This is a genomic window from Pseudoroseicyclus sp. H15 (genome assembly GCF_054353345.1).
Genome location: NZ_JBTHJE010000007.1, coordinates 107,109 through 213,867, shown reverse-complemented (window position 1 = coordinate 213,867; position 106,759 = coordinate 107,109). Strand labels below are relative to the sequence as shown.

Sequence of the window (106,759 nt, the reverse complement as noted above, 5' to 3'; positions counted from 1 at the left end):
TCTGGCGAGCGCGCTGGATCAGGCAGCCGCGGAGATCGGGCTGGTCGTCTGCACGCAATCCGGCGCCGATGTCATCATCACCGATGGCAAGGAGCGCGTGGAAGTGCCGGTGAAGCGCGTGGTGCCGGTGGATGCCACGGGGGCGGGCGATCTCTTCGCCTCGGGCTTCATCTACGGCATGGCACATGGCGCCGACCTTGCCACTTCGGGCCGCATGGGCTGCGTGGCGGCGGCCGAAGTGATCAGCCATTTTGGCGCGCGACCGGAGACGGATCTGCGCAAGCTGTTCAAGGCCGAAGGGCTGCTCTGAGGGCGGGCCCGCCTTAAGCGGGGCCTCGCCGCGCCGGGCGGGGGAAGAACGGCGGCGAAAGCTAGCGCCGAGCTGTGGAGCAGCCCGGACAACCCTGTGGATAAGTCTGTGAAAGACCGCTGAGCAGTGGCGCCTGGCCTTCGCGCCGGCGCCTACTTCGCCAGCTTTGCATGCACCTCGTCGAGGTCGATCTCGCCTGTGGGTAACTTGTTGGCGGGGTTCTCGAAGTCGTAGCGGAAGAGCTGGAAGTCGCGCTTGTAGATCTCGTAGACCAGATGCATCGACAGGTCGTCGAAATACTCCTCCACGGGATGCGCCCTTGTCGGCCCGTGGCCCTCGCTCTCGTTGAAGCGGGGAATGTCGGCCAGGCTCACCGGCACCGGCGTCGTCACCCGGTCGAGCACGCCCTGCATGCCTTCGTTGAACTTCTCCGTCCAGAAGATCGCGTCATAGCGACCGCCATTGGCGACGAAGGTCGAGATATGGCCCGACATCGACGACCAGTGAATGTCCGGCGGCATCGGCTTCTTCCAGCGGATGGTGTCGCGCGCGAACAAGAGGAAGCGGCGGAAGCTCTTGATCTGGTCGAATTCGAAGCCGTCATCGGGGCTGCCAACCTCGATCCCGTATTTCTGCACGAGGAGCGGCACGAGGTTGCCCCGGTAGCGGCGACCGTTCCTCTGGATGCCGCAGATCTTGTCGAAGAAGCTGGAGAGGATGCGCGTGTAGGGGTTGCGCACGCAGGTGAAGGCGAAGCTGCGATGCGCCTCGACATTGGCGGTGATCGCCGGCTGGCTGGCTTCGATCCCCCATTTGTGCAGGCCCTGCTGCGCATCATGGATGTCGCCGTCGTAGAAGCGCCCGTGGTCGGAGTAGAACATGATCTGGCCGATGGTCGAGCAGGCGCATTTGGGCACCACGCGGTAGACCATGCTCTCGCTCTCCGTCATCCATGTTCCCGGAAAGCCCATCGCTGATCCCCTTTGACGCCCGCACGCTTCGCTCGTGCGCGCCAAATGACCAGAGAGGGGCTGTCTTTACAACGCTCAATCGCGCTATCAGCGCTGCAGAACGAGGCGCCGCTGCGCCCAGCCGACCCGGGGTTCGATGGCCAAGATCGCCTTCATATTGCTCTGCCACAAAGACCCGGCAGCCATCATCCAGAAGGCCCGCCAGCTCACGGCCGCCGGCGATGTCATGGCCATCCATTTCGATGCCTCCGCCCCCGACAGCGCCTGGGCCGAGATCACGGCGGCACTTCAGGGCGACCCCTCGATCACCTTCGCCCCACGCGTGCGCTGTGGCTGGGGCGAATGGAGCCTGGTGCAGGCCACGCTCGGCGCGACCGAGGCCGCGGAGAAGGCCTTCCCCGATGCCACGCATTTCCTGCTGCTCTCGGGCGATTGCATGGCGATCAAATCTGCCGCCTTCGCGCATGAGATGCTGGAGGCGGATAACGCAGATTACATCGAGAGCTTCGATTTTCACGCCAGCGACTGGATCAAGACCGGCATCAAGGAAGAGCGGCTGAACGTTCGCCACTGGTTCAACGAGCGCAGCCAGAAATGGCTGTTCTACAAGTCGATGCAGCTGCAGCGCGGGCTCGGCCTCACCCGACGCCCGCCGGCGGATCTGACCATCATGATCGGCTCGCAATGGTGGTGCCTGCGGCGCAGCACAGTGGAGGCTGTCCTGGCCTTCGTGCGAGAGCGGCCCGACGTGACGCGCTTCTTCCGCACCACCTGGATCCCGGATGAGACGTTCTTTCAGACGCTGGTGCGCCATCTGGTGCCCGACACCGAGATCCGCAGCCGCACACTGACCTTCCTGATGTTCACCGATTACGGAATGCCGGTGACCTTCTACAACGATCACTACGACCTGCTGCTCGGCCAGAACTACCTGTTCGCCCGCAAGATCAGCCCCGAGGCGACGGAGCTGAAGGCCCGGCTCGGCGATCTCTACGCTTCGGGCCGCACCGACTTTCGCATCTCGGACGAGGGGCGCACGCTTTTCGGTTTCCTCACCGGGCGGGGCCGCGTCGGGCGCCGCTTTGCCCCGCGCTTCTGGGAGGCGGGGATGAGCATGGGGCGCGAGCGGGTGCTCTACATCCTTATCTGCAAGAAATGGCATGTGGCCAAGCGGCTGGTCGGTGCGATCCGGGCGGCGACAGACATTCCCTGCCTCGATTTCATCTTCAACGAGGAAGACAGCCCGCTGCCCGATCTCGGCGGCATCCAGTCGAGTATCGCCAAGCGCACCCGGCACCGCCGCGCCATGATGCGGATGCTGTTCGACCATCACCAGACCGACCGGCTGCTGATCTGCCTCGACGTCTCCGGCCTCGACCATCTGCGCGATTTCGCCGCCGACCGCTGCGAGCTGCGAATTCTGGAGATCGACTGCAGCTATTCCGACGACTTCCTGACCGGCCACGCCCGGCGCATGGGGCTTGCCGGGGCCGAGACGGGGGCTGCGGGGCTGGCGAGCCTGCTGCCCACCCTGCGCTACGATCTGGCCTATGAGACAGAGGCTCTGCGCGGCGCGGGTCTGCCCAATTACCATCGCCTGCGCGAGGGCGCGGGCGTGGAGGAGAACACCCAGAGCATTGCGCAATTCCTTCAAGTGGGGCAGGAGGTGGCAGGGCAGATCGCCGCCACGCCGCATCTGTTTGACGATTGAAAGGGACGCCGCCGCGCCATGACGTTCAGCTACGATCCTCAGAACATCTTCGCCAAGATCCTGCGCGGAGAAATCCCCAACAAGACGGTGTTCGAAAGCGAGCATGCGCTGGCCTTCGAGGATATCGCGCCCCAGGCCCCCGTGCATGTGATGGTGATCCCGAAGGGGCCCTATGTCTCGCTCGATCACTTCGCCGCCGAGGCGAGTGCCGAAGAGCAGGTGGGCTTCTTTGCCGCCGTCGCCGAGGTTTGCCGCCTGCTGGGTGTTGAGGAGGGCTTTCGCGCCATCGCCAATGCCCGCGATCACGGCCATCAGGAAGTGCCGCACTTCCACCTGCACATCCTCGGCGGCCGCCCGCTTGGCCCCATGCTGACCCAACCGGAGTGAGCCAGATGACGACCAATCCCGCCTCCGCCTATCCCGCCCCCGAGACCAAGGTGACACATAGCCGCCGGTTCGCCTGCGACGGCGGCGTCGGCGCGCTCGGCCACCCTCGCGTCTGGCTGACGGTGCCGCTGGGGGCTCAGTCCATCGATTGCCCCTATTGCGACGCCCGCTGGGTGCTGGAAGGCGACGGCGGTGCGCACTGAGCTGGTGCCGGTCGCCGCTTAAGGCGGGGTAGCCCTCGCCTCGCATAATGCCGAATCCCTGCCCCTTCTGCGGCTTCCAGCTGGAGCCCCCCTCGCACGCCGGCCCGTGGGGTGGCGCTACGACGTTCCCGCTACCGCGCTTTATCCCAGCCACACCTCTCCCAGCGGAGGGCTCAGCGCTCCCTTCACCAGAGCGCCAGCTCGCCGGGACAGGCCGGCGCTCGCGCGGCGGCCTGAAGCCCTTCATTCCGCGCGTGGGAAAGAGCGGAGAGGTCGGAGAGGAGGCACCGCCCCTGCCCTCTGGCCCTTCGGCGCCCCCTGTGGCACCTCTGAGCTGAGCCAAGGGAGTCCCCATCATGAGCAATTTCGGCAAGGGCCACCATCTGATGCTGGTCGACGGCTCGGCCTTCATCTTCCGCGCCTACCACGCCCTGCCGCCGCTCACGAGGAAGTCCGATGGACTGCCGGTGGGGGCCGTCTCTGGCTTCGTCAACATGCTCTTCAAGATGGTCGAGGATAATCAGGGCGCCGACGCTCCCACGCACGTGGCAGCCATCTTCGACTATTCCGGCAAGTCCTTCCGCAACGAGATCTACGACAAGTACAAGGCGCACCGCCCGCCGCCGCCGGAAGACCTCGTGCCGCAATTCCCGCTCACCCGTACGGCGACGCGGGCCTTCAACATCCCCGCCATCGAGATTGAGGGCTTCGAGGCCGATGACATCATCGGCTGCCTCTCCTGCCGCGCGCGCGACGCCGGGGGCCGCGTCACCATCGTGTCGTCCGACAAGGACCTGATGCAGCTCGTCGGCGATGGCGTCGAGATGTTCGACCCGATGAAGAACAAGCGCATCGACCGCGAGGGCGTGCTGGAGAAGTTCGGCGTCTATCCCGACCGCGTGGTCGACGTGCAGTCGCTGGCCGGCGATAGCGTCGACAACGTGCCCGGCGCCCCCGGCATCGGCCTGAAAACCGCCGCCCTGCTCATCAACGAATACGGCGACCTCGACACGCTCCTCTCGCGCGCCGAAGAGATCAAGCAGCCCAAGCGCCGGCAGACGCTGATCGACAATGCCGAGCAGATCCGCATCTCTCGCCAGCTCGTTACCCTCGATTGCAACATGGCCTGCGATGTCACGCTCGACGAGCTGGAGGTGAAGGAACCCGACACCGAGGTGCTGCTGGGCTTTCTGGCCGAGATGGAGTTCCGCACCCTCACCAAGCGTGTGGCCGACAAGTTCGGCGTCGCGGCAGACGAGGTGCCAGAGCCACCCGCCGCGACCACCGAGGAGAGCGCCCGCGAGGAAATCCCGCCGCCGCCCTTCGACCCGTCCGAGTATGAGTGCATCCGCGACGCCGAAACCCTCGGTCGCTGGATCGCCACCATCTACGAGCGCGGCCATGTCGCCATCGACACCGAGACGACCTCGCTCTCCGAAATGCGGGCCGAGCTGGTGGGCATCTCGCTTTGCGTCTCGCCCGGGCTCGCGGGTTACATCCCGCTGACCCACAAGGAGAGCGGCTCCGACGAGGGACTCTTCGGCTCCGACAAGCTGGCCGAGGGGCAGATGGGGATGGCGGAAGCCATCGACCTCCTCAAGCCGGTGCTGGAAGACCCGTCGATCCTCAAGATCGGCCAGAACATGAAATACGATGCGAAGATCTTCGCCCGCTACGGCATCGAGGTCGCGCCGATCGACGACACCATGCTGATGAGCTACGCGCTGCATGCCGGCCTGCACAATCACGGCATGGACGAGCTGAGCGAGCGCTACCTGGCGCATTCGCCGATCCCCATCAAATCGCTGCTCGGCACTGGCAAATCGGCCCTGACCTTCGACAAGGTGCCGATCGACGAGGCGGTGAAATACGCCGCCGAAGATGCCGACGTGACGATGCGCCTTTGGCAAACCTTCAAACCGCGCCTCCACGCGGCCAAGGTCACCCGCGTCTATGAGCGCATGGAGCGGCCGCTGGTGCCGGTTCTCGCCCGGATGGAGCGGGCCGGCATCAAGGTGAACCGCGACCACCTCTCGCGCATGTCCAACGCCTTCGCACAGAAGATGGCGGGGCTGGAGGCCGAGATTCAGGAGCTGGCGGGCCGGCCCTTTAACGTCGGCTCGCCAAAGCAGCTCGGCGAGATCCTCTTCGACGAAATGTCGCTGGAGCTGCCCGACGGCAAGACTCCCAAGAAGGGCAAGACCGGCGCCTATTCCACCGGCGCCGATGTGCTGGAGGATCTCGCCACCATCCACGAGCTGCCCCGGCTGATCCTCGACTGGCGGCAGATCTCGAAGCTGAAAAGCACCTATACCGACAGCCTGCAGGAGCATATTGACGAGGGCGGGCGCATCCACACCTCCTATTCCATCGCCGGGGCCAACACTGGCCGCCTCGCCTCGACCGACCCGAACCTGCAGAACATCCCGGTGCGCACCGAGGAAGGTCGCCGCATCCGCGAGGCCTTCATCGCCGAGCCGGGCCATGTGCTGGTGTCGCTCGACTACAGCCAGATCGAGCTGCGCATCCTCGCCCATATCGCGGGGATCGACTCCCTGCGCGAGGCCTTTGCCGAGGGGCAGGACATTCACGCCGCCACGGCCAGCGAGATGTTCAACGTGCCGATGGACGAGATGACGCCCGAGATCCGCCGGCAGGCCAAGGCGATCAACTTCGGGGTGATCTACGGCATTTCAGGCTTCGGCCTCGCCCGCAACCTGCGCATCGCGCGGGCCGAAGCGCAGGGGTTCATCGACCGTTACTTCGAGCGCTTCCCCGGCATCCGCGCCTACATGGACGAAAGCGTCGCCTTCGCGAAGGAGAATGGGCGGGTGGAGACGCTCTTCGGCCGGCGCATCCACACGCCCGAGATCAACGCCTCGGGACCGCACGCCGGCTTCGCCCGCCGCGCCGCCATCAACGCCCGCATTCAGGGCACGGCGGCAGACATCATCCGCCGCGCGATGACGCGGATGGATGCCGCCATCGAGGGGATGCCGGCGAAGATGCTGCTGCAGGTGCATGACGAACTGCTGTTCGAGGTGGAAGAGGGCCACGAGGAGGCGCTCATCGCCCGCGCCCGCGAGGTGATGGAGAACGCCGCCGACCCGGCCGTGGCGCTCGATGTGCCGCTGATCGTGGATGGCGGTATCGGCATGAACTGGGCGGAGGCGCACTGACCCGAGCGCCGATTTCCATATGGAAATCGAAGGCGGAAACCATATGGTTTCCGCTCTTCCCCAGCCGCTGAGCAAGAGGATTTCCGTGGCGCACCACTGCATTGACGCGCCACGCCCGCTCCGCCTAGCATGACCCCATGTACATGATGCACCAGACAATCATCCGAGCCTGAGGCTCCGCCTCACCGGCGCGCCCCGCGCGCCACGGCTCTGTTCGCCCCCGGCCCCGCCGGCGGGCAAGTTCTGGACATTTCCATGCAAGATCATTCCGCGCCCTTCGGGGCTGACGACCTCCTGCGCTTCGAGCGTGAGGGCTACCTGCGCCTCGATGGCGCCATCCCGCCAGCTCTCATCGCCGCCTGCGCCCATATCCTCTGGCGCGCCTCGGGCGCCAACCCGGACGATCCCGCGACCTGGACGCAGCCGGTCATCCGCCTGCCCCATCTCGCCCTGCCGCCGTTCCGCGAGGCGGCCAACACCCCGCAGCTCCACGCGGCCTTCGAGCAGCTCGCCGGCCCGGGCCTCTGGCAACCACAGGGCGGTCTCGGCACCTTCGCGCTGCGCTTTCCCAGCGAGACCGACCCGGGCGATGCCGGCTGGCATGTCGACATGAGCTTCGGAACGGAGGACCCGGACTTCCTCAACTGGCGGGTCAACCACGCCTCGAAGGGGCGGGCTCTTCTGATGCTGTTCCTCTTTTCCGATGTCGGCAAGGCCGATGCCCCCACCCGCCTGCGCCTCGGCTCGCATCTGAGCATCGCCCGCCAGCTCGCCCCTCATGGGGACGAGGGCCTCAGTCTGCGAGAGCTCGCGGCGAACGGCTTTGAGGAGACGGCGGACCTGCCGGAGGCACTGGCAACCGGCCCTGCGGGGACGGTCTATCTCTGCCATCCGTTCCTCGTCCACGCCGCCCAGCCGCACCACGGCACCGTGCCGCGCTTCCTCGCGCAGCCGCCGCTTCTGCCGGCAGAGGGCGTGCTGCCCGGGACGACGGAGACCCCCGTGGGCCGCGCCATCCGCACCGCCTGAGGCACATACGAAAAGGGCGGGCCGTTCTGGCCCGCCCCCGCTCAAGTCAGCCTAAGCGCGATCAGCTGACCGCTTCGGCCTCCAGCTGCTCCGCACGGCGACCGCCGCGGGAAATCTCGATCTGGCGGGGTTTCAGCGCCTCGGGCACCTCCTTCACCAGGTCGATATGCAGCATGCCGTTCTCATGCGCGGCGCCGGTGACGCGAACGTGGTCGGCCAGCGTGAAGCGGCGCTCGAAGGCGCGGGTGGCGATACCGCGATGCAGGTAGCGGCGCTCGGTCTCGTCGCCGTCCTTGCGGGCGGTGATGACGAGGGCGTTCTCGCGGGCCTCGACGTTCAGCTCGTCGGCGGCGAACCCGGCCACGGCGATCGAGATGCGCCAGGCGTCATCGCCGGTCTTCTCGATGTTGTAGGGCGGGTAGTTGTTGGCCTGCGGCTCGCTGGCCATCACGCGGTCCATCATCTCGGCGATCTGATCGAAGCCGACGCTGGCGCGGTAGAGCGGGGAAAAGTCATACGTGCGCATAGGGGTATCCTCCAGTGAAGCGACACATGCGATGCGGCCTCTCCAAGTGGACGAGGCCAGGGTTGCGGCGAGACCCGGCAAGCGGCGTCTCGCGAAAGGGATTTAGGCAGGCGATCCGGCGGTTCAAGAGGGGCGCGCGCAGTCAGGGCCGCACGAATTTCGCCCCCGTGTCGCCCCGGCCCTCACCCACCACCACGCGGCCCGGCCCGCCAGAGGCGACAAGCCCGGCGCCATGGGCCATCTGGTCGAGCAGCTCGGGCAGCGCCTCGGCCAGCGCCGCGCCAAGCGCGATGCGCTCCGCCTCCATCTCTGCCTTGGCCGAGATGACAGAGACAATCCGCGGCCCGGCAGCGGAGAAGGTGAAGACCGGCGCGCCAGACGAGCCGAAATCGACATCGCAGTTCATCACCAGCACGCCCGAGACCTCGCCGATCAGCCCGCAGACCTCCTGCAGCGATGGCTCTTCCGCCCGGTCGAAGGCGTAGGAGACGATGCCCACCTCGGCCCCGGCCCCGGCCGGCTGCGACAGGTCGAACGGCTGGATCTGCGGTGTGCGGATCGGGCGGTCGAGCTCAAGCAGCGCCAGGTCATTGGCCGATTGCAGCGTGCGGTCGACGCTATCGTCCTGCCGGAAATCGGGATGCACCAGCGTGCGCTGCACACCGCGCTCCGCCAGCGCCCGACCGCCGCGCAACCCGGCACGAAAGGCGATGCGCTCGGGCGCGATGGGGGCGCCGGTTCGCGCGTTGAAGAGGCAATGGGCGGCGGTCAGCACCAGCGTCTCGGAGATCAGCGCCCCGGTGCAGAAGCCCTCGCCCGCGATATCAAGGCGGCCGACGGCCTCCCAGCCGCGCGCGTCGTCCATCGTCTGCAGCGACGTCAAAGCCGATTGCGCGGCGGCGGGCGTGGCGAAGAGGGCGAAGGCGGTGGCGAGGGCGCGAAACATGGGCCGGGTTTACCGTGCCGGCAGGGGCAGCAATGGGGCGCCCAAAGGGCAGGCGGCGGATTTGCGCGAGCCTGTGGCGCCGGCGCCGCGCCCCCGGGCTAGAGTGCCCGCTCCAGCGCCGGGCGGAGCTGCTCGAACCCCGCCGCTTCGCGCTGCCAGAAGGCCAGGTGACCCTCCGCCGCCAGCGTCTCGGCCACGGCCTCGCCAAGCCCGGAGGCCACGGCGGCGCGGTCTCCCATCCGGTGGAGCACGGCCTGCACTTCGTTCAACAGGGCCACATCCGCTGGTAGGCCGTATGCGGCACAGAGGCGCTGGAGCCTGGGCGCGCCGGCCGCCACTTCGGCCTGGGTCTTCGGTGCGAGATCTTGGTCGGTGGTGCCAAAAGGGCAGAGCCACCAGGCGAGATAGGCCAGATCGGTGCGCCGGGCGCCGGGGCCGGCGAGGTCGAAATCGACGGTGCCGCTCGGCAGACCGCCCTCGAAGAGCAGATTGTACGGCGCGAAGTCGTGGTGGCAGATCACCTCCGCCCGAGCCATGTCGGCCCGGGGCCAATCCTCGGCCCTGCCGAACTCCATGTCTGCGGTCGCGTCGTGGAGCTTTCGCAAGAGCCGCCCCGCCGCGTCCAGCACATCCAGGCGCTCCAGTAGGTCCGCCGGCGCCGCGCCGCCCGGCAGTAGCGAGAGGATCTCCCGGCCCTCCGCGTCGATCCCCAGAAAGCGGGGCGCCGCGGCAAACCCCTTCGCCTCCAGATGCTGCAGCAGCCCGTGCACCGAGGCCCGGCGCGAGCCCATCGAGCGCCGCACCGTCTCGCCCACACGCACCACGCGGCTGGTATTGCCGCCCGTCAGCTCCTCTTCGGTCATGCGTCCATCGTCCGTGGCTTGGGCCCGCCTGTCGCCCAGTCGAGCAACTCGACCGTGTGAACCACCGGCACCCCGGCGGCGCTGCCGATCTGCATCATGCAGCCGATGTTGCCGGCGGCGATGACATCCGGCGCGGTTGCCTTCAGCGTCTCCACCTTGCGCGCCTTCAGCTCGCCAGCGATCTCCGGTTGCATCAGATTGTAGGTGCCGGCCGAGCCGCAGCAGAGGTGGCTGTCCACCGGCTCGACCACCTGAAAGCCCGCGGCGCGCAAAAGCCCCTTCGGTGCCGCCTTGACCTTCTGCCCATGCTGCAGCGAGCAGGCCGCGTGATAAGCCACGCGCAGCCCCTCATGGCCGAGGGGCCGCGGCGCCTGCCCATCCGTGCCCGCCACGCCCTGCCGCGCCGTCTGCAGCGGGGCGACCGGGGCCACCGGCATCAGCTCGGCCAGCAGCTCGGTGATGTCGCAGGCCAGCGCCGAGACCGCCGCGGCCTCCTCCGCCAGATCCGTCTCGCGAAACATGTGGCCGTAATCCTTCACCGTCGTGCCGCAGCCCGAGGTGTTGATGACGATGGCATCGAGCGCGCCCTCTGCTCGCCACGCGCGGATGTTGCGCCGCGCGCTGGCATGAGCCGCGCTCTCTTGCCCCATGTGGTGCGTCAGCGCCCCGCAGCAGCCGGCCCCCTTGGCGACGACCACCTCGCATCCCAGCCGGCGCAGCAGCCGGATGGTCGCGTCGTTGATGTCGGTGTTCAGCGCCTTCTGCGCGCAGCCGGTCATCAGCGCGACGCGCCTCTTGCGCGCGCCGATGGCCGGAAAGACCTGCGCATCGTCGTTGCGGCTGACGGGGGGGAGGCGCTTCGGCGCCATATCGACCATCGCCCGCAGCCGCGCGTCGGGCAGGAGCCCCTTCACCGGCCGCGCCAGCTTCGCCGCCGCAAGCGCCGCGCGAAACCGCATCGGATAGGGCAGGATGCGCGCAAGCGCCCAGCGCAGCGCCCTGTCGGGCCACGGGCGGCGGTAGCGCGCTTCGATATAGGCGCGGGCATGGTCGACGAGGTGCATGTAATGCACGCCCGAGGGGCAGGTCTTCATGCAGGCGAGGCAAGACAGACACCGGTCGATATGCTTGACCGTGCTCGCATCGGGCACCCGCTCGTTCTCCAGCATGTCCTTCATCAGGTAGATGCGGCCGCGGGGAGAATCGAGCTCGTCGCCGAGCACCTGATAGGTTGGGCAGGTCGCCGTGCAGAAGCCGCAATGCACACAGGCCCGCAGGATCTCGTTGGCCCGCGCGGTGCCGGGGTCTTGCAGCTGCTCGGGCGTGAAGTTCGTCTGCATCAGGCTGTTCCCCCGAAGATCCCGCGCGGGTCGAAGGCGTGCCGCAGCCCCGCGCTCAGCTTCGCCACGCCGGGGCTCTCGGGCGGCAACGCGGGCACGTCGTCCGGCACCCCGCCCCGCCGCACCAGCGTGGCATGGCCGCCGGCGCGGGCCACGGCGGCGCGCAGGGCCTCGGCCCGCCCGTCGCCCTCGATCAGCAGCCAAAGCAGCCCGCCGCCCCAGTCGATCACCGCCTCCGGCCCGTTCAGCTCTGCCAGCAACGCCTCGGCCCGGCTCGCCCGCAGCGAGACCCGCCAGACGGCGCCCGTCCGCCGCTGGAACGGCGCCACATCGCGCACCTCTCGCCAAAGCGCGGCGCTGGCTTCGCCCTCGACGGTCTCCCACTCACCGCCGAGCCGCTGCACCAGAGCCTGCCGCCGGTAGGTCACGCTCTCCGCCAGCCCCTCCAGCCGGATCAGCGTGCGCCCTCCCGAGACAGCAGCCCCCGTCACCTCGAAAGGCGAGCCCAGCGCCGCCGCGAGCACCGGCACCCCGCCCTCGCCCGCCAGCGTCACCTGTGTCTCCGGCACCGGCAGCACCTTCAAGGACACCTCGGTGATCACCCCCAGTTGCCCGCGGCTGCCGGCCATCAGCTTGACGAGGTCATAGCCGGTGACGTTCTTCATCACCCGCCCGCCATTCTTCACGATGCGCCCCCGCCCGTCGACGAACCGCAGCCCAAGGCAGAAATCCCGCGCCGCCCCGGCCACCACGCGCCTGGGGCCAGAGACATTGCCCGCCACCACGCCGCCGATCGTCGGCTCGCCGGGGCTGGCGAGCAGCCCCCGGTGATCCATCGGCTCGAAAGCGAGCCGCTGGCCCTCCGCCGCCAGCGCCGCCTTGACCTCGGCGAGCGGCGTGCCCGCCCCCGCCACCAGCGTCAGCGCGCCCGGCTCGTACAGGCGGATGCCCGAGAGCCCCGCAACCGTCAGCCGCTCGCCCTCCACCGCCATCCCGCGCGTGAACCCGCCGCCCACGCTCAGCGGCGCAGTCCGCCCGGCCAGCAGCTCCGCCAGCTCCTCTTCACTCCCCGGCCGCAACACGCTTGTCTTTGCTCCTCAAAAATCCCGGGGGGAGTCGCCAAGGGCGACGGGGGGCTGGCCCCCCTGCCGACGCCGCTCCGAGGCGGCAAGGGGGAACACCTTCGCGGGGTTCAAAAGCCAGCGCGGGTCGAAGACGTCCTTCACCGCCATCTGCGCCTCCAGGTCGGCCTCCCCGTATTGCACCGCCATCAGGTCGCGCTTCTCCACGCCCACCCCGTGCTCGCCGGTCAGGCAGCCGCCGGCTTCGACGCAGAGCGTCAGGATCTCAACGCCGAGGCCCTCGGCCTCTTCGAGCTGCCCCGGCGCGTTGGCGTCGAAGATGATGAGCGGGTGCATGTTGCCGTCGCCGGCGTGGAAGACGTTGGCAACCTTCAGCCCCCGCGCCGCCGCCAGCTCCCCGATCCGGCGGAGGACCATGGGCAGCTCGCTGACCGGGATTGTGCCGTCGAGGCAGATGTAATCGCCCATCTGCCCCATCGCCCCGAAGGCGCTCTTGCGACCCATCCAGATGCGCGCCGCCTCGTCGGCATCCGCCGCCTCGCGCAGCTCGACGGGGTTGAAGCCCTTCGCGATCTCCCCGATGCGGGCCAGCTGTGCGTCGATCTCCGCCGGGCTGCCCTCGACCTCGACGATCAGCAGCGCCTCGCACATCGGGTAGCCGGCGCCGGAGAAGGCCTCCGTCGCCTCGATGCAGGGCCGGTCCATGAACTCGATGGCCACGGGCAGAAGCCCGGCGCGGATGATGGCGGAGACGCAGGCGCCCGCCGTCTCGCAGCTGTCGAAGCCGATCAGCACCGGCCGCGCGCCCTCGGGCTTGGGCAGGATGCGCAAGGTCGCCTCCGTCACGACCCCGAGCTGCCCTTCGGAGCCGCAGATCAGGCCCAGAAGATCGAGCCCGGGCGCATCCATGGCCCCGCTGCCGATCTCCACCACCTCACCCTCCATGGTGACCATCGTCACACCCAGAAGGTTGTTCGTCGTCACCCCGTATTTCAGGCAATGCGCGCCGCCGGAGTTCATGGCGATATTCCCGGCGATGGCGCAGGCGAGCTGGCTGGAGGGATCGGGCGCGTAGAAGAAGCCCGCCTCCTCCACCGCGCCGGTGACGGAGAGGTTGGTGCGCCCCGTCTCCACGCGGATCAGCCGGTCGGAATAATCGACCTCAAGCACGCGGGTCATGCGGGCGAGGCCGAGGATCACGCTATCCGCCGTGGGCAGCGACCCGCCCGCCAGCGAGGTGCCGGCGCCGCGGGGCACCACCGGTACGCCCTCTTCGAAGCAGATGCGCAGGGCGGCGGCGACCTCCTCCGTCGTGCGGGGCAGCAAGGCGGCAAGCGGGGGGCAGCGATAGGCGGTGAGCGCGTCGCATTCATAGGCCCGCAGCTCTGAGGGGTCGGAGATCACAGCGCCGGGCAGGGCCGCTTCGAGCCGGGCGGTGATCTGCGCCTTCCGCGAGAGGATGGCAGCGTCGGGCACGGGCATCTGCATGGGGGTGTTCCTCCTCTGCCCAAAGGCTAGGCCGCGCCCCGCACCGCCGCAAGTCGCGCGGGCTTCTCCGCTGCCGCGGGTCTCAGCGCCATTGCGCCGGGCCGGCGGTCGGGCGAAGCTCGCGCCATGCAGTTCGATCACGTCGTCTCCCTCATCATTCCCTACGATCTCGCGGCGCTGGCGCTGCTCTTCGCCGGCTATCTGCTGATCGGCTGGCGGATCGAGCATCCGGGGGGCACGCCCTCTGTCACCGTGCTGATGGTCGATTACCGGCGCGAATGGATGCGCCAATATGCACGGCGCTCGAACCGTATCTTTGACGCGCAGCTGCTCGGCACCCTGCGGCAAGGCACATCGTTCTTCGCCTCGACCTCGCTACTCGCCATCGGTGCCGTGCTGGCGCTGGTGGGCAACACCGCGCCGCTGGAAGATGTCGCGCAGGAGCTGGGGCAAGAGACCGCGCCGGCGCTGCTCTGGCAGTTGAAGCTTCTGGCCGTGGCGCTGTTCCTCGCCCAGGCCTTTCTCAAGTTCGTCTGGTCGCACCGGCTCTTCGGCTATTGCGCCATCGTCATGGGCTCCGTCCCCCATGAAGGCGGGGCCGAAGGCGGCGAGGCCCGGGCCGCTCAGGCGGCCGAGCTCAACATTCGCGCGGCGTGGAACTTCAACCGCGGCCTTCGCGCGATGTATTTCGCCCTTGCAACGGTGGCCTGGCTGATCGGGGCGGTGCCGCTGGTCATCGCCACGCTGCTGACGATGTGGGTGCTCTGGTCGCGCGAATTCGCCTCGGCCTCGCGGCGCGTGCTGCAGGACAAGCCCGTTCCCTGATCCCGCTCCCGAAGTCAGGCAGAATGCCGGTGGATCGTGCTGCCCGCGGCGCCTAAGATCGCGGCATGGCAGAGCAAGCCCCCATCGCAGATCATGACGAGGCGCTCCGCGCCGCCGGCCTGCGCGTGACGCGCCAGCGCCGCGCGATCATGCTGGTGCTCGCCAGCTCCGACGATCACCCAGACGTGCCCGAGCTGCACCGCCGCGTGCAGGCCAAAGAGCCCTCGGTCTCGCTCGCCACCGTCTACCGCACACTTGCCGCCCTGTCGGAGCGGGGCGTGGTGCAGCGGCTGAGCTTCGACGGCGAGCCGAGCCGCTTCGAGACATCGGATTCGCCGCATCACGACCATATCGTCGATCTCGACACCGGCGATGTCATCGAATTCGTCTCGGCCGAGATCGAGCGGCTGCAGCGCGAGGTCGCGCGGCGGCATGGCTATGAGATCGTCAGCCACAAGCTGGAGCTCTACTGCCGCAAGCGGTAGCCCGTTTGTCCGGCCTGCCGGCCAGCCGCGCCTCACGAAAGCGCGTGGAGGGCATCATGCTCTTGCACCGCGGCACGGCGCATGTGTCTGTGGCGCCAGCACAATCGAAAGGCCCGCCATGCTCCGCTCTCTCGCCCTCGCCGCCGCCCTCCTGCCCGCTGCGGCCACCGCACAGGACCTCACCGATCTGTCGTGGGACGAGATCGTCGAGCAGGCGAGGGGCGGAGAGGTGAACTTCTTCCTCTGGGGCGGGGCCGACAACATCAACCGCTATGTCAGCGAGTATCTGGGCGGCCAGTTGGCCGAGTACGACATCACCCTCAACCGCGTCGGCGTGGCCGACACGACCGAGGCGGTAAACCTCGTTCTCGGCGAGAAGGCGGCGGGGAATGACGACGAGGGCGCGGTCGACCTCATCTGGATCAACGGCGAGAACTTCCGCACCATGATGGAGGCCGATCTCGCCTATTGCGGCTACACCGATCTGCTGCCCAACGCAGAGTATGTCGATTGGGAGAGCCCCGCCATCGCCTACGACTTCGGGCTGGCCACGGAGGGCTGCGAGGTGCCGTGGTCGGGCGCGCAATTCGCCTTCGCCTATGACAGCGCCCGGCTGGATGAGCCGCCCCGCTCGATCGAGGCGATCCTCGATTTCGCGCGTGAGAACCCCGGCCAGTTCACCTATCCCGCCCCGCCCGATTTCAACGGCGCCGCCTTCGTGCGCCATGTCTTCTACGAGGTCGCCGGCGGGCCGGAGCGGCTGCTGGGCGATTTCGACCAGCAGGTCTTCGACGAGGTGGCCGGCGAGACGTGGGCGCTGCTCAACGAGCTCGAGCCCAGCCTCTGGCGCGAGGGGCAGACCTATCCCACCTCGATCACCCAGCTGCAGCAGCTCTTCGCCAATGGCGAGGTGGCCCTCAGCTTCGAGTACAACCCCAGCCAGTTCGGCGCCGGGGTCGAGGCCGGCCAGTTCCCCGAGACGGTGCGCAGCTACGGGCTGGAGGGCGGCACGCTCGCCAACACAAACTACACGCTGATCCCCTATAACGCGGCCAACAAGGCGGCGGCGCTGGTGCTGCAGAACATCATCCTCTCGCCCGAGGCCCAGCTCGAGAAGGCGCGCCCCGAGGTCTGGGGGGCCGCCCCGGTGCTGTTGGAAGACAGACTGCCCGAGGACTTGCAGGCGGCCTTCACCGCGCTGCCCTCGCACCCTTCGGTCGTCTCCACCGCCGAGCTGGCCGAGCATGCGCTGCCCGAGCTGAGCGCCGACTGGATCGCCGCCATCGAGGCGGGCTGGATCGCCAACGTCGGCAACCAGTAGCGCGGCGCGATGCGGAAGGCGCCGACATACCTTCTGCTCGCGCCGGTGCTGCTCGTGCTGGTGCCCCTCTTCGGCGGGGCGCTGGTCTTCGGCGCCAGCCGCAGCCTCGGCCACATGCCCGAGATCGGCATGGAGGGCTGGTCGCTCGCCGCCTGGCGCTCGGCCCTCGGGGCGCCAGAAACCTGGCGCGCGCTCGCCCTGTCGCTCTGGATCGCCGGGGTCTCGACGGCGCTCTCGGCTCTCCTCGGCACCGCGCTGGCCCTGGGCCTTGCCCGGCCATTTCGCGGCGCCGGTCTGGCGCGGCTGCTGGTGCAGGTGAACCTGACCCTGCCGCATCTGCTGGCCGGCGCCGGGGTGCTGCTGCTGCTGTCGCAATCGGGCCTGATCGCCCGCGCCGCCGCCGCCCTCGGCTGGATCGACCTGCCCGCCGATTTCCCACCTCTGGTCTGGGACAGGGCGGCCATCGGTGTCATCACCGCCTATGGGGTGAAGGAGGTGCCATTCATCGCCCTCGTTACCCTCTCCGCCCTCACCAGCCTCGGCGCCGGCCCGGTCGAGGCGGCGCGCAGCCATGGCGCCACCCGGTGGCAGGCGCTGCGCCATGTCACCCTGCCCATGCTCGCCCCGTCCATCGCTGGCGCCAGCGCCATCAGCTTCGCCTTCGCCTTCGGCGCCTACGAGCTGCCGGCCCTGCTGGGCGCCTCGCATCCGCTCGCCCTGCCCGTGCTGGCCTGGCAGAAGATGACCGCCACCTCCCTGGCCGAGCGGCCAGAGGCGATGGCCCTCGCCCTGCTGACCGCTCTCGTAGCAGCGGCGCTCGTCGGCCTCGCCGCCAAGGCCCGGCAATGATGTCCTGCCCGCTCTTCCCCGCCCCCACACCGGCCACCCTTCCCCCCGCCCCCTCCTTCATCTGGCCAAAAATACCTCGGGGGTCCGGGGGCTGGCCCCCGGCCGTCCGCCACCCCTCGCAAAGCCCGGGACCCCCGCGATGAGACCCGCCCTCATCTGGCTCGCGGCGTTCCTGCTGCTCCTGCCGCTCTTGCCGCTCCTGCCCTGGTCCTTCGCCCGCGGCTGGTTCTTCCCCGATCTCCTCCCCTCGGGCTTGAGCCTCTCCGCCTGGAATTACGCCCTTTCCCCCGCCGGCGGCGTGCTCAGCAGCCTCGCGGTCACCACCCTCATCGCCGCGCTCTCCGCCACTGCCGCGGTGGTGCTCGCCCTGCCCGCCGCCCGCGCCCTCGGCCAGCGGCGCTTCGCGGGGCGCGGCGCGGTGCTGCTGCTGATCCTGGCTCCGGTGCTCGTACCCGGGCTGGCCATCACCATGGGGCTGCAGGGGCTCTTCACCCGGGCGCATCTGACCGGCACGATCACCGGCGTGACACTCGTGCATCTCATCCCGGTGCTGCCCTATGCCGTGCTGCTGCTCACCGCGCTCTTCGCTGGGCTCGACCCCGATGACGAGGCACAGGCCCGCTCGCTCGGCGCCACGCCCGCGGCCGCCTTCACCCGCGTAACGCTGCCGGCGCTGGCGCCGGGGCTGGCCGCGGCCTGGGCGCTCGGCTTTCTCGTCTCATGGAGCCAATACGCCCCCACGCTCGTCATCGGCGCGGGCCAGGTGCAGACGCTGCCCTTGCAGCTCTTCGCCTTCCTCTCCTCGGGGCGCAGCGACATCGCCGGCGCCATCGGGCTGATCTACCTCGTGCCCGGCCTCGCCGCGCTGGCGCTGGTCTCCCGCCGCCTGGCGCCGGAGGTGCCGCAATGACGGAACCCGCGCGCCTGCAGCTCGACGGGCTGCGCCACAGCTACGCCGGCACGCCAGTGCTCCACGGCCTGTCGCTCAGCGCCGAGCCGGGGCGACTGACCGCCCTTCTCGGCCCCTCGGGCAGCGGCAAGAGCACCGCGCTGCGCATCGCCGCCGGGCTGCTGGCGCCCGAGGCCGGCACCGTGCGCATCGGCGAGCGCGACATCACGCGCCTGCCGCCAGAGCGGCGCGGCACCGTCATGGTGTTCCAGTCGCCGCATCTCTTCCCGAAGATGAGCGTGGCGGAGAACATCGGCTTCGGCCTGCGCATGGGCCGCCGCCCCGTCGCCGAGATCAGGCGGCGCGTCGAAGACATGATGGCCCGCACCGGCCTCACCGGCCTTGGTGCGCGCCGCCCGGCTGAGCTGTCGGGCGGGCAGGCCCAGCGCGCCGCCTTGGCAAGGGCGCTGGTGCTGCAGCCGCAGGTGCTGCTGCTCGACGAGCCGCTCTCCAGCCTCGACGCCTCGTTGCGCAGCGGTATGCGCGAACTAATCCGCGAGCTGCAGCGCGAGACGGGCACGACGATGCTGCTGGTCACCCACGATCAGGAGGAGGCAGCCTCGCTCGCCGACCATCTTGCGCTCATGCTGGATGGCCGCATCGCCCAGGAGGGCCCGGCGCCCCAGCTCTACGCCCGGCCCGCCAGCGAAGCCGTCGCCCGCTTCTTCGGCGGCGAGACCTTTCTGCCCGGAGAGGGGAACGGGCAGCGCTTCGCCTGCCCCCTCGGACAGCTCGTCCTCGACCAACCCGTCCACGGGCCCGCCACGCTGACCATCCGCCCCGAAGGCATCCGCCCCGGCCCCGGGGACAACCCGGTCACCGCCCGGCTGATGTCGGCGGATTTCCTCGGCACCGCCACTCGTCTGCGGCTGGAGGCAGAGGGCCAGCGTCTCACGGCGCTCTGGCCACCCGCCGAGGCGGCAGGGCTCGCCAAAGGCGATCTTGTGAGCCTCCACCTGCCACCGCAGGCGCTCTGGCCTCTGCCCCAGACACCCTGACCCGAGCGAGCCGCAGGCCGCTGCCCCGGCGCGCGGGGTGGGTGGGCGGGAGCGGGCCGGGGCAGCGGCCGTCAGACGCCGAGGTCCGGCGGCGGCAGCATCATCACGGCGTCTATGAGCCATTCACCGCCCAGCTCGACCATCTTGTAGGCCAGCGCGTGGGTCACCCCCTCGGCATCGGTGACGAAGACCTTCTGCCACAGCGCCCCGCCGATCTCGTTCTGGTCGACCATGCGGGCGCCCCGGTTCGTCCAGACCATCGGATAGCCGCTCTCGACCATGCGGCCGAAATTCTGCGGCGAGCCGAAGATCGCCTGAATGCCGGGGCTCGCAAAGGCCCAGGCAGCCTCGACATCGCGGTCGTTGAAGGCGGCGAGCTGGTCGGTGATCACGTCGCCGATCTCCTCCTCCGCCTCGGCGGCGGCGGGCAGCGGCATGGCCGCAACCCAGATCGTGGCGATGAGGGCGAGGGCAGCGAGCGCGCCTTGCAGGCCGAGGCGCAGGGCCGTCTTGCGGATCATGGGGCATCTCCCTTGGGCTAACGTTAGGGAAGACACGGGAGAAGGCACACGAGAGTTTCACGGGCGCGTCATCGCGCGGCCCGCCCCCCTCAGGCCTCCGCCTACACCGCCTCCGACGGGCCTTCGAGCGAGGCCCGCGTCAGCGCCGCGACCAGCCGCACGAAGGCCTCGCGCCCGCCTGCCAGATCGGCCAGCGCCTCTGACGCCTCCGGCAGGCCCAGCTTCTTGGCCGCCTTGGCGCCCGGTTTGCCGAGTGTGGGGTAGCACTCATCCCAGACGAGCTGCACCTCGCGGGCGAAGATCTCTGCGCCCGCCGGTCCGATGCCCTTGATTTGCTGCAGGTTCTTCAGCACGTCGCCCTCGCGCATCCCCCTGATATCGCCGCCGTAGGTCTCTTCCACGAAGCGGGCATTGTCGCGAATGTAGTCGGCGGTGGATTCGTCGTAGCGCGCGTAGCCGTTCTTGTTGAGCACGCGCACGATCTGCGCCCCGTCGGCCTTCAGGATGGCGTCGATCTTGTGCAGCCCGGCTTCGCGCAGCGCCGCCGCGCCCTGCACGGCGTTGCCCGACGCGATGCGCGCCGACAGCATGACGCTGCCGATGAGCCAGTGAAACAGCTCCTGCGGCGTGTCGCGGGCGATGTTGGCGCCTATCGCCTCGGAATAAAGCTCGCCCTGGCTGTCGATCAGGGCCTGCGCGATGGATGTCTGTGACATGCCTGGCCTCCCTTTGCTGGCCGTCCTGAACTCATGTCTGCCAACGGCGCGCGCCGCTGGCCGGTTCCGGTGGCGCCCCGGGGGGAACCCGCCTCGCCGGCCCCGCATTCGCCTGTCATGAGTTACCGCTGGAATCCTGCTGACAAGACCGCCACCGCCTTCCTTCGCCGCGTGGCAGACGACCAGATCACCGGCGCCCTCGCCTCGCTGACCAGCGATGAGATGTCCCACGAAGCGGCGGTGCATGACGTGCGCAAGCGCATGAAGAAGCTGCGGGGGCTGCTCCGCCTCGTCCGCGGCAGTTTCGACGGCTACAAGGCCGAGAACGCAGCCTTCCGCGATGCCGCTCGCCTTCTCTCTCCCCTTCGCGACAGCGCCGCAGTGCTGGAAAGCTACGAGCGCATCGTCGCGGTGGATTCGCTCGACGGGCGCCGCACGCTCGGCCTGCGCCGGCATCTAGAGGAGGCGCGAGACGCCGCCCGGACCGATCCCGAAGCCGCCGGTCGCCTCGATGAATGCCGCCTCAGGCTCGAGGCCGCGCGCACCCGCGTGCCGGACTGGTCGCTTTCCAGGAAGGGCTGGGGTGCGCTCGCACCGGGCCTGCGGGCGAGCTTCGACGGCGGCCGGAACTCCATGGCCGCGGCGCGAGAGGACCGGACGCCGGAGGACTTGCACGAGTGGCGCAAGCTGGCGAAGCACCATTGGTACCATGCCCGCCTGCTCTCACCGGTCTGGCCGCAGATGATGGCGCCGCATGTCGCTGCTGCCTCGCATCTGTCGGACCTGCTCGGCGAGCGGAACGATCTGGATGTTCTGGCCCCGCAGATCGAGCTCGCCGGCCTTACAGGCGAACAGTCCGCCCACCTCCGCGAGGTTCTCAGCCAGGAGGCCAAGCGGCTGGAGGTCGAGGCGTTCGCCCTCGGCGCCCGGCTTTATGCCGAGGCGCCGAAGGCCCTCGCGAAACGCTGGGGCAAGTGGTGGAGGCTGGCTCAGTCCGCCTGAACGAGGTCGCCCTTCAGGGCTTTCACGATGAGCGCCTTGGTCTCTTCAACGCCATAGAGCGCGATGAACCCGCCGAAGCGCGGCCCCTCGCTGGCGCCGAGCAGCACTTCGTAGAGCGCCTTGAACCAGGCCCGCAGCGGCTCGAAGCCATGCTCTTTGCCCACGGCGAAAACCATGCTTTGCAGCGCTTCGGGGTCGGCCTCGCCCTGCCACTCTTCGAGCTGGCGGAGCAGGTCTTCCATCGCGAGCCGCTCCTTGTCGTCCGGCATGCGGTAGCTCTTCGCGGGCTTCACGAAATCCTGGTAGTAGCGCACGGCGAAGCCGGCGGCGGCGTCGAGATCGGGGTTCCCCTCTGGGCTGGCCTCGGGCGCATAGCGGCGGATGAAGCCCCAAAGCGTTTCCTTGTTCTCCGCCCCCGCGACCGAGGCGAGGTTGAGCAGCATCGCGAAGGGCACGACCATGGTCGAGGCCGGCACGTTGTGCCCGTGGATATGGAAGGCCGGGTTGGCCAGCCGCTGGGTCTCGTCCTGCCCGGCATAGCCGCGCAGCTGCTGGTGGTACTCGTCCACCGCCTTGGGGATGACATCGAAGTGCAGCCGCTTCGCGGTGCGCGGCTTGAGGAACATGTAATAGCTCAGGCTCTCCGAGCTGGCATAGGTCAGCCATTCGTCGATGGTCAGACCGTTGCCCTTCGACTTGCTGATCTTCTGGCCGTTCTCATCGAGGAAGAGCTCGTAGGTGTAGTGATTGGGCGCGCGCCCCCCCAGCACTTCGCAGATGCCGTCATAGATCGGCGTGTTGGTGCTGTGGTCCTTGCCATACATCTCGAAGTCGACACCCAGCGCCGCCCAGCGGGCGCCGAAATCGGGCTTCCACTGCAGCTTCACGTTGCCGCCGGTGACGGGGAGCGTCCATTCTTTCCCGTCCTCGTCGTCGAAGGTGATGGTGCCGTCGGCGGCGTTCACCTCCTTCATCGGCACGTAGAGGACGCGGCCGGTCTCGGGGTGGAGCGGCAGGAAGCAGGAATAGGTCTGCTGGCGCTCCTCGCGCAGGCTGGCGAGCATGATCTTCATCACGTCGTCATAGCGCTCGGCCGTGCGGCGCAGCGTCTCGTCGAACTGGCCGGAGCGGTAGAACTCCGTCGACGAGATGAACTCGTACTGGAACCCGAAGGTATCGAGAAAGCGCCGCAGCATGGCGTTGTTATGCGCGCCGAAGCTGTCGAACTCGCCGAACGGGTCGGGGACGGAGGTGAGCGGGCGCTGAAGGTTCTCCTTCAGGAGGTCCTGCTGCGGTACGTTATCCGGTACCTTGCGCATCCCGTCGAGGTCGTCGGAGAAGACGACGAGCCGGGTGGGGATGTCGGAGATCACCTCGAAGGCGCGGCGGATCATCGTGGTGCGCAGGACTTCGCCGAAGGTGCCGATATGCGGCAGGCCCGAGGGTCCGTAACCCGTCTCGAACAGCACATGGCCCTTCTCGGGCGGAGCCTTCTCATAGCGTTTGAGCAGGGCGCGGGCCTCCTGGAAGGGCCAGGCCTTGCTGTCCATCGCCACGTCTCGCAGATCCGCCATCTCACACTCCATCGCTGCGCCCAGGCAGGTCGCCGGCGCGGCGCATCCCTATTGCGGGGCGGCAGGGGCGTCAATAAATGTGCCCCTAACCAAGGAGACGCTCATGACCGACGACAGCCCGCTCACGCCCGCCGATGCGCTGGTGGCGATGATGATCGCCGTCTCGGCGTCTGACGAGAACATCCGCACCTCGGAACTGCTGCAGATCCAGACGATCCTCGATCACCTGCCCGTCTTCGCCGATTACGATGGCAGCGCCGTGCCGCGCGTCAGCGAGATGGTGTTCGATCTGCTCGAGCAGGAGGACGGTCTCGACGCGCTCTTCGGCCTGATCCGCGACGCCCTGCCCGAACGGCTCTACGAGACGGCCTATGCCCTGGCCTGCGACGTGGCCGCCGCCGACGGCAAGATCGGCCAGGCGGAGGCCCGGATGCTGGAAGAGACCCGCCACGAGCTGAGCATCGACCGGCTGCATGCGGCGGCCATCGAACGGGGCGCGAAGGCGCGGTATCAGAGCCTCTGAGGGCTAAGGGCGGTTCGGGCACTCCTGACTTCGCCGCTATTTCCCAAGCGCGGAATCAAGGCCGTCAGGCCGCCGCGCGAGCGCCGGCCCGTTCACACGCGCCGGCGTGAGAGATGGCCTCTCACCCCTACCGTCTTCCGAGAGCCTCGCAATCCGAGATAGAGCAAGCTCCGCCCCAGCCGCCCACCGCCCTCAAGGCCGCGCCGCCACCTTCCGTGCCGCCTCTTCCACGTCGTGCACTAGCGAGCCGGCCATCGAGCGCATCACCGCGAGCTCCAGAACATCCGCCCTCAGCCGCGTCACCGAGGCCGTCATGTGCCCCACCAGCGTGCGCGCAGTCCGGCCAACAGGCAGGGCTTCCTGCGAGAGGTCCACCGGCACCAGCCGCGCCAGAACCGCCTCCACTGTAGCTCCCTGAAGCACCAGCACCGCTTGCGCTCCCGTCTGCGACGTCAGGGCCGCGTCTTCTGCCAGCCCTTCCGGCACCGCCGCGCCGATCAGCAGCGCCCGGCCCGGGCCCACCCAGAGCAGCCGCACGCCCTTGGCCGACAGCGCCTCGCCCGGTGCCGGAAAGGCCAGGCCAAGCGCCTCGCTCAGGGCGGCGGACACGGCCTCGGCCTTGCCCTTGAAGGGCGCAATCTCGGTCACGTCACCCCATTTGCCCTCTGCCAGAGTCAGCCCTGGCAGGCCGGGCAGCTCGGCGAAGGCAGGCGCTTGAAAGAGCCTAGGCACGCATCCGCCCTCCGCTCTGGTCGAAGAAGACAGGGTCGCACACCAGGCAGAGCGCCTCGGTGCCGCGCAGATGGTCGACGAAGCGCACCACCTCGCCCAGCCGCTCCGGCCCGTTCCTGAGGAAGGCCAGCGCGATATCGCGGCCGAGCGTCGGCGAGTGGCAGGCCGAGGTGACATATCCCTCGGCATTCACCCGCTCGGCCGCCGCCCCCCGCGCGAAAAGGAAACCGCCGGCATGCAGCGCGGCACCGTCCACCGGCTTCAGCCCGATCATCCGCTCGCGGTTCGGATCCAACAGACCTGGGCGAGACGCGGCGGCGCGGCCGATGAAATCCTTCTTGATGCTCATCATGCCCTGCAGGCCGACGTCATAGGCCGTCGCCCGTCCGTCGATCTCGGCATGGGTCAGGAAGCCCTTCTCGATCCGCAGAACGTTCAGCGCCTCCATCCCGTAGGCCCCGCCGCCGAGGCTCTCTGCCTGCGCCACCATCAGCCGCCAAAGTGCAGCGCCGCGGGCCACTGGTACGGCGATCTCGAAGCCGAGCTCGCCCGAGAAGGAGATGCGGAAGAGCCGCCCCTCGACGCCCATCACCGTCACGGGCGCCACGCCCATGAAGGGGATCTCCAGCAGCTCGCGCTCCTCCACCAGCGTGCGCAGCAGTGCGCGCGCCTGCGGGCCGGCCACGGCGAATTGCGCCCAGGCCTCGGTGACGGAGGTGTAGCTCGCGTCGAGATCGGGACGCAGCACCTGCGAGACGAAATCGAAATGCCGCATCACCTGGCCGGCGGCGGCGGTGGTGGTCGTGATGAGGTAATGGCTCTCGCCCAGCCGCGCGCAGGTGCCGTCGTCCATGACCATGCCGTCTTCGCGCAGCATCAGCCCGTAGCGCACGCGGCCCGGCTTCAGCGTCGACATCGCGCCGGTATAGACGAAATCGAGGAAGGCGGCGGCATCCGGGCCCTGCACATCGATCTTGCCGAGGGTGGAGACGTCGCTGACGCCCACCTTGTAGCGCACCATGCGCACCTCGCGCTCGCAGGCCTGCTGCCAGCCGGTCTCGCCGCCATGCGGGAAATAGCTGGCCCGGTACCAGAGCCCCGCCTCGACCATCGGTGCCCCCCGCGCCCGCACCGCGGCATCGGAGGACGTGCGGCGCACCGGCGCGAAGCCCTCGCCCCGCGCCCCAGCACCCATGGCCGAGATCGGCACTGGCACGAAGGGCGGGCGGTAGGTCGTCGTGCCCGCCGGGCCGTCGGGATGGCCGATGGCGGCGGCGAGGACGGAGAGGGCGTTGACGTTGGACATCTTGCCCTGATCGGTCGCCATACCTTGCGTCGAGTAGCGCTTCATGTGCTCGGGCGCCGAGAAGCCCTCCTGCGCCGATTGCTTGACGTCCTTCACCGTGACGTCGTTCTGGAAATCGAGCCAGGCGCGGCCCGGCCCCTCGAACACCCAGGACGAAGGCCCGGGCCAGGCCTCTTCTTCGGCCTCGGGCAGGTCCGGCGCAGGGGCGCTGAAGCCGAGATCGCCCGCCGCCTCGGCCCCGGCGCGCCAGCCCTCTGCCAGGCAGGCGGCGGTGTTGAAGCTGCCCTGCACCGCGCCGGCATAGCTCATGCCGGGGATCGCGCCCTCCGGCGGCAAATAGGCGGCGAGGCCGGCCTCCCAGCGGGGCTTGGCGCCCTGATGGCAGGCGAGGTTGACCTGCGGGTTCCAGCCGCCGGACATCGCCAGCGCATCGGCGCGAATGTTCTGCTCGACGAGGCCGTGAGAGACCTTCACCATGTTCAGCCCAAGCTGCCCGTAGGTGGCGAGGATGCGTCCGCCGGAGAAGACGGGGTAATCGGGCGCGTCGCGCGCCTCGGGGTCCGGGTCGATCAGCCCGGTCACCGTGACCCCGGCGTCGAGCAGCTGCTCGGCTGTGGCGCGCGCTCCGGCGCCGGTGCCGAAGATGGCGACCTCCTTGCCCGGCGTCACCGCCCAGCGGTTGAGATAGGCGCGCATGGCGCCCGCCATCATCACGCCGGGCCTGTCGTTGCCGGGGAAGGTCATCGCCCGCTCCAGAGCCCCGGCGGCCAGCACGGCGCGCTTGGTCGCGATGCGCCAGAAGGCGTAGCGGGGCCGATGCTCCGCCGGCGCCAGATGGGCGCCCACCCGCTCCAGCGCGCCATAGGTGCCGCCGTCATAGGCGCCGGTCACGGCGGTGCGCGTCATGATGCGCACGTTCGGCATCGTCTCCAGTTCGGCAGCGATCTCCGCCGCCCAGTCCGCCCCCGGCTGCCCGCCGACATGCTCGCGCTCGGCCAGAAGGCGGCCGCCCAGCGCCGCCTCTTCCTCCGCCAGGATCACCTTTGCCCCGGCCCGCCCGGCGGCCAACGCCGCCATCAGCCCGGCGGGGCCACCGCCGATGACCAGCAGGTCGCAGAAGGCGAAGGCCTTCTCGTCGTCGATCTCGGCGGGTTGGCGATGCAGGGCGCCAAGCCCAGCGGCGCGGCGGATGAAGGGTTCGTAGACCGCCTCCCAGGCCTTCCGGGGCCACATGAACGTCTTGTAGTAGAAGCCCGCCCCGAAGAAGGGCGCCGCCAGATCGTTCACCGAGAGCACGTCGAGGCTGAGAGCGGGCCAGCGGTTCTGGCTGTGCACCTGCAGCCCGTCCCACACCTCCTGCACCGTGGCGCGCACGTTCGGCTCCCGCCCCGCGCCTCTGCCCACGGTGACCAGCGCGTTCGGCTCTTCCGACCCCGCCGTCAGCAGGCCGCGCGGGCGGTGATACTTGAACGACCGGCCGACCAGCTTGATATCCGCCGCCAGCAGCGCCGAGGCCACCGTGTCGCCCGGATGGGCTTTCAGGATGCGCCCGTCGAAGCGGAAGGTCAGCTCCGTCTCGCGGTCGATCATGCCGCCGGTGGCAAGCCTCATGGTGCCTCCCCGGCGTTCAGCATCTCATGGGTTCGCGTATCCCGCACCGCCCGCACCATCGTGCCGCAGGGGCCGTGATGCCACAGCTCGGCCAGCGGGCCGGCGGGGTTTTCGCGCAGGAAGATATAGGCGTGCCATTCCTCGCCCCAGGCGGGATTGCTCGGGCGCTCCAGCGCGGCACCCATCCAGGTGAACTCGCGCCGGTCCCTCTCTCCGCAGCAGGGGCAGGTGATGCGCATCAGCAGCTCTCGATCGTGTGGTCGTAGAAGAGCACGCGGTTGCTGGTGAGATACCGCAGGCGGAACTTGGCGCCGAGCGCCATGAAGGCTTCGGCCTCTGCCGAGCCGTCGCAGAAATCGGCGGTGAACTCTTCGGTGATGACCCGCTGGAGCTGTGCCTTATTGAGATTGGAGCGGGCAAGATCGCCGCTCGAGAAGGGAAAGCGCATCTCGACCAGCACGACCGGCCCCTGCGCCTCGACCCGCTCGACGCGCATGTCGTGGTATTCGCCACTCGCCCTGTCGGCCCAGAGCTCGTCGGCGATCAGCGAGGCAATGTCGCAGGCCGCCGCATTGGGGCAGGCCTCGGGTGCTGCGCTCTCTGCCGTCTCTGCCGGGGGCACCGTCTCGCAGGCGCCAAGCAGGGCGAGGGCCGTCAAAGCCGCGGGAACGGGGCGGAGCAAGGCCCTGCGGCCCCGTTTCGATCTGCGGCTCTGAGCTGTCTGCATCCGGCCTGTCCTTCGCCTGTTGCTGTCTTTCGTCATTCTGTCCGGCCGGGGGAGGCTAGTGCAAATTGTGCTGCGCACCGGTGCCCTCCTCATCCATCACGCCCACGCCATCGCGGAAGCGGTTCAGCCGGAAGCGCTTGGCCGTCTCATGCGGCGTGCCCGTGGCGATCAGATGCGCTGTGGCCCAGCCAGAGGCGGGCACGGCCTTGAAGCCCCCGTAATTCCAGCCGCAATTGAGGAAGAGCCCGCCGATATCCGTGCGGTCGATGATGGGCGAGCCGTCAGGGCTCATGTCCATTACACCGCCCCAGTGGCGCAGCACCTTGGCACGGCCGATCATGGGCATCAGCGTCATCGCCGCATCCATTACCTGCTCGACGCCCGGCAGGTTCCCCCGCTGCGCGTAGGACGGGTAGAAATCGAGGTCGCCGCCAAAGACCAGCCCGCCCTTGTCGGACTGGCAGATGTAGAAATGGCCCATGCCGTAGGAGATCACGTGGTTGACGGCGGGCTTCAGCCCCTCGGTCACGTAGGCCTGTAGCACATGGCTTTCGATCGGCAGGCGCATGCCCGCCAGCGCCGCCACCTGGCCGGAGCGGCCGGCAGCGATCATCGCCACCTTGCGGGCCCGGATCGGGCCGCGCGTGGTTTGCACGCCCATCACCTGACCAGCCTCGGTATCGATGCCGGTCACTTCGCAATTCTGGATGAGGTCGACACCCCGGCTGTCCGCCCCGCGCGCATAGCCCCAGGCAACGGCATCGTGCCGCGCCGTGCCTCCGCGCCGGTGCAGCAGTCCGCCGTGGATGGGAAAGCGCGTCTGCTCATAGTCGAGATAGGGCACCATGCGGCGCAGCTCGGCGGGGCTGAGCAGCTCGGCGTCGTCGCCCTGGTTGCGCATGGCATTGCCGCGGCGGGCCATGGCATCGCGCTGGCCATCGGAATGGAACAGATTGATCAGCCCGCGCTGGCTGTGCATCACGTTGTAATTGAGCTCTTGCTCCAGCCCCTCCCAGAGCTTCAGGGAATGGCTGTAGAACTCGCTGTTGCCCGGCAGGTAGTAGTTGGCCCGCACCATCGTGGTGTTGCGGCCGATGTTGCCTGAGCCGAGATAGCCCTTCTCGAGCACCGCGATATTGGTGAGGCCGTGGTTCTTGGCGAGGTAATAGGCCGTCGCCAGCCCGTGCCCGCCGCCCCCGATGATGAGCACGTCATAGGCCGGCTTCGGATCTGGCTCGCGCCAGACGGGCGCCCAGCCCTTGCCGAGGCCCAGAGCCTGCTTTGCGATCTGAAAGGCGGAATAACGCACTCGAACACCCCTGCTCGCCTGTGATGGAAGCATGGGGCGCGCCAAATGGCCAGTGCCAGCGTGTCGCTGGTGGCGCTCTTCTCTCAGCAGATTCAGCCCAAAAGCGGCCGGGGTCGATTTGACCCAAGGGAAGGTCGAGCTAAAGCGCTTCCAGCTGCGTCAATCCGGGGCGGCAAAGCCGCGGGCCAGGGCGCGCTATCCCCCTATCATGCCTCAATTTTGGGCATCATCGGGCCGGCCTAGCGCAGGCAAACCCGCTGCAACGCAGAACCGCCGATTTTCCGTCGCCGCTCCCCGGTTCAAGACCCGAAAATCTCACGTCTTGGCGACCCGTTTTCACGGCGGCGTGAGCGGGTATTACGAGCGGGTTTGGGCCTCCCCACCTGTCTTTCACGACACGAGACGATGGCGACAGCATCCCGGGTAGCTCCGCCTCCACGTTCTCAGGTGCCGCGAAAACCAATTCCGGCAAAGATACCGGCTAAACAGGAGACTACCCATGTCCAAACTCTTCACGCTCGCCCCCATTGCGGCCGCCCTCATGCTCGGCACCGCCGCTTCCGCTGCCGAAATGCAGACGACCGGAACGGTTGGCCACTATTCGCCGACTTCCGAAACGGTCTGGATCTCTGGCGAGGGCGTCTATCACTTCCGCCTTAACGAAGATTTCCCCGATCTTTCGAATGGCGACGAAATCCAGCTCACCTACTACGTGCGTGACGGCGTTCGCTACGTGACCGATTTCGAAGACCTCAGCTAATCGCTGAAACCCTCGGCCCCATCCGTTCCTCCCTGGCGTATGGTGCCTGCGCAGCCGGCCTTTCCTCCCGAAGGCCGGCTGTCGCTATTTAAGGGCAAGCGCACTCACGCACTGACGCGCATTTAACATAAACGTGAGCCGCCCTTTCCTCTGCACGACTCCGGTACAGTTTGATTGGCAAGCGGCGACGAGAGGTTCTTCTCAACGCCGCACGTTAGCCGCCGGCTTCGACCGGCATTGTAAATGTAGTGGAGTTAACCATGAATACGCTTTTCAAAGCTGCCCCCGCCGCCTTTGCCGCCCTTTTCATCTCCGGCGCTGCCAATGCGCAGGATATGGAAATGACCGGCAGCCTCGACAGCTGGGATCCGGGCTCGCAGATCATCATGCTCGAAGGTGATGCCACGAACTACTACTTCCGTCTCGACGATGCCTTCCCCGAAGGTCTCGATATCGGTGACGAGGTGGAGTTCTCCTACACGATGATGGACGACCGTGCGTACATCACCGAGTTCTACAACGTGACCGACCAGGAAGAAGCCGTGCTGAACCCGTCGGGCACCAGCGACTAATCGCAACGCTCAATCTGGTCACTGACCAGAGCATTGCAGGGACGGGGCCGCATGACGCGGCCCCGTTTCCTTTTGTCTAAAGCCCCTTGGCCCGGTAGCTCGCCGCCACCCGCCCGATTGAGACGATATAGGCCGCGGTGCGAAGGTCGTGCACATCCTCGCGGGCATGCCAGACCTCGCGCATCGACTGATAGGCCGAGCGCATCGTGTCATCGAGGCCCGAGCGCACCAGCTCAAGCTCGCCCGCCCCCTTCAGATACTGGCTCTTGAAGCCCGGGGAGAGCGTCCAGCCCAGGTCTCTGTCAGCCGAAAGCCGTTCCAGCTCATTGACGATCAGCAGATGGCGCGCCTCCTCCGCCCGCCGTTGCATGCGGCCGAAGCGGATGTGGCTGAGGTTCTTGACCCATTCGAAATACGAGACGGTCACACCGCCAGCGTTGGCATACATGTCGGGGATGATGATCGCCCCCTTGCGGCGGAGGATCTCGTCGGCCCCCGCCGTGATCGGCCCATTGGCGGCCTCGACGATCAGGGGCGCCTGGATGCGCTCGGCATTCTCCATGTGGATCACGCCTTCGAGCGCCGCGGGAATGAGAATGTCGCACTCATGCTCCAGCAGGACAGACCCATCCGGGATGACGGTGGCGTCGGGGAATTCGGCAATGCCGCCGTGCTTTTCGATCCACGCCTTTACGCTCTCCACGTCGAGCCCGTCCTCGCTGTGGAGGGCGCCGTCGCGTTCGATGATGCCGGTGATCTTGGCGCCATCCTCCTCCTGCAGGAACTTCGCGGCGTGATACCCCACATTGCCGAGACCCTGCACGATGACACGCTTGCCCTCCAGCCCGCCGGAGAGGCCGGCAGCCGCCACATCCTCGGGATGGCGGAAGAACTCGCGCAGGGCATATTCCACGCCCCGTCCTGTCGCCTCGACCCGCCCATGGATGCCGCCGGCATTCAGCGGCTTGCCGGTGACGCAGGCGGTGGCGTTGATATCCGTCGTGTTCATCCGGCGGTATTGATCGGCGATCCACGCCATTTCGCGCTCGCCGGTGCCCATGTCGGGCGCGGGCACGTTTTGCGCGGGGTTGATCAGGTCGCGCTTGGCCAGCTCATAGGCGAAGCGGCGGGTGATCAGCTCCAGCTCATGCTCTTCCCAGGCGCGCGGATCGATGCAGAGGCCGCCCTTCGAGCCGCCAAACGGGGTTTCGACCAGGGCGCATTTGTAGGTCATCAGCGCCGCGAGCGCCTCGACCTCGTCCTGATGGACGCTGAGGGAATAGCGGATACCGCCCTTCACAGGCTCCATATGCTCGGAATGCACAGCGCGGTAGCCGGTGAACGTGTGGATCGAGCCGCGCAGGCGCACGCCGAAGCGCACGGTGTAGGTGGCGTTGCAGACGCGGATCTTCTGTTCGAGCCCGGGGCTGAGGTCCATCAGGGCCACGGCGCGGTTGAACATGATGTCGACGGATTCGCGGAAACTCGGCTCGATATGCCGGGCGGCCTCGTTGGGCATGGCGATACTCCTTCCATTATTGGGCAACGCGGGCGAAGCCGCCGGCGGGCCTAGCTTTCTGCCCACAGTCTTAATGCTCCTTTGCGACGGGACGCAAAAATTTGCACGAATCGCGCGACAGGCTCGTCGGTGGCGCCCCGAAGACGCGCCACGTCTGCGTTTCCGCCTTCGGTCCAGTCATCGACAGAGCCCCGCCATTGTCTCGCCGCAATCGGCGCGAGCACGGATCGATCGGTATTTAATAAGGTTTGCCACAATTTTGCCTAAGCTCGTTCGCACCCAGCCAGGGCGCGGCTCCAAAGGCCGCTCCTGCCCCGCTGGGGCGCCGGGTGGGGGCCTGGTGAGGAAATGCAGTCGAACGGCATCAGGGCCGCCCGCGCCGACGATCAAGGAAGTACCAAGCCGCCGCGCCTCACAGCGCGCCTGAGCGCTTTTGCCGGTCGGTTTGCCCGAGCCGAAGACGGCTCTATGATCATCTTCTCGCTCTTCATCTTTCTGCTGATGCTCATCGTCGGCGGCATCGCGGTGGATGTCATGCGGGCCGAGACGCATCGCCAGCGCCTGCAAACTCTCACCGACCGGGCCGTCCTTGCGGCCACCGACCTGAACCAGTCGCTCGACCCAGAATCCGTGGTGCGCGACTACTTCACCCGCGAGGGGCTTGTCGGCGATCTGGAGAGCGTCACCGTCAGTTCCGCCTTCAACCAGCGCGAGGTTTCCATCGTCGCCCGCACCCAAGTGCCGACGACGCTGACCCAGCTCGTCGGTGTCGACGAATTCACCGTGCCCGCCGTCGCCACCGCCACCGAGCGCGTGACCGATCTGGAGATCCTGCTTGTGCTGGATGTCTCGGGCTCGATGGCTTCCGACAACAAGCTGGAGGATCTGAAGGACGCGGCGCAGGAATTCGTCAACACGGTTTTCGACGGCGACACCCAGGGCAAGGTCTCGATGGGCATGGTGCCCTTCAACGGCCAGGTGAACCTCGGCCCCGCTCTCTTCGCGCAGTACAACACCCATGATTACGGCGGGGTGGAGAACAACTACTGCATCGACCTGCCCGATGCCGCCTATGACAGCCTCGATCTGGCCACCGATCTGCCGATGCCGGCCACGGGCTTTTACGACAGCTATTCCTCCACCAGTAAAAGCAGCTCCTACGAGAGCACCTGGAACAACCGGCCGCGCAGCGACTACGGCTATTACGTCAATTCCTGGTGCCCGCCGATGGCGCAGAACATGGTCCTCATCCCCTCCGACGACCGGCAGGAGCTGCTCGACGCCATCGAAGGGCTGCACGCCATTGGCGCCACCTCCATCAACGCCGGCATGCGCTGGGGCATGGAGCTGATGGACCCGGGCTCTGCCGCCATGGTGACAGAGCTCAACGGCGGCCCGCTCAACGGCCAGAGCCGTCCCTTGCCCTATGAGCTGGACAACGCCGGCAAGATCATCGTCTTGATGACAGACGGCGAGCACTTCCCCGAAGAGCGGCTGAACGACGGCTACCGCGCCGGCCCCTCGCCAATCTACCTCGCCGATGACGGTTATTACTCGATCCACCACCCGGGCATCGACGGCGGCTTCAACTATTGGGTGCCGCACATGGGCTATTGGATGCGTGAACCCTGGCAGGGCAGAGAGCCGCGGCGCAGCGACAGAACCTACTCTCCCTCAGGCCAGCCCTATCAGGCGGACGCCATGCTGCGCTCGGGCGCCGCCCTGCCCGCCAGCGTCGGCAACGCCCGGCGCCAGACCTGGCAGGCCGTCTGGCAGGATCTGCGGGTGCAATATGTCGCCTGGCAGTTATACGGCCGCGCCTATGGCGACAGCAACTCGGAGCGCTCCGCCGTCTTCACCAGCCAGATGGACAGCCTGCGCACGCAGACCCAGACGGGCGAGATGGACACGCAGCTGCAGGGCCTGTGCACCGACGCCAAGGACCAGGGCGTGGCGATCTACGGCATCTCCTTCATGGCGACCGAACATGGCGCAGGCGAGATCTGGAAATGCGCCTCCTCCCCCTCGCATTTCTACCCGGCCACGGGCGAGGGCGCCTCGGAGGGCGACGACATCATGACCGTATTCCAGAACATCGCCGGCTCGATCAACACGCTGAGGCTCACGCAATGAGAGGCTGGCTGCGCAAATTCGCCCGGGGCGAGGGCGGCTCGGCGACCATCGAGTTCGTCATCATGGCGCCGTTCTTCATCGCGTTCTTCGTCTCGGCCTTCGAGGTCGGCGCGCTGATGACGCGCAATGTCATGCTCGACCGTGCCCTCGACATCGCCGTGCGCGACGTGCGGCTTGGCCTGATCGCCGGCGAGGATGACGAGGATTACTATGACAACCTGAAGGATCGCATCTGCGACAACGCCCGGGTCATCCCCAATTGCGCCGCCGAGATCATGCTCGAGATGCGCCGCGTCGCGCCCTCCGACATGCAGCTCCTGCGCCCCGATGCCGATTGCGTCGACCGGGCCGAGCCGGGCAAGGCCGCCCGCGAGTTTCAAGGCGGCGGCGAGCACGACCTGATGATCCTGCGGGCCTGCTCGCTCTTCGATCCCTTCTTCCCGACGGGCGGCATCGGCTCGCCCATCCCCCGGCTGGCGAACGGGGCCTACGCCCTCATCTCCGTCGCCTCGTTCGTGCTGGAGCCAAGCTGATGCTGCGCCCTCTCCGCCGGTTCCTTCGCCACTTCGCCCGCGGCGAGCAGGGCTCCGTCGTCATCGAGGGCGTCATCATGCTGCCCGTCATCGCCTGGGCCTTCGTCGCCTGCTACAGCTTCTTCGACGCCTTCCACGCCCGCGCGAACAACATCCGCGCGGCCTTTACCATCTCCGACACGCTGACGCGCGAGACCAATTACATCACGCCCGCCTATATGGATGGCCTGCTGGCGCTGCAGCGCTTCCTGATGATCGGCAGCGACAACGCGCGCCTTCGCGTCACCGTCTTCCACTACAACGCTACCGACGATGTGCTGGAGCTCGACTGGAGCGAGGCGCGCGGCGGTATGTCTCCGCTCTCCGAGCCTGCCCTGCGCCGGCTGGAGGCGCGCATCCCCGCCATGGCCGGCGGCGACACCGCGATCCTCGTCGAGACCGAGGCGGATTACGAGGTGCCCTTCAAGGTGGGCCTGGCCGATGACGTCTTCACCGAATTCGTCGTCGCCCGCCCGCGCTTCTCCGGCCAGCTCTGCTGGAACCCGGTGGAGAACGGCACCAACGCCACGGCGGTGTGCTAGGCTCAGCGTTGCTCCAGCCGCGCCGCGATTGCCTCCGCCATCGCCCGCGCCGCCCGGCCGTCGGTCACGCCGCCCACGCCCAGCCGGCGGCCCATTCGCCACCAGAGCCCGGGCGCCCAGGCGAAGCCCGCACGCTGGTGCAGGCGCAAAGCGAAGCCGCTGGAGGGCTTGAAGGCGAAGGTGCCGCGCTCGACGCGGGCGATCTCCTCCCACCGGGCCAGCACACGGCCCTCGCTATCCTCCAGCCCGGCCTCTCCCAGCAGAAGCGCCAACTGCGTCGCCCGTCGCAGGCTTTCAGCCAGCGTCAGCACCAGTGCCCCGATGGCCAGCAGCGCCAGCGCGGCGCCCGCCCCGGCGGAGCCGCCGGCCGCCAGCAGCAAGGCGATGCCGCCCAGGGCATAGAGCACGCCCAGCGCCAGCAGGCGCCGCGGCGGCGCGGCCCGCAGCTCTGGCGCGTAGACAGAGCTCTCCGTCATGCATCAAGCCATGCAGCTGCCGCATGGCTCGCCGCCCGGGCTCTTCCGCCGGGCCGCAACGCGCTTATGTCTGGCGCCGAAAGGAATTCGCTCATGTCCATACGCCCCGTCCTCTCCGCCCATCAGGCCGTGCCTACCCTCGAAGGGGCCGGCGTGAAGCTGCATCGTGCCTTCGGCTTCGAGGACCCCAGCTTCGCAGACCCCTTCCTGCTGTTCGACGATTTCCGCAACGAGCGGCCCGAGGATTTCCTGAAAGGCTTCCCCTGGCACCCGCATCGCGGCATCGAGACCATCACCTATGTGCTGGATGGCACGGTGGCGCATGGCGACAGCCTGGGCAATAGCGGCACCCTCGGCGCCGGCGATGTGCAATGGATGACGGCGGGCTCCGGCATCCTCCATCAGGAGATGCCGCAGGGCAATGCTGCCGGCCAGATGCACGGCTTCCAGCTCTGGTCGAACCTGCCCGGCAACCTCAAGATGACGGCGCCCCGTTACCAGGACGTGAAATCCGCCGATATCCCCGTGGTGGTCGATGACGACGGCACCGCCGTGCGCGTCGTCACCGGCGAGTTCTGGGGCAAGCGCGGCCCGGTCGATGGCATCGCCTCGAACCCGCAATATCTCGACGTCTCGGTGCCCGCCGGCCTGCGCAAGCGCTTCAAGATAGACACCTATCGCCGCGCCTTCGCCTATGTCTTTGCCGGCTCCGGTCGCTTCACCGATGCCGCCGCCCCCGCCGGCGTGCTGCTGGAGAAAGAAGTGATGGGCCAGGAGGTGAATGTGCGCGATCTCTCCGGCAACCGCACGCTCGTGCGCTTCGGCACCGGCGACGAGATCGAGGTGCAGGCCGGCGATGAGGGCGTGCGCTTCCTGCTGGTCTCGGGCGCCCCGATCGAAGAGCCGGTGGCCTGGCACGGGCCCATCGTGATGAACACGCAAGAGGAAATCCTGCAGGCCATGCGCGATCTGCGCAACGGCACCTTCATCGCCCCCGCCCACTGACCGGCCCCGGGGGGAGGGGCGCGCCCCTCCCCTCCCTCCCTCTTTCTTTCCCCTCTTTGCTCCAGGAAATCCTCGGGGGGTGAATTGGCCAACGGCCAAGAGGGGGGCAGACAGCCCCCCTGCCCGCCCTCAGCCCGCACCACCCCCACCGCGATAGACAGCCCCCCGCCGCCGGGCTACCTCTTCGCCATGCACCGCGCCCTCCCCTTGCTCCTGCTCCTCGCCGCCTGCGCCGATGCGCCGGAGCTGCCCGGCCCGGCGCCGGCCCCGGGCTCGCTGCAAACCCCGCCGCTCGTGCCGCTCGCCCCGCTCCTCGCCGCCGCCGATGCGCCGGCCCCGGCCGATCCGGCCCCGGCCCAGTCGTCCCGTGCCGCCGCCCTCGCCGCCCGGGCCGATGCCCTGCGCGGCCCGGTTCTCAGCCCTGCGGAAAACGCCCGACTGCAACCCTTGCGTTGAACCCCCGCGCGTCTCGCGGTACGTCCCTCCGGCATGTCTGCCTGGAGGATCTCATGACCGCAGCGCTCCGTCTCGCCATCGCCGGGCTCGGCACCGTCGGCACGGGGCTGATCCGTATTCTGCAGACCCATCCGCAGATGATCGCCGCCCGCGCCGGACGCCCCATCGAGATCGTCGCCGTCTCTGCCCGGAGCAAGGGCAAGGACCGCGGCATCGACCTCTCCGCCTACGCTTGGGAAGACGACCCCGTCGCCCTGGCCCGGCGGGACGACATCGACCTTTTCGTCGAGGTCATGGGCGGCCACGAAGGCCCGGCAAAGGATGCGACCGAAGCCGCCATCGCCGCCGGCCACCATGTCGTCACCGCCAACAAGGCCCTGCTCGCCCATCACGGGCAAGCCCTCGCCCTCGCCGCAGAAGAGACGGATGTGGCGCTGCGCTTCGAGGCCGCCGTGGCGGGCGGTATCCCGGTGATCAAGACGCTGACAGAGGGCCTCGCGGGCAACCAGATCGAGCGCGTCCTCGGCGTGATGAACGGCACCTGCAATTACATCCTCACCCGTATGGAAGATGGCGGCCTGACCTATCAGGAGGCCTTCGACGAAGCCGACGGCCTGGGCTTTCTCGAAGCCGATCCGCAGCTCGATGTCGGCGGCATCGACGCCGGGCACAAGCTGTCGCTGCTCGCCGCCATCGCCTATGGCACCCAGGTGAATTTCGGCGGTGTCGAGCTCGAAGGGATCGGTTCGGTCACTATCGAGGATATCCGCCAGGCCGCCGACATGGGCTACAAGATCAAGCTGCTCGGCGTTGCGCAGATGACCGGCCGGGGGCTCGAGCAGCGCATGTCACCCTGCCTGGTGCCGGACAGCTCGCCCCTCGGCCAGCTCGAAGGCGGCACTAATATGGTGGTGATCGAGGGCGATGCCGTGGGCCAGATCGTGCTACGCGGAGCCGGTGCCGGAGCGGGGCCGACGGCCTCTGCCGTGCTGGGCGACATCATCGACGTGGCCCGCGGCTTCCGCCTGCCGACCTTCGGCCAGCCCGCCTCCTCCCTGCGTCAGGTGCGCGCTGCCCGTGCCGCGGTGCCGGCGCCCTATTACCTGCGCATGGATCTGGCCGACAAGCCGGGCGCGCTGGCCAAGATCGCCCATTGCCTCGGCGAGGCCGGCATCTCGATCGACCGGATGCGCCAATATGGCCATGTCGACCAGTCGGCGCCCGTGCTGATCGTCACCCACAAGACGACCCGTTCGAACCTCGAAGAGGCCATCGCCGCCTTCTCCGCCACCGGCGTGCTGGTCGGCGCGCCCGTAGCGATCCGCATCGAGAACCTCTGAGGCGCCGCGCCTCAGGCCTCCTCGGCGTCGATCTTGCGGTAATAGGGCCCGGTATCGGGGCAGGCGTCGAGCATCCGCTGGAATGCCGGCCGCTCGGTCAGCCGGCGCCGGTAGGCCTGCAGCGTGTCGCTGAGCGGCCATCGCACGCTGTAATGCGCCTGATTCAGCGTATAGCCGACGGAAATGTCGGCGGCGGTAAACGCCTCCCCTGCCATATAGGGCGCCTCGGTGAGCCGCCGCTCGACAATGGCGAGGCGGCTGTCCCACTGATAGAGCGTGTGCTTTGCCGTCGGGTTGTCTCGCTGATCCTCCGGCAGGCGTAGCGCGTTGCCGTAGAAATACATGGCCTGCCCGATCCCCGCCTCGCCGAGCCAGAGGAACTGCTTGTAGGCGGGAAAGGAAGGATCGTCGGGGGACGGCATCAGCGGCGTCGGGCCATAGCGTGCCATCAGATATTCGACGATGGCGAGAGATTCGATCATCACCACATCGCCGTCGCGCATCGCAGGAATGAAGCCGGCCGGGTTCGCCGCCATGAATTCGGTATCCTCGCTGACATCGGAGAGCAGGTTCACGCGATGGAGCCTGTAGGGCAGCCCCATTTCCTCAAACAGCCATACGACACGGGTGCCGCGCCCTTCGCCGTAGACGGTTATCATAGGTTGACCTCCACGTATTCTCGGGCAGACCCTCTCACAGGCCTGTCTGTCTGTCCATTCGTGGCGCCAGCGGCGCATCGGCCGGCAGCCGGAGACCAATGCAGACAGGGTTAACGCTACCAGCCTTCCCCCGGTTACACGAAGCCGCTAGGCCCTTTGGCAACCAATCCGAAGGACAGCCCATGCCCGACAATGCCCAGTTCCACGACCGCATGCTCTCGCTCGGCCTCGCCCGTGTGTCCGAGGCCGCGGCCATCGCCTGCGCCGACCTGATCGGCCGCGGCGACGAGAAGGCCGCCGACCAGGCCGCCGTCAACGCCATGCGCAACCAGCTCAACATGCTGGACATCAAGGGCACAGTCGTCATCGGCGAAGGCGAGCGCGACGAGGCACCTATGCTGTTCATCGGCGAAGAGGTCGGCGCCGGCCAGGGCCCTGAGGTCGACATCGCGCTCGACCCGCTGGAAGGCACCACGCTGACGGCGAACGACATGCCCAACGCGCTGACGGTCATCGCAATGGGCCCGCGCGGCTCGATGCTGCATGCCCCCGATGTCTACATGGACAAGCTCGCCATCGGCCCCGGCTTCCGCCGCGGCGTGGTGACGCTCGACATGAGCCACTCCGAGAGGGTCAGCGCGCTGGCCACCGCCAAGGGCTGCTCGACGAAGGACATCACCGTCTGCGTGCTCGACCGGCCCCGCCACGAGCAGATGATCGAAGAGATTCGCTCCACCGGCGCCGCGATCCGCCTGATCACCGATGGCGACGTCGCCGGCATCATGCATACGGCCGAGGCGCAGAAGACCGGCGTGGACATGTACATGGGCTCCGGCGGCGCGCCCGAGGGCGTGCTGGCCGCAGCAGCACTGAAATGCATGGGCGGGCAGCTCTTCGCCAAGCTGCTCTTCCGCAACGACGACGAGAAGGGCCGCGCCAAGAAGGCCGGCATCACCAATTTCGACCGGGTGTACACCCGCGACGATCTGGTCACCCAGGATGTCATCTTTGCCGCCACCGGCGTGACCGACGGCTCGCTCCTCTCCGGCATCAAGCGCGAGCCGGGCTATGTGACGGCCGAGACGGTGCTGATGCGCAGCAAGACTGGCTCAGTCCGCCACATGTCGTACCGGAACCCAACCTCGGCGATCTGACCGGGAGGGGACCAGACATGAAAACGCCGCCCTCAGCGGGGCGGCGTTTTCATGTTCAGCGATAGGCGTTGGCTCAGATGCCCGTGCTGCCCACGACAGACTTGGCGGTCTTCAGCATGATCGACAGGTCACCGAGGAAGCTCATCCGCGTCACATAGGCCCGGTCGAGCACCACACGCTCGGAATAGGTCGTGTCGTTGCGGCCAGAGACCTGCCAGAGGCCGGTGATGCCGGGACGAACGCTCTCGTAATGGCCGCGGGCGACGCCGTAGAGGTCGAGCTCGGCCTCTGTCACCGGACGCGGGCCGACGAAGCTCATTTCGCCGCGGATGACGTTCCAAAGCTGCGGCAGCTCATCGAGGCTGGTCTTGCGAAGAAAGCCGCCGATCTTGGTGATGCGCGGGTCGTTCCGAAGCTTGAAATCGGCAGCCCATTCGGCGGCGGCCTCGGGATGGGCTTCGAGATGCTCCTTCAGCGCCTGCTGGGCATTCGGCACCATCGTGCGAACCTTCCAGCAGCGGAACGGCTGGCCGTTCCGGCCGATGCGCGTGTGGCCGAAGAAGCCGGGGCCGCCGTCGCGGCGGGTCAGCAGGCAGAGCACCAGGATGACCGGCCCGACGATTGGCAGGATCAGCAGGGCAAGGGCGATATCGGACAAGCGCTTGGCGTAGCGGGCGTAAATGCGCCCTGCCTTTGCGGGCGTCCGAGCCGGGCTCAAATGGGTCGAGCTGAGCGATTCAGCCGCAGTATGATCGGTCAAGACAAACCCCCAAGGTTTTCTGCCATCCTGAAATGTGGCGACGGCATGGTCTTCAAATGGACAGAGCGCTCAGCAGCAAGCGATTCAGCGCTAACACTCTCGTAAGTCAAATACACGACACTGCTTAGACTATTTTTTACCCTGTCGTCCATACAGAGAGGTCCCTGCTTAGCAATTGAGCAACCAACCCACCGACCGCCGAAGCCCTCAACAGTTTCGCATCTCTTAACGTGCCGCGACGCAGCAATGCGAGGCCTTTTCTGCGCCTTCACGGGTTGGTGTCGCGCTTCGGCGACGGTTCGCCGACCCGAGTCCTCGGCGGATGCGTTGCGACTTGGTCTCTGCGCTTCCGTTATCCCCTGCTCAGGCCGAGCTAGAGGCCCGGCTTCGAGAAAACAGCTTCTTAACAAATAATTAAAATTCTTCAGGCCCTAAAGATACCCTGTTGCTCCGTGCAGCGGACCAAGCGCGTTCCAAACCTGCACCGTCTGAACTTTGCGGAGCCAGCGGTATATGGGGCCTTCAAACGGGCCATACAGACCACCAATTCCGCCGCTGCGAGAGACTTCGCTGCACCGCAGCCAATACTGCTAAAGGTCAACAGCCCTGATCGCGCCAAATTTCGCGGCAGAGAGCCCTGCGCCCTATTATCCAGCCCCGCGTCAAGCGGAGATCAAAAGTTAATAAAGCGTCATTCTCGTAGCCCTGCCGGGTTTTTCTACAGCAAAGCAATAATTTGAGAAATTGGGGCGCTGGTGCCCGCGGCCGGACTCGAACCGGCACGGCCTAAGCCAAGGGATTTTAAGTCCCCGATGTCTACCAATTCCACCACGCGGGCGCCGGGCCTCTCGTAGTCGCGCCGCGCCGCCGAGGCAAGGAAAGTCAGATGTCGGTGCCCGGCGGGTCGATCAGCAGGCTGCGTTCGGAAAGCCAGGGGTTCAGTTCCAGCGCCTGCCGCAGCACCACCTGCGCCTGGCCCTGGCGACCGAGGCCCATGAGCGACAGCGCCTTGCCCGACAGCGCGCCGATATGCGTGGGGTTCAGCTCGAGCGCCTTGTCGAGATCCGCCAGCGCCGCCTCGAAATCAGTGCGCAGGTAGCTGGCGAAGGCTCGCTGGTTGTAGCCCTCGGCAAAATCGGGGCAGTAGGCGATCAGCCGGTCGAAGTGATCGAACGCGCTGACAAAATCGTAGCGGGCCCGGGCACGCATGCCGAGGTTCAGCAGCGTCTGCGACTGCGCGTCGGGGGCGTCCGTCCAGAGCTCCCACAGATCGTTCGAAAGCTCCTGCGCGTCCGAGGCGCTGGCAGAGGACGCAAGGTCCTCCATCAGCGCCGAAATCTCGTCGGCATGGTCAGGCGCCTCGGGGCAGTCCTGCCCCATGGCTGGCCCGGCGAAGCCGGCGAGGATGAACAGAAGCGGCACTCTCATGAGCCGAGGCTGCGGCAGCGCCAGCGATTCCGTCAAGTCACCAAGCCGCGAGAGAGCGGCGCTCCGCCTGTCGCTTGACCGCATCCGCCCCCTCACCGAAGGTCGGGCGGTGTTTCCCATCCGCGATCATAACCCTTCCGAACGGACGCCCTATGTGACCTGGGCCCTGATCGCGGCCAATGTGGCGCTGTTTCTATGGGAGCAGGGCTTCGTGCAGACGGACCAGGCGCTCTACGAACTCTACTACAATTACGCGATGATCCCGGCCCGCATCACCAACGGCGAGGCCTGGCATACGCTGCTGACCGCGACCTTCCTGCACGACGGCTTCTGGCACCTCGCCGGCAATATGCTGTTCCTGTGGATATTCGGCGACAATATGGAAGACCAGCTCGGCCATGGCGGCTTCCTGGGCTTCTATCTGGCCGCCGGCGCCCTCGCCAACCTCGCCCAGCTCGCCGCCGAGCCCTACAGCCCTGTCCCCACGATCGGGGCTTCGGGCGCCATCGCCGGGGTGATGGGCGGCTATCTGCTGCTCTTCCCGAAGGCGCGGGTCGATGTGCTGGTCTTCGTGACCATCCTGCCGCTGCCAGCCTGGCTGATGCTGGGGCTGTGGTTCGCCATTCAGCTCGCCCAAGGCGCCGCGGCGGATGCCAGCGCCGGCGGGGTTGCCTATTGGGCGCATGCCGGAGGGTTCGTCATCGGGGCCGTCTTCGCGCTGCCCGCTTTCCTGTGGCGGGGCGGCCCCAAATTCTGGAGCCGCACGCATGGCGAGCCGCCGCATCCCGAGGCGCGCTACAAGCTGGATCGCACTTCGGTGCCGAAGGTGGGGCGGCGGCGTTAGCCGGCTCAGGCGTTGCGAATGATCTTGGCGAAGCGCTCGAAGGTGCCGGCATTGGCCGCGATCAGCGCGCCGGTCTCGAGGATCTCGGTGCCCTCTTGCAGCGGCTCGACGAAGCCACCCGCCTCTGTCACCAGCAGCAGACCGGCGGCGATGTCCCACGCCTTCAGCTCGCGCTCCCAATAGCCGTCGTAGCGGCCGGCGGCGACATAGGCGAGGTCGAGCGCGGCAGAGCCGAAGCGCCGCACGCCCGCCGTTTCGGGCAGCAGACGGGCCAGATCCTGCAATGTCGCCGGCAGGGTGCGCTTGGCGGCAAAGGGCAGGCCGGTGGCGTAGATGCACTCGATCAGCCGCGAGCGGCCCGAGACGCGCAGGCGCGACTCGTTCATCCAGGCGCCCTCGCCTCGCTCGGCCCAGAACATCTCGTCCTTCGCAGGGTCATAGACGACGCCCGAGACGATGCGGCCCTTGTGCTCCAGCGCGATGGAGACGGCCCAGTGCGGCAGGCCGTGCAGGTAGTTCGTCGTGCCGTCGAGCGGGTCGACGATCCAGCGGCGCGTCGGATCTTCGCCCGCTTCCTCGCCGCCCTCTTCGCCGACGAAACCATAGGTGGGCCGCGCCTCGCGCAGCATCTTGCGGATCGATTCTTCCGCCGCCCGGTCGGCGCGGCTGACGAAATCGCCCGGCCCCTTGGCCGAGACCTGCAGTTGTTCGACTTCGCGGAAGTCCTTCACAAGCTGCCGGCCCGCCTGACGGGCGGCACGCTGCATAACGTTCATGTTGGCACTTGCCGCCATGGCAGGGCTCCGTCTCGCTGGGGTGTGGTCAAGGCCCGCCCTATAGGGGCAGTGCGCCGCTTGGGCAAGACGGGGCTGCACGCCGCGCGCGCCCCTTGAAATCAAGGCAAAAGCCGGGCGACTTTTAGGTTTTCTGTTGCCCGATAGCGGCTTCGCGGCAACAGTTAAACTTGCCATACCGAGCAGATCGTCTTCAGTGTTCTTTGTTCTTGCGAGGCGGCGGAGGCGCGGCAAAGACATTAAAGCATCCCGGGGGTCTGGCACGTCGTCGTGCCCTGCCTCCGTCGACGGGCGAATGGACCATGCTGCGCAGATTGTACGAGAACATCCGGCACGAGACGCGCTTTGTGATTCACATTGCCGCGCGGGACGTTCTCAAACGCATCGCCTCGATGACCCTCATTCTGGCGGTCTGCGTCTTCGGCGGCGTCAGCTGGCTTGAGGTCAGCATCATCGCGCTGGTCGTCTTCCTTGGCGAAGTCATCGCGGTCATCCTGCATCGCAAGCGGCCCGAGCGCGAACAGGACATGTCGTTCGGCTTCGTCATGGCGATGTGGTGGACGAACGTCATCACCACCGTGGCCTTCCTCTGGCCCTCGATGCTGCTGGCCAGCCAGCCTTCGGTAGCGCTGCTGCTGGGCGGCTACATGTGGATGTTCGGCGTGTTTGTGCACATCTCGAACACCTACGTCGCGCTGCCGCTCTACAACTGGTCGATGATGATCCCCTCCTTCGCGACGGGAATCACGGTGCTCGCCATCGCGTTCGACACCGATTACGCCGATTCCTCGCTCGCCGAGTGGTGGGTCGCCGCGGCGCTGATGGTCGTCTATGCAGCCAACACCTTCGAAACCATGACGATGCAGAAGGACACGCAGCGCGCCCTCGCCGCGGCGCGGGCCGAAGCGAACGCCCGATTGCGGGCGCTGGAGCACATGACGCGCCATGACGGGCTCACCGGCCTGCTCACCCGCCGCGCCTTTGACGAGGCGCTGGCCCGCCGTCTGAGCCCCGCGCGCGGAAAGCCGCAGGGCGCGGTCTTCCTGATCGACCTCGACGGCTTCAAGCCCATCAACGACAGCTTCAGCCACGAGGCCGGCGACCGCGTGCTCATCGCCGTCTCCGCCCGGATGCGCGAGCTTGCGGGGCCCGAAGGGCTGACCGCCCGCTTCGGCGGCGACGAATTCGCCCTGGCCATGCCCGCCGTCACCACGGCCGAAGAGGCCGAGCGCTTCGCCGTCAGCCTCGCGCGCCGGCTTGAGGCGCCCATCGAGTTTCGCGGCAAGTTCCTGCGGGTCACCGCATCGATCGGCATCGCCATCGCGGGCGAGCAGCTGTCGACCGTGTCGGCCATCTGCGCCGCCGCCGACCAGGCCATGTACCGCGCCAAATCGGATACCGAGGCGCGCGCCGTGCTCTACGATGCCTCCCACTTCCGCCCCCGCCCCTCGCTGCAGGAGCGTCAGCACATCATCGAGGCGCTGCAATCGGGCCACCTGCGGCCCTGGTATCAGCCCAAGGTGCGGCTCGACACGGGCGAGATCATCGGCTTCGAGGCGCTGGCCCGCTGGGAAGATGGCGAACGCGGCGTGCTGCTGCCCGGGCGCTTCCTGCCGCTGATCAACGAATTCGGCCTGCAGGGAGATTTCCTGCATTGTATCGCCAGCCACGTGCTGGCCGATGTCGCGTCGCTGCTGAAGGAAGGGCTGGACCCTGGGCGGGTGTCTCTCAACGTGCCGGAGGTGGCGCTCGCTACCCTCTCCGGCCGGCAGGAGCTGCAGCGCCTGCTCGACGACGCGCCAGAGGCGGCGCGCCACATCACCTTCGAGATCACCGAGGACGTGTTCATCGCCCGCGCCGGCAGCATGATCCAGAAGTCGGTGGCGGAGTTCCGCCGCGCTGGCGTGCGCATCAGCCTCGACGATTTCGGCACCGGCTTTGCCAGCTTCCAGCATCTGCGGCAGCTGGAATTCGACGAGCTGAAAATCGACATGAGCTTCGTGCAGGGGCTCGGGGTGGACCCGTCCGTCGAGGTTCTCCTCGCCGGCTTCCTGCAGATTGCCGGCGGCCTCGGCGTTTCCGTCATCGCCGAAGGGGTGGAGACGGACGACCAGCGCGCCCAGCTCCTCCGCCTCGGCTGCGTCTTCGGCCAGGGCTGGCGCTTCGGCCGCGCTGCCCCGCTGGAAGAGGCACGCATCCGCCTCTTTGCCGAGATGAGCCGGCCCTACGGCTCGACCGCCTGAGCGGCCCCTCCCGAAAGGGGGGAAAACCTCACCCGTCTCTCCCTTGATCGCGCCGGCCTCAGCCGGCACCCTCTGGCCAAACCGGCAAGGCCCGGTCTAGATCAGATCAATGCGTTTCAGGGGCGACTTATGGGCATCCTCGATTTCCTCTCCGGCCAGTTTATCGACGTCATTCACTGGACGGACGACACCCGCGACACGATGGTCTGGCGCTTCGAGCGCTATGGGCATGAGATCAAATACGGCGCCAAGCTGACGGTGCGCGAGGGGCAGGCCGCCGTCTTCGTGCACGAGGGGCAGCTCGCCGACGTCTTCAAGCCCGGTCTCTACCAGCTTGAGACCAACAACATGCCGATCATGACCACGCTCCAGCACTGGGACCATGGCTTCCAGTCGCCGTTCAAGAGCGAGATCTATTTCGTCAACACGACCCGCTTCAACGACCAGAAGTGGGGCACCAAGAACCCGATCATCGCCCGCGACCCCGAATACGGGCCGATCCGCCTGCGCGCCTTCGGCAATTACTCGATGCGCGTCACTGACCCTGGCATGTTCCTGCAGGAGATCGTGGGGACAGATGGCGAGTTCACCTCCGACGAGGTCTCCTTCCAGATCCGCAACATCGTGGTGCAGGAGGTCAGCCGCGTGCTGGCCGCCTCGGGCATCCCGGTGCTCGACATGGCGGCCAATACCGCCGATCTCGGCAAGCTGGTGACCGAGGCGATCAAGCCCACCGTCGCCGCCTACGGGCTGTCGATCCCCGAGTTCTATATCGAGAACATCTCTCTGCCGTCAGAGGTCGAAGCGATGCTCGACAAGCGCACCTCGATGGGCATCGTCGGCGACATGGGCCGCTACATGCAGTTCTCTGCCGCCGAAGCCATGCAGAACCCCGAAAGCGCTGCCGGCTCGGCCATGGGCATGGGCATGGGTGCCGGCATGGGGTTGAACATGGGCGGCCGCATGGGCCCCTGGGGCGCCGCGCCCTCGCAACCGCAGGCACACCAGCCTGCCGCCGCGCCGCCACCCCCGCCCCCGCCGGTCGAGCATGTCTGGCACATCGCCGAGAACGGGCAGACACAGGGGCCCTTCTCGCTGGCCTCGATGGGCCAGAAGGTCACCGCCGGGGCGCTGAAGCGCGACACACTGGTGTGGACGCCCGGGCAGGACGGCTGGATGAAGGCCGGCGACGTGACCGAGCTGGCCCAGCTCTTCACCGTGCAGCCCCCGCCGCCTCCGCCTCCGCCGCCCACGGCGGTGTGAGATGGCGGCGCTGACCGGCCATTGCGATTGCGGGGCGGTGACGATCACCGTCCCCTCCGCCCCTGAAGAGATCAACGCCTGCCCCTGCGACTATTGCCGCCGGGCCGGCGCTCACTGGGGGTACTACAAGGCCGGCAGCGCCACGATCACCGGCAAGACCGCCACCTACCGGCGCGCCGCCAAGGTCGCCGATTTTCACCGCTGCCCGACCTGCGGCATCGTCACCCACTGGGATGGCAACGATGTGACCCCGCATATGGGCGTCAACATGGCCAATTTCGAGCAGGCGGCGCTGGCCGGTATCCCCGTGGTCGAAGACCCCTGAGCGGCGTGGCCCCGCCTCTCACCCACACCGCGAGCCTTCCCGAAGAGCATGTTTGATGAGTGATTACGGATCTGTCCCCAAGGTGCCGCATGCACCCCCCGCCCCACCGGGCGCGGAGCAGTCGCAGGACGAGGAATACCGCTTTCCCTGCGACCAATGCGGCGCCGACATGCGCTACGAGCCCGGCACCGGCCGGCTGATCTGCGATCACTGCGGCAACGTCGCCGAGCTGGAAAGCGGGCAGGAAAAGGCCGCCGAGCTGATCCGCGAGCTCGATTACGAAGAGGCCCTGCGCTCCGCCCTGCCCGCGGCGGAGATGGAGGATGTCCGCTCCTCGCACTGCCCCAATTGCGGCGCCGTCATCGAGTTCGGCGAAGCCGAGCACGCCACCGAATGCCCTTTCTGCGCGACGCCCGTCGTCGTCGACACAGGCACCACGCGGCAGATCAAGCCCAAGGGGCTGCTCCCCTTCGTGCTGAGCGAGGGCGAGGCGCGCTCGGCGATGACGACATGGCTCGGCAAGCTCTGGTTCGCGCCCAACGGGTTGCAGGAGTACGCCCGCAAGGGCCGCAAGATGAACGGCATCTACGTGCCCTACTGGACCTATGACGCCGACACCAAATCCTCCTACACCGGCATGCGGGGCGTTCATTACTACGTCACCCGCACCGTCATGCGCGACGGCAAACCCACCCAGGTGCGCGAGCGCCGCACGCGGTGGACGCCCCGGTCTGGCCGTGTGGCGCGCTGGTTCGACGACATCCTCGTGCTCGCCTCGCACACCCTGCCCAAGCAATATACCGACGGGCTGGAGCCCTGGGATCTGACGACGCTGGAGCCCTACCGCCCCGACTTCCTCGCTGGCTTCCAGGCCGAGGGCTACCAGGTGCAGCTCGAGGAGGGCTTTCAGGAGGCCCGCCAGATCATGGACCGCCAGATCCTGCGCGACGTGCGCTTCGATATCGGCGGCGACGAGCAGCGGGTGACCAGCGTCAACACGCATGTGGACGACATCACCTTCAAGCATATCCTGCTGCCAGTCTGGATGGCGGCCTACAAGTACAAGGGCAAAAGCTACCGCTTCGTCGTCAACGGCCAATCCGGCAAGGTGCAGGGCGAGCGGCCATGGAGCTGGATCAAGATCACCCTCGCCGTCATCGCCGGGCTCATCGTGGCCGCGGGCCTCGGCTATGCCTATTCCGTTTACGGCAGTTAGGAGACCCTAGATGCGCGCAGCCCCCCTCGCCCTCAGCCTCGCCATCCTCGCGGCGCCCGCGTTCGCGGACCCGGAGGTTTCAGGCTACGTGCTCGCGCCCTACCCCGGCGCCCCCTCTGGCGCGGCGTACCTGACGATCACCAACCCGGATGCCGCCGAGATTACGCTGGACAGCGTGGAAACGCCCGCCGCCGGCATGGCCATGCTGCACGAGACGGTCGAGACCGATGGCGTGATGTCGATGGCGCCGCCAGACGGCCCGCTGACCATCGCGCCGGGCGAGACCCTCGCGATGGAACCTGGCGGGCTGCATGTCATGCTGGGCGGGCTGGGCGCGGAGCTGGCGGAGGGAGACGAGATCCCCCTCACCCTGCACTTCGCCGGCGGCGAGGAAGTGACCGCCACGCTCACCCTCGGGCAGCCCTCAGACTAGCCGCAGATGCGCTCGGCGCTGTCGGCGAAGGCGCGGTAACGCTGCCAGAACGCCTCCATCGCCGGCGTGTCGGAGGTGCGGGCTTCTTGCGCGAGCTGGGGGTCTTCGAAGAAGGTCGCCGCCCGGCGCTGATCGCTGTTCGAGAGGGACTGGTTGGCGACCTGCTGCACGCAGGAACAGACCGCCGGATTGGCAGCCGACCGGCCACCCGCCATGCAGGCCTGGCTCACCGCACCGCTCACACGCGGGCCACATCCCGCCAAGGCGGCCAGGGCCGCCAAAATCATCACTGACCGCATCATTCTTTTCTCCTGCCTCGGCGCGCATCATGCGCGAAGCGGCGCTTTCGTGCAATCGGCGCCCACCGGGATTTGACCGCCCGGCCCTCCCCCGGCAGGCTCGTAATCGTCCTGTCACCTTGGCATGATAGCGCCGCAGGGCAGCAGAAAAGGTGACAGATGAACAGGCTGAGCGGCAATGGCGGCAACGACTGGCTGAAGGCGGAACTGGCCGACAGCCTGGATGAAGAAATCGAGCTGGAGCTCGAGGATTCCGTCCTCAGCGAAGAGATCGCCGCCATCTACGACCGCGCCCATCCCGACGCCCTGCCCCGGTCTGAATACCTGCGCGGCCTGCTCCGCCTGCAGGCCGAGCTGATCAAGCTGCAGGATTGGGTCGTGCACAGCGGCGAGAAGGTCGTCGTACTCTTCGAAGGGCGCGACAGCGCCGGCAAGGGCGGCGTCATCAAGCGCATCACCCAGCGGCTCAACCCGCGCGTCGTGCGCGTCGTGGCCCTGCCTGCGCCCAACGACCGCGAGAAGTCGCAATGGTACTTCCAGCGCTACACGCCGCATCTGCCGGCCGGCGGCGAAATCGTGCTGTTCGACCGCAGCTGGTACAACCGCGCCGGGGTGGAGCGCGTCATGGGCTTTGCCGATGACAGGCAGGTGGAGGAATTCTTCCGCGACGTGCCCGATTTCGAGCGGATGCTGGTGCGTTCGGGCATCCGGCTGGTGAAGTACTGGTTCTCCATCACCGACGAAGAGCAGCAGATGCGCTTTCTGATGCGCATCCACGACCCGCTGAAGCAATGGAAGCTCTCACCGATGGACCTGCAGTCCCGCGTGAAGTGGGAGCAATACACCAAGGCCAAAGAAGAGATGTTCGCCCGCACGAACATCCCCGAGGCGCCCTGGTACATCGTGGAAGGCAACGACAAGAAGCGCGCAAGGCTGAACTGCATCGACCATCTACTCGGCCTGATGCCCTACGGCGAGGTGCCGCATGACGACGTCTCCCTGCCCGACCGGGTGTACAACAAGGATTACGAGCGCGCCGTGCTGCCACGCGAGTTGTACGTGCCGTCGAAATACTAGAGGGCGTGATCCCAAGGAGCGCCTTTGGCGCATTCCTTTGGGTGAGGAAGGGGGGCTGTCTGCCCCCCAAAACCGCCGTTGGCGGCTTTCCCCCCCGAGGATTTTCTGGAGCAAAGATGGGGGAAGACGACGGGGCCTGGGCTAGGCGCTAGGAGGATGAAACGCTTTTCGGCGGAGCCATTCGGCGAGTTCGATCGCGTCGATGCGGCTTTGGGCGACCTCGATGATGAGGGGGCCGATCTCACTCACTTGCCAGTCGATCTGGATGCCGTTGAGATCAAGGCAGATATCCATCGCCTGGTGGGCGGTGCGCTTGTTCGCGTCGTTGAAGCAATGCCCTGTAGCGATGGCCACGGCCGTTGCGGCTGCCAGATCGAAGGCATCTCCGATCAGCCCGTAGGCGAGGCGGTTATCGACTCTGGCCAAAGCGCCATCCAGGGACTTGTCGCGGGCAAGACCGGGCAGTTCGCCCGGGTTCAGAACCGCATCATGGATGGCAATGACGAGCTCCGGGGTCAGCGTGACCCAGGTCATTTGTCGCGTAGATAGTCGAGCACCGGCTGATTGGTGGAACGGCGGCGGGCCATGCTTTCAACGACCTCATCCATGCGCGCCGCGCGGTGCCCCTCCGGCTCCGTCGTCGCCTCGACTGGCACGAAATACCCCACCAGCTTGGAATTGCGAAGCACGGCCACGGGCTTGCCGTGCGCCCGGTCGAGCACCTTCTGCGGATCGCGCATCTCGGTCATCGTGGCGATCTGGTTGGTGAGAAGGCTGGTCATGGCGGCACTCCGGTTACAACTGCAATATGCACTCTGGTGTGCATTCGTTTCAATAGCCTTGGTGCCACGCGGTTATCCCGCCAGGCGCCGCTTCGCCCGCCGCGCCCAGACAAGCGCAGGCGCGAGGCCGGGGAGCCGGTCGTACCAGCCCTGGCCCTGGATATCGGTGCGCGAGGGGCGCTGCCGGGCGATGGGCGGGTTGAGGCAGACGACCGGCATCTGCGGCGCAGACCGCCGCCACCAGTTGTAGGCACCGTCGACATGCATCGGGCCGCCGCCGGGGTCTCCGGCCGAGCGGCGGGTGATCGCCTCCAGATAGGCCGCCGCCCGGCCCGCCGCCTCGCGCGTCAGCCCGATGAAATGGCTGGTGCGCACGGCGGCCTCGGGCGGGCAGGCGATGGCGCCCTTTGGAAGGTCACCAGCATCGCCCCAGCCGTGGACATAGCCGTAGACCATCTCCCAGCGGGCGCTCTGCAGCGCCTCCAGCCCCGGCCCAAGCGCCCGGGTGAAATCGCAATCGTCCTCCAGGATCAGCGCGCGCTCGTCCGGCCCCTCGGCGATCTGGCGCAACAGGCCGAGATGGCTGAGGAAGCAGCCGCGCGCGCCGATGGAGTCCCAGCCGCCCGCCTCATCCGGCCGGGCCGCCGGCACGAAGGCGATCTTCGGATGCGGCAGGGCCAGGCCGATGCGGGCGAATTCCGCCTCCATCTCGCGGCGGCGGTCGGCCCGGGCGGGGAGGTTGATGATGTAGATGCGAGGGAAGGCCGCGAGCAGCGCCTCGCCCGCCCTGTGATCAACCGCCGCCATCGCTGCCTCCCGCTGCCCAAGCCCGATTGACGAAACCCCGCGCCGGCCTCATATCGGCCCGCATGACAGAGCTTTCGCGCATCCGCAATTTTTCCATCGTCGCCCATATCGACCACGGGAAATCCACCCTGGCCGACAGGCTGATTCAGCTTACCGGTACGGTGGCCGAACGCGACATGAAAGCCCAGATGCTGGACGCGATGGATATCGAGCGTGAGCGCGGCATCACCATCAAGGCCAACTCGGTGCGCATCGAGTACCCGGCCAAGGACGGCCACACCTATATCCTCAACCTCATCGACACCCCCGGCCACGTGGACTTCGCCTACGAGGTGAGCCGCTCGATGCAGGCCGTCGAGGGCTCGCTGCTGGTGGTCGACGCCACGCAGGGCGTCGAGGCGCAGACGCTCGCCAACGTCTACCAGGCGATCGACGCCGATCACGAGATCGTCCCGGTGCTCAACAAGATTGACCTGCCCGCCGCCGAGCCGGAGCGGGTGAAGGAGCAGATCGAGGATGTCATCGGCATCGACGCCTCGGACGCCGTCGAAATCTCCGCCAAGACCGGCCTCGGCATTCCCGATGTGCTGGAGGCCATCGTGCACCGCCTGCCCGCCCCCAAGGGTGACCGCGACGCAGCCCTGAAGGCCATGCTGGTGGATAGCTGGTACGACAGCTACCTCGGCGTCGTCGTGCTCATCCGCGTGATGGATGGGGTGATCCGCAAGGGCGACACGATCCGCATGATGAAGACCGCCGCCACCTACAAGCTCGACACGCTCGCCGTGCTCAAGCCGCAGATGGTGAAGATCGACGAGCTCGGCCCCGGCGAGATCGGCGTGTTCACCGCCTCGATCAAGCAGGTGCGCGATACGCGGGTGGGCGACACGATCACCCATGAGAAGCGGCAGACCGAGAAGGCCCTGCCCGGCTTCAAGCCCTCGATCCCTGTGGTGTTCTGCGGGCTGTTCCCCGTCGATGCCAACGATTTCGACGACCTGCGCGACGCGATGGAGAAGCTGGCGCTGAACGACGCCTCCTTCACCTTCGAGATGGAAACCTCCGCCGCGCTCGGCTTCGGCTTTCGCTGCGGTTTCCTGGGGCTGCTGCACCTGGAAGTCATCCGCGACCGGCTGGAGCGAGAGTACGATCTCGACCTCATCACCACCGCGCCCTCGGTCGTCTACGACATCCACATGCGCGACGGTACGGTCGAGCAGCTGCACAACCCGGCCGACATGCCCGACCTGACGCTGGTGGAGCATATCGAAGAGCCGCGCATCAAGGCGACGATCCTGGTGCCGGATGAGTACCTCGGCGACGTGCTGAAGCTCTGCCAGGAGCGGCGCGGCATCCAGCTCGACCTCACCTACGCGGGGCCGCGGGCGATGGCCGTGTATGATCTGCCGCTCAATGAGGTGGTGTTCGACTTCTACGACCGGCTGAAATCGGTGACGAAGGGCTATGCCAGCTTCGATTACCAGATCATCGGCTATCGCGAGGATAACCTCGTGAAGATGTCGGTGCTGGTGAACGACGAGCCGGTGGATGCGCTGTCGATGATGGTGCACCGCGACCGGGCGGAAATGCGCGGCCGCGCGATGGTGGAGAAGCTGAAGGAGCTGATCCCCCGCCACATGTTCAAGATCCCGATCCAGGCGGCCATCGGAGGCAAGGTCATTGCGCGGGAGACGCTGAGTGCTTTGCGGAAGGACGTGACGGCCAAATGCTACGGCGGCGACGCCTCGCGGAAGCGCAAGCTTCTGGACAAGCAGAAGGCCGGCAAGAAGAAGATGCGCCAGTTCGGGAAGGTCGAGATCCCTCAGGAGGCGTTTATTTCGGCGCTGAAGATGGATAGCTAAGCTCGCAGGTCGGAGATAACCGTTCGGAAGTCCTGCTTCAATTCATCCACATCCTGAGCTGTCGTAATATAACTTCTGTTGTGTGCAGCACGATCACCAAGGGTCTTTATTTTGGAGAGTGCAGGCTTTGATCCGCGGCTGAGCTGAATTAGTTTGCACTCCTTTGCAAGCGATATCAATTTATCGAGCGAAAATATTTCTCCATTGCTATTCCTAACGGCGTCATGCTCATCTAATCGCTCGAACGCATCAATAATGGAAATCTCCATCAATCTCCGCATGAGAACCGCGCAGGCATCAAAGAACTCTTGCTGACGCGAGCCGTTGATTTGGCGCACTACCGACTTAATGTACCGCCGGTCACTTTCAAATTGTGCTGAATCCAAGACTGTGTCTACAACCCGATCGGTCGGAAAGTCAGACACCCCACCATACCTGTCGGCAAAAACCTGAGACATTTCACTTTTCAGCAGAACTTCTTCTGAATTGCTTATTGACACGCCCGGGGCTCGTCGCAGGTAGCCTCTCAGCCGTGAACGGTTGATGTTAAGCCGGACCCCGTTTCTCTCGACGGCGCTTACGACTTCCGAAAATTTAGGCTTCTGGTCGCTAGTTCTTTCTAGATACCATGCGGCCGCAAGAACTATGTCTTTTTCGGACTTTTCGCTGGCTCCCACGACCGACCAGAAGTCAGGCATCAGCTTGTTCTCTTGACAGCCTCAATCCGAATTCTGTTCTGGCCCGATCTGTCATGGTGTAGAAGACAGGACTCGTCCCTTCAGTAATGAACTCGCCACTGATACCCGATAGGGCCTTGGAAACGGTCGGTAGAGAAGACTTCACACGCAGCGCACCCAGAACTCTGGTGACATCTCCAGAGGTGATCTTCTCGTCTACAATAAAGGCTACGAGCCTTGCCTTCTCAGTCCAAAGCCCCGCCTTGTTCAGGATCTGGGACTGGATACGTGAGAAGTCGTCACGCTGCTTGATAGTGTTTGCGATCGCCTCTGCGTCAACTGACGACTGAGATACTCCGGACGATGAAGATTTCGCCACCCCCTTGGGCTTGGGCTTCCTCGGAGGTGACCTTCTAGTGTCATTCGTTACCTGCTGCGCCTCATCGACCGCGCCAACCTCAAAGTACTTCTCGAACAGTTGGGTGAGCGTCAGCACCTCCTCCAACGTCCCTTTGGCACTCATCTTGTTTGAACCAAAAACAAGCTCAAGCTCTACCACCGCCGCCTCCATCTGCCGCTAGGTAAATTAGCGCACAAAATGGGAACATATACAACCGCGTACTTCGCTATGCGAAATCGTACAATCCGCCAAAGGCGTTGTACATCTCACCTTCCAATTTTTGATATTTATTTCAATGCACTGCGGGTCTTTTCTTGAAGGCTGTACGGCGCCTTTCGCGGAAGATACGAATGAGGACGGGTAGGTATTAGGTTGTATGCCGTTCGTTCGGTTAAAGGATTGATCGAATCAGCCCGCGTAGGGTGCGTGCTCGTCACGCACCTTTCCTCGCCCTCCCGCCGCGCATCGGTGCGTGCAGAGCACGCACCCTACGCCCCATACGTCTCCCTATCCCGGCGATACGACGACCATGCCCAATCCTCCGGCGCCGCCACGAACCCATGCTTCACCGGGTTCATCCAGCAATATTGCACATGCGCCGCGAGGTCGGCCTCACCGCGGATATGGTGCTCCCAGAACCGCCGTTGCCACACGGCGCGCTCGCCGCGGGCGATGTGGCTCGCCCGGCGATGGCTGGGATCGATCCCCATCGAGAACCGGGATTTGATGAGACGCCACCGCACCGAGTAATCCGCGTCCCCCTCCGGCATCCGCCAGACGCAATGCAGGTGATCCGGCAACACCACCCACGCGATGATCCCGAACGGCCGCTCCGCCTTCGTCACCCTGACCGCCGCGCGCAGCCGAGCCACCTCGTCCACCAGCAGCCAGCTGCCGCGCTCCGCTAGCACCACTGTGAAGAACACGGCGGCTCCAGCGATGCGCGGGCGGAGGTAGACGGACATGGCGCAGCCTGGCCGCATCAGCGTGAACGCCGCCTTACCCTACCCAACCCTCAGTCAAGAAATCTTGCGCGAACCAAGCGCCCCCCCGGCGCGTTGCTCTCCCAAACCCCTCAAGACGGGAGAGACCCATGTCCGACCACACCCCCCAAGAGCTGCACGACAAGTTCTGGAAGCACCTCACCTCTGACCGCACCGTCATGCTCGGCCTGCCCGGCAAGGCCGCCGGTCGCCCCATGACCGCCGTCAACGACAAGGACCATACGCCCGGCCCCCTGTGGTTCTTCACCTCCACCGACACCGACCTCGGCGAGCTGACCGGCCCGACGCGGGCCGAGATGGTCTATGTCTCGAAGGATCACGAGATTTTCGCCACGGCTCACGGCACGCTCACGCCCGAGGCAGACCGCGGCATGGTCGACAAGCTCTGGAACCCCTTCATCGCCGCCTGGTTCGACGGCAAGGATGACCCGAAGCTGAAGCTCCTCCGCCTCGACGGCGAAGAGGCCGAGATCTGGCTCGACGCCAACTCGCTGGTCGCGGGCGTGAAGATGCTGCTCGGCAGCGATCCGAAGAAGGAATACGGCGACAACAACGCCACGGTGCCCATGGAATAGGGCACCCGCCCCGGGGCCGCACGCGCGGCCCCGGCGGCAATCTAGCCGTCCAGAAAGGCGCGCACCGCCGCCTCTGTCTCGCGCGGCTTCTCGGCATGCAGCCAGTGCCCGGCTCCCGGGATCTTCGCAAACTTCGCCGCAGGGAAGAGCGCCTTGATCCGTTCGCGATGCTCGGGCTTCACGTAGTCGCTTTCGCCGCCGGAGAGGAATAGAGCCGGCCCCTCGAACTGGCCCTCCACCTCGGGAAAGCCGACGATCCGCGGCATTTCGCGCTCCAGCACGTCGAGGTTCAGCCGCCAGCGCTTCTCCTTCATGTCGAGGCTCTGCAGCAAGAAGGCGGCATTGGCCGCATCCAGCTCCAGCGCCTCCTGAGCCTCGGCGCGGCTTTGCAGAGCGGCAAGGTCGAGCTTGCGCGCCGCCTCGATCACGTGGATCTGGCTGTGCCCGTAACTGACCGGCGCGATGTCGGCCACGACCAGCCGGCGCACCAGCTCGGGCCGGCTAAGGGCCAGCACCATCGCCGCCTTGCCGCCCATCGAATGGCCGAGCACATCGGCCTGTCCACCGTGAGCCTCGATGAGCTCGCCGAGGTCAGCGGCCATGTCGGCATATCCGTGGCTGTCCGCCCAGGGGCTCTGCCCGTGGTTTCGCATGTCGGGCAGGATCACCTGCCCCCGGTCGCTCAACCGCTTGCCGATGACGTTCCAGTTGCGCCCCGAGCCATAGAGCCCGTGCGCGATGATCAGGGGCACTCCGCCGGTGCCATGGCTCGATATGCTCAACATGGGGCCCAATCTCGCAGCCCGCGAGCGCAAGGCCAAGAGGCGCCGCGCCGCCGCATTGTCGCCCCCCGCCGCCCCGGCTAAGACACGGGCCATGGACCCGGCCGACATCTTCGAGAGAACCGAAAACCTGCGCGTGCTGCTCAACGAGCGGCTGAGGGCGCGCGGCGAAACGCTGGGCGACGCCCTGACCTCGGCCCGGCGCCAGCTGCCGCGGCGCGTCCGCCGCGAGGCCGCCTATCTGGCCGAGGCAGAAACGCTGGGCCAGCACCCAAGGCTCGCCCGCCAGGTTGACCCCGCCCGCTTCGACCGGGCCGAGACCGAGCTGCGCCGCTATCTGCGCTATATCAACCGCGGCGCTTGGCTGCGCGGCAAGGCGCTGACCATCGGCGGCATCCTTGCCTTCAACATTCTGCTCTTCGGCGGGCTGGCTGTATGGTGGCTGCGGGCCAACGGTCGCATCTAGCCCTTGCCGCTTGACGGCCCGGGCGATTCTGCCTATCTGGCAGAACCGATTTCACAGGGCCCCGCAGGCGGGGCCTCGTTCTTTTGAGCCGGGGCGCGACGAGCCCCGAAAGACCTGAGGATGATACCATGTCGCGCCGCTGCGAACTGACCGGCAAAGGCCCGATGACGGGCAACAACGTGTCCCACGCCAACAACAAGACGCGCCGTCGTTTCCTGCCTAACCTGCAGGACGTCACGCTGATCTCTGATACGCTGGGCCGCTCCTTCAAATTCCGCGTGTCCTCCGCTGCCCTGCGCACGGTCGACCACCGTGGCGGGCTCGATGCCTTCCTCGCCCGCGCCAAGGATGACGAGCTCTCCACCGGCGCGCTGAAGGTTAAGAAAGACATCGCCAAGGCGAAGTCGGAAGCGACCGCCGCCTGAACCCGGCGACACGGATCAAGATAGAACGGGCCCCTTCGCGGGGCCCGTTTTCGTTTACGCCGCCCTTTAGCCGTAGCTCTGAATGCGGGCCACCTTGTTGCCCTTGGCAGAGGTGAAGGTAAGGACATGGGCGAAGCGGCGGCGGGTGCCGTCCGGGAGCTCGGTCTCGCCATTGGCCATGCCGACCCGCCCGTGCGACATCGCATGATCGACACGGATCGCCACCACCTCCTGCTCCGCCAGCGCCGCGCGCATGGCCTCCAGCCCCTCCAGCGGCGGCGCCCCTCCGGGGCGCGCCCAGGTCACGGCCTCGTCCAGCATGCCCTCTTTCAGGGGCCCGCCTTCCAGCGCGATGGCCACCTCCTGCGCGAAGAGATTCTTCGGCGAATTGCCGCAATCGCCCGATCCCGTGATTTTCACCTTGCGCCACCCTCCTGCTCGACAGCCGCGAGGCTAGACCGCCCCGGCCTTTCCGTCACCCCGCCCGGGCGGTATGACCCGGCAAACGAGGAGGGCCGGCATGGACGAGAAGCGCATCAATCGCGGCGCGGGCGTGGAGCTTTACAGCATCGCCGAGGGGCCGGAAGACGGGCGCGCGCTCGTCTTCGCCAATTCGCTCGGCACCGATCTGACCATCTGGGACAAGGTGCTGCCGCTGCTGCCGCCGGGCCTGCGCATCATCCGCTGGGACAAGCGCGGCCACGGCCGCTCCTCCGCCCCGCCCCCGCCCTACGCCATGGGGCAGCTCGTCTCGGATGCCGAGGCGGTCTGCGAGGCCTGGGGCGCGCGGGATGCCGTCTTCGTCGGCCTCTCCATCGGCGGGCTGATCGCGCAGGGGCTGGCGGTGAAGCGGCCCGATATCGTCGGCGCGCTCGTTCTTTCCAACACCGCGGCCCGCATCGGCAATGCCCAGCTCTGGGAGGATCGCATCGCCTCGATCCGCGCCTCGGGGCTGGAGGCGGCCGCCGATGGCGTAATGCAACGCTGGTTCTCGCCCGCCTTCCTCGCCGGGCCGGAGCTGGCCCATTGGCGCGCCCGCTTCACAGAGACCTCGCTCGAGGGCTATCTCGGCTGCTGCGCCGCCATCTCGGGCGCCGATTTCTGGGCGACGACAGCGGGGCTGACCCAGCCCACGCTCGGCATCGCGGGGACCGAGGACAAGTCCACCCCGCCCGATCTCGTGCGCGAGACGGTCGAGCTGATCCACGGCGCGCGGTTGGAGCTTATCCGCGGCGCCGGGCACCTGCCCTGCATCGAGGCGCCCGAGGCCTATGCCGCGATGCTCACCGATTTCCTCAAGGAGCCTCCCCATGTCCACGACCACCCCCACGCCCACTGATCGCCCCGACCGCCTCGCCCAGGGCCGCCAGACCCGCAGCGAGGTGCTGGGCGCCGAGCATGTCGCCCGCTCCGATGCGAAGAAGACGGAGGACGACGCCCGCTTCATCGACCTCATCACCGAGGCCGCCTGGGGCCATGTCTGGTCGTCCGACGCGATCTCCCGCCGCGAGCGCTCGATGCTGACGATCGCCCTGCTCGCCGGTCTCGGAAATGAAGAGGAGCTGCGCCTGCATCTGCGCGCCGCCGTCAACACCGGTGCCTCGCGCAGCGACATCATCGAAGCGCTGCACCACGTCGCCATCTATGCCGGTGTGCCGCGCGCCAATTCCGCCATCCGCATCGCCAAGGAGATCTGGGCAGAGGAAGACAGCATCGCCTGAGCCGACCGTCTGCGACACTTCGGGTCGCATCCGGCCAAGCATCGGCGGCCCCGCGCTTCGACAAGGCGGCAAACGAAGGAGCATAGCCCGATGGCCAACGATCTCGCCCCGCAGGCGCCCGCCGCCGAAACCCGCCCGATCCGCGCCGCCGTCGCCCATGCCCATGGCCAGCCGCTGAAGATCGAAGAGATTGAGCTGCGCGCGCCGCTGGAGGACGAGGTGCAGGTGCAGATGGGCGCCGTGGCGATCTGCGCCTCCGACATCACCTTCCTTGACGGCAAATGGGGCGGCGCCCTTCCGGCCGTCTACGGCCATGAAGCGGCCGGCGAGGTCACCGCCGTGGGCGCCTCCGTCCGCGGCCTCGCGCCAGGCGACCGTGTGGCGGTCACGCTGATCCGCGCCTGCGGCGGCTGCCCCACCTGCGCCTCGGGCGCCCCTGTCTATTGCGAGAACCGCGGCGCGCCCCGCCCGCCAGCGCTCACGAAGGACGGCGCCTCGATCACCCAGGCGATGAACTCCGGCGCCTTCGCCGAGGCCGTGACAGTGCACCACAGCCAGGTCGCCAAGCTCCCCGCCACGATCCCCTACGAGGCTGCGGCCCTGCTCGCCTGCGGCGTCATCACCGGCATCGGCGCGGTGGTGAACGCAGCCAAGCTCCGGCCCGGCGAGGATGCCGTCGTCATCGGCTGCGGCGGCGTCGGCCTCAACGCCATCCAGGGCGCCCGCCTCGCCGGCGCCCGCCGCATCGTCGCCGTCGATATGATGCCCGAAAAGCTGGAGGCAGCGAAGGAATTCGGCGCGACCGACGTCGTCTCCGCCGATCAGGACGCGCCCTGGGAGGCCGCCCGCGCCATCCTCGGCCGCGGCGCCGATGCCGTCTTCGTCGCCACCGGCGCCCTGCCGGTCTTCAGCCAGGCCCCCCGCTACCTCGCCCCGCTCGGCCGCGTGCTGATCGTCGGCATGCCGCATACCGGCGCCGTAGCGAGCTACGAGCCCACGGCCATGGCCTATGACGGCCAATCCATCCGCGGCACGGCGATGGGCGACACGGTGATCTCGCGCGACATCCCCTGGCTCGCCGATCTCTACCTGCAGGGCCGGCTGGAACTCGACGCGCTGATCTCCCGCCGCTGGTCCCTCGACGAGATCAACGAGGCCATCGCGAACTCCCGCTCCGGCTCAGCCCGGCGCAACGTCATCACTTTCTAAACCCGCCCCTCCCTCGCTTTTCTCAAAATATCCCGGGGGGGCCGCAGGCGGGGGGCAGCGCCCCCCTCCGCCCTCGCCACTCACCCTGCCCTCGCCGCACCGCACAAGCTGCCCGGGCGCGCCGGGGTGGGCGGGCGGGAGGCAAGCCCGGGCAGCGCGCCGCCACCTTGAACCCCCCGCCCCCGCCGCCTAGGCTCCGCCGGGCAATCAAGGGGGCCAGATGGACATCGCGGAAATCGGCAAGCGCGGGCTCGTTCTGCTCGGCTGCGGCAAGATGGGATCGGCCATGCTGGCTGGTTGGCTGAAGGGCGGTCTTTCCCCCTCCGCCGTGCATGTGATCGACCCCAAACCCTCCGACTGGGTCCAGTCCCACGGCCTGCATCTCAACGAGGATCTGCCAAACGCACCCGGCGTCGCCCTCGTCGCGGTGAAGCCGCAGATGATGGGCGCGGCGCTCCCCCAGGTCGCCGCGCTCGGCGGCGGCGAGACGCTTATCCTCTCCATCGCCGCCGGCACGCCGATCTCGGCCTTCGAGCAGGTCTTCGGCCCCGGCAGCCCCATCATCCGCGCCATGCCCAACACGCCCGCCGCCATCGGCAAGGGCATCACCGCCATGATCGGCAATGACGCCGCCACCCCCGCCCATCTCGACATGGCCGAGACGCTGCTCTCTGCCATCGGCCAGGTGGTGCGTCTGGACACTGAAGCGCAGCTCGATGCCGTCACCGCCCTCTCCGGCGGCGGGCCGGCCTATGTGTTTCACCTAATCGAAAGCATGGCCGCGGCGGGCGAGGCCGCCGGCCTGCCCCCCGAGCTCTCCATGCAGCTCGCCAAGGCCACCGTCTCCGGCGCCGGGCAGCTCGCCGAGCTCTCCGGCGAGAGCCCCGAGCAGCTGCGCATCAACGTCACCTCGCCGAATGGCACGACCCAGGCGGCGCTCGCCGTGTTGATGGCCGAGCTGCCCGATCTGATGTCGCGCAGCATCGCCGCCGCCAAGGCCCGCAGCGAGGAGCTGTCCCGTGGCTGACCCCGCCCCCGAGATCACCTTCGAGGACTTCCTCAAGGTCGAAATCCGCGCCGGCACCATCACCCGGGCCGAGCCCTTCCCTGAAGCGCGCAAGCCCGCCATCAAGCTCTGGGTCGATTTCGGGCCAGAGATCGGCGAGAAGAAGAGCTCTGCCCAGATCACCGGGCATTATACGCCGGAAGGCCTGATCGGCCGGCAGGTGATCGCCGTCGTCAACTTTCCGCCCCGCCAGATCGGGCCCGTCCGCTCAGAGGTTCTGGTCCTGGGCCTGCATGATGCCGAGGGCCATGTGGTGCTCGTCGGCCCCGATCAGCCCATTCCCGCAGGAGCGCGCCTGTCTTGAAGAAACTGCTGTTCACCCGCCCCGTGCCCGAGGCCAATGCCGCCTTCGCCCGCGACCGTTTCGATACCACCATCCGCAAGAGCGCCATCGCACTGACGCAGGACGAGGCCGTCGCCGCCTTGGCCGAATACGACGCCATCATCCCGACGCTCGGCGACAACTTCTCCGCCGCCACCTTCGATGCGGCGGGCGAAATCCGCTGCGGCGTGCTCAGCAATTTCGGCGTGGGCTACAACCATATCGACGTAGTGGCCGCGCGGGAAAAGGGCCTCGTTGTCTCCAACACGCCGGGCGTGGTGACGGATGCCACCGCCGATATCGGCCTGTCGCTCATCCTCGCCGCCTGCCGGCGTACCAGTGAAGGCGAGCGCATCGTGCGGGCCGGCAAATGGAAGGGCTTCGGCCCGATGGACATGCTCGGCACCCATGTCACCGGCAAGACGCTCGGCATCGTCGGCATGGGCCGCATCGGGCAGGCCGTGGCGCATCGCGGCCATTACGGCTTCTCGATGCCGGTGCTTTATTTTAACCGCTCGAAGAAGGACGTCTCGATCCCCTCTCGCCAGGTGGACAGCCTGCACGAGCTGATGGGCGCCGCCGATATCGTCGTCGTCACCGTGCCCGTCACCGCCAAGACTAAGAACATCATCGACGCGGCGGCGCTCGCGGCGATGAAGCCATCAGGCATCTTCGTGAACATCGCCCGCGGCAATGTGGTGGACGAGCCGGCGCTGATCGAGGCCCTCCAGAACGGCACCATCCGCGGCGCCGGGCTCGACGTTTACGCCAACGAGCCCGACGTTCCCGAGGAGCTCCGCCAGCTCGACAACGTGGTGCTCTACCCGCATCTCGGCACCGCCGCTCTGGAGGTGCGTGAGATGATGGGGCAGATGGCGCTCGATAACGTTGTGGCCTGGTCCGTCGGTCAGCCTTTGCCGCAGGGGGTGGAGAGCTAGCGCTCCTCCGACAGAGGCTCCGGGTCCACCGGGTCTGCCACCGGCTCGGCGGTCAGTTCAGGCATCCCCGCCTCGGTGAAGTGGTGTGCGATGGAATCGGCGTAGTAGGTCAGCAGCGGTGCGGCCCCCTCCGCCGGCGCCCAAAGGCCCTCTCGCTCCACCAGCAGGCGGCGCTCTGCGAGGATCTCCAGCGCATCCGCCACAAGCTCCGGCGCCTCGCGGCGCGGCAGCGCTTGGCCAAGGCCGGACAGGCTGTCGAGGTCTTCCGCAACTGCCTCGGTCAGCTGCTCGCGGCTCAGCCCCGGCTGCCGCAGCAGCACCCGCGCCACCAGCGGCACCGGCAGCGGCGGCACGACAGCGGCGATGCGCGTCATCAGCTCCTCCGCCAGCCCCTCGATATCGCCGCCGCCCGCCTGATAGGCTTTCAGCGAGACCGGCGTGCCGAAGCCGACAGAGGCGGTGCCGAAACTCTTGAACTGGCGCGTCAGCCGCAGCCAGACATGCCGACCGAAGCTCTTGGCGACATGGCCGAGCGGCGGGCGGAAGGCGCGATGCGTGGGGTCGGCGGCAATGAGGATACGATCCTCCAGCACCCGGTCGTAATTCAGGCCCACCGGCACGAAAATGACATCGCGCTCCAGCGCCCCCTCGGCAATGTAGCTGAGCAGCCCCAGCTTGGGCGCCGCCAGCTTGCCCGTCAGGCTTAGGCCCCCTTCAGGGAAGATCGCCTGGCTCACCCCGCCCTCGACAGACATCTGCACATAGCGCGCCAGCACCCGGCGATAGAGGGCCGAGCGGTGTTTGCGGCGAATGAAATAGGCCCCCATGGCCCGCACGAGGGCTGACATCGGCCAGACCCTCGCCCATTCCCCCACCGCATAGGAGAGCGTCGAGGTGCCGCTGACGAGCCATGTCACCAGCACGTAATCCATATTGCTGCGATGGTTCATGACGAACACGACGGCGGCGCCGGGATCGATCTTCTCGAACTGCTCCCGGTCGAGCGCGCCGATCCGCACGCGGTAGAGCGAATTCGACAGCCAGCGCGAAATCCGAATGCCGAACGAGAAATAGACGGTGGCCGAGAAGCGTGGGACGATCTCGCGCGCATAGCGGCGGGCCGTCTCGAAGGCGACATTTTCGGGCACACGATTGCGGCGCGCATGGTCATGAATGGCGCGGTTCACCTCGGTGTCGTAGATCAGCCGCTGGATCATGTCGTGCCGCCGGGCCAGCTTGAATGGCTCGATCGGCCGCGCGAGCCGCTGGTTCATCCGCGCGACGAGCCGCTCTGCCCGGCGCCGCACGAACCAGCGGACCGACGGAAACAGAAAGTGCGACGCGAAGGTGACCGCCGCGAAAACGACGATCAGCGCGAGCAACCAGATCGGGACGGCAACCGTCTGAAACATTGAAAGACGCTCTCACCAAACGGCGGGCGCGTAAAGCGCTGACGGTGGTGCGGGCGGCTCTTGCTCGCGCGGCAATATGTCAATTGCGATTGAGGTCTTTCCCACTCTCTTGTTTTTGAACAATAGCTGAAGATAAGAACGGCAAAATGGGCGAGCCCTTAATCTCTCGTTAACGCTTGTTGCCGCAACGGCTTTTTTCGGTCCGGCGTGAAAGCCACGACTGCCAACGAAAAGTACAACTATTGAAAATGTGCGACATTTTGTCCCTGCCCTCCGGACCTGCTCGCGCCTGAAAGGGAGGGAAAACACACCGGATTGGGCGTTTGCCTGAATTGATCCTATTGCCAATACAAAAACTGCCGCCTAGATCAGAAATACCCTACTAGGAGACCACTCATGGCTATGGATCTTAATACACTCTCTCGATCGGAGCTTCAGAAGCTCTCAAAGGACGTCGACAAGGCGCTTGCGACTCTAGACGAGCGCGAGCGCAAAGCTGCGCTGAAAGCGGCGGAGCAAGCTGCGGCGGAACACGGCTATTCGCTGTCGGAGCTGACAACGAGCTCTGCGGGAAAGCCCAAGAAGACCGGCTCGAAGTCGCCGGCCAAATACCGCAACCCTGCGGACGCCTCGCAAACCTGGACAGGCAAGGGCCGTCGCCCCGCCTGGATCCGCGAAGCGCAGGAAAACGGCGTCGACCTCTCCACTTTCGAGATCTGATCGTTGTAAAAGGGCGCCGGCCCGTGGCGGGCTCTAGGGGACAATATGAGCACGCATATCGGGGCGGCGCCCGGAGACATCGCATCAACCGTTCTTATGCCGGGTGACCCTTACCGGGCCCGCTGGGCGACCGAGACATTTCTCGACGGCCCGAAACTGGTGAACGAAGTGCGCGGCATGCTGGGCTATACCGGCACATGGCGCGGCAACCCCGTCACCATTCAGGGCTCTGGCATGGGAATGCCGTCGCTCTCGATCTACGCCAATGAACTGATCCGCGAATACGGCGCGAAAACGCTGATCCGCATCGGCTCCTGCGGCGCAATGCAGCCCCATGTGAACATTCGCGACGTGGTGATCGCCCAAACCGCGAGTTCGGTTGGCACGCCCTCGTCAACCATATTCCGTGGCGTCAATTTCGCCCCCTCTGCCGATTACGCTCTTCTTTCCGGCGCGGTCACAGCGGCGAAGGCAAAGGGCCTGACCCCGCATGTCGGCGGGATCTATTCCTCCGACACATTCTACGACGAGCGCGACGATCAATCCGAGCAGCTCATGCGCCACGGCACGCTCGCTGTCGAAATGGAAGCCGCCGAGCTTTATATCCTCGCCGCCCGCCATGGCGCCCGCGCGCTCGCGGTTCTCACCGTCTCCGACCATCTGCAAACGCACGAGGCCTTGCCTGCGAAGGATCGCGAGCAGAGCTTCGGCGATATGGTCGAGATCGCTCTGGCCGCCGCTTTCCCCGAATAGCACCGCGCCGCGCGCCTTGATCGAGATCAAGGCCGCGGCTGCCGGCCGGCATAGACTTGCCCCGTAGCCATACGGAGGAGTCGCCATGTCCATCCTGTCCCGCCTGATCCCTGACAATGTCCAGTCGCGAGAGATCGCCAGCCTGCCGGAGGGTGACCTCAACGCATGGGGCGTCAGCCGCGCCGAGCTGTCGGGCCTCGCCCGGATGCCGCATGAGCAGATCGTGCGGATGGAGCGGATGGCCGAGCTCTTCGGCGCCGAGCTGGGCCCCGCCGCCGAGGCCGACGTGGCCCGCACTTGCGCCCATTGCGGCGCCAACCGACAGTGCCGCACCGCGCTGAAGGAAGGCGCCCCGAAAGAGCGCATGGGCTTCTGCCCCAATGTCGAGACCTTCCGCAGCCTCAGCGCCGAGTAACGAAAAGGGGCCCCGAGGGGCCCCTCCTCCTACGCCTCTGGCGCAGGTGCCGGCTCTGGCGCCGGCGGCGCCTTCCGCCCGAACAAGCCTCCGCGCTTGCCGCCCGACTCGGGCCCGTACCAATCCTCGTTCCGCGTCGCCAGCATCGTGCCGGCGAGGGCCGCGAAGGCGAGTGTCGAGCCGGCGATCAGCGCGTAATCGGCCGAGCGCAGGATGAGGTAGAGCAGCGCGTAGAGCACGATCAGCATGGCCGTCAGCACCGTTGTGCGCCGCCCGAGCTTCAGCCCGGTGTAGCCGAAGACGGTGATCAGCCCGATCGTCGCGACTGAGGAGAGCAGATAGGCCGGCCCGTAGCCGATCTGCTCGGCATAGGCGACCATCAGCAGCACAAAGATCGACTGCGCCAGCCCGATCAGTATGTACTGCACCGGATGCGTCGGCCGCCCGGTGCGCCCCTCGACCAGCAGCACGGTCAGGAAGGTCAGCGCGATGAAGAGGATGCCGTAGCGCGCGGCGCGATAGGCCTTCTGGTAGAAGTCGTTCGGCTCGAAGAACCGCACGCCCATGCCGTCACTCAGCGCGGCGTCGAGATAATCCTCGCGAGACACCTGCGGCAGGGTGCGAGCCAGATGGGGGATCGTCCACTCTGCGCTGAAACCCTCCTCCGTCACCTCACGAGTATCGGGCAGGAACGCGCCCTGAAAGCTCGGATGAGGCCAGTCAGAGGTCATCGACACATGGCTGATCCGCCCGACAGGCGCGACGAAGAGCGCGCCTGCCCCGTTGAAATCCGTCTCCAGCCTCAGCTCGCCCAGGCCCCGCGGGTCGCCGGTGCTGGCCACGATACCACCGCTGGACGCGGGCTCCAGCGCCAGCGGCTCGCCGCCCACCGTAAGCTGCGTGTCGCCCCGCAGCGCCCGGTTCGAGGAGAGGCCGACGCGCAGCTCGGCCTCATCCCACAGCAGCGTCTCACCTTCGCCCAGCTGCGCCTCTATCCCCTCCAGATCGAACCGAGCGGTCATCACGGCCGCGGCGCTGTAGACGGGCACGCTGAAGATGCCACGCTCCCGCTCCTCGTTGACGGTATCGAGCGTCATGTCGAAATCGGCGGGGAAGATGTAAACGGCGCCGCTCCGCCGCCGCTCACGTATCTCGCGCTGGCCCGGCTGCGCCTGAATGGCCCCGGGCGTTTCACGCGGCACCTCGACCTCAACCAGCCGGGTCACCTCTCCCTCAACGGGGATGACCAGCTGCGGGCCGGCGATGCGCTGCTCGCCGCCCCATTCGGCGCCGACCTCGCGGATCGCATCGCGCGAGTAATTGGCGCGGTCATTGATGACAGCGCCAACGAAAAACAGCGGAATGAACATGAACAGGGCCAGCAGCCCAACGATGAAAAAACGCCATCCGGCGGATCTGAGCATCTCTCTCTCCTGTCGTTGCTGCCTCTCTCTGCCCGAGAGGCCCCGCAAACGCAGCGCGGCATCCGTGCAGTCTTTGCACAGATGCCGCGAAAGACGACAGTCAGGTTATCCGGCCGGTTACTTCACCTGATTGCCGAACACCTTCGCACCTGTCCAAAGGCCCAGCACCAGCAGCGCCAGCGCCAGCCCGAAGCCGAAGGCAGAGACGAGCGTGAAGACATCGCCAAGGAAGACGGCGCGCAGAGCCTCCACCACATGCTTGAACGGATTGAAGTCAGAGGCGATCTGCAGCCAGCGCGGCGCGAGGCTCATGGGCAGCAGGATGCCCGAAAGCAGCAGCACCGGCAGGGCGAACATGTTGATGAGCGGCGCGAAGCTGTCCTCTGACTTCAGCGCCAGGCCGGCGGCATAGGAGAAGGCCGAGAATGCCCCGCCCAGCATGGCGGTGAGCACCAGCGCGAGCACGATGACATAGGGCGGCACGCGCAGCCCAAAGAGCGTGGCAACGCCCATGAGCACCGCGCCCTGCACGGTGAGCGAGACCACGTCGCGCAGCACACGCCCCAGGATCAGCGAGCCGCGAGATGCCGGCGTCACCAGCATCCGGTCGATTACGCCGGCCCGCCATTCGGCGATCACGGCGAAGCCCACGAAGCTGCCGCCGAAGATGCCGAGCTGCACCAGCAGGCCGGGCACAAAGACCTTCCAGCTATCGCCAGGCGGAAAACCGGGCACAGAGGCAACCTTCTCCAGCAGGGGCCCGAAGAGGGAAAGGTAGAGGATCGGTTGCAGCAGCCCGATCAGCACCCAGGCCGGGTTGCGCAGGGCCAGCAGCATCGCGCGGCGAAAGATCGTCCAGGTATCGCGCCAGAACATGGGGTCACTCCCTCAGCGAGCGGCCGGTCAGGGCCAGGAAAACATCGTCGAGCGTCGGGCGGGAAAGCTCAGCGCCAATGGGTTCGGCTCCCGCGTCAGAGAGCTGCTTGATCAGATGCGGCAGGGCGCCCGCCCCGTCGGGCAGGTTGAAGCGCAGCACATTGCCCTCGCGCACGACATTGGCGGCGCCGTCCATCGCGGCCACACGGGCCTCGCCCGTCTCAACCGCCTCGGTGCTGCCGAAGGTCAGTGTCAGGCTGTCGCCCTTCAGCTCGGCCTTCAGCTTGGCAGAGGTGCCCTCGCCCACGATCTCGCCCTTGTCGATGATGAGCAGCCGGTCCGACAGGCTGTCGGCCTCGTCCATGTAATGCGTGGTGATGAAAACGGTGGTGCCGAACTCGTCGCGCAGCCGCCGCACATGCTCCCACAGATTGGCGCGAGCCTGCGGGTCGAGACCGGTGGTCGGCTCGTCGAGGAAGACGAGCTTCGGCTCGTGGATCAGCCCCATCACGATATCCAGCCGGCGCCGCTGCCCGCCCGAGAGCGCTTCGCTCTTGCGCTCCTCAAGCCCGCCCAGATCGAGCGCCTCCATCAGCTCCCGCCCGCGGCGGCGCGCCTCCTTGGTGGAGAGGCCATAGAGCCGGCCCTGGCTTTCGATCTCAAGCATAACTTTGGCGTCGGGCAGGGTCGAGCCCGCCTGGCTGACATAGCCGATGCCGCGCCGCACGCCTGCCGGGTCCTTGCGCAGATCGCAGCCCGCCACCGTGGCGGTGCCACCGGTGGGGCGCAGCAGGGTGGCAAGCATTTTCAGCGTCGTCGTCTTGCCGGCGCCGTTGGGGCCCAGAAAGCCGACGATCTCGCCCTGGGCCACATCGATATCAACGCCTTTCACGGCCTCGACCTCTTTGCCCTTGCGGCCCTTGTAGACCTGCCGCAGCCCGCGCGCGTGGATCGCAAGATCCCGGTCCTCGCTTCCGTCCGCCGCCATGTTGACCTCACCCAAATGTCTCGACTATGGTATTTCTTAGTGATGGAGTTTCTCGATTGTCAAGAGAGTTACCGCCCGACCTTGCCCGCCTTTCCGCCGCGCTACGCATTCAGCAGAATGCCTCCGACCGGCTCGACGAGGCCGCCTGCGCCGTTTTCGGCATCAACCGCACCGATGGCCGCTGCCTAGACATCCTCGATCGCCGCGGCCGGATGAGCGCAGGCGAGCTCGGCGCCGAGGCCGGCCTCTCCTCCGGCGCCGTCACCGCCATGGTCGACCGGCTGGCCAAGGCCGGCTACATCCGCCGCGTGCCCGACCCGGGCGACCGCCGCCGGGTGCTGGTCGAGACCACCGAGCGCACGACCGAGATCAGCGAGCTGGTCTACGGCGGGTTCCAGGAGGTGGGGCACGAGATGATGGGCGGCCTGAGTGAGGAGCAGATGCGCTTCGTCACCCGATTCATGCTCATCAGCGCCGAGATGAACCTCGCCCTGGCCGAACGGCTTAACGCCACCCTGGCGCAGATGCCGAAAAGCGCCGATCCCATGGAGATCGCCCAAAGCTTCTCCCAGCGCATGCAGGGCGAAGCCCAAGCCGTTGCCGCCCGCATTCCCGAGGCGGTCGATGCCGCCGAAGCCACCCTCACCCAAAACCCACCCCAGCGCTAAACCCCGCGCGCACCGGCCCCAAGCGCCCCCTCTTCCCCATCTTCGACTGTCAAATATCCTCGGGGGGGCCGCCAAAGGCGGCGGGGGCAGACAGCCCCCTCCACGCTGCCTCCCCGCGCCCCCCTCACCGCAGATCCCCATAAGCACCCCGGCCGGCCCTCCCGGGCGAGCCCTCGCCGCTGGGGGTCCGGGGGGCATCCCCCGGCCCGGCCCAGGCAACGCAAAAGGCCGGCCCCGAAGGACCGGCCCCAAGAAGCCGTGACTGGCGCTGGCTCAGACCACGCGGTCGAGCATCATGCCCTTGATTTCCTGAATGGCCTTGGCCGGGTTCAGGCCCTTGGGGCAGGTCTTGGCGCAGTTCATGATCGTGTGGCAGCGATAGAGCTTGAAGGGGTCTTCCAGCTGGTCGAGCCGCTCGCCGGTGGCTTCGTCGCGGCTGTCGATGATCCAGCGGTAGGCGTGCAGCAGCGCGGCCGGGCCGAGGTAGCGGTCGCCGTTCCACCAGTAGCTGGGGCAGGCGGTGGAGCAGGAGGCGCACATGATGCACTCGTAAAGCCCATCGAGCTTCTTTCGGTCCTCGATGCTCTGCTTCCACTCCTTCGCCGGGCGGTTCGACTTGGTCTCCAGCCACGGCATGATGCTGGCATGCTGCGCGTAGAAATGGGTGAGGTCGGGGATGAGATCCTTGATCACCGGCATATGCGGCAGCGGGTAGATCTTGATCGTGCCGCGGATGCGGTCGAGCCCGTAGGTGCAGGCCAGCGTGTTGATCCCGTCGATGTTCATCGCGCAGGAGCCGCAGATGCCCTCGCGGCACGAGCGGCGGAAGGTCAGCGTCGGGTCGATCTCGGTCTTGATCTTGATGAGCGCGTCCAGAACCATCGGGCCGCAGCTGTCCTGGTCGATGAAATAGGTATCCAGCCGGGGATTCTTGTCGTCATCCGGCGACCAGCGGTAGATCTGCACCTTGCGAAGGTTCTTGGCGCCCTCCGGCTTCGGCCAGGTCTTGCCCGCCACCATGCGGGAGTTCTTGGGGAGCGTGAGTTGAACCATGGCTGCCTCTTTTCTACAGGCGCGGCGGGCGGATCGGGGCGGAGCCCGTCTTCTGCCAGACGCATTCGTGATAGACCTCCAGCGGGTCGCGGCCGGCGAGGTAGTCGCCGGTGATGCCGATGGAGATCCCGGTATAGGGGCCGGAATTGGAATTGGTGCCCAGTGTCACAGAGCCGGTGGGGCCGGCTGCCGCCCGCGCACGCTCTTCGCATTGCTGCGCAACCTCTTCGGGGCTGGGCGGCGGCACCGGGCCGCAGGCTGCCAGAGCGGGCAGGATGAGGGCAAGGGCGATGGCGGCGCGCGACATGGCAGGGCTCCCGGTCAGCACGGAGGCGCCAGCCGCCCCCTTTGCTGCGAGCATATCCTGCCGGTTGGTCGCGGGCCGCATCACGATCAGTAGACCCGCGCCTTCGGGGCGATCTTCTTCATCTCGATGCCGCCTTCGCCCTCGTCGGTCAGCGGCTCCAGATGCACGGGGCGATAGTCGAGCGTGACCTCGTTGCCCGCGACATGGGCGAGCGAGTGCTTGCGCCACTCTTCGTCGTTCCGGTCGGGCCAGTCTTCATGGGCATGGGCACCGCGGCTTTCCTTGCGGGCCTCGGCAGCCACGATGGTGGCCAGCGCGTTGGGCATGAGGTTGGTCAGCTCCAGCGTTTCCATCAGGTCGCTGTTCCACACCATCGAGCGGTCGGTCACATGCAGGTCGCCCAGCTTGGCGGCGACGCCCTTCATCTTCTCGACACCCTCGGCCAGCGTCTTGTCGGTGCGGAAGACGGCGGCGTCGGCCTGCATGGTCTTCTGCATCTCCAGCCGCAGCTCGGCGGTGGGTGTGCCGCCCTTGGCGTGGCGGAGCCCGTCGAAGCGCTCCAGCGCCTTCTCGATAGCGGCGGCGGGGGCGACCGGCACGGCAGTGCTGGGGTCGACCACCTTGGCGGCGCGGATGGCGGCGGCGCGGCCGAAGACCACGAGGTCGATCAGCGAGTTCGAGCCGAGGCGGTTGGCGCCGTGAACGCTCGCGCAGCCGGCCTCGCCCACGGCCATCAGGCCGGGGGCCACGGCATCGGGGTTCTCGGCGGTGGGGTTCAGCACCTCGCCCCAGTAGTTCGTCGGGATGCCGCCCATGTTGTAGTGCACCGTCGGCAGCACCGGGATCGGCTCTTTCGTGACGTCGACGCCGGCGAAGATCTTGGCGCTCTCCGAGATGCCGGGCAGGCGCTCGGCCAGCGTCGCCGGGTCGAGGTGGTTGAGGTTGAGGTGGATATGGTCGCCCTCGGCGCCCACGCCGCGGCCCTCGCGGATCTCCATCGTCATGCAGCGGCTGACGACGTCGCGCGAGGCCAGATCCTTGTAGGTCGGCGCGTAGCGCTCCATGAAGCGCTCGCCTTCGGAGTTCGTCAGGTAGCCGCCCTCGCCGCGCGCGCCCTCGGTGATGAGGCAGCCGGCGCCGTAGATGCCGGTGGGGTGGAACTGCACGAACTCCATGTCCTGCAGCGGCAGGCCGGCGCGGGCGATCATGCCGCCGCCATCGCCCGTGCAGGTATGCGCGGAGGTGGCGGAGAAATAGGCGCGCCCGTAGCCGCCGGTGGCCAGCACGACCATCTTGGCGTTGAAGACATGCATGGTGCCGTCATCGAGCTTCCATGCCAGCACGCCGCGGCACTGGCCGTCGTCGCTCATCAGCAGGTCGATGGCGAAATACTCGATGTAGAACTCGGCCTGCTCTTTCAGGCTCTGCCCGTAAAGCGTGTGCAGGATGGCATGGCCCGTGCGGTCGGCCGCGGCGCAGGTGCGCTGCACCGGCGGGCCCTCGCCGTATTCGGTGGTGTGGCCACCGAAGGGGCGCTGGTAGATCTTGCCCTCTTCGGTGCGGGAGAAGGGCACGCCGTAATGCTCCAGCTCGTAGACGGCCTTCGGGGCCTCGCGGGCGAGGTATTCCATGGCGTCGGTATCGCCGAGCCAGTCGGAGCCCTTCACCGTGTCGTACATGTGCCATTGCCAGCTGTCGGGGCCCATGTTGCCGAGCGAGGCGGCGATGCCGCCCTGCGCTGCCACGGTGTGCGAGCGGGTCGGGAAGACCTTGGTCACGCAGGCGGTGCGCAGCCCCTGCTCGGCCATGCCCAGCGTGGCGCGCAGCCCGGCGCCGCCGGCGCCCACGACGACGACGTCATAATCATGGGTCTCGTATTCATATGCCGACATGGCGTGTCCTCGATCTGCGGCGGGGCCGGCCGAGGCGGCCCCCGAATGTCATTTGGTTGGCAGCGATGCCCCTCAGAGCGCCAGCCGTGCCAGCGCGAAGAGCCCGTAAGCCGAGATGCCGAGGCAAAGCAGGTTCACCCCGATCAGCACGGCCTTGCGCGTCAGCCCGCCCAGGTAATCCTCGATCGCCGAGCGGGCGCCGATGGCGAAATGGTACATGCCGACCACGATGGTCAGTGCTGCCACGACGGCAGGCCAGGGCCGGGCCATGTAAAGGCGCATCTCTTCAAAGGGCGCACCGTACATGCGCCCGAAGGTGAAGACGAAGAGCGGGATGAGTACCAGAAGCGCCACCGAAGAGACGATGACCAGCCAGTGGTGATGCGCGCCCGAATGGGCAGAGCCAAGGCCGGCGGCGCGCTTGCGATCTGTGATGTAGTGCATGGCGGCCTCCTTCAGCAGATGATGACGGTCAGGATGGTCAGCACCAGCGCGGCGCCCACGATGACCTTGCCGGCGAGCTCGGCCTTGCCCACCTCGAGCATCCGGCCCGTATCCCATATCAGGTGCCGCACGCCGGCGAGCGTATGGTACCACAGGGCATAGACCGAGAGCGTCATCACGATATCGCCGAACCAGCTTGTGATCACGCCATGCGCCAGTTCGAAGGCGTCACCGCCGACAGCCAGGCCAGCGAGATACCAGACGACGAGAAGGGAGGCGACGATCAGCGACAGGCCGGTGATCCGGTTGGCGATGGAGGTCATCGACGTCCATTGCGGCCGGTAATACAGGCCAAACATGAATGGGCTGAGCGGACGGTTGCCCCGGTTGACGTCGGCCATACGGCTCCTCCTATCGCTCCGGCATACCGTGGTGTTCATACTGATCTCGGCGCGTTTGTCACGCACGTGCAGCAAAAACGGTTGGAAAATCCGCTCTTGTGATCACATGGATCGGGCGCGTGATCACAGGGTAAGGACTGTTAGCGGTCGCAATTAAGAATGTCGTGCAGGCGATCGCCCTCCGCCGGAATAAAGGGCGTCAGCTCTCGGTCCATCGCGGCAACGGCGTCGCGCAGGTCAGCGGTCGGCCCGGCGTTTTCAGGCCCGGCACAAGGCAGAGCGATGCGCCAAGGCGTTGGCGGATTACTGTCGTTGATATCGAAGTCGATGGGAGCGATGGCCTATCAGCGCAGGCGGCCCTGCTCTCTGGCCGAACGGCGGCGCGGCCCCCGGAGTGTGAGGCTCGCCGCCCGCTGCGCCCTCGCGCGACGCTCACCTCAGAACTGGCCGAGCTTCATCCCGGGCTCGTAGGTGCCGTCGACTTCCTTGGTCACCGCCTGGGCGCAGCGCATGATGCCGTTCGCCGCATCGAAGGCGTAAGAGGGATCACCGTAGAGCTGCCAGCCCTTCGACAAAGCCTCTGTCACCTTGTGGCAGAAGGCCGAGGTGTCGTCCTCGGTGAGCAGGCGATAGGCGATCATTCAGGCACCTCCGAACGGGGACGGGCCGAGCCATCCGTGAATGTAGACGACGACGATATAGAGCAGCAGCGACAGCACCACGTAGATCACGTCGTTCAGCCAGCGGCCGCGCGGCGCGGGTGTCCAATCCGGCACCTGCCGGTTGATCAGGATCATATTGACCAGCGCCCACACGAAGAGCCCGCCGAAGAGGATGATCGAGGCCAGATCGCCACGCACCAGCAGGTGGGCGATGGCCCATGCCTTCACCGCGTTCAGCATCGGGTGGCGCAGCTTGGTGCGCAGAACGCCCCGCGAGAATTGCAGGTTGATCAGGATGACGGCCAGCAACATCAGAAGCGCGTTGAGGTGACGCAGCCAGTCGGGCGGGTAATAGACCGGCACATAGGCCGCCCAGCGGTAGCCCAGCACCATCAGCACCAGCCCGATCAGCGAGACGATGGCAATCACGCCCTTGCCGCTTTGCTCGCCCAGCCGCGAACGCAGCCCCGGCGCCAGACGCCGCATCAGATGCGCGCCGCTCCACAGCAGCACGCCAAGTATCAGCCAGCCCATCCCGTCACTCTCCCCTGATCGCTCGCGCCTTCGCCAGAAGAGCGCGCGCCGTCTCGACATGCAAGGCTTCCACGATGCGCCCGTCCAGTACTGCGACGCCTTGCCCCGCCGCCACCGCCGCTTCATGCGCCGCGATTTCGGCGCGGGCGCGGGCCAGCTCGGCCTCTGTCGGGCCGAAGATCTCGTTGGCGGCGGCGATCTGGGCGGGGTGGATCAGCGTCTTGCCGTCGAAGCCCCAGGCCCGGCCCTGGGCGCATTCGGCGCGCAGGCCGTCCTCGTCGCGGAAGGCATTGTACACCCCGTCGAGCGCCACCTTGCCGGCCGCGCGCGCCGCCAGCAGCGTGGCCTGCGCGGCATAGGCGAGGCCGGCGCGGGTGGTGCTGCCAAGTTCCTTGGCGAGGTCGTTGCTGCCGAAGATCACACCAATCAGCGCCGGATGGGCGGCTATGGCCGCGGCATTCAGCACGCCGGCAGGCGATTCGATCATAGCCCAGAGCGGCAGGCCTGGGAGGCGCTCTGCGGTGGCGGACAGTTCCTCGGGCGTCGCCACCTTGGGCAGCACCACGCCGTCGGGCGCCATCCGCGCCAGGGCCTCGGCATCACCGGCGCCCCACTCGGAGGAGAGCGCATTGATCCGCACCATAAGTTCGCGCCGCCCGTAGCCGGCGGCCTCCAGCGCCTCGGCCAGGTTCTCCCGCGCGGCCGGCTTTTCTTCAGGCGAAACCGCATCTTCCAGGTCGAAGATCACCACGTCGCAGGGCAGCTCGCGTGCCTTCTCCATTGCCCGCGGCTTGCTGGCGGGGATGTAGAGGGCAGAGCGGCGGGGGCGGGTCATGTGCGGTCTCCGGCTGGCCCGCCCTTCCTGCCGCATGGGGGCGGATCGGGCAATGTTGCGCGGCCCGGATCCGCCGCGAACCTGCGGTTAACTCAGTTGTGCGAAAGTCGGATGCAGCCTTGAGCGAAGCCGGGCCGCACCGGCAGGGCCCCGCGGCACGATCCGCGGGGGGCGAAGCGGCCCTTCTCACCCGTCAGCCGGCGCCCGCCGCGGTGCCCCGGACCCGAGGAGATTGTCATGCGTCCTGCCATATTCGCCGCCCTCACCCTTGCCACCCTGCCGCTCGCCGGGCCGGCCCTCGCCGCCAATTGCGCACCTCATGAAGATGTCGTCGGCCGCCTCGCCGAGCGCTACGGCGAGAGCCGCCAGAGCATCGCGCTCGGCGCCAACAACGCCGTCGTCGAGGTCTTCGCTTCGCTGGAGACCGGCACATGGACACTGACGATGACACGTCCCGGCGGGCTGACCTGCCTCATCGCCGCCGGCGTCGCCTATGAAGTGCTCGCCGAGCCGCTGCCTGTGGGCGATGAGCCGGCATGAGGCGCTGTCGGTAACGCTAGCAGCCCACCGCTCCCTTGCGTGGCCAGTCCGGCGGCGCTAGGCAACGCCAGACGCCTAACAGCAAGGGACACCCCCATGGCCAGACCCAAGATCGCCCTCATCGGCGCCGGACAGATCGGCGGCACGCTCGCGCATCTTGTCGCGCTGAAAGAGCTCGGCGACGTCATTCTGTTCGACATTGCCGAAGGCACTCCGCAGGGCAAGGCGCTCGACATCGCCGAAAGCGGCCCCGCCGAGGGCTTCGATGCAGAGCTCAAGGGCACCAACGATTACGCCGACATTGCCGGCGCCGATGTGTGCATCGTCACCGCCGGCGTGCCGCGCAAGCCCGGCATGAGCCGTGACGATCTGCTCGGCATCAACCTGAAGGTCATGAAGGCCGTGGGTGAAGGCATCAAGGCCAACGCGCCCGACGCCTTCGTCATCTGCATCACCAACCCGCTCGACGCGATGGTCTGGGCCTTGCGCGAATTCTCCGGCCTGCCGCACGAGAAGGTCTGCGGCATGGCAGGCGTGCTCGATTCGGCCCGCTTCCGCCACTTCCTCAGCCTCGAGTTCGGCGTGTCGATGAAAGACGTCACCGCCTTCGTGCTCGGCGGCCACGGCGACACGATGGTTCCCTCGGTGCGCTATTCCACCGTTGGCGGCATCCCCCTGCCCGATCTGGTCGAAATGGGCTGGACGACGCAGGACAAGCTCGACGCGATCGTGCAGCGCACCCGTGACGGCGGCGCCGAGATCGTCGGCCTCCTGAAGACCGGCAGCGCCTTCTACGCCCCCGCCACCTCCGCCATCGAGATGGCCGAGGCCTATCTGAAAGACCAGAAGCGCGTGCTGCCCTGTGCGGCCTATGTTGACGGCCAGCTCGGCCTCAAGGGCATGTACGTGGGCGTGCCGACCGTGATCGGCGCCGGCGGCATCGAGAAGGTCATCGACATCAAGCTCTCCAAAGAAGAGCAGGTAATGTTCGACAAATCCGTCGATGCCGTGAAGGGCCTCGTGGACGCCTGCAAGGGCATCGATTCCACCCTGGCCTGACGCCAGGCGAAGACCTGAGACAAAACGCCCGGGGCCAGCCCCCGGGCGTTTTGCATTTTGGCGGGCGGTTGACACTCCTCTGCGCCGGGCCTCTCCTCCGTCCAAAGAGGAGTGACGCCATGCCCGATTTCGACAAAGAGCTGGAAGAGCGGCTGCACCGTTATTGCGCCATCGACAGCCAGTCGGATTACGAAAGCACCAGCGAGCCCTCCTCCGAAATCCAGCTCGACATCCAGCGGCTGCTGGTCAGCGAGCTGGAGGAGATGGGCGCGAGCGACGTTCAGCTCACGGAGTATGGCACCGTCCTCGCCACCATCCCGGGCACAGGGCCGACGGTGGGTTTCCTCGCTCACGTCGATACCACGCAGCAATATAACGCGACGGGCGTGAAGCCCCGCACCATTCGCCGCTACAATGGCGGCGACATCACCTACCCCGACAATTCCGATCTGGTGCTCTCGCCGAGCGCCTTCCCCTATCTGGCCGAGAAGGTGGGCGACGATATCGTCACTGCTTCTGGCGACACGCTCCTCGGCGCCGATGACAAGGCGGGCGTCGCCATCATCATGGCCGCCGCGCGCCACCTGCTCGCCAACCCCGACCTGCCCCGCCCCACGCTTCGGCTCGCCTTCACGCCAGATGAAGAGATCGGCCGCGGTGCGCATGAGAAGCTGCCCGCCGATCTGGGCGCCGAGTTCGCCTATACGTTCGACGGCGGCGCGCTTGGAGAGATCGAGTACGAGACCTTCTCGGCCGACGGCGCCACGGTGCGCATCCGCGGCGTGTCGATCCATCCCGGCCTGTCGAAGGGCAAAATGGTGAACGCCACCACGCTGGCCGCCCGCCTGCTGAGCGCCCTGCCGCAGGCCACGATGACGCCGGAGACGACGGATGAGCGTGAGGGCTTCATCCACTGCACCGACATGGCCGGTGATTCCAGCCAGATGGTGCTGCGCTTCATCCTGCGCGACTTCGAGCTCGACGGGCTGGAAGAAAAGGGGCGCATTCTCACCAGCTTCTGCGAGGCCCTGCAGCAGGCCGAACCCCGGGCCGTGATCGCCTGCGAGATCACGCCGCAGTATCGCAACATGCGCTATTGGCTGGAGAAGGACATGACCCCGGTCGACCTCGCCCGCGACGCCGCGAAGGACCTGGGGCTGGAGCCGAGCTTCTCGCCCATTCGCGGCGGCACCGATGGGTCGCGGATGACCGAGATGGGTGTGCCCTGCCCTAACCTCTTCACCGGCATGCAAAACATCCATGGCCCGCTCGAATATGTCTCGGTGCAGGACATGGCCCGCGCGACCGAGCTGATGCTCGCCATCGCCGCCCGCGCTGCGCGCAGCTAAGCCCGCCCGGCCCGGCCGCGACGCCCGAGTCGCAGGCCGCCCGGGCCGCCGAAAACCGGTTTCCAGGCAGCATTCGGAATCTTGTGATCACACGATTGGAACGTGTGATCACATATGTCGGGTTTTGCGCAAACAGCCACACTTTACGGTTCTTTATGCGCGCATGGTGTGATTTGTGGGCGCCAAACGCCCGCGGGCACATCCCGCCGGGCGACGGCCATATGCTCGCTGGAGGGACCGCCCGATGAACATCCATGAATACCAGGCCAAGGCTTTGCTGCGCTCTTACGGCGCCCCCGTCTCTGAAGGCCGCGCCGTGATGCGGGCGGAAGAGGCGAAGACGGCAGCCAGCGAGCTCGACGGCCCGCTCTGGGTGGTGAAGGCGCAGATCCACGCGGGCGGCCGCGGCAAGGGCAGCTTCAAGGAAGCCGATGCCGGCGAGAAGGGCGGCGTTCGACTTGCCAAGTCGGTGGAAGAAGCCGCCGAGGAGGCCAAGCGCATGCTGGGCCGCACGCTGGTGACCAAGCAGACCGGCCCGGCCGGCAAGCAGGTCAACCGCATCTACATCGAAGATGGCTCGGGCATTGAGAAAGAGCTCTACCTCGCCCTGCTCGTCGATCGCGCCACCAGCCGCATCTCTTACGTCGCCTCCACCGAGGGCGGCATGGATATCGAGGAAGTAGCGGAATCGACGCCCGAGAAGATCCTCTCTTTCTCCGTCGATCCGGCCTCGGGCTATCAGCCCTTCCACGGCCGCCGCATCGCCTATGCGCTCGGCCTCGAAGGGCCGCAGGTCAAACAATGCGTTCAGCTCATGGGCCAGCTCTACCGTCTCTTCCGCGAGAAGGACATGGAGATGCTGGAGATCAACCCGCTGATCGTGACCGACAAGGGCGAGCTGAAGTGTCTCGATGCCAAGATGGGCTTCGACGGCAACGCGCTCTACCGCCACGCCGACATCCTCGCCCTGCGCGACGAGACGGAAGAAGATCCGAAAGAGCTGGCGGCCTCGAAGTTCGACCTCAACTACATCGCCCTCGACGGTGAGATCGGCTGCATGGTCAACGGCGCCGGCCTTGCCATGGCGACGATGGACATCATCAAGCTCTACGGCGCTGAGCCGGCCAACTTCCTGGATGTCGGCGGCGGCGCCACGAAGGAGAAGGTGACGGAAGCCTTCAAGATCATCACGTCCGACCCGAATGTGAAGGGCATCCTCGTCAACATCTTCGGCGGCATCATGCGCTGTGACGTCATCGCCGAGGGCGTGATCGCCGCGGTGAAGGAAGTCGGCCTCGAAGTGCCGCTCGTCGTTCGCCTCGAGGGCACCAATGTCGAGAAGGGCAAGGAGATCATCGCGACCTCCGGGCTCAACGTCATCGCCGCCGACGACCTGAAGGACGGGGCGGAGAAGATCGTGAAGGCCGTGAAGGGCTGAGCCGGAGGGCATGAAGGTGAGCCGGGCCAGGATGACAGCACAGCAAGCAGGCACGCGCCGCGCCATGGCGCGGGCGGCGGCTTTGCTCGCTCTGCTATCCGCCGCGCCCGCCATTGCCTCGGGCGAGGATGACCGCGCCCTGCTCGACCCTGCCGGCGCCATCGAGACGGTGCATCTGTTCAACACGATCTGCGTTGAGACCCAGCCCGATTTCGTGGTGGCCGAGGCGCTGCTGGCCGATGGGCCCTTCGCCTATCACCCGGCGGACGGCATCTGGTACCATCAGGGCCTCGACCTCACCGTGAAGCTGGTGGATGTGCGCGGCCGCCCCGGCTGCTCGCTGGTCATGGGCACCCGTGAGAACCCCCGCTCGGCGCTCGCCCTTCTCGCTGCCACGGCAGCGGGCGGCGAGGTTTACGCCGAGCTGATCGATGAAGAAACGAATGGGCGCAGCTATCTGCGGGCGCTGGTGATAGGACAATGAGCGACATCGCCCCCAAAACCGCCCGCCCCGGCAAGGGCCGCCAGGCCATCGTGCATATCGGCATGCCGAAAACCGGCACGACCTCGATCCAGAACTGGCTGACCAACAACACCGAGGCGCTGGCCCAGTCGGGCCTGCACTATGGCCGCGTGCCGCTGAAGGGCCTGCCCTACCATCACAGCCAGATCGAATACGCGATCTGCTCGGCGGCCGAGATCGACCGGCTGTTCCCCGACGGGCATGTCCGCTCGGTCTACAAGATCGGCGACCTGGCCGCGCAGGCCGATTTCGCCAAGCGCTTCAGCCAGGGGCTGGACCACTGGCTCGACAAGACGGGCGCAACGAAGGTCGTCATCTCCAGCGAGCACATCGGCGCCTCGACGCACAACACCAAGCAGGCCGAAGGGCTCGACCGCTGGCTGCGCCGCCATTTCGACGAGGTCTCTTACGTCGTCTATTTCCGCCGGCAGGAGGATTGGATCCTCAGCCTCTATTCGCAGACGCTCCGCTTCGGCAATTGCCAGACGATGGACGAGTTCATCACCGAGCGGAAAGCGAAGAACTACAACGACATCGTCAACATCTGGGAGAAGGCGGTCGGCAAAGAGCGCCTGACCGTGCGCCTGATGGAGCGCGACGTGATGAAGAACGGCGACCTCTACGAGGATTTCGCCGAGATCATCGGCACCGACCCGTCGAAGTTCACCCTGCCCGAACGGCTCAACGAGGCCTTCTCGGTCGAGGCGGCAGAGCTGCTGCGTCAGTTCAACGTCAAGATCGCCGAGGCCAAGCTGAAGGGCCGGCTCGACGGCTTCATCTGGAATGTCGTCAACCTGCTCGGCAAGGAAAGCGCCAAGGGCCACAAGCTGCGCCTGTCGCCCGACCAGGTCGAGCTGATCCGCAAGACGAACGCCGCCAGCAACGAGCGGCTGCGCGCCTCGCGCTTTCCCGAGCGGGCGACGCTGTTCGAGCAGCCGCCTCTGGCCGTGACGGCCGATGCCTACAACACGCCCGACGCCATCGAGATGGCCCGGCTCGGCGCCGAGATCGCCGATGCCGTGCGCGCCGGCAAGATCGGCGCCCGCTCGCTGCGCAATGCGCCGCCCGAGGCGCGCCGCACGATGATGCAGCGCGTGTTCGGCAAGGCGCAGAGGAACGTCAAAACGAAATTGGGGCTGACATGACCTGTCACGCCCCCTCCACCACCGCCGTCTCGCGAGAGGCAACCGCATTCACCAAGGACGAGGCACATGGCCGTACTGATTGACGAAAACACCAAGGTGATCTGCCAGGGCTTCACCGGCAGCCAGGGCACGTTCCATTCCGAACAGGCCATCGCCTATGGAACCGAGATGGTCGGCGGCGTGACGCCCGGCAAAGGCGGGCAGGAGCATCTGGGCCTGCCGGTCTTCAACTCGGTGCACGAGGCCGTCGCCAAGACCGGCGCCAATGCCTCGGTCATCTACGTGCCGCCGCCGTTCGCGGCCGACTCGATCCTCGAAGCGATCGACGCAAAGATCGAACTGGTCGTCTGCATCACCGAGGGCATCCCGGTGCTCGACATGATGAGCGTCAAGCGCGCGCTGGAAGGCACGGCGACCCGCCTGATCGGGCCGAACTGCCCGGGCGTGATCACGCCCGACGCCTGCAAGATCGGCATCATGCCCGGCCATATTCACAAGCGCGGCTCCGTCGGCGTGGTCTCGCGCTCCGGCACGCTGACCTACGAGGCCGTCAAGCAGACCTCCGACTCCGGCCTCGGCCAGTCGACTGCCGTCGGCATCGGCGGCGACCCCATCAAGGGCACCGAGCATATCGACGTGCTCGACATGTTCCTGAACGATGACGAGACGCACAGCATCATCATGATCGGCGAGATCGGCGGCAGCGCCGAGGAAGAGGCTGCCGAGTTCCTCGCCGAGCAGAAGAAGAAGGGCCGCTGGAAGCCGGTCGCCGGCTTCATCGCCGGGCGCACCGCCCCTCCGGGCCGCCGCATGGGCCATGCCGGGGCCATCGTCTCGGGTGGCAAGGGCGATGCCGAGAGCAAGATCGAAGCGATGAAATCGGCCGGCATCGTCGTCGCCGACAGCCCGGCGCAGCTCGGCGAAGCCGTGCTCAAAGCGATCGAGCTGGGCTGATGCTGGGGCGCGCGCTTCTCATCGCCGGGCTCACCGCCATGGCCGCCCCCGTCGCAGCCCAGGTGCTGGAGCCGGTCGTCGACCTGTGCAGCGATCCGCTGACGAACGGACCGGAGAAGCTCGCGCGCCTGCCCGCCCTCGGCTGGGCCGAGGCCGCGCCAGAGGCGGAGCGTCTGCACGATCTGGCGCTCGTGCATATCCTCGGCCTCACCAGCGGCATTCCGGATCTGGAGGAGCGCTTCGCCCAGACGGACGTGCTGGCGCAGAACTTCGCCAACATGATCGGCGCCGGCCAGATCACGCTGTGGCAGAACGGCGAAGCACTGCTCGCCTTCTCCGTCGCCGCAACGCCGCAGGGCACCGAGCAGGTCTCGTGCTACTACGCCGGGCCACCGAGTGACGAGACCTTCCAGATCGCAAGCCGCTATGGCGAGCCCGAGGAGCTTCCCGAGCTGGAGCTTCGCGCACTGCGATTTGACGAAACCGCCATGACCTTCGACCCTGATCGTACCTATCTGATGTATTCCACCTGGACGCGCCTGATGAGCGACCCGCCGCGCGGGCCGTTGACCGATGGCTACCGCCTCGAACGCGTCGAACAGCCCCCTCAAAACTAGCCTTGGCAGGGCCGCGGCCCGCCCCTTCCTCCGACTGGAGACCCACCGATGACCGACCAGAGCCCCAACGACGTCTTCCACGCCTCGTCCTTCCTGGACGGCGCTAATGCCGATTACGTCGAACAGCTTCACGCCCGCTACGCCGAGAACCCCAACGCGGTCGACGAAAGCTGGCGGGCCTTTTTCAAGAGCCTCGGCGATACCGGGCCCGAAGCCCGCGCCGCTGCGGCGGGGCCGAGCTGGCTGCGCGCCGACTGGCCGCCCAGTGCCGGCGGTGAGCTGACGGCGGCGCTCGACGGGCAATGGCCGGTCGAGGCCGAGGCGGCGGGCAAGAAGATCAAGGACAAGGCCACCGAGAAGGGCGTGACGCTCGACGAGGCGCAGGTGCGCGCCGCGGTGCTCGACAGCCTCCGCGCCCTGATGCTCATCCGCGCCTACCGGATCCGCGGCCATCTGGTTGCCGATCTCGACCCGCTGGGCATGCGCGGCGACACCACGCATCACGAGCTCGACCCCAAGAGCTACGGCTTCACCGATGCCGACATGGACCGGCCGATCTTCATCGACAACGTCCTCGGCCTCGAAGTGGCGACGATGAACGAGATCCTCGCCCTCGTCCGTCGCACCTATTGCGGCACCTTCGCCCTGCAATACATGCACATCTCGAACCCCGAGGAGGCCGGCTGGCTGAAGGAGCGGATCGAGGGCCTGGGCAAGGAGATCACCTTTACCCAGCAGGGCCGCAAGGCGATCCTCAACAAGCTGGTCGAGGCCGAGGGCTTCGAGAAGTTTCTGCATGTGAAATACACCGGCACCAAGCGCTTCGGCCTTGATGGCGGCGAGAGCCTGATCCCCGCGATGGAGCAGATCATCAAGCGGGGCGGCAGCCTTGGCGTGAAAGAGGTCGTGTTCGGCATGCCGCACCGCGGCCGCCTGAGCGTGCTCGCCAACGTCATGCAAAAGCCCTACCGCGCCATCTTCAACGAGTTCCAGGGCGGCAGCTTCAAGCCCGAAGACGTCGACGGCTCGGGCGACGTGAAATACCACCTCGGCGCCAGCTCCGACCGTGAGTTCGACGGCAACAAGGTGCACCTGTCGCTCACCGCCAACCCGAGCCACCTAGAGGCGGTGAATCCCGTCGTGCTCGGCAAGGTCCGCGCCAAGCAGGACCAGCTGAAGGACGAGGATCGCAGCCAGGTCCTCTCCGTGCTGCTGCATGGCGACGCGGCCTTCGCCGGCCAGGGCGTTGTGGCGGAATGCTTCGGCCTCTCGGGCCTGAAGGGGCACCGCACGGGCGGCACGATCCATATCGTCGTGAACAACCAGATCGGCTTCACCACGGCGCCGCATTTCAGCCGGTCGTCCCCCTACCCGACCGACATCGCGCTGATGGTCGAGGCGCCGATCTTCCACGTCAACGGCGACGACCCCGAGGCCGTGGTCCACGCCGCCAAGGTGGCGACCGAGTTCCGGCAGAAGTTCCACAAGGATGTCGTGATCGACATCTTCTGCTACCGGCGCTTCGGCCATAACGAGGGCGATGAGCCGATGTTCACCAACCCGGTGATGTATCAGCGCATCAAGACCCACAAGACGACGCTCACGCTCTACACCGACCGCCTCGTGAAGGATGGCCTCATCCCCGAGGGCGAGATCGAGGACATGAAGGCGAGCTTCCAGTCGAAGCTGTCCGACGAGTTCGAGGCCGGCAAGACCTACAAGCCCAACAAGGCCGACTGGCTGGACGGGCGGTGGAGCCATCTCGACCGCGAGAACGAAGAGCAATACCAGCGCGGCACCACCGCCATCGCCGAAGAGACGATGGCCGATATCGGCCGCTCGCTGACCCGCGCGCCCGACGACTGGCACCTGCACCGTACGGTCAGCCGCCTGCTCGAGGCCAAGAGCAAGATGTTCGAAACCGGCGAGGGCTTCGACTGGGCGACTGCAGAGGCTTTGGCCTTCGGCTCGCTGGTGCTCGAGGGCTACCCGGTGCGCCTGTCGGGGCAGGATTCCATCCGCGGCACGTTCAGCCAGCGGCACTCGGCCTTCATCGACCAGAAGGGCGAAGATCGCTACTTCCCGCTCAACAACATCCGCGAGGGCCAGGCCCGCTACGAGGCCATCGACTCGATGCTCTCGGAATACGCAGTGCTGGGCTTCGAATACGGCTACTCGCTGGCCGAGCCCAACGCGCTGACGCTCTGGGAGGCGCAGTTCGGCGATTTCGCCAATGGCGCGCAGATCATGTTCGACCAGTTCATCTCGTCGGGCGAATCCAAGTGGCTGCGCATGTCGGGCCTCGTCTGCCTGCTGCCGCATGGCTACGAGGGGCAAGGGCCGGAGCACTCCTCTGCCCGTCTTGAACGCTTCCTCACCATGTGCGGCGGCGACAACTGGATCGTGGCGAACTGCACCACGCCGGCGAACTACTTCCACATCCTGCGCCGGCAGCTGCACCGCACTTTCCGCAAGCCCTTGATCCTGATGACGCCGAAGTCGCTGCTGCGCCACAAGATGGCGATCAGCGATGCGCCCGACTTCACCACTGGCTCGTCCTTCCACCGCGTCCTCTGGGACGATGCCGAGAAGGGCCATTCGGACACAAAGCTGCAGCCCGACGAGAAGATCCGCCGCGTCGTGATGTGCTCCGGCAAGGTCTATTACGACCTGCTCGAAGCGCGCGACGAAGCCGGGCTCGACGATGTCTATCTGCTGCGCTTCGAGCAGTTCTATCCCTTCCCCGCCATCTCGGCGGTGAAAGAGCTGGAGCGTTTCAAGGGCGCCGAGATGATCTGGTGCCAGGAAGAGCCCAAGAACCAGGGCGCCTGGAACTTCATCGAGCCCAATATCGAATGGGTGCTGACCCGCATCGGCGCCGAACAGAGCCGGCCGCGTTACGTGGGACGTGCCGCCGCCGCCTCGCCGGCGACCGGCCTCGCCAGCCAGCACAAAGCACAACAACAGGCGCTCGTGAACGACGCGCTCGGATTGGAAGGTTAAGACCATGAGCACTGAAGTCCGCGTACCCACCCTGGGCGAGAGCGTTTCCGAAGCCACCGTCGCCACCTGGTTCAAGAAGCCGGGCGATACCGTCGCCGCCGACGAGATGCTCTGCGAACTGGAAACCGACAAGGTGACGGTCGAGGTCCCCTCCCCCGCCGCCGGCACGCTGGGCGAGATCGTCGCTGCCGAAGGCGAGACCGTGGGCGTTGATGCGCTCCTCGCCAAGATCGAGGAAGGCGACGCCAAGCCCGCCGCCAAGAAAGACGACGAGCCCAAGGCTTCCGAGGCCGCCGAGAAGCAGCCGAAAGAGGAAGAGCGCAGCGGCGAGAGCGACGCGCCGAAGGCCGACCGCACCGACACTGAAGATGCCCCCTCGGCCAAGAAGCTGATGGAGGAGAAGGGTCTTTCGAAAGACGACGTCTCCGGCTCCGGCAAGGACGGGCGCATCATGAAGGAAGACGTGCTGAACGCCCTCAACAAGCCCGCCGCCGCCGACGCGCCCAAGCCGGCGCCGCGCGCCCCGGTTTCGGCCGACGATGCGAGCCGCGAAGAGCGGGTGAAGATGACGCGCCTGCGCCAGACCATCGCCCGCCGCCTGAAAGAGGCGCAGAACACCGCCGCGATGCTGACCACCTATAACGAGGTGGACATGGGCGCGATCATGGACCTGCGCAGCGAGTACAAGGACCTCTTCCAGAAGAAGCACGGCGTGAAGCTTGGCTTCATGTCCTTCTTCGTGAAGGCTTGCTGCCACGCGCTGAAAGAGGTGCCCGACGTCAATGCCGAGATCGACGGCACCGACGTCGTCTACAAGAACTACGTGCACATGGGCGTCGCCGTCGGCACACCGAACGGCCTCGTCGTGCCGATCGTGCGTGATGCCGACCAGAAGGGCTTCGCCGAGATCGAGAAAGAGATCGGCGAGCTGGGCGTGAAGGCGCGCGACGGCAAGCTCTCGATGGCCGACATGCAGGGCGGCTCGTTCACCATCTCGAACGGCGGCGTCTACGGCTCGCTGATGTCCTCGCCGATCCTCAACCCGCCGCAATCGGGCATCCTCGGCATGCACAAGATCCAGGAGCGGCCGATGGTCGTGAACGGCCAGATCGTCGCCCGCCCGATGATGTATCTCGCGCTCAGCTACGATCACCGCATCGTCGACGGCAAGGGCGCCGTGACCTTCCTCGTGCGCGTCAAAGAAGCGCTGGAAGACCCGCGCCGCCTGCTGATGGATCTGTGAGCACGCTGCGTGCAAGCACGCATCCTGCGTAGGGTGCGTGCTTGCACGCACCTCTCCTTCGCGCCGGAATGCCAAGCCCATGACCCCCGACCTCGTCAACCTCGCCCTCGCCTGCTTTATCGTGGCGCTGAACTGGCTGGCCCTTGTCTGGGTCGGCTGGCGCGATGTGGGGCGGGTCGGCGCCACCGGCAGCCGCGACGATGAAAAGGCGCCGAAGCCCGGGGCCATGACCAACAGGCTCAATCGGGCGCTGACCAACAGCTTTCAGGCGCTCACGCTCTTCACGGCGGCCACCGTGCTTGTCGTGCTCTCCGACAGCGGCATGGGGCTGACGGCGATCCTCGGCTGGATTTTCCTCGCCGCGCGGCTCGCCTACATCCCTATCTACGCCCTCGATCTCAACCCGTGGCGGAGCGTCGTCTGGGCCATCGGCCTCTTCGCGACGCTCGCCCTCGTTCTAGTGGCGCTCCTGTGAGCGCCCCCTCACCCAACCGGAGGAACTCATATGTCCGCCTATGACGTCATCATCATCGGGGCCGGCCCGGGCGGCTATGTCATGGCCATCCGCTGCGCGCAGCTCGGCCTCAAGACTGCCGTGGTCGAAGGCCGCGAGACGCTGGGCGGCACCTGCCTGAACGTCGGCTGCATCCCCTCGAAGGCGCTTCTGCACGCCAGCCACATGCTGCATGAGGCCGAGGCGAACTTCGCCGAGATGGGGCTGGAGAACGAGACCAAAGTCGATTTCACCAAGATGATGGCCTACAAGGACAAGACCATCAGCCAGAACACCGGCGGCGTGGAATTCCTCTTCAAGAAGAACAAGATCGACTGGCTGAAAGGCTATGGCTCGATCCCCGAGGCCGGCAAGGTCAAGGTGGGCGACGAGGTTCACGAGGCCAAGCACATCGTCATCGCCACCGGCAGCGAGCCGGCGCCGCTGAAAGGCGTCGAGGTCGATGAAGAGACCATCGTCACCTCGACCGGCGCGCTGGAGCTGAAAGAGATCCCCAAGCGGCTCGCTGTCATCGGCGCCGGCGTGATCGGGCTGGAGCTGGGCAGCGTCTACGCCCGTCTTGGCAGCGAGGTGACGGTGATCGAATTCCTCGACCACATCACCCCCGGCCTCGATTCCGAGATCGCCCGCAACTTCCAGAAGCTGCTCACCAAGCAGGGGCTGACCTTCCACCTCGGCGCCGCCGTGCAGAGCGCCGAAACCGGCAAGGACGGCGTGACGCTGACCTACAAGAGCCGCAAGGACGACAGCGAGGCGACCATCGAGGCCGATGTCGTGCTGCTCTCGACCGGGCGCCGGCCCTATTACGACGGGCTGGGACTCGACGATCTGGGCGTGAAGCTCACCGAGCGCGGCCAGGTCGCGACGGACGAGCATTTCAAGACCAGCGTCGACGGCATCTACGCCATCGGCGACGTGCGCGAGGGCCCGATGCTGGCCCACAAGGCCGAGGATGAGGGCATGGCGCTGGCCGAAATCCTCGCCGGGCAGGCCGGGCATGTGAATTACGGCGTGATCCCGAGCGTGGTCTACACGCATCCGGAGGTTGCCGCCGTGGGCAAGACCGAAGAGCAGCTTAAGGACGAGGGCCGCGCCTACAAGGTGGGCAAGTTCCCCTTCATGGGCAACGCGCGCGCCAAGGCGGTGTTCGCCGCCGAGGGCTTCGTGAAGCTGCTAGCCGACAAGGAGACGGATCGCATCCTCGGCTGCCATCTGATCGGGCCGGGCGCAGGCGATCTGATCCACGAGATCTGCGTTGCGATGGAATTCGGCGCGGCGGCGGAAGACGTGGCCCGCACCTGCCACGCGCACCCGACCTTCTCGGAAGCCGTGCGCGAAGCGGCGCTGGCCTGCGGCGACGGCGCGATCCACGCCTGAGGGCAAGCTCGTCTGCCCCTTGCGGGTCAGCCTCGCGGGAGCCGAGCCTCGATGAGAGCCACGGCTTCCGCCACACCATCCTCGGATTGCAGCCGCGCCGCCAATTTGGCGGCGCGCTCGCGTTTGGCGGGGTCGTCCGCCTCGGCGATCGCAGCGGCCAGGCTCTCCACCGTCAGGCGCCGGCGAGGCACGGGCCTGGCGCCGACACCCAGCGCCTGTGTGCGCGCGGCCCAGAAGGGCTGATCGCCGAAGAAGGGCACGATGGCCTGCGGCACCCCGGCATGAAAGGCCGTGGCCGTGGTGCCCGCTCCGCCGTGATGCACGGCAGCGGCGACACGTGGGAAGAGCCACCCATAGGGCATGGGCGGCAAGGCGAGCATATCCTCCGCCTCCTCCACCTGCAGCGCCGCCCAGCCGGGCGCGATGACGCCGCGCTTGCCGGCCTTGCGCAGCGCCGCCACGATGAGTCGGCCCAGCGCCGCCGGGGCGCGGCTGGGCATCGAGCCGAAACCGACAAAGACAGGCGGCGGGCCCGCCTCCAGGAACTCGGCCACCTCAGCCGGCGGCGCGTAGCCCGGCTCGTCCTTCAGCCGCCAATAGCCTGTCTGCCGCGCCGTCTCCGGCCAATCCGCCGGGCGCGGCAACACCGCCGGGCTGATGGGGTGGATCACGTCGATCGGCCCCGCCCCCGGCGGCCGCAGCACCGAGGCGCCGCCGCGCTGCCGGGGCAGGCCGAGCTGAGCGCGGAAGCGGTTCACCGCCCGCCCGAAGGTGGCATAGGAGAGGCCGACCAGCGCGTAGCTCATCCGGTTCAGCACCGGCCAGGGCGCCACGTTGAGGCTGGCGCCGAAATCGCCGGTGGGCACGATCAGCGGCTGCAGGGTGACGAGAAAGGCCGGAATGCCCCGCGCCTCGGCGATATGAGCACCCGCCATGCCCTTGGGGTGGTAGATGATGGCCTCAGGCTGCACCGCCTCGGCCGCCGTCAGCGCATCCTGCATCATGGCGGCGTTCATCGCCCCGGCCCCGCGCGAGAGCGCGGCCGCAGCGCGCAGCCGGACGAGAAGCCCACCCGTGCCCTCGAACATCGCCATGCCGGCGGGGGAGTCGATCTGATCGAGCGAGGCGTCGTCGATGGGATGGAAGGTCAGGCCGAAGCACTTGACCCAGTCGGCGAAGCGCCCGGCGGTCGCCAATGCCACGTCATGCCCGGCTTGGCTGAGCCCCAGACCGAGCGCCACATAGGGCTCGACATCGCCGCGCGAGCCATAGGTGATGATCAGAATGCGGCTCATCCATCCCTCCGGGCGGGACTGAGCCACAAGGGGCGGGTCAGATCAAGCGGACAGGGAAGCGCGCCGCAGCGGCCTTGGCGGGCCCGCGGTGCATATCGTTCAGCGAGCGCTGGAAGGCTGGCTGGGGAGGCAGGACTCGAACCTGCAACCTACGGTACCAAAAACCGGCGCGCTACCATTGCGCCACTCCCCAGCAGCGAGGCGCTATGTACGCAAACCGACTTTGGGGTGCAAGGCCCGAAATTGCCCCTTGGCCCGTCATTCGTGCTGGGCGTCGTGGCTGAGCAGATCTTCCGATTCCTCACGCCCGCGCTCTTCCTCGACGATGCGGTCGAGCTCGTCTTCCTGGTCGGCGGCGACCCCGGCGATTCTGCCGGCCCCGGTGCTGGGGGCCGGTTTCGGCTCCGCCGGCCTCTGCGGCGGGCGGGCGTCGAAGGTGGCGCCATCCAGCGCACCACCCAGATCGAGCGTGTAGGTGTCGTTGGGCATCTCGATGCCGGCGGCGGTGAAGGCGAGCATGACCTGCCGCATCGCCTCGCCCCGCGCCTTTACGATCGAGGTCTGCTGCTGGTTGATCCAGCCCGCCGTGGTCACCTCGATGCCCGAGGGCATCACCTCGCCCAGCCAGCTCTGCGTCGCCGGTGTCTCCAGCACGAAGGGCAGCTGCTGCACCGTGCGGGCGGCAAGGTCGCTCACCGCGGCCAGATCGGCCCCGGGATCGACGTTCAGCGTGAAGACGAAGCGCCGCTCGGTGTTCTGCGTGTAGTTGACGATACGGCTTTTGAAGACCGTCGCGTTGGGAATGCGGATGTGGTTGCCGTCGAAGCTGAGCAGGATGGTCGCGCGGCTCGTCAGGCGGATGACCTTGCCCTCGTCGCCGTTGATTTCGATCACGTCGTTCGGGCGGAAGGGCTGGCGGATGCTCAGCATGACCGAGGCGATGTAATTCTCGACCGTGTCGCGCACGGCGAAACCGACGGCGAGGCCGACGATGCCGGCGGCGCCGAGGATGGTGCCCAGCAGGGCGGAGGCATCGGCCACGTCGAGCGCCAGCACCGTGGCGATGACGATGAAGAGCACCATCACCGCCTGGCGGTAGAGATCGGCGATGAAGGCATTGGGGGCCAGCCGCTCCCAGGGCTGCTTCAGGCGTGAAAGGCCGGCGCCGATGCCGAGGATCACTGCAAAGACGAGGATGGCGATCAGCAGGAGCGGCAGCGCCGTATAGACCTGCCACATGCGGGCCTGAAAGCGCTCCAGCGCCGGGCTGAGCTTGCGGCCGAGATCGGCGGTCTCGGCGGCATCGTTGCGCACGGCCACCACGCCCTCCACCCGCGCGGCAAGGGCACTGAGCGCCTCGGCCTCGGTCAGCGAATCCGTGGTGCCGGCGAAGGTGACGATGCCGCTGGAGACGGAGACGGTGACATCCTCGTAGCCGCCAAGGTCGGCCAGGATCTGGCGGATGCGCGTGGCGATGGCGGCATCGCTGGTGCCATCACTCTCGGCCGCGATGGGGCCGGTGGGGGCAAGCTCCTGCGCGGCGCCAAGGGCGGGCAGGAGGAGGGCAAAGCAGAGGAGCAGACGGGCGAGCATGGGGCCTCCAGCAGGGCGATGGCCGGAGCGTAGTGGGCGGGGGGCGGGAGGGGAAGGCCACGGGCTATCGGGCCGCCGGACCGAAGGCACAAGGAGAGCGCCGGGCCGGGGGGGCGCCCCACCGCTCCGCTGTAGCGGTTTATGCCCGCCACGTCCCTCCCCGCTCGCGGCTCAGCACCCAGCCCAGCCAGAGCGCCAGCCCGCGGGCCGGGCGGGGGCAAAGCCCGAAGGGGCGGAGCGATGGATCGGCGCGCGAGGCGCCGGCCGGTCACACCTGGATGCTGAAGACGCCCAGCGCGTCGCCGATGGAATCTTCTTCGTAGCGCAGGTGCGAGCGCAGGAATTTCTCCAGCCGCGCGTTGGTCTTCACCGCCTGCTCGAACTTCTCTTCCGAAGGATTCGCGTTCAGCGCGTTGAGCTCGTCGATCAGCTGCACGAGCAGGTGATGCACTGCCTGATGCTCCTCCTCCAGCCGGCGCACGACCTCGCGGAAGCCCTTCGCCTTCTGCGACAGGGCCGGGAACATATGCGCATCCTCGATGGAATGGTGCATGTGCACGATCTGGCAGTGCTGGCCGCAGAGCGAGCCGAAGCGGCGCAGGTTGTTGACCCAGCCGACCTTGTTGAGCGCGGCCTCGGCCCCGCCCTTCGGCAGCTTTCCATCGCGGGCCGCTTGCACCACCTGGCGCAGCACTTCCATGTTCCGCCGCTGATGATCGTGGATCATCTTCAGGTGCTGGCCCGGCTGCTTCTGCGCCGGGGTGACGTTCTCCAGCTTCGGCGCCTTCGGGCGCGTCGCGTCATCCGGCAGGGTGATCTCGTGAGCCATTCATAGCCTCCTTTGCGGGCGCTCCCGCAGGAGCTGCGCGCCGGGCGCAGGGCGCCCGCAACAAAACGGATGCAGAGGCCCGGGCGATCTGCCATTTCTGGGCAGGAGCCTGCCAGAAGGAGCGAGCCATGGACGATCTGCGAGCCAACGACCCGCAAGGCGTGATCGAGGCCGACAAGGCCCATGTGTGGCATCACCTCATCCAGCACAAGGCCTTCGAGACGGTCGATCCGCGCATCATCGTCGAAGGCAAGGGCCTTCGGGTCTGGGATATCAACGGCCGCGAGTATCTCGACGCCGTCTCCGGCGGGGTGTGGACGGTGAACGTCGGCTACGGGCGCGAGCGCATCGCCGATGCCGTGCGCGAGCAGCTGGTGAAGATGTGCTATTTCGCCGGTGCCTCCGGCAGCATTCCCGGCGCCCAATTCGCCGAGCGGCTGATCAGCAAAATGCCGGGGCTCTCCCGCGTCTATTACGCGAACTCCGGCAGCGAGGCGAACGAGAAGGCCTTCAAGATGGTGCGGGCGATCAGCGCCAAGCACCATCGCGGCAAGAAGGGCAAGATCCTCTACCGCGACCGCGATTACCACGGCACCACCATCGGCGCCCTCTCCGCCGGCGGCCAGCAGGAGCGCAACGCCCGCTTCGGGCCCTTCGCGCCCGGCTTCATCGAGGTACCGCATTGCCTGGAATACCAGGCCCAGCCGGAGCTGGCGGGGCCGGACTACGGGGTGAAGGCAGCCGAAGCGATCGAGCAGGTGATCCTCCGCGAAGGGCCGGACGAGATCGGCGCGCTCTGCCTCGAGCCGGTGACGGCCGGCGGCGGCTGCATCGTGCCGCCCACCGGCTACTGGGAGAAGGTGCAGGAGATCTGCCGCAAGTACGACATCCTCCTTCATATCGATGAGGTGGTGTGCGGGCTCGGCCGCACCGGCACGTGGTTCGGCTACCAGCAGTTCGGCATCGAGCCCGACATGGTGACCATGGCGAAAGGCGTCGCCTCGGGCTACGCCGCTATCTCCTGCTGCGTGACGACGGAAGCGGTGTTCGACGCCTTCAAGGATGCCGAAGACCCGCTCGGCCACTTCCGCGACATCTCCACCTTCGGCGGCTGCGCCTCTGGCCCCGTCGCGGCTCTGGAGAACATCAAGATCATCGAGGAAGAGGGCCTTTGCGAGAATTCCGCCGCGATGGGGGAATATCTGCTGGAGGGCTTCCGCGGGCTGGAGGCCAAGCACGAGGCCATCGGCGAGGTGCGCGGCCTCGGCCTCTTCGCCGGCATCGAGCTGGTGGAAAGCCGCGAGACCCGCAAGCCCTTGGCCGAGAAGCTGGTGATGAAGGCGCTGGCCGAGGCGCTGGCGGAAGACGTGATGATCGGTGCCGCCAACCGCTCCGTCCCCGGCTACAATAACGTGCTGCTGTTCGCCCCGGCGCTGATCGCGACGCGCGACGATATCGACCGGATCGTCGCGGCGGTGGATGCCGGGCTGACGCGCGCGCTGGCCTGAGGGACGGCGCGGGCTGAGAATTCGGAGGGGGGCTGTCTGCCCCCCGCCTTCGGCCCCCCCCCGAGGATTTTGTCTGAGCAAAGACAGGGCGGCGGATTTGTCCGGTGGCCGGCGGGGGCACGCGTGATAGATTGCGGGGCATGAGTGACGACAAGCCCGCCAAACGGTTCATCAATTACGACGCCCTCTACACGCCGCCGCCGGGCTGGCGGGCGGCCGAGCCGGTCAAGACCGGGCCGGTGAGCCGGGGCAGCGCCTCGCTCGATGCCTTTTTCAGCCCGCCCCCGGGCGCGAAGGACGAAACCGGCAACGACTGATCCGGCAACGCTGGACGCCGGCAGCGGGCTCGGCCACCAAGGGCCATGCCCTTCGAGCTCTCCCTTCTCTCGGTGATCTGGATCGCCTTCGTCGCCTTCGGGGCGGCCTTCGTGCGCGGCTATTCGGGCTTCGGCTTCGCGGCGCTGCTCGTCTCGGGCGCCGGGCTGGTGAGCGACCCGTTTCTCTTCGCCACCGTCGCCGTCCTCTCCGACATGGCGATGACGCTCGGCCAGATCGCTGGCATCTGGCACAGCATCGCCTGGCGGCGCATCGCGGCGATGCTGGCGGGCGCGCTGCCGGGCGTGCCGCTTGGCGTCTGGGCCCTGTCGGGCCTTGGCGTCGATGCGGGGCGGGCGGCGATCTCGCTGATCATCCTGGCGATGTGCGGCCTGCTCCTCGCCGGGGTGCAGCTGCGCCGGCCCGCCGGCGACGCGGCCCATGCCGGTGCGGGCTTCGCCTCTGGCATGGCCAACGGAGCGGCGCTCGGCGGGCTACCGGTGGCGGCCTTCTTCGCGGCGCAGCCCATCGCGGCGGCGCAGTTCCGCGCCACGCTCATCGCCTATTTCACCCTGCTCGACCTCTGGTCACTGCCCTTCTACATGCGCGCCGGGCGGCTGACGCTGGAGCATCTGGCCGCCACCGCCCTGTTCCTGCCCTTCATGGCTCTCGGCCTCTGGGTGGGGTCGCGCCGCTTTCATGGCACCTCCCCCGCCTCCTTCCGCCGCTTCGCGATCTGGCTGTTGATGGGGCTCGCCGGCTTGGGCCTGCTGCGCGCCCTGCTCTGAGATCCCGCCGCCTGCTTGCCTCTGCCGGCGGGCGCGCCATAGTCTTCCGGCAAAGCGGAGGAGTTCATGCAGGCCAAATATACCGACCTCTCGGGCGCGTCCGTCTTCATCACCGGCGGCGGCAGCGGCATCGGCGCGCACCTGGTCGAGGGCTTCCTCCGGCAGGGCGCCCGCGTCGCCTTCTGCGACATCCAGGAGAGCGCCGCCTTCGCCGACCGCATGGGCGAGGAGACCGGCTCGCATCCGCTGTTCCTCGAGGCCGACGTGACCGACCGGGAGGCGCTGACCGCCGCCCTGTCGCGCGCGAAGGAGGCGCATGGCCCCCTCGATGTGTTGGTGAACAACGCTGCCAACGACCAGCGCGCCAAGCCGGACGAGATCGACGAGGCCTTCTGGGACTGGTCGCTCGCCATCAACCTCAAGGCGCAGTTCTTCGCGGCGCAGGAGGCCGCCCGGCAGATGCGCGAGAATGGCGGCGGGCGCATCGTGAACTATTCATCGATCGCCCATGCCATGGGCGCGCCCGACATCGCCCCCTACACCGCCGCCAAGGCCGGGGTGGCGGGGATGACCCGCTCGCTCGCCCGCGCCTGGGGGGCCGAGGGCATTCGCGTCAACGCCATCGCCCCGGGCCTGGTGGTGACCGACCGGCAGAAGGAGCTCTGGCTGACGCAAGAGGGCATCGAGCGGCACGTCGACCGCCAGGCCCTGAAGCGCGCCATCCAGCCCGCAGACCTCGTCGGCCCGACGCTGTTCCTCGCCTCGGAGGCGAGCGCCATGATCTCCGCCCAGGTGCTGGTGGTCGACGGCGGCTTCGTGATCCACGCATGAGCTGGATCGCCGCCGATTGGGGCACGTCGCGCCTGCGCCTGTGGCACCTCTCCGCCGCCGACGAGGTGCTGGAGGCGCGCGCCTCGGATGACGGGATGGGCCGCCTCGTGCCCGACGGCTTCGAGCCGGCACTCCGCCGCCTGGCCGAGGGCTGGGAGGCCACAACCGTGGTAGCCTGCGGCATGGTCGGCGCCCGGCAGGGCTGGGTTGAGGCGCCCTATCGCCCCCTGCCCTGCGCCCCGCTCGGCCCGGGCCTCATTGCCGCGCCGGCAGAGGGGCTGACGGTGCGCATCGTGCCGGGCCTCAGCCAGGCCAAGCCCGCCGACGTGATGCGCGGCGAGGAGACGGCGATGGCCGGCTGGCTCGCCGCCAATCCCGGCTGGGGCGGCGTCATGTGCCTGCCCGGCAGCCATGCCAAATGGGCCGAGGCCAGCGCCGGCGAGATCGTCAGCTTCCGCACCTTCATGACGGGCGAGATGTTCGCCGCTCTCGCCGGGCACACGGTGCTGCGCCACTCCCTTGGCGAAGACGGCTTCGACGAGGGCGCCTTCGACGAGGCCCTCTCCGACAGCCTGTCCCGCCCCGAGCAGATGGCGGCGCGGCTCTTCTCGATTCGCGCCGAGGGCCTGCTCACCGGCCTCTCCCCCGCCACCGCGCGCGCCCGCCTGTCTGGCCTGCTCATCGGGGCGGAGCTGGCCGCCGCCAAGCCCTGGTGGCTGGGCCGCGAGGTCGCGGTGATCGGCGAGGGCGCCCTTACCCGCCTCTATGCCCGCGCCCTGGAAGCCCAGGCCGTACCTGCCGCCCAGGCCAATGGCGAGGCCATGGTCCTCGCCGGCCTCATCGCCGCCAAGCGCCAAATGGAGGGCCGCACATGAGCCCGATCGCTCCCTCGACAACCCGCGCCTCTACTTCCCTCGCTTTTCTCGAAAAATCCTCGGGGGGGCTGCCACAGGCAGCGGGGGGCAGACGGCCCCCCTCCACATCCGCCACCCGCGCTGAGGCCCAAGCATGAGAGAGATCATCGCCATCCTGCGCGGCCTCACGCCCACAGAAGCCGAACCCATCGGCGCAGCGCTCATCGAAGCCGGCATCACCCGCATCGAGGTGCCGCTGAATTCACCCGATCCGCTGGCCTCCATTGCCACCCTTGCCCGCGCCTTCGGGCGCGAGGCCGAAATCGGCGCCGGCACGGTGCTGACGACGGAGGATGTGTCCCAGGTCGCCGACGCCGGCGGCAGGCTGATCGTCTCGCCGAATTGCGACCCGGCGGTGATCGCCGCCAGCCGGGCGCTTGGCCTCTCCTCCTGGCCCGGCATCTTCACGCCGACCGAGGCCTTCGCGGCGCTCAATGCCGGGGCGACGGGGCTGAAGCTCTTTCCCGCCGAGCTGGCGGGGCCGGCGGGGCTGAAGGCCATGCGGGCCGTGTTGCCCGCCGACCTGCCCGTCTATGCCGTGGGCGGCGCCAGTCCGGAGACCTTCGCTGCCTGGCGCAAGGCGGGGGCCAGTGGCTTCGGCATCGGCACAGCGCTTTACACCCCCGGCCTCGCGGCAGGCGAGGTCTCCACCCGCGCGCGGGCGATTGCCGCCGCCTATGACGAGGTGTTCGCATGATCTTCAATTCCACCAATTGCCTGCTTGGCGAGGGGCCGCTCTGGCATCCCGGCCGGGGCGAGCTCTTCTGGTTCGACATCCTCGCCCGACGGCTGCATTCCGCCACACGCTCGTGGGATTTCGACGATTTCGTCTCCGCCGCCGGCTGGGTGGATGACGAGACACTGCTGATCGCAACCTCGCGCGCCCTCATCCGCTTCTCGCTGGAGACGGGTGAGAGCGAGGAGGTCTGCCCGCTGGAGGCGGACAATTCCGGCACCCGCAGCAACGACGGGCGGGCCGATCCGCAGGGCGGCTTCTGGATCGGCACGATGGGGCTCGGCGCCGAAGAGGGGGCGGGGGCGATCTACCGCTTTTACCGGGGCGAACTGCGACAGATCTATCCCGGCATTACCATTCCCAACGCCACCTGCTTCGCCCCCGACGGGCGGACGGCCTATTTCGGCGACACGCACAGCCGGCTGGTCTGGCGCGTGGCGCTGGATGAGGACGGCTGGCCGGAGGGCGAGCGGGAGATCTTCATCGACTACCGCGACAGCCCGCATGTCGCCGACGGCGCCGTTGTGGCCGCTGACGGCACCTTCTGGACGGCGCAGTGGGGCTCGGCCCGCGTGGCCGTGCATGACACGGAGGGGCGAGAGATCGCCGAACACCCCCTGCCCGCCAGCCAGACGACCTGCCCGGCCTTCGGCGGGCCGGATCTGTCGACGCTCTATGTGACGTCCGCCTCGGCTGGCCTGAGCCAGGATGAGCTGGCGGCAGGGCCGGACCACGGGCGGACCTTCGCGCTGGAGGTCGGCGTAAAGGGCCAGGCGGAGCACCGGGTGGTGCTCTAAGGCAGTGAGCGCTCGGGCAGAGGCTGGAGGAAACCGCCCGGGGCGCTGACCCTCTCCTTGCCCTTAACCTCACCGCTCCACACTACGCGCGCAATCAGAGCCGTCAGGCCGCCGCGCGAGCGCCGGCCTGTCCCAACGGGCTGGCGTGCGAGGGGAGCGCTTACTGTAAAGGTCTCGTCAGCCTCAGACGCGCAGAACGCTTCAAGCCCCTACCCCGCGTCCGCCACCTCAACCCCCTCCGCCGCGCGGAACCAGCGCACGATGGCGGCGCGCTCCTCCGGCTCGATATACGACAGGTTGGCGGGCGGCATCGCGTGGGTGATCCCCGCCTGCAGGTAGATCTCGCGGGCATGCATCGCGACATCGGCCCGGCTTTCCAGCATCACGCCCTTCGGCGGCCATTGCAGGGTGCCGAACGCCGGCTCGGCCGCGTGGCACATCGAGCAGCGCCCGGCGACGATCTGGTGCACCTCGTCGAAGCCCGCGGCGGCGGCGTAGCGCTCGGCCCAGGCCGGGATGGCGGCCTCCTCCTCGCTCCATTCGTAGGCGCGGGGCGACGAGAGCCAGATGATCAGCACGAACAGCAGCGCCGTGACACCCCATGTCCAATGGGGGTGACCCTTCCGCGCATGCATCGAGTTGAAGAAATGCCGGATCGTCACGCCCATCAGGAAGACCAGCGCCGCGATCAGCCAGTTCCACTCGCTGGCGAAGGCCATCGGGTAGTGGTTCGACAGCATCAGGAAGATGACCGGCAGTGTCAGGTAGTTGTTGTGCGTGCTGCGCTGCTTGGCGATCTTGCCGTATTTCGGGTCGGGCTTGCGGCCCTCGATGAGGTCCTTCGTCACCACCTTCTGATTGGGGATGATGGTGAAGAACACGTTGCCGCTCATGATCGTCGCCGTGAAGGCGCCGAGGTGCAGGAGCGCTGCCCGCCCCGAGAAAACGTTGGTGTAGAACAGCGCCATGCCCACCAGCACCGCGAAGAGCAGCACCATCACCGCCGTCTGGTTGGCATTCACCAGCCGCTTGCAGATCTGGTCGTAGACCAGCCATCCGAAGGCCAGCGACGCCATCGAGATCAGCGCGCCGACCCAGACGGGGATATCCAGCACCTCGGGGTCGATCAGGTAGAGCCGCCCGCCGAGGTAATAGACGAGAAAGAGCATCGCGAAGCCGGAGAGCCAGGTCGAATAGCTCTCCCATTTGAACCAGACGAGGTCGCCCGGCATCTGCGCCGGCGCCACCAGGTACTTCTGGATGTGGTAGAACCCCCCGCCATGCACCTGCCATTCCTCTCCATCGGCGCCGGTTTCCAGCTTGCGGTCGCGGTGCAGGCCAAGGTCGAGGGCGATGAAGTAGAAGGACGAGCCGATCCAGGCGATGGCGGTGATGACATGCACCCATCGCACAGCGAATTTCAGCCATTCCAGGATCAGAACCCAATCGTACATGCAAAGCCCCCGTTTTGGCCTAGGGGGCCCTCCGGGGCGGCTGGCGTCAAGGGAGGATCGGCGCCGCTGTGCCTCCTATGCCGCCCGCGGCCCCCGGCTGCCCGCCCGGCGGGCGACCGGGCCGCTGGGGGCTCAGCACGCGCGCTGCAGGAAGATGACGCTGTCGAGCAGCGGCGCCGTCTCGCCATTCGGGCCCTTGCCCGGCCGTTCCACCAGCTCGGCGAGGCGCGTCTCCCAACCGGGCAGCGGCGCGCCCAGATCGGCGAGCTCGCTTTCAACCGTGGGAAAGTCATGGTGCCGGTGCCCGGGCGGCGCCCAGGGCGGCGGCGCGGCATGGGAGACAACCAGCAGATGCCCGCCCGGTGCCACGGCGGCCGCCGCAGCACGCAGGATGCCGGCCCGCGGCAGCTCCACCGGGCTTTGCAGGTAGAGCGCCGTGACCAGATCGAACGGCCCCTCCGGCAGACCCTCCGCCAGATCGCGCACTTCGAAGGTGGCTTTCTGGGACAGCCCGGCCTCCTCGGCCCGCAACCGGGCCCGGGAGACCGCAGTCTGCGAGATATCCACGCCGAGCGCCTGCCAGCCCCGGGCGGCGAGCCAGAGCACGTCGTCACCATGCGACGCGCCGAGGTCGAGCGCGCGGCCCGGCGCCAGATCGGCGGCGAAGCGCAAAAGGGCGCCGCTCGGGCGGCCCGACGTGGTGGTGCGTTGGGTCTGGTAGAACTCCTCCCAATGGGCGCGGGGGTCGGCGGCGGGCAGATCGGTCATGGCGGGCTCCTGAATCAAGTAACATACGAAGTATCTTGATAGGAGTGCCGCGTCAATCCATGTAACTTACAAAGTCACCAGAGCTGCCCCGAAAGGCCCCGATGCGACACGACACCCGCCTCTCCCGCCTTCTCCACGTGTTGCTGCACATGGCGGAGACCGACGAACCCCTCACTTCGCAGCACATCGCGGCGATGCTCGGCTCGAATGCCGTCGTCGTGCGCCGCATCATGGCGGGGCTGCGCGATGAGGGGTATGTCGCCGCCGAGCGCGGCCATGGCGGCGGCTGGCGGCTGGTACGCCCGGCGGAAGAGATCACGCTGGCGGATATCTACCGCAGCCTTGGTGCGCCCGATCTCTTCGCCTTCGGCCTCTCCAACCCCGCGCCCGATTGCCTGGTCGAGCGCAGCGTCAACGCCACGATGGACGCCACGCTCGCCAGCGCCCGCGAGGCGCTGCTGGCCCGCTTCGCCGAGATCCGCCTCAGCGACATTCAGAGCGACGTCTCGGCGCGGCGGGGCCGTATCGGCGCCGGTCAGGAGCCGCGGTAGGTGGAATAGCCGAAGGGCGAGAGCAGAAGCGGGACGTGGTAGTGATCCGCCTCTGCCATGCCGAAGCGGATGGGGATCTCGTCGAGGAACAAAGGCTCGGGCAGCTCCTGCCCCGTGCCGCGCAGATAGGCGCCCGCGGCGAAGACCAGCTCGTACTCGCCGGGGGCGAAGGCGGCCTCGGGCAGGATGGGCTGATCCGTCCGGCCATCGGCATTGGTGACCGTCTCGGCCACCTTGGCGCGCCCGCCATCCAGCCGCCAGAGCGTGATCGCCACACCCTCGGCCGGGCGGCCGAGCGCCGTATCCAGCACATGCGTCGTCAGAAATCCGGCCATCGAGCCCTCCGTGTCTGGGCCCTACCATCGCGGAGGGGCGGGGGGCTCTGCAAGGCGGGCCGGAGGATTTTGTTGCTTCGCTGACTGGGGCGCGGGCCCTCAGTGCTCGCCCTCACATGCCTGATGGTCGGCCAGGGCGTGCAGTACCCGGCAGGGTTGCCCATCGGAGCGGCCGTCGCAGGCGTTCACGACACGCACCAGCTCCATCTCCAACCGCTGCAGCCGCTCGATCCGATCGCGGATGTCGGTGATCCGATCCTTCGCGATGCGGTGCGCGTCGCCATGGGCTGTCTGCGGCGTCTCCTGCAGCTCGATCAGCTCAGCGATGGCATCGAGGTCGAAGCCGAGCTGCCGGGCATGGGCGATGAATGACAGCCGGTCGAGCTCGGCATCGCCGTAGCGGCGCTGCCCCCCGCCCGTGCGGCCGGGATCGGGGAGGAGACCGCGGCCCTCGTAGTAGCGGATCGTCGTCACCTTCACGCCCGTGCGCTTCGACAGCGCGCCGATGGTATAGCCCTGCATCGCGAATACCCCTTGAAGCTACAGTAGCTGTAGATCGTATGTCGGGTGCGGACGAAACGAATCAAGAGCTCCGCCATGACCGACCGCCCCCTCCGCCGCACCGAAACGCCGGGCTACTCCGCTTCCGCGATCCGCAAACCGGTCGCGAGACTGGGCCGGGCCGAGCACTCGCGGCTCAGGCGCTTTGGCTCTGCCTGCAACGCCCTGCCCCTGGCAGAGGTGGCTCTTCAAGGGGAGGCAAGCTGATGGGTGCGGAACACGACCGCAACCACGCGCATGGCCACGACCACGCAGGCCATTCGCACGGCCCGACCCTCTCGGCCAGCGACTCGCCCGAAGCGCGCCGATCCAAGGAACGCGCCATCCTCATCGCCGCCGCGCTGACCAGCAGCTTCATGGGGGCCGAGGTCATCGGCGGGCTCATCTCTGGCTCGCTGGCGCTGCTGGCCGACGCGGGCCACATGCTGACCGACTTCGCCTCGCTCCTGCTGGCATGGTTGGCCTTCCGGCTGGCCCGGCGCCCGGCAGACTGGAAGCGCACCTACGGCTTCGACCGCTTCTCGGTGCTCGCCGCCTTCGTGAACGGGCTGACGCTGTTCGCCATCACGGTCTGGATCCTCTTCGAGGCCGTGCAGCGCCTGCGCGATCCGCACGAGGTACTCGGCGGGCTGATGCTGTGGGTCGCCGTGGGCGGGCTGGCGGTGAACGTCGTGGCCTTCTGGGTGCTCAGCCGGGCCGAGGGCGACAACCTCAATGTTCGCGCCGCCGCGCTGCATGTTATGGGCGACCTGCTGGGCTCGGTCGCGGCGATTGCGGCCTCGCTCATCATCATCTGGACGGGCTGGACGCCCATCGACCCGATCCTGTCGTTGCTGGTGGGCCTGCTCATCCTGCGCTCGGCCTGGTCGGTGGTGCGCGAGAGCGGGCATATCCTGCTCGAAGGCGCGCCTGCAGGCTTCGACCCCCGCGCTGTCGCGGCCGATCTGGAAGCCACCCTGCCCGGCGTGGCCCGCGCCCACCACGTTCACGCCTGGTCGATCACGCAGGAGCGCCCCATGGCCACGCTGGAGATCGACCTCGCGCCCGGCGCTCAGGCGGAAGAGGTGCGCCGCGCCGTGAAGAGCCGCGTGCGTGAGACGACCGGGATGGAGCATGTTGCTGTTGAGGTATCGGCAGGCGGGTGAGGCGCGCCCCGGAGGCTAAGCGCCGTCCTCTGCGTTCAGCACGGCCTCGATGGCAGAGAGCGTCACCTGCGAGACGTGGTGCTCAATCCCTTCCGCATCGAGTTCGGCGATGTCTTCCGGCACGCCGATCTTGAGGAGGAAGGCGACCACGGTGCGGTGGCGGTCGCGCACCCGGTCGGCGAGCCGCGCGCCCTTCTCTGTCAGGAACACGCCGCGGTAGGGGCGTGAGGTCGCCAGCCCCTCGCGCTTGAGCCGGGCGATCGACTTGGTCGCCGTGGGCTGCGAGACGTCCATGCGCGCCGCGATATCGGCCACGCGGGCCTCGCCCAGCTCAGCGCTGAGGTCGCCGATCAGCTCGACGTAATCCTCCAGCAGCGCCGCCGCCTGAGCCTCGCGGGCGCGGGCAAAGCTGTTGGCCGGCGTCTCCTTGTCGAGAAACGTATCGGGCATGCGCGCGGTCCTTCTCGCCGGATCTCACGTAAAGCGATGGCCAAGATCTACGCGCAAACCGGCCATGGAACAAGTTGCGGCAATGATCGTTTGCCAACTGTGTACATTATAGCCACGGCTATACTCCGCACCATCACCGCGAGACCCACGCCATGCAGAGCCTGACCGAGCGCACCCAATCGCGAATCTCCGCTGTCCTGAGCGGCGACGCTCGCGGCTGGCGCAGCCGTCTGCTGTTTGCCGGACCCGCGATCATCGCCTCGATCGCCTATATGGACCCGGGCAATTACGCGACGAACATCCAAGCCGGCGCGGGCTATGGCTACCGGCTGCTCTGGGTCGTGGTGCTGGCGA

At 67.3% G+C, this 106,759-nt stretch carries 117 protein-coding genes and 2 tRNA genes (2 of these 119 only partly in view); 67 read left to right on the top strand and 52 right to left on the bottom strand.

Translation table 11 applies throughout. From position 1 onward, the window contains the following. On the top strand, nucleotides 1-310 hold the final stretch of the coding sequence (locus tag ACXN5S_RS17575; protein ID WP_458606776.1) for an adenosine kinase. The gene continues 674 nt to the left of window position 1, outside the view; the window shows 310 of its 984 coding nt (coding positions 675-984); its start codon lies off the left edge, out of view; its stop codon occupies nucleotides 308-310. 152 nt (nucleotides 311-462) lie between these two features. Here ACXN5S_RS17575 and ACXN5S_RS17570 read toward each other — a convergent pair whose 3' ends face one another. Continuing rightward, nucleotides 463-1,281, bottom strand: coding sequence for a sulfotransferase family protein (locus ACXN5S_RS17570; protein WP_458606775.1), 819 nt, complete (start codon nucleotides 1,279-1,281; stop codon nucleotides 463-465). 136 nt (nucleotides 1,282-1,417) lie between these two features. Here ACXN5S_RS17570 and ACXN5S_RS17565 point away from each other — a divergent pair, with 136 nt between their 5' ends. The 5 genes from ACXN5S_RS17565 (at nucleotide 1,418) to ACXN5S_RS17545 (ending at nucleotide 7,790) form a co-directional block, all read left to right on the top strand. Continuing rightward, nucleotides 1,418-2,992, top strand: a complete 1,575-nt coding sequence (locus ACXN5S_RS17565) for a DUF5928 domain-containing protein (protein WP_458606774.1) — start codon at nucleotides 1,418-1,420, stop codon at nucleotides 2,990-2,992. Between the two features lie 18 nt (nucleotides 2,993-3,010). After that, the gene (locus ACXN5S_RS17560; protein WP_458606773.1) at nucleotides 3,011-3,379 is read left to right on the top strand and encodes an HIT domain-containing protein; all 369 of its coding nucleotides are present in this window, start codon (nucleotides 3,011-3,013) and stop codon (nucleotides 3,377-3,379) included. Nucleotides 3,380-3,384: 5 nt separating this feature from the next. Continuing rightward, complete coding sequence (locus ACXN5S_RS17555; protein ID WP_458606772.1) at nucleotides 3,385-3,582, top strand: zinc-finger domain-containing protein; 198 nt, start codon at nucleotides 3,385-3,387, stop codon at nucleotides 3,580-3,582. A 356-nt stretch (nucleotides 3,583-3,938) separates the two neighbouring features. Then, nucleotides 3,939-6,761, top strand: a complete 2,823-nt coding sequence (gene polA / locus ACXN5S_RS17550; RefSeq protein ID WP_458606771.1) for a DNA polymerase I — start codon at nucleotides 3,939-3,941, stop codon at nucleotides 6,759-6,761. A gap of 255 nt (nucleotides 6,762-7,016) precedes the next feature. Then, nucleotides 7,017-7,790, top strand: coding sequence for a phytanoyl-CoA dioxygenase family protein (locus ACXN5S_RS17545; RefSeq protein ID WP_458606770.1), 774 nt, complete (start codon nucleotides 7,017-7,019; stop codon nucleotides 7,788-7,790). A gap of 61 nt (nucleotides 7,791-7,851) precedes the next feature. Here ACXN5S_RS17545 and ACXN5S_RS17540 read toward each other — a convergent pair whose 3' ends face one another. The 6 genes from ACXN5S_RS17540 to ACXN5S_RS17515 all read right to left on the bottom strand — a co-directional run bounded on the left by ACXN5S_RS17540 (nucleotide 7,852) and on the right by ACXN5S_RS17515 (nucleotide 14,035). Further along, nucleotides 7,852-8,316, bottom strand: a complete 465-nt coding sequence (locus tag ACXN5S_RS17540) for an Hsp20 family protein (protein ID WP_458606769.1) — start codon at nucleotides 8,314-8,316, stop codon at nucleotides 7,852-7,854. Between the two features lie 142 nt (nucleotides 8,317-8,458). Next, a complete protein-coding gene (locus ACXN5S_RS17535) occupies nucleotides 8,459-9,262 on the bottom strand; it encodes a trypsin-like serine peptidase (protein ID WP_458606768.1) in 804 nt (267 codons plus the stop codon). 98 nt (nucleotides 9,263-9,360) lie between these two features. Further along, nucleotides 9,361-10,125: a phosphotransferase gene (locus ACXN5S_RS17530; RefSeq protein ID WP_458606767.1), complete on the bottom strand. Its 765-nt coding sequence runs from the start codon at nucleotides 10,123-10,125 to the stop codon at nucleotides 9,361-9,363. Continuing rightward, nucleotides 10,122-11,465: a glycolate oxidase subunit GlcF gene (gene glcF / locus ACXN5S_RS17525; RefSeq protein ID WP_458606766.1), complete on the bottom strand. Its 1,344-nt coding sequence runs from the start codon at nucleotides 11,463-11,465 to the stop codon at nucleotides 10,122-10,124. The genes ACXN5S_RS17530 and glcF overlap by 4 nt, the downstream gene beginning before the upstream one ends. Next, nucleotides 11,465-12,544, bottom strand: a complete 1,080-nt coding sequence (locus tag ACXN5S_RS17520) for an FAD-binding protein (RefSeq protein ID WP_458606765.1) — start codon at nucleotides 12,542-12,544, stop codon at nucleotides 11,465-11,467. The genes glcF and ACXN5S_RS17520 overlap by 1 nt, the downstream gene beginning before the upstream one ends. 18 nt (nucleotides 12,545-12,562) lie before the next feature. Continuing rightward, nucleotides 12,563-14,035, bottom strand: coding sequence for an FAD-linked oxidase C-terminal domain-containing protein (locus ACXN5S_RS17515; RefSeq protein ID WP_458606764.1), 1,473 nt, complete (start codon nucleotides 14,033-14,035; stop codon nucleotides 12,563-12,565). A 126-nt stretch (nucleotides 14,036-14,161) separates the two neighbouring features. On the opposite strand from ACXN5S_RS17515, the gene ACXN5S_RS17510 reads away from it, so the two are divergent. From ACXN5S_RS17510 to ACXN5S_RS17485, 6 genes are all read left to right on the top strand, one after another. Then, nucleotides 14,162-14,860 carry a DUF599 domain-containing protein gene (locus ACXN5S_RS17510; RefSeq protein ID WP_458606763.1) on the top strand — a complete coding sequence of 233 codons (699 nt, stop codon included), beginning with the start codon at nucleotides 14,162-14,164 and terminating at the stop codon, nucleotides 14,858-14,860. A gap of 65 nt (nucleotides 14,861-14,925) precedes the next feature. Then, nucleotides 14,926-15,345 carry a Fur family transcriptional regulator gene (locus ACXN5S_RS17505; RefSeq protein ID WP_458606762.1) on the top strand — a complete coding sequence of 140 codons (420 nt, stop codon included), beginning with the start codon at nucleotides 14,926-14,928 and terminating at the stop codon, nucleotides 15,343-15,345. Between the two features lie 118 nt (nucleotides 15,346-15,463). After that, nucleotides 15,464-16,666, top strand: a complete 1,203-nt coding sequence (locus ACXN5S_RS17500; RefSeq protein ID WP_458606761.1) for an ABC transporter substrate-binding protein — start codon at nucleotides 15,464-15,466, stop codon at nucleotides 16,664-16,666. Nucleotides 16,667-16,675: 9 nt separating this feature from the next. Beyond that, nucleotides 16,676-17,515 (top strand): ABC transporter permease subunit, encoded by an 840-nt coding sequence (locus ACXN5S_RS17495; RefSeq protein ID WP_458606760.1) that lies wholly within the window; start codon nucleotides 16,676-16,678, stop codon nucleotides 17,513-17,515. Nucleotides 17,516-17,654: 139 nt separating this feature from the next. Next, on the top strand, nucleotides 17,655-18,425 hold the full coding sequence (locus ACXN5S_RS17490) for an ABC transporter permease (protein ID WP_458606759.1): 771 nt from the start codon (nucleotides 17,655-17,657) through the stop codon (nucleotides 18,423-18,425). Beyond that, nucleotides 18,422-19,462, top strand: a complete 1,041-nt coding sequence (locus ACXN5S_RS17485) for an ABC transporter ATP-binding protein (protein WP_458606758.1) — start codon at nucleotides 18,422-18,424, stop codon at nucleotides 19,460-19,462. Before ACXN5S_RS17490 ends, ACXN5S_RS17485 begins: the two co-directional genes overlap by 4 nt. Before the next feature lie 71 nt (nucleotides 19,463-19,533). On the opposite strand, the gene ACXN5S_RS17480 is transcribed toward ACXN5S_RS17485, so the two are convergent. Both ACXN5S_RS17480 and ACXN5S_RS17475 read right to left on the bottom strand, forming a co-directional pair. Further along, complete coding sequence (locus ACXN5S_RS17480; RefSeq protein WP_458606757.1) at nucleotides 19,534-19,983, bottom strand: DUF4864 domain-containing protein; 450 nt, start codon at nucleotides 19,981-19,983, stop codon at nucleotides 19,534-19,536. Between the two features lie 101 nt (nucleotides 19,984-20,084). Continuing rightward, the gene (locus ACXN5S_RS17475) at nucleotides 20,085-20,699 is read right to left on the bottom strand and encodes an HhH-GDP family DNA glycosylase (protein WP_458606756.1); all 615 of its coding nucleotides are present in this window, start codon (nucleotides 20,697-20,699) and stop codon (nucleotides 20,085-20,087) included. 117 nt (nucleotides 20,700-20,816) lie between these two features. Here ACXN5S_RS17475 and ACXN5S_RS17470 point away from each other — a divergent pair, with 117 nt between their 5' ends. Further along, a complete protein-coding gene (locus ACXN5S_RS17470) occupies nucleotides 20,817-21,701 on the top strand; it encodes a CHAD domain-containing protein (protein ID WP_458606755.1) in 885 nt (294 codons plus the stop codon). Here the strand turns inward: ACXN5S_RS17470 and ACXN5S_RS17465 are convergent. Continuing rightward, entirely contained in the window at nucleotides 21,689-23,275 is a 1,587-nt protein-coding gene (locus tag ACXN5S_RS17465) for a lysine--tRNA ligase (RefSeq protein WP_458606754.1), read from the bottom strand. The genes ACXN5S_RS17470 and ACXN5S_RS17465 overlap by 13 nt on opposite strands. A gap of 103 nt (nucleotides 23,276-23,378) precedes the next feature. Here ACXN5S_RS17465 and ACXN5S_RS17460 point away from each other — a divergent pair, with 103 nt between their 5' ends. Beyond that, nucleotides 23,379-23,798, top strand: coding sequence for a tellurite resistance TerB family protein (locus ACXN5S_RS17460; protein WP_458606753.1), 420 nt, complete (start codon nucleotides 23,379-23,381; stop codon nucleotides 23,796-23,798). 192 nt (nucleotides 23,799-23,990) lie between these two features. On the opposite strand, the gene ACXN5S_RS17455 is transcribed toward ACXN5S_RS17460, so the two are convergent. The 5 genes from ACXN5S_RS17455 to ACXN5S_RS17435 all read right to left on the bottom strand — a co-directional run bounded on the left by ACXN5S_RS17455 (nucleotide 23,991) and on the right by ACXN5S_RS17435 (nucleotide 29,483). Further along, complete coding sequence (locus ACXN5S_RS17455; protein WP_458606752.1) at nucleotides 23,991-24,530, bottom strand: sarcosine oxidase subunit gamma; 540 nt, start codon at nucleotides 24,528-24,530, stop codon at nucleotides 23,991-23,993. After that, complete coding sequence (locus ACXN5S_RS17450; RefSeq protein WP_458606751.1) at nucleotides 24,523-27,447, bottom strand: sarcosine oxidase subunit alpha family protein; 2,925 nt, start codon at nucleotides 27,445-27,447, stop codon at nucleotides 24,523-24,525. The genes ACXN5S_RS17455 and ACXN5S_RS17450 overlap by 8 nt, the downstream gene beginning before the upstream one ends. Continuing rightward, nucleotides 27,444-27,686: a sarcosine oxidase subunit delta gene (locus tag ACXN5S_RS17445; RefSeq protein ID WP_458606750.1), complete on the bottom strand. Its 243-nt coding sequence runs from the start codon at nucleotides 27,684-27,686 to the stop codon at nucleotides 27,444-27,446. The genes ACXN5S_RS17450 and ACXN5S_RS17445 overlap by 4 nt, the downstream gene beginning before the upstream one ends. Next, the gene (locus ACXN5S_RS17440; protein WP_458606749.1) at nucleotides 27,686-28,105 is read right to left on the bottom strand and encodes a hypothetical protein; all 420 of its coding nucleotides are present in this window, start codon (nucleotides 28,103-28,105) and stop codon (nucleotides 27,686-27,688) included. The genes ACXN5S_RS17445 and ACXN5S_RS17440 overlap by 1 nt, the downstream gene beginning before the upstream one ends. A gap of 124 nt (nucleotides 28,106-28,229) precedes the next feature. Then, nucleotides 28,230-29,483, bottom strand: a complete 1,254-nt coding sequence (locus tag ACXN5S_RS17435; protein WP_458606748.1) for a sarcosine oxidase subunit beta family protein — start codon at nucleotides 29,481-29,483, stop codon at nucleotides 28,230-28,232. 499 nt (nucleotides 29,484-29,982) lie between these two features. On the opposite strand from ACXN5S_RS17435, the gene ACXN5S_RS17430 reads away from it, so the two are divergent. Next, nucleotides 29,983-30,243 carry a hypothetical protein gene (locus tag ACXN5S_RS17430; RefSeq protein ID WP_458606747.1) on the top strand — a complete coding sequence of 87 codons (261 nt, stop codon included), beginning with the start codon at nucleotides 29,983-29,985 and terminating at the stop codon, nucleotides 30,241-30,243. A gap of 260 nt (nucleotides 30,244-30,503) precedes the next feature. Next, nucleotides 30,504-30,815, top strand: coding sequence for a hypothetical protein (locus tag ACXN5S_RS17425; protein WP_458606746.1), 312 nt, complete (start codon nucleotides 30,504-30,506; stop codon nucleotides 30,813-30,815). A gap of 76 nt (nucleotides 30,816-30,891) precedes the next feature. Here ACXN5S_RS17425 and ACXN5S_RS17420 read toward each other — a convergent pair whose 3' ends face one another. After that, a complete protein-coding gene (locus tag ACXN5S_RS17420) occupies nucleotides 30,892-32,334 on the bottom strand; it encodes a Glu/Leu/Phe/Val family dehydrogenase (protein ID WP_458606745.1) in 1,443 nt (480 codons plus the stop codon). Between the two features lie 468 nt (nucleotides 32,335-32,802). On the opposite strand from ACXN5S_RS17420, the gene ACXN5S_RS17415 reads away from it, so the two are divergent. Genes ACXN5S_RS17415 through ACXN5S_RS17405 form a run of 3 tightly spaced genes read left to right on the top strand, consistent with a single transcriptional unit; the run spans nucleotide 32,803 to nucleotide 35,581 of the window. Then, a complete protein-coding gene (locus ACXN5S_RS17415) occupies nucleotides 32,803-34,467 on the top strand; it encodes a pilus assembly protein TadG-related protein (RefSeq protein ID WP_458606744.1) in 1,665 nt (554 codons plus the stop codon). Then, nucleotides 34,464-35,000 (top strand): TadE/TadG family type IV pilus assembly protein, encoded by a 537-nt coding sequence (locus ACXN5S_RS17410; protein ID WP_458606743.1) that lies wholly within the window; start codon nucleotides 34,464-34,466, stop codon nucleotides 34,998-35,000. Before ACXN5S_RS17415 ends, ACXN5S_RS17410 begins: the two co-directional genes overlap by 4 nt. Continuing rightward, nucleotides 35,000-35,581 (top strand): TadE/TadG family type IV pilus assembly protein, encoded by a 582-nt coding sequence (locus tag ACXN5S_RS17405; protein ID WP_458606742.1) that lies wholly within the window; start codon nucleotides 35,000-35,002, stop codon nucleotides 35,579-35,581. Before ACXN5S_RS17410 ends, ACXN5S_RS17405 begins: the two co-directional genes overlap by 1 nt. 2 nt (nucleotides 35,582-35,583) lie before the next feature. Here the strand turns inward: ACXN5S_RS17405 and ACXN5S_RS17400 are convergent, their stop codons facing one another. Continuing rightward, on the bottom strand, nucleotides 35,584-36,057 hold the full coding sequence (locus tag ACXN5S_RS17400; protein ID WP_458606741.1) for a hypothetical protein: 474 nt from the start codon (nucleotides 36,055-36,057) through the stop codon (nucleotides 35,584-35,586). A gap of 93 nt (nucleotides 36,058-36,150) precedes the next feature. Here ACXN5S_RS17400 and ACXN5S_RS17395 point away from each other — a divergent pair, with 93 nt between their 5' ends. The 3 genes from ACXN5S_RS17395 to ACXN5S_RS17385 all read left to right on the top strand — a co-directional run bounded on the left by ACXN5S_RS17395 (nucleotide 36,151) and on the right by ACXN5S_RS17385 (nucleotide 38,858). Then, complete coding sequence (locus ACXN5S_RS17395; protein WP_458606740.1) at nucleotides 36,151-37,062, top strand: pirin family protein; 912 nt, start codon at nucleotides 36,151-36,153, stop codon at nucleotides 37,060-37,062. A gap of 189 nt (nucleotides 37,063-37,251) precedes the next feature. After that, nucleotides 37,252-37,518 carry a hypothetical protein gene (locus ACXN5S_RS17390; RefSeq protein WP_458606739.1) on the top strand — a complete coding sequence of 89 codons (267 nt, stop codon included), beginning with the start codon at nucleotides 37,252-37,254 and terminating at the stop codon, nucleotides 37,516-37,518. A gap of 53 nt (nucleotides 37,519-37,571) precedes the next feature. Beyond that, nucleotides 37,572-38,858, top strand: a complete 1,287-nt coding sequence (locus ACXN5S_RS17385) for a homoserine dehydrogenase (protein WP_458606738.1) — start codon at nucleotides 37,572-37,574, stop codon at nucleotides 38,856-38,858. Between the two features lie 11 nt (nucleotides 38,859-38,869). Here the strand turns inward: ACXN5S_RS17385 and ACXN5S_RS17380 are convergent, their stop codons facing one another. Continuing rightward, complete coding sequence (locus ACXN5S_RS17380) at nucleotides 38,870-39,517, bottom strand: glutathione S-transferase family protein (RefSeq protein WP_458606737.1); 648 nt, start codon at nucleotides 39,515-39,517, stop codon at nucleotides 38,870-38,872. Nucleotides 39,518-39,699: 182 nt separating this feature from the next. Between ACXN5S_RS17380 and glpX the strand changes: the two genes are divergently transcribed. After that, complete coding sequence (gene glpX / locus ACXN5S_RS17375; protein ID WP_458606736.1) at nucleotides 39,700-40,671, top strand: class II fructose-bisphosphatase; 972 nt, start codon at nucleotides 39,700-39,702, stop codon at nucleotides 40,669-40,671. A gap of 73 nt (nucleotides 40,672-40,744) precedes the next feature. Here glpX and ACXN5S_RS17370 read toward each other — a convergent pair whose 3' ends face one another. From ACXN5S_RS17370 to ACXN5S_RS17360, 3 genes are all read right to left on the bottom strand, one after another. Continuing rightward, nucleotides 40,745-41,329, bottom strand: a complete 585-nt coding sequence (locus ACXN5S_RS17370) for a sugar transferase (RefSeq protein WP_458606735.1) — start codon at nucleotides 41,327-41,329, stop codon at nucleotides 40,745-40,747. A gap of 855 nt (nucleotides 41,330-42,184) precedes the next feature. Continuing rightward, nucleotides 42,185-42,269 (bottom strand) — tRNA-Leu (locus ACXN5S_RS17365). 44 nt (nucleotides 42,270-42,313) lie between these two features. After that, on the bottom strand, nucleotides 42,314-42,859 hold the full coding sequence (locus ACXN5S_RS17360; RefSeq protein WP_458606734.1) for a tetratricopeptide repeat protein: 546 nt from the start codon (nucleotides 42,857-42,859) through the stop codon (nucleotides 42,314-42,316). Nucleotides 42,860-42,968: 109 nt separating this feature from the next. On the opposite strand from ACXN5S_RS17360, the gene ACXN5S_RS17355 reads away from it, so the two are divergent. Beyond that, on the top strand, nucleotides 42,969-43,703 hold the full coding sequence (locus tag ACXN5S_RS17355; RefSeq protein WP_458606836.1) for a rhomboid family intramembrane serine protease: 735 nt from the start codon (nucleotides 42,969-42,971) through the stop codon (nucleotides 43,701-43,703). Between the two features lie 5 nt (nucleotides 43,704-43,708). Here ACXN5S_RS17355 and ACXN5S_RS17350 read toward each other — a convergent pair whose 3' ends face one another. Further along, nucleotides 43,709-44,497 (bottom strand): inositol monophosphatase family protein, encoded by a 789-nt coding sequence (locus ACXN5S_RS17350; protein ID WP_458606733.1) that lies wholly within the window; start codon nucleotides 44,495-44,497, stop codon nucleotides 43,709-43,711. Between the two features lie 392 nt (nucleotides 44,498-44,889). Here ACXN5S_RS17350 and ACXN5S_RS17345 point away from each other — a divergent pair, with 392 nt between their 5' ends. The 5 genes from ACXN5S_RS17345 (at nucleotide 44,890) to ACXN5S_RS17325 (ending at nucleotide 49,977) form a co-directional block, all read left to right on the top strand. Then, entirely contained in the window at nucleotides 44,890-46,740 is a 1,851-nt protein-coding gene (locus tag ACXN5S_RS17345; RefSeq protein ID WP_458606732.1) for a putative bifunctional diguanylate cyclase/phosphodiesterase, read from the top strand. Between the two features lie 129 nt (nucleotides 46,741-46,869). Beyond that, nucleotides 46,870-48,003 (top strand): SPFH domain-containing protein, encoded by a 1,134-nt coding sequence (locus ACXN5S_RS17340; protein WP_458606731.1) that lies wholly within the window; start codon nucleotides 46,870-46,872, stop codon nucleotides 48,001-48,003. A 1-nt stretch (nucleotide 48,004) separates the two neighbouring features. Beyond that, nucleotides 48,005-48,328 (top strand): GFA family protein, encoded by a 324-nt coding sequence (locus tag ACXN5S_RS17335; RefSeq protein ID WP_458606730.1) that lies wholly within the window; start codon nucleotides 48,005-48,007, stop codon nucleotides 48,326-48,328. A gap of 55 nt (nucleotides 48,329-48,383) precedes the next feature. Beyond that, entirely contained in the window at nucleotides 48,384-49,544 is a 1,161-nt protein-coding gene (locus ACXN5S_RS17330; RefSeq protein WP_458606729.1) for a TFIIB-type zinc finger domain-containing protein, read from the top strand. Nucleotides 49,545-49,554: 10 nt separating this feature from the next. Then, nucleotides 49,555-49,977 carry a copper chaperone PCu(A)C gene (locus ACXN5S_RS17325; RefSeq protein WP_458606728.1) on the top strand — a complete coding sequence of 141 codons (423 nt, stop codon included), beginning with the start codon at nucleotides 49,555-49,557 and terminating at the stop codon, nucleotides 49,975-49,977. Here the strand turns inward: ACXN5S_RS17325 and ACXN5S_RS17320 are convergent. Further along, nucleotides 49,974-50,147 (bottom strand): hypothetical protein, encoded by a 174-nt coding sequence (locus tag ACXN5S_RS17320; protein WP_458606727.1) that lies wholly within the window; start codon nucleotides 50,145-50,147, stop codon nucleotides 49,974-49,976. The genes ACXN5S_RS17325 and ACXN5S_RS17320 overlap by 4 nt on opposite strands. A gap of 43 nt (nucleotides 50,148-50,190) precedes the next feature. Here ACXN5S_RS17320 and ACXN5S_RS17315 point away from each other — a divergent pair, with 43 nt between their 5' ends. Together ACXN5S_RS17315 and ppk2 are read left to right on the top strand one after the other, a co-directional pair. Continuing rightward, nucleotides 50,191-50,352 carry a hypothetical protein gene (locus ACXN5S_RS17315; RefSeq protein WP_458606726.1) on the top strand — a complete coding sequence of 54 codons (162 nt, stop codon included), beginning with the start codon at nucleotides 50,191-50,193 and terminating at the stop codon, nucleotides 50,350-50,352. A gap of 83 nt (nucleotides 50,353-50,435) precedes the next feature. After that, entirely contained in the window at nucleotides 50,436-51,353 is a 918-nt protein-coding gene (ppk2, locus tag ACXN5S_RS17310; RefSeq protein WP_458606725.1) for a polyphosphate kinase 2, read from the top strand. A 141-nt stretch (nucleotides 51,354-51,494) separates the two neighbouring features. On the opposite strand, the gene ACXN5S_RS17305 is transcribed toward ppk2, so the two are convergent. The 3 genes from ACXN5S_RS17305 to ACXN5S_RS17295 form a co-directional block, all read right to left on the bottom strand. Then, on the bottom strand, nucleotides 51,495-51,887 hold the full coding sequence (locus tag ACXN5S_RS17305) for a type II toxin-antitoxin system death-on-curing family toxin (RefSeq protein WP_458606724.1): 393 nt from the start codon (nucleotides 51,885-51,887) through the stop codon (nucleotides 51,495-51,497). Continuing rightward, nucleotides 51,884-52,135, bottom strand: coding sequence for a hypothetical protein (locus ACXN5S_RS17300; protein ID WP_458606723.1), 252 nt, complete (start codon nucleotides 52,133-52,135; stop codon nucleotides 51,884-51,886). Before ACXN5S_RS17300 ends, ACXN5S_RS17305 begins: the two co-directional genes overlap by 4 nt. A 72-nt stretch (nucleotides 52,136-52,207) precedes the next feature. Beyond that, complete coding sequence (locus tag ACXN5S_RS17295) at nucleotides 52,208-52,942, bottom strand: glycosyltransferase family 25 protein (protein WP_458606722.1); 735 nt, start codon at nucleotides 52,940-52,942, stop codon at nucleotides 52,208-52,210. Between the two features lie 62 nt (nucleotides 52,943-53,004). On the opposite strand from ACXN5S_RS17295, the gene lepA reads away from it, so the two are divergent. Next, nucleotides 53,005-54,804 carry a translation elongation factor 4 gene (gene lepA, locus ACXN5S_RS17290; protein ID WP_458606721.1) on the top strand — a complete coding sequence of 600 codons (1,800 nt, stop codon included), beginning with the start codon at nucleotides 53,005-53,007 and terminating at the stop codon, nucleotides 54,802-54,804. Here lepA and ACXN5S_RS17285 read toward each other — a convergent pair. The 3 genes from ACXN5S_RS17285 to ACXN5S_RS17275 all read right to left on the bottom strand — a co-directional run bounded on the left by ACXN5S_RS17285 (nucleotide 54,801) and on the right by ACXN5S_RS17275 (nucleotide 56,846). Next, nucleotides 54,801-55,502, bottom strand: coding sequence for a hypothetical protein (locus ACXN5S_RS17285; RefSeq protein ID WP_458606720.1), 702 nt, complete (start codon nucleotides 55,500-55,502; stop codon nucleotides 54,801-54,803). The genes lepA and ACXN5S_RS17285 overlap by 4 nt on opposite strands. Then, the gene (locus tag ACXN5S_RS17280; protein WP_458606719.1) at nucleotides 55,495-56,040 is read right to left on the bottom strand and encodes a hypothetical protein; all 546 of its coding nucleotides are present in this window, start codon (nucleotides 56,038-56,040) and stop codon (nucleotides 55,495-55,497) included. The genes ACXN5S_RS17285 and ACXN5S_RS17280 overlap by 8 nt, the downstream gene beginning before the upstream one ends. Before the next feature lie 329 nt (nucleotides 56,041-56,369). Then, complete coding sequence (locus ACXN5S_RS17275; protein WP_458606718.1) at nucleotides 56,370-56,846, bottom strand: REP-associated tyrosine transposase; 477 nt, start codon at nucleotides 56,844-56,846, stop codon at nucleotides 56,370-56,372. Nucleotides 56,847-56,974: 128 nt separating this feature from the next. On the opposite strand from ACXN5S_RS17275, the gene ACXN5S_RS17270 reads away from it, so the two are divergent. Beyond that, on the top strand, nucleotides 56,975-57,460 hold the full coding sequence (locus ACXN5S_RS17270; RefSeq protein ID WP_458606717.1) for a pyridoxamine 5'-phosphate oxidase family protein: 486 nt from the start codon (nucleotides 56,975-56,977) through the stop codon (nucleotides 57,458-57,460). A gap of 41 nt (nucleotides 57,461-57,501) precedes the next feature. Here the strand turns inward: ACXN5S_RS17270 and ACXN5S_RS17265 are convergent, their stop codons facing one another. Next, on the bottom strand, nucleotides 57,502-58,245 hold the full coding sequence (locus ACXN5S_RS17265) for an alpha/beta fold hydrolase (RefSeq protein ID WP_458606716.1): 744 nt from the start codon (nucleotides 58,243-58,245) through the stop codon (nucleotides 57,502-57,504). Between ACXN5S_RS17265 and ACXN5S_RS17260 the strand changes: the two genes are divergently transcribed. Both ACXN5S_RS17260 and rpmB read left to right on the top strand, forming a co-directional pair. Next, nucleotides 58,220-58,708: a hypothetical protein gene (locus tag ACXN5S_RS17260; RefSeq protein WP_458606839.1), complete on the top strand. Its 489-nt coding sequence runs from the start codon at nucleotides 58,220-58,222 to the stop codon at nucleotides 58,706-58,708. The two genes, ACXN5S_RS17265 and ACXN5S_RS17260, sit on opposite strands and share 26 nt — an antisense overlap. Nucleotides 58,709-58,836: 128 nt before the next feature. After that, nucleotides 58,837-59,133, top strand: a complete 297-nt coding sequence (gene rpmB / locus ACXN5S_RS17255) for a 50S ribosomal protein L28 (RefSeq protein WP_458606715.1) — start codon at nucleotides 58,837-58,839, stop codon at nucleotides 59,131-59,133. Between the two features lie 66 nt (nucleotides 59,134-59,199). Here rpmB and ACXN5S_RS17250 read toward each other — a convergent pair whose 3' ends face one another. Then, nucleotides 59,200-59,553: a hypothetical protein gene (locus tag ACXN5S_RS17250; RefSeq protein ID WP_458606714.1), complete on the bottom strand. Its 354-nt coding sequence runs from the start codon at nucleotides 59,551-59,553 to the stop codon at nucleotides 59,200-59,202. Between the two features lie 100 nt (nucleotides 59,554-59,653). Between ACXN5S_RS17250 and pcaD the strand changes: the two genes are divergently transcribed. The 6 genes from pcaD (at nucleotide 59,654) to ACXN5S_RS17220 (ending at nucleotide 64,389) form a co-directional block, all read left to right on the top strand. Then, nucleotides 59,654-60,472 (top strand): 3-oxoadipate enol-lactonase, encoded by an 819-nt coding sequence (gene pcaD, locus ACXN5S_RS17245; protein WP_458606713.1) that lies wholly within the window; start codon nucleotides 59,654-59,656, stop codon nucleotides 60,470-60,472. After that, nucleotides 60,444-60,854 (top strand): 4-carboxymuconolactone decarboxylase, encoded by a 411-nt coding sequence (pcaC, locus tag ACXN5S_RS17240; protein WP_458606712.1) that lies wholly within the window; start codon nucleotides 60,444-60,446, stop codon nucleotides 60,852-60,854. The genes pcaD and pcaC overlap by 29 nt, the downstream gene beginning before the upstream one ends. A 90-nt stretch (nucleotides 60,855-60,944) precedes the next feature. Then, complete coding sequence (locus tag ACXN5S_RS17235) at nucleotides 60,945-62,063, top strand: Zn-dependent alcohol dehydrogenase (protein ID WP_458606711.1); 1,119 nt, start codon at nucleotides 60,945-60,947, stop codon at nucleotides 62,061-62,063. A 220-nt stretch (nucleotides 62,064-62,283) separates the two neighbouring features. After that, nucleotides 62,284-63,090: a pyrroline-5-carboxylate reductase gene (gene proC, locus ACXN5S_RS17230; protein ID WP_458606710.1), complete on the top strand. Its 807-nt coding sequence runs from the start codon at nucleotides 62,284-62,286 to the stop codon at nucleotides 63,088-63,090. Further along, the gene (locus ACXN5S_RS17225; protein WP_458606709.1) at nucleotides 63,083-63,433 is read left to right on the top strand and encodes a tRNA-binding protein; all 351 of its coding nucleotides are present in this window, start codon (nucleotides 63,083-63,085) and stop codon (nucleotides 63,431-63,433) included. The genes proC and ACXN5S_RS17225 overlap by 8 nt, the downstream gene beginning before the upstream one ends. Then, complete coding sequence (locus ACXN5S_RS17220; protein WP_458606708.1) at nucleotides 63,430-64,389, top strand: 2-hydroxyacid dehydrogenase; 960 nt, start codon at nucleotides 63,430-63,432, stop codon at nucleotides 64,387-64,389. Before ACXN5S_RS17225 ends, ACXN5S_RS17220 begins: the two co-directional genes overlap by 4 nt. On the opposite strand, the gene ACXN5S_RS17215 is transcribed toward ACXN5S_RS17220, so the two are convergent. Continuing rightward, nucleotides 64,386-65,801, bottom strand: a complete 1,416-nt coding sequence (locus ACXN5S_RS17215; protein WP_458606707.1) for a 1-acyl-sn-glycerol-3-phosphate acyltransferase — start codon at nucleotides 65,799-65,801, stop codon at nucleotides 64,386-64,388. The genes ACXN5S_RS17220 and ACXN5S_RS17215 overlap by 4 nt on opposite strands. A gap of 396 nt (nucleotides 65,802-66,197) precedes the next feature. Between ACXN5S_RS17215 and ACXN5S_RS17210 the strand changes: the two genes are divergently transcribed. The 3 genes from ACXN5S_RS17210 (at nucleotide 66,198) to ACXN5S_RS17200 (ending at nucleotide 67,689) form a co-directional block, all read left to right on the top strand. After that, nucleotides 66,198-66,521: an H-NS histone family protein gene (locus ACXN5S_RS17210; RefSeq protein WP_458606706.1), complete on the top strand. Its 324-nt coding sequence runs from the start codon at nucleotides 66,198-66,200 to the stop codon at nucleotides 66,519-66,521. Nucleotides 66,522-66,566: 45 nt separating this feature from the next. After that, complete coding sequence (gene deoD, locus ACXN5S_RS17205; protein WP_458606705.1) at nucleotides 66,567-67,274, top strand: purine-nucleoside phosphorylase; 708 nt, start codon at nucleotides 66,567-66,569, stop codon at nucleotides 67,272-67,274. Nucleotides 67,275-67,359: 85 nt separating this feature from the next. After that, the gene (locus ACXN5S_RS17200) at nucleotides 67,360-67,689 is read left to right on the top strand and encodes a hypothetical protein (RefSeq protein ID WP_458606704.1); all 330 of its coding nucleotides are present in this window, start codon (nucleotides 67,360-67,362) and stop codon (nucleotides 67,687-67,689) included. A gap of 29 nt (nucleotides 67,690-67,718) precedes the next feature. Here ACXN5S_RS17200 and creD read toward each other — a convergent pair whose 3' ends face one another. The 3 genes from creD to ACXN5S_RS17185 all read right to left on the bottom strand — a co-directional run bounded on the left by creD (nucleotide 67,719) and on the right by ACXN5S_RS17185 (nucleotide 70,977). Continuing rightward, a complete protein-coding gene (gene creD, locus ACXN5S_RS17195) occupies nucleotides 67,719-69,113 on the bottom strand; it encodes a cell envelope integrity protein CreD (protein ID WP_458606703.1) in 1,395 nt (464 codons plus the stop codon). 117 nt (nucleotides 69,114-69,230) lie between these two features. Beyond that, nucleotides 69,231-69,989: an ABC transporter permease gene (locus ACXN5S_RS17190; RefSeq protein WP_458606702.1), complete on the bottom strand. Its 759-nt coding sequence runs from the start codon at nucleotides 69,987-69,989 to the stop codon at nucleotides 69,231-69,233. 4 nt (nucleotides 69,990-69,993) lie between these two features. After that, nucleotides 69,994-70,977, bottom strand: a complete 984-nt coding sequence (locus ACXN5S_RS17185) for an ATP-binding cassette domain-containing protein (protein ID WP_458606701.1) — start codon at nucleotides 70,975-70,977, stop codon at nucleotides 69,994-69,996. A 56-nt stretch (nucleotides 70,978-71,033) separates the two neighbouring features. Here ACXN5S_RS17185 and ACXN5S_RS17180 point away from each other — a divergent pair, with 56 nt between their 5' ends. Further along, complete coding sequence (locus tag ACXN5S_RS17180) at nucleotides 71,034-71,645, top strand: MarR family winged helix-turn-helix transcriptional regulator (RefSeq protein ID WP_458606700.1); 612 nt, start codon at nucleotides 71,034-71,036, stop codon at nucleotides 71,643-71,645. A gap of 273 nt (nucleotides 71,646-71,918) precedes the next feature. Here the strand turns inward: ACXN5S_RS17180 and ACXN5S_RS17175 are convergent, their stop codons facing one another. From ACXN5S_RS17175 to ACXN5S_RS17140, 8 genes are all read right to left on the bottom strand, one after another. Beyond that, nucleotides 71,919-72,698: a succinate dehydrogenase iron-sulfur subunit gene (locus ACXN5S_RS17175; protein ID WP_458606699.1), complete on the bottom strand. Its 780-nt coding sequence runs from the start codon at nucleotides 72,696-72,698 to the stop codon at nucleotides 71,919-71,921. 13 nt (nucleotides 72,699-72,711) lie between these two features. Further along, nucleotides 72,712-73,086, bottom strand: coding sequence for a hypothetical protein (locus ACXN5S_RS17170; protein ID WP_458606698.1), 375 nt, complete (start codon nucleotides 73,084-73,086; stop codon nucleotides 72,712-72,714). 5 nt (nucleotides 73,087-73,091) lie between these two features. Beyond that, the gene (gene sdhA, locus ACXN5S_RS17165) at nucleotides 73,092-74,897 is read right to left on the bottom strand and encodes a succinate dehydrogenase flavoprotein subunit (protein ID WP_458606697.1); all 1,806 of its coding nucleotides are present in this window, start codon (nucleotides 74,895-74,897) and stop codon (nucleotides 73,092-73,094) included. Nucleotides 74,898-74,969: 72 nt separating this feature from the next. Beyond that, nucleotides 74,970-75,341 carry a succinate dehydrogenase, hydrophobic membrane anchor protein gene (gene sdhD / locus ACXN5S_RS17160; protein ID WP_458606696.1) on the bottom strand — a complete coding sequence of 124 codons (372 nt, stop codon included), beginning with the start codon at nucleotides 75,339-75,341 and terminating at the stop codon, nucleotides 74,970-74,972. An 11-nt stretch (nucleotides 75,342-75,352) separates the two neighbouring features. Continuing rightward, entirely contained in the window at nucleotides 75,353-75,742 is a 390-nt protein-coding gene (gene sdhC, locus ACXN5S_RS17155; RefSeq protein WP_458606695.1) for a succinate dehydrogenase, cytochrome b556 subunit, read from the bottom strand. Between the two features lie 437 nt (nucleotides 75,743-76,179). Further along, nucleotides 76,180-76,383: a DUF1737 domain-containing protein gene (locus ACXN5S_RS17150; protein ID WP_458606694.1), complete on the bottom strand. Its 204-nt coding sequence runs from the start codon at nucleotides 76,381-76,383 to the stop codon at nucleotides 76,180-76,182. Further along, nucleotides 76,384-76,938 carry an NnrU family protein gene (locus ACXN5S_RS17145; protein WP_458606693.1) on the bottom strand — a complete coding sequence of 185 codons (555 nt, stop codon included), beginning with the start codon at nucleotides 76,936-76,938 and terminating at the stop codon, nucleotides 76,384-76,386. Nucleotides 76,939-76,942: 4 nt separating this feature from the next. Continuing rightward, nucleotides 76,943-77,773, bottom strand: coding sequence for an HpcH/HpaI aldolase/citrate lyase family protein (locus ACXN5S_RS17140; RefSeq protein WP_458606692.1), 831 nt, complete (start codon nucleotides 77,771-77,773; stop codon nucleotides 76,943-76,945). Nucleotides 77,774-78,010: 237 nt separating this feature from the next. Between ACXN5S_RS17140 and ACXN5S_RS17135 the strand changes: the two genes are divergently transcribed. From ACXN5S_RS17135 to lpdA, 12 genes are all read left to right on the top strand, one after another. Next, nucleotides 78,011-78,313 carry a hypothetical protein gene (locus ACXN5S_RS17135; protein ID WP_458606691.1) on the top strand — a complete coding sequence of 101 codons (303 nt, stop codon included), beginning with the start codon at nucleotides 78,011-78,013 and terminating at the stop codon, nucleotides 78,311-78,313. Nucleotides 78,314-78,409: 96 nt separating this feature from the next. Beyond that, the gene (gene mdh / locus ACXN5S_RS17130; protein WP_458606690.1) at nucleotides 78,410-79,372 is read left to right on the top strand and encodes a malate dehydrogenase; all 963 of its coding nucleotides are present in this window, start codon (nucleotides 78,410-78,412) and stop codon (nucleotides 79,370-79,372) included. Nucleotides 79,373-79,491: 119 nt separating this feature from the next. Next, complete coding sequence (pepT, locus tag ACXN5S_RS17125) at nucleotides 79,492-80,721, top strand: peptidase T (protein WP_458606689.1); 1,230 nt, start codon at nucleotides 79,492-79,494, stop codon at nucleotides 80,719-80,721. Between the two features lie 244 nt (nucleotides 80,722-80,965). Further along, nucleotides 80,966-82,159: an ADP-forming succinate--CoA ligase subunit beta gene (gene sucC, locus ACXN5S_RS17120; protein WP_458606688.1), complete on the top strand. Its 1,194-nt coding sequence runs from the start codon at nucleotides 80,966-80,968 to the stop codon at nucleotides 82,157-82,159. Nucleotides 82,160-82,190: 31 nt separating this feature from the next. Next, nucleotides 82,191-82,643, top strand: coding sequence for a hypothetical protein (locus ACXN5S_RS17115; protein ID WP_458606687.1), 453 nt, complete (start codon nucleotides 82,191-82,193; stop codon nucleotides 82,641-82,643). Next, complete coding sequence (locus tag ACXN5S_RS17110; protein WP_458606686.1) at nucleotides 82,640-83,827, top strand: hypothetical protein; 1,188 nt, start codon at nucleotides 82,640-82,642, stop codon at nucleotides 83,825-83,827. The genes ACXN5S_RS17115 and ACXN5S_RS17110 overlap by 4 nt, the downstream gene beginning before the upstream one ends. Nucleotides 83,828-83,893: 66 nt before the next feature. Beyond that, nucleotides 83,894-84,781, top strand: coding sequence for a succinate--CoA ligase subunit alpha (sucD, locus tag ACXN5S_RS17105; RefSeq protein WP_458606685.1), 888 nt, complete (start codon nucleotides 83,894-83,896; stop codon nucleotides 84,779-84,781). After that, nucleotides 84,781-85,398 carry a hypothetical protein gene (locus ACXN5S_RS17100; protein ID WP_458606684.1) on the top strand — a complete coding sequence of 206 codons (618 nt, stop codon included), beginning with the start codon at nucleotides 84,781-84,783 and terminating at the stop codon, nucleotides 85,396-85,398. Before sucD ends, ACXN5S_RS17100 begins: the two co-directional genes overlap by 1 nt. Before the next feature lie 48 nt (nucleotides 85,399-85,446). After that, a complete protein-coding gene (locus ACXN5S_RS17095; RefSeq protein ID WP_458606683.1) occupies nucleotides 85,447-88,401 on the top strand; it encodes a 2-oxoglutarate dehydrogenase E1 component in 2,955 nt (984 codons plus the stop codon). 4 nt (nucleotides 88,402-88,405) lie between these two features. After that, nucleotides 88,406-89,644 (top strand): 2-oxoglutarate dehydrogenase complex dihydrolipoyllysine-residue succinyltransferase, encoded by a 1,239-nt coding sequence (odhB, locus tag ACXN5S_RS17090; RefSeq protein ID WP_458606682.1) that lies wholly within the window; start codon nucleotides 88,406-88,408, stop codon nucleotides 89,642-89,644. Between the two features lie 79 nt (nucleotides 89,645-89,723). Next, the gene (locus ACXN5S_RS17085) at nucleotides 89,724-90,119 is read left to right on the top strand and encodes an MAPEG family protein (RefSeq protein ID WP_458606681.1); all 396 of its coding nucleotides are present in this window, start codon (nucleotides 89,724-89,726) and stop codon (nucleotides 90,117-90,119) included. Nucleotides 90,120-90,149: 30 nt separating this feature from the next. After that, nucleotides 90,150-91,535 carry a dihydrolipoyl dehydrogenase gene (gene lpdA, locus ACXN5S_RS17080; RefSeq protein WP_458606680.1) on the top strand — a complete coding sequence of 462 codons (1,386 nt, stop codon included), beginning with the start codon at nucleotides 90,150-90,152 and terminating at the stop codon, nucleotides 91,533-91,535. A gap of 26 nt (nucleotides 91,536-91,561) precedes the next feature. Here lpdA and ACXN5S_RS17075 read toward each other — a convergent pair whose 3' ends face one another. The 4 genes from ACXN5S_RS17075 to ACXN5S_RS17060 form a co-directional block, all read right to left on the bottom strand. Next, complete coding sequence (locus ACXN5S_RS17075; RefSeq protein ID WP_458606679.1) at nucleotides 91,562-92,830, bottom strand: glycosyltransferase; 1,269 nt, start codon at nucleotides 92,828-92,830, stop codon at nucleotides 91,562-91,564. Nucleotides 92,831-92,948: 118 nt separating this feature from the next. After that, nucleotides 92,949-93,023, bottom strand: a tRNA-Gln gene (locus tag ACXN5S_RS17070). Nucleotides 93,024-93,088: 65 nt separating this feature from the next. Beyond that, nucleotides 93,089-94,423: a mechanosensitive ion channel family protein gene (locus ACXN5S_RS17065; RefSeq protein WP_458606678.1), complete on the bottom strand. Its 1,335-nt coding sequence runs from the start codon at nucleotides 94,421-94,423 to the stop codon at nucleotides 93,089-93,091. A 268-nt stretch (nucleotides 94,424-94,691) separates the two neighbouring features. Then, on the bottom strand, nucleotides 94,692-95,252 hold the full coding sequence (locus ACXN5S_RS17060) for a hemerythrin domain-containing protein (RefSeq protein ID WP_458606677.1): 561 nt from the start codon (nucleotides 95,250-95,252) through the stop codon (nucleotides 94,692-94,694). 128 nt (nucleotides 95,253-95,380) lie between these two features. On the opposite strand from ACXN5S_RS17060, the gene ACXN5S_RS17055 reads away from it, so the two are divergent. The 7 genes from ACXN5S_RS17055 to ACXN5S_RS17025 all read left to right on the top strand — a co-directional run bounded on the left by ACXN5S_RS17055 (nucleotide 95,381) and on the right by ACXN5S_RS17025 (nucleotide 101,141). After that, nucleotides 95,381-96,760, top strand: coding sequence for an aminotransferase family protein (locus ACXN5S_RS17055; RefSeq protein ID WP_458606676.1), 1,380 nt, complete (start codon nucleotides 95,381-95,383; stop codon nucleotides 96,758-96,760). Between the two features lie 140 nt (nucleotides 96,761-96,900). Next, the gene (locus tag ACXN5S_RS17050) at nucleotides 96,901-97,077 is read left to right on the top strand and encodes a hypothetical protein (RefSeq protein ID WP_458606675.1); all 177 of its coding nucleotides are present in this window, start codon (nucleotides 96,901-96,903) and stop codon (nucleotides 97,075-97,077) included. 45 nt (nucleotides 97,078-97,122) lie between these two features. Continuing rightward, nucleotides 97,123-97,863 (top strand): sulfite exporter TauE/SafE family protein, encoded by a 741-nt coding sequence (locus tag ACXN5S_RS17045; protein WP_458606674.1) that lies wholly within the window; start codon nucleotides 97,123-97,125, stop codon nucleotides 97,861-97,863. A 66-nt stretch (nucleotides 97,864-97,929) separates the two neighbouring features. Next, nucleotides 97,930-98,694 carry an SDR family NAD(P)-dependent oxidoreductase gene (locus ACXN5S_RS17040; RefSeq protein WP_458606673.1) on the top strand — a complete coding sequence of 255 codons (765 nt, stop codon included), beginning with the start codon at nucleotides 97,930-97,932 and terminating at the stop codon, nucleotides 98,692-98,694. Further along, complete coding sequence (locus tag ACXN5S_RS17035) at nucleotides 98,691-99,569, top strand: 2-dehydro-3-deoxygalactonokinase (RefSeq protein ID WP_458606672.1); 879 nt, start codon at nucleotides 98,691-98,693, stop codon at nucleotides 99,567-99,569. The genes ACXN5S_RS17040 and ACXN5S_RS17035 overlap by 4 nt, the downstream gene beginning before the upstream one ends. A gap of 133 nt (nucleotides 99,570-99,702) precedes the next feature. After that, entirely contained in the window at nucleotides 99,703-100,305 is a 603-nt protein-coding gene (locus tag ACXN5S_RS17030) for a 2-dehydro-3-deoxy-6-phosphogalactonate aldolase (protein WP_458606671.1), read from the top strand. After that, nucleotides 100,302-101,141, top strand: coding sequence for an SMP-30/gluconolactonase/LRE family protein (locus ACXN5S_RS17025; RefSeq protein ID WP_458606670.1), 840 nt, complete (start codon nucleotides 100,302-100,304; stop codon nucleotides 101,139-101,141). Before ACXN5S_RS17030 ends, ACXN5S_RS17025 begins: the two co-directional genes overlap by 4 nt. 209 nt (nucleotides 101,142-101,350) lie before the next feature. Here the strand turns inward: ACXN5S_RS17025 and ACXN5S_RS17020 are convergent, their stop codons facing one another. Next, nucleotides 101,351-102,595 carry a urate hydroxylase PuuD gene (locus ACXN5S_RS17020; RefSeq protein ID WP_458606669.1) on the bottom strand — a complete coding sequence of 415 codons (1,245 nt, stop codon included), beginning with the start codon at nucleotides 102,593-102,595 and terminating at the stop codon, nucleotides 101,351-101,353. A gap of 132 nt (nucleotides 102,596-102,727) precedes the next feature. Next, entirely contained in the window at nucleotides 102,728-103,363 is a 636-nt protein-coding gene (locus tag ACXN5S_RS17015) for a class I SAM-dependent methyltransferase (RefSeq protein ID WP_458606668.1), read from the bottom strand. A 101-nt stretch (nucleotides 103,364-103,464) separates the two neighbouring features. On the opposite strand from ACXN5S_RS17015, the gene ACXN5S_RS17010 reads away from it, so the two are divergent. Next, nucleotides 103,465-103,914 carry an Rrf2 family transcriptional regulator gene (locus tag ACXN5S_RS17010; protein ID WP_458606667.1) on the top strand — a complete coding sequence of 150 codons (450 nt, stop codon included), beginning with the start codon at nucleotides 103,465-103,467 and terminating at the stop codon, nucleotides 103,912-103,914. Here the strand turns inward: ACXN5S_RS17010 and uraH are convergent. Together uraH and ACXN5S_RS17000 are read right to left on the bottom strand one after the other, a co-directional pair. Continuing rightward, entirely contained in the window at nucleotides 103,899-104,249 is a 351-nt protein-coding gene (uraH, locus tag ACXN5S_RS17005; protein WP_458606666.1) for a hydroxyisourate hydrolase, read from the bottom strand. The two genes, ACXN5S_RS17010 and uraH, sit on opposite strands and share 16 nt — an antisense overlap. Before the next feature lie 99 nt (nucleotides 104,250-104,348). Continuing rightward, nucleotides 104,349-104,771 (bottom strand): MerR family transcriptional regulator, encoded by a 423-nt coding sequence (locus ACXN5S_RS17000; RefSeq protein ID WP_458606665.1) that lies wholly within the window; start codon nucleotides 104,769-104,771, stop codon nucleotides 104,349-104,351. A gap of 245 nt (nucleotides 104,772-105,016) precedes the next feature. Here ACXN5S_RS17000 and ACXN5S_RS16995 point away from each other — a divergent pair, with 245 nt between their 5' ends. Further along, nucleotides 105,017-105,955 (top strand): cation diffusion facilitator family transporter, encoded by a 939-nt coding sequence (locus ACXN5S_RS16995; RefSeq protein ID WP_458606664.1) that lies wholly within the window; start codon nucleotides 105,017-105,019, stop codon nucleotides 105,953-105,955. A gap of 15 nt (nucleotides 105,956-105,970) precedes the next feature. Here ACXN5S_RS16995 and mntR read toward each other — a convergent pair whose 3' ends face one another. Further along, on the bottom strand, nucleotides 105,971-106,405 hold the full coding sequence (gene mntR, locus ACXN5S_RS16990; protein WP_458606663.1) for a manganese-binding transcriptional regulator MntR: 435 nt from the start codon (nucleotides 106,403-106,405) through the stop codon (nucleotides 105,971-105,973). A gap of 152 nt (nucleotides 106,406-106,557) precedes the next feature. Here mntR and ACXN5S_RS16985 point away from each other — a divergent pair, with 152 nt between their 5' ends. After that, nucleotides 106,558-106,759: the 5' end (the start) of an Nramp family divalent metal transporter gene (locus tag ACXN5S_RS16985; RefSeq protein ID WP_458606662.1), read on the top strand. It continues 1,085 nt past the right edge of the window; 202 of the gene's 1,287 nt are visible here — the first part of the coding sequence; it begins with the start codon at nucleotides 106,558-106,560; its stop codon lies off the right edge, out of view.

Excerpts from the sequence above, each read along its gene's own strand:
- ACXN5S_RS17570 (WP_458606775.1), bottom strand. The coding sequence starts at position 1,281 with ATGGGCTTTCCGGGAACATGGATGACGGAGAGCGAGAGCATGGTCTAC.
- ACXN5S_RS17565 (WP_458606774.1), top strand. The coding sequence starts at position 1,418 with ATGGCCAAGATCGCCTTCATATTGCTCTGCCACAAAGACCCGGCAGCC.
- ACXN5S_RS17560 (WP_458606773.1), top strand. The coding sequence starts at position 3,011 with ATGACGTTCAGCTACGATCCTCAGAACATCTTCGCCAAGATCCTGCGC.
- ACXN5S_RS17555 (WP_458606772.1), top strand. The coding sequence starts at position 3,385 with ATGACGACCAATCCCGCCTCCGCCTATCCCGCCCCCGAGACCAAGGTG.
- polA (WP_458606771.1), top strand. The coding sequence starts at position 3,939 with ATGAGCAATTTCGGCAAGGGCCACCATCTGATGCTGGTCGACGGCTCG.
- ACXN5S_RS17545 (WP_458606770.1), top strand. The coding sequence starts at position 7,017 with ATGCAAGATCATTCCGCGCCCTTCGGGGCTGACGACCTCCTGCGCTTC.
- ACXN5S_RS17540 (WP_458606769.1), bottom strand. The coding sequence starts at position 8,316 with ATGCGCACGTATGACTTTTCCCCGCTCTACCGCGCCAGCGTCGGCTTC.
- ACXN5S_RS17535 (WP_458606768.1), bottom strand. The coding sequence starts at position 9,262 with ATGTTTCGCGCCCTCGCCACCGCCTTCGCCCTCTTCGCCACGCCCGCC.
- ACXN5S_RS17530 (WP_458606767.1), bottom strand. The coding sequence starts at position 10,125 with ATGACCGAAGAGGAGCTGACGGGCGGCAATACCAGCCGCGTGGTGCGT.
- glcF (WP_458606766.1), bottom strand. The coding sequence starts at position 11,465 with ATGCAGACGAACTTCACGCCCGAGCAGCTGCAAGACCCCGGCACCGCG.
- ACXN5S_RS17515 (WP_458606764.1), bottom strand. The coding sequence starts at position 14,035 with ATGCAGATGCCCGTGCCCGACGCTGCCATCCTCTCGCGGAAGGCGCAG.
- ACXN5S_RS17510 (WP_458606763.1), top strand. The coding sequence starts at position 14,162 with ATGCAGTTCGATCACGTCGTCTCCCTCATCATTCCCTACGATCTCGCG.
- ACXN5S_RS17505 (WP_458606762.1), top strand. The coding sequence starts at position 14,926 with ATGGCAGAGCAAGCCCCCATCGCAGATCATGACGAGGCGCTCCGCGCC.
- ACXN5S_RS17500 (WP_458606761.1), top strand. The coding sequence starts at position 15,464 with ATGCTCCGCTCTCTCGCCCTCGCCGCCGCCCTCCTGCCCGCTGCGGCC.
- ACXN5S_RS17495 (WP_458606760.1), top strand. The coding sequence starts at position 16,676 with ATGCGGAAGGCGCCGACATACCTTCTGCTCGCGCCGGTGCTGCTCGTG.
- ACXN5S_RS17490 (WP_458606759.1), top strand. The coding sequence starts at position 17,655 with ATGAGACCCGCCCTCATCTGGCTCGCGGCGTTCCTGCTGCTCCTGCCG.
- ACXN5S_RS17485 (WP_458606758.1), top strand. The coding sequence starts at position 18,422 with ATGACGGAACCCGCGCGCCTGCAGCTCGACGGGCTGCGCCACAGCTAC.
- ACXN5S_RS17480 (WP_458606757.1), bottom strand. The coding sequence starts at position 19,983 with ATGATCCGCAAGACGGCCCTGCGCCTCGGCCTGCAAGGCGCGCTCGCT.
- ACXN5S_RS17475 (WP_458606756.1), bottom strand. The coding sequence starts at position 20,699 with ATGTCACAGACATCCATCGCGCAGGCCCTGATCGACAGCCAGGGCGAG.
- ACXN5S_RS17470 (WP_458606755.1), top strand. The coding sequence starts at position 20,817 with ATGAGTTACCGCTGGAATCCTGCTGACAAGACCGCCACCGCCTTCCTT.
- ACXN5S_RS17465 (WP_458606754.1), bottom strand. The coding sequence starts at position 23,275 with ATGGCGGATCTGCGAGACGTGGCGATGGACAGCAAGGCCTGGCCCTTC.
- ACXN5S_RS17460 (WP_458606753.1), top strand. The coding sequence starts at position 23,379 with ATGACCGACGACAGCCCGCTCACGCCCGCCGATGCGCTGGTGGCGATG.
- ACXN5S_RS17450 (WP_458606751.1), bottom strand. The coding sequence starts at position 27,447 with ATGAGGCTTGCCACCGGCGGCATGATCGACCGCGAGACGGAGCTGACC.
- ACXN5S_RS17445 (WP_458606750.1), bottom strand. The coding sequence starts at position 27,686 with ATGCGCATCACCTGCCCCTGCTGCGGAGAGAGGGACCGGCGCGAGTTC.
- ACXN5S_RS17430 (WP_458606747.1), top strand. The coding sequence starts at position 29,983 with ATGTCCAAACTCTTCACGCTCGCCCCCATTGCGGCCGCCCTCATGCTC.
- ACXN5S_RS17425 (WP_458606746.1), top strand. The coding sequence starts at position 30,504 with ATGAATACGCTTTTCAAAGCTGCCCCCGCCGCCTTTGCCGCCCTTTTC.
- ACXN5S_RS17420 (WP_458606745.1), bottom strand. The coding sequence starts at position 32,334 with ATGCCCAACGAGGCCGCCCGGCATATCGAGCCGAGTTTCCGCGAATCC.
- ACXN5S_RS17415 (WP_458606744.1), top strand. The coding sequence starts at position 32,803 with ATGATCATCTTCTCGCTCTTCATCTTTCTGCTGATGCTCATCGTCGGC.
- ACXN5S_RS17410 (WP_458606743.1), top strand. The coding sequence starts at position 34,464 with ATGAGAGGCTGGCTGCGCAAATTCGCCCGGGGCGAGGGCGGCTCGGCG.
- ACXN5S_RS17405 (WP_458606742.1), top strand. The coding sequence starts at position 35,000 with ATGCTGCGCCCTCTCCGCCGGTTCCTTCGCCACTTCGCCCGCGGCGAG.
- ACXN5S_RS17400 (WP_458606741.1), bottom strand. The coding sequence starts at position 36,057 with ATGACGGAGAGCTCTGTCTACGCGCCAGAGCTGCGGGCCGCGCCGCCG.
- ACXN5S_RS17395 (WP_458606740.1), top strand. The coding sequence starts at position 36,151 with ATGTCCATACGCCCCGTCCTCTCCGCCCATCAGGCCGTGCCTACCCTC.
- ACXN5S_RS17390 (WP_458606739.1), top strand. The coding sequence starts at position 37,252 with ATGCACCGCGCCCTCCCCTTGCTCCTGCTCCTCGCCGCCTGCGCCGAT.
- ACXN5S_RS17385 (WP_458606738.1), top strand. The coding sequence starts at position 37,572 with ATGACCGCAGCGCTCCGTCTCGCCATCGCCGGGCTCGGCACCGTCGGC.
- ACXN5S_RS17380 (WP_458606737.1), bottom strand. The coding sequence starts at position 39,517 with ATGATAACCGTCTACGGCGAAGGGCGCGGCACCCGTGTCGTATGGCTG.
- glpX (WP_458606736.1), top strand. The coding sequence starts at position 39,700 with ATGCCCGACAATGCCCAGTTCCACGACCGCATGCTCTCGCTCGGCCTC.
- ACXN5S_RS17360 (WP_458606734.1), bottom strand. The coding sequence starts at position 42,859 with ATGAGAGTGCCGCTTCTGTTCATCCTCGCCGGCTTCGCCGGGCCAGCC.
- ACXN5S_RS17350 (WP_458606733.1), bottom strand. The coding sequence starts at position 44,497 with ATGGCGGCAAGTGCCAACATGAACGTTATGCAGCGTGCCGCCCGTCAG.
- ACXN5S_RS17345 (WP_458606732.1), top strand. The coding sequence starts at position 44,890 with ATGACCCTCATTCTGGCGGTCTGCGTCTTCGGCGGCGTCAGCTGGCTT.
- ACXN5S_RS17340 (WP_458606731.1), top strand. The coding sequence starts at position 46,870 with ATGGGCATCCTCGATTTCCTCTCCGGCCAGTTTATCGACGTCATTCAC.
- ACXN5S_RS17335 (WP_458606730.1), top strand. The coding sequence starts at position 48,005 with ATGGCGGCGCTGACCGGCCATTGCGATTGCGGGGCGGTGACGATCACC.
- ACXN5S_RS17330 (WP_458606729.1), top strand. The coding sequence starts at position 48,384 with ATGAGTGATTACGGATCTGTCCCCAAGGTGCCGCATGCACCCCCCGCC.
- ACXN5S_RS17325 (WP_458606728.1), top strand. The coding sequence starts at position 49,555 with ATGCGCGCAGCCCCCCTCGCCCTCAGCCTCGCCATCCTCGCGGCGCCC.
- ACXN5S_RS17315 (WP_458606726.1), top strand. The coding sequence starts at position 50,191 with ATGCAGGCCTGGCTCACCGCACCGCTCACACGCGGGCCACATCCCGCC.
- ppk2 (WP_458606725.1), top strand. The coding sequence starts at position 50,436 with ATGAACAGGCTGAGCGGCAATGGCGGCAACGACTGGCTGAAGGCGGAA.
- ACXN5S_RS17305 (WP_458606724.1), bottom strand. The coding sequence starts at position 51,887 with ATGACCTGGGTCACGCTGACCCCGGAGCTCGTCATTGCCATCCATGAT.
- ACXN5S_RS17300 (WP_458606723.1), bottom strand. The coding sequence starts at position 52,135 with ATGACCAGCCTTCTCACCAACCAGATCGCCACGATGACCGAGATGCGC.
- ACXN5S_RS17295 (WP_458606722.1), bottom strand. The coding sequence starts at position 52,942 with ATGGCGGCGGTTGATCACAGGGCGGGCGAGGCGCTGCTCGCGGCCTTC.
- lepA (WP_458606721.1), top strand. The coding sequence starts at position 53,005 with ATGACAGAGCTTTCGCGCATCCGCAATTTTTCCATCGTCGCCCATATC.
- ACXN5S_RS17285 (WP_458606720.1), bottom strand. The coding sequence starts at position 55,502 with ATGCCTGACTTCTGGTCGGTCGTGGGAGCCAGCGAAAAGTCCGAAAAA.
- ACXN5S_RS17275 (WP_458606718.1), bottom strand. The coding sequence starts at position 56,846 with ATGTCCGTCTACCTCCGCCCGCGCATCGCTGGAGCCGCCGTGTTCTTC.
- ACXN5S_RS17270 (WP_458606717.1), top strand. The coding sequence starts at position 56,975 with ATGTCCGACCACACCCCCCAAGAGCTGCACGACAAGTTCTGGAAGCAC.
- ACXN5S_RS17265 (WP_458606716.1), bottom strand. The coding sequence starts at position 58,245 with ATGTTGAGCATATCGAGCCATGGCACCGGCGGAGTGCCCCTGATCATC.
- rpmB (WP_458606715.1), top strand. The coding sequence starts at position 58,837 with ATGTCGCGCCGCTGCGAACTGACCGGCAAAGGCCCGATGACGGGCAAC.
- pcaD (WP_458606713.1), top strand. The coding sequence starts at position 59,654 with ATGGACGAGAAGCGCATCAATCGCGGCGCGGGCGTGGAGCTTTACAGC.
- pcaC (WP_458606712.1), top strand. The coding sequence starts at position 60,444 with ATGTCCACGACCACCCCCACGCCCACTGATCGCCCCGACCGCCTCGCC.
- ACXN5S_RS17235 (WP_458606711.1), top strand. The coding sequence starts at position 60,945 with ATGGCCAACGATCTCGCCCCGCAGGCGCCCGCCGCCGAAACCCGCCCG.
- proC (WP_458606710.1), top strand. The coding sequence starts at position 62,284 with ATGGACATCGCGGAAATCGGCAAGCGCGGGCTCGTTCTGCTCGGCTGC.
- ACXN5S_RS17215 (WP_458606707.1), bottom strand. The coding sequence starts at position 65,801 with ATGTTTCAGACGGTTGCCGTCCCGATCTGGTTGCTCGCGCTGATCGTC.
- ACXN5S_RS17210 (WP_458606706.1), top strand. The coding sequence starts at position 66,198 with ATGGCTATGGATCTTAATACACTCTCTCGATCGGAGCTTCAGAAGCTC.
- deoD (WP_458606705.1), top strand. The coding sequence starts at position 66,567 with ATGAGCACGCATATCGGGGCGGCGCCCGGAGACATCGCATCAACCGTT.
- ACXN5S_RS17200 (WP_458606704.1), top strand. The coding sequence starts at position 67,360 with ATGTCCATCCTGTCCCGCCTGATCCCTGACAATGTCCAGTCGCGAGAG.
- creD (WP_458606703.1), bottom strand. The coding sequence starts at position 69,113 with ATGCTCAGATCCGCCGGATGGCGTTTTTTCATCGTTGGGCTGCTGGCC.
- ACXN5S_RS17190 (WP_458606702.1), bottom strand. The coding sequence starts at position 69,989 with ATGTTCTGGCGCGATACCTGGACGATCTTTCGCCGCGCGATGCTGCTG.
- ACXN5S_RS17185 (WP_458606701.1), bottom strand. The coding sequence starts at position 70,977 with ATGGCGGCGGACGGAAGCGAGGACCGGGATCTTGCGATCCACGCGCGC.
- ACXN5S_RS17175 (WP_458606699.1), bottom strand. The coding sequence starts at position 72,698 with ATGGTTCAACTCACGCTCCCCAAGAACTCCCGCATGGTGGCGGGCAAG.
- ACXN5S_RS17170 (WP_458606698.1), bottom strand. The coding sequence starts at position 73,086 with ATGCGGCCCGCGACCAACCGGCAGGATATGCTCGCAGCAAAGGGGGCG.
- sdhA (WP_458606697.1), bottom strand. The coding sequence starts at position 74,897 with ATGTCGGCATATGAATACGAGACCCATGATTATGACGTCGTCGTCGTG.
- sdhD (WP_458606696.1), bottom strand. The coding sequence starts at position 75,341 with ATGCACTACATCACAGATCGCAAGCGCGCCGCCGGCCTTGGCTCTGCC.
- sdhC (WP_458606695.1), bottom strand. The coding sequence starts at position 75,742 with ATGGCCGACGTCAACCGGGGCAACCGTCCGCTCAGCCCATTCATGTTT.
- ACXN5S_RS17150 (WP_458606694.1), bottom strand. The coding sequence starts at position 76,383 with ATGATCGCCTATCGCCTGCTCACCGAGGACGACACCTCGGCCTTCTGC.
- ACXN5S_RS17145 (WP_458606693.1), bottom strand. The coding sequence starts at position 76,938 with ATGGGCTGGCTGATACTTGGCGTGCTGCTGTGGAGCGGCGCGCATCTG.
- ACXN5S_RS17140 (WP_458606692.1), bottom strand. The coding sequence starts at position 77,773 with ATGACCCGCCCCCGCCGCTCTGCCCTCTACATCCCCGCCAGCAAGCCG.
- ACXN5S_RS17135 (WP_458606691.1), top strand. The coding sequence starts at position 78,011 with ATGCGTCCTGCCATATTCGCCGCCCTCACCCTTGCCACCCTGCCGCTC.
- mdh (WP_458606690.1), top strand. The coding sequence starts at position 78,410 with ATGGCCAGACCCAAGATCGCCCTCATCGGCGCCGGACAGATCGGCGGC.
- pepT (WP_458606689.1), top strand. The coding sequence starts at position 79,492 with ATGCCCGATTTCGACAAAGAGCTGGAAGAGCGGCTGCACCGTTATTGC.
- sucC (WP_458606688.1), top strand. The coding sequence starts at position 80,966 with ATGAACATCCATGAATACCAGGCCAAGGCTTTGCTGCGCTCTTACGGC.
- ACXN5S_RS17115 (WP_458606687.1), top strand. The coding sequence starts at position 82,191 with ATGACAGCACAGCAAGCAGGCACGCGCCGCGCCATGGCGCGGGCGGCG.
- ACXN5S_RS17110 (WP_458606686.1), top strand. The coding sequence starts at position 82,640 with ATGAGCGACATCGCCCCCAAAACCGCCCGCCCCGGCAAGGGCCGCCAG.
- sucD (WP_458606685.1), top strand. The coding sequence starts at position 83,894 with ATGGCCGTACTGATTGACGAAAACACCAAGGTGATCTGCCAGGGCTTC.
- ACXN5S_RS17100 (WP_458606684.1), top strand. The coding sequence starts at position 84,781 with ATGCTGGGGCGCGCGCTTCTCATCGCCGGGCTCACCGCCATGGCCGCC.
- ACXN5S_RS17095 (WP_458606683.1), top strand. The coding sequence starts at position 85,447 with ATGACCGACCAGAGCCCCAACGACGTCTTCCACGCCTCGTCCTTCCTG.
- odhB (WP_458606682.1), top strand. The coding sequence starts at position 88,406 with ATGAGCACTGAAGTCCGCGTACCCACCCTGGGCGAGAGCGTTTCCGAA.
- ACXN5S_RS17085 (WP_458606681.1), top strand. The coding sequence starts at position 89,724 with ATGACCCCCGACCTCGTCAACCTCGCCCTCGCCTGCTTTATCGTGGCG.
- lpdA (WP_458606680.1), top strand. The coding sequence starts at position 90,150 with ATGTCCGCCTATGACGTCATCATCATCGGGGCCGGCCCGGGCGGCTAT.
- ACXN5S_RS17075 (WP_458606679.1), bottom strand. The coding sequence starts at position 92,830 with ATGAGCCGCATTCTGATCATCACCTATGGCTCGCGCGGCGATGTCGAG.
- ACXN5S_RS17065 (WP_458606678.1), bottom strand. The coding sequence starts at position 94,423 with ATGCTCGCCCGTCTGCTCCTCTGCTTTGCCCTCCTCCTGCCCGCCCTT.
- ACXN5S_RS17060 (WP_458606677.1), bottom strand. The coding sequence starts at position 95,252 with ATGGCTCACGAGATCACCCTGCCGGATGACGCGACGCGCCCGAAGGCG.
- ACXN5S_RS17055 (WP_458606676.1), top strand. The coding sequence starts at position 95,381 with ATGGACGATCTGCGAGCCAACGACCCGCAAGGCGTGATCGAGGCCGAC.
- ACXN5S_RS17050 (WP_458606675.1), top strand. The coding sequence starts at position 96,901 with ATGAGTGACGACAAGCCCGCCAAACGGTTCATCAATTACGACGCCCTC.
- ACXN5S_RS17045 (WP_458606674.1), top strand. The coding sequence starts at position 97,123 with ATGCCCTTCGAGCTCTCCCTTCTCTCGGTGATCTGGATCGCCTTCGTC.
- ACXN5S_RS17040 (WP_458606673.1), top strand. The coding sequence starts at position 97,930 with ATGCAGGCCAAATATACCGACCTCTCGGGCGCGTCCGTCTTCATCACC.
- ACXN5S_RS17035 (WP_458606672.1), top strand. The coding sequence starts at position 98,691 with ATGAGCTGGATCGCCGCCGATTGGGGCACGTCGCGCCTGCGCCTGTGG.
- ACXN5S_RS17030 (WP_458606671.1), top strand. The coding sequence starts at position 99,703 with ATGAGAGAGATCATCGCCATCCTGCGCGGCCTCACGCCCACAGAAGCC.
- ACXN5S_RS17025 (WP_458606670.1), top strand. The coding sequence starts at position 100,302 with ATGATCTTCAATTCCACCAATTGCCTGCTTGGCGAGGGGCCGCTCTGG.
- ACXN5S_RS17020 (WP_458606669.1), bottom strand. The coding sequence starts at position 102,595 with ATGTACGATTGGGTTCTGATCCTGGAATGGCTGAAATTCGCTGTGCGA.
- ACXN5S_RS17015 (WP_458606668.1), bottom strand. The coding sequence starts at position 103,363 with ATGACCGATCTGCCCGCCGCCGACCCCCGCGCCCATTGGGAGGAGTTC.
- ACXN5S_RS17010 (WP_458606667.1), top strand. The coding sequence starts at position 103,465 with ATGCGACACGACACCCGCCTCTCCCGCCTTCTCCACGTGTTGCTGCAC.
- uraH (WP_458606666.1), bottom strand. The coding sequence starts at position 104,249 with ATGGCCGGATTTCTGACGACGCATGTGCTGGATACGGCGCTCGGCCGC.
- ACXN5S_RS17000 (WP_458606665.1), bottom strand. The coding sequence starts at position 104,771 with ATGCAGGGCTATACCATCGGCGCGCTGTCGAAGCGCACGGGCGTGAAG.
- ACXN5S_RS16995 (WP_458606664.1), top strand. The coding sequence starts at position 105,017 with ATGGGTGCGGAACACGACCGCAACCACGCGCATGGCCACGACCACGCA.
- mntR (WP_458606663.1), bottom strand. The coding sequence starts at position 106,405 with ATGCCCGATACGTTTCTCGACAAGGAGACGCCGGCCAACAGCTTTGCC.